The sequence below is a fragment of the Pseudomonas sp. yb_2 genome (genome assembly GCF_043103905.1).
In the GTDB taxonomy this organism is placed as follows: domain Bacteria; phylum Pseudomonadota; class Gammaproteobacteria; order Pseudomonadales; family Pseudomonadaceae; genus Aquipseudomonas; species Aquipseudomonas alloputida.
Map to the genome: position 1 here is coordinate 56,671 of NZ_JBICKH010000076.1, position 114,322 is coordinate 170,992.

The window sequence follows — 114,322 nt, forward strand, 5'->3', positions numbered from 1 at the left end:
AAGGAATTCGATGACCTGCTGATGAAACACATCCTGTTCGCCGCCGGCAATGCGGCCAGTACCTTGGTCTACGGCCTGGGGCTGGGTCGCTTTGAGCGGGTGCCGGGCGATGCCCTGAGCCAAGGCTACTTCCGCGCCCTGAACCGCCAGGCGGCGGCGTTTGCCATGATGGCCGACCTTTCGATGATGCTGCTGGGTGGGGCGCTCAAGCGCCGCGAGCGCCTCAGCGCCCGGCTTGGCGATGTGCTGAGCTATCTGTACCTCGCCAGCGCTGCCCTGAAGCGCTATCACGACCAGGGCTCGCCCGAATACCTGCAGCCGCTGCTGCGCTGGGCCATGGAAGAAAGCCTGGGCCAGACGGAGCGTGCGCTGGACCGCCTGCTCGACAATTTCCCCAACCGCTTCGTCGGCTGCGCGCTGCGGGTACTGGTGTTCCCCTTCGGCCGCCGCCATAAGGGCCCCGGTGATGAACTGGATGCCGAGGTGGCCGAGCTGATCGGCCGGCGCAAGGGCGATCCGGCACTGGAGGAACTGCTGGCCGGCTGCTACCGCCCACAGGCAGAACACGACCCGGTCGCGGATCTGCAACGGGCCAGTGACCTGCTCGAAGACACGGCACAGTTGAGCAAGGCCCTGTACCAAGCCGTCAAGGAAGGCAAAGTCCAGCCAGCCCCCGACCAGTCCGGTATCGACGCCGCCGTCAAGGCAGGCGTGCTGCAACCCGACGATGGCCAGCGGCTGCACGAGGCCGAACAGGCTCGGCGCAAGGTGATCGATGTCGATGCCTTCGACAAGGCGCAGTTGCTCGCCGTACCGGGCAAGGTGCGCTGACCCTTCGCGAGAAACGGGGGGCGGCGTATACTCCGCCCCCCGTTTCAGCCATACCGAGGACCCATTCCATGGCCAACCCCTACCTGGAATATCACCTGCAACTGCTCCAGCACCTGCGCACCATTCTGGTGGCGCTGGGTGAAGCAGAGCAGGTGCCAGAAGAAAGCCACGCCCTGTTCCTCGAACGCTTCGACGAACTGCTGACGCTATTGCCGCAGGATCCGCTTGAGAGCCAGTACCTGGGCCAGGACCTGATGTGTCAGGTGATCCAGCGTTACCCGCAGATCGCTCATCTGGTGCCGCGTGACTTGCTGTGGTTCTTCGCTGGCGATTGCCTGCACTTCATGCCAGACGAGGAGCTGGCGCTTTATCAGCAGCTTGAAGAGCGTCGCCACGAGGCCGAGTTGAACGCAGAGCCATTCGACTGGAACCTGGAAAAGCAACTGCTGAGCCAGAGTGGCCCAAGCAGTACCCATTAACCTGATTTCAGGTGCCCTGGTAACGCCAGGGCACCTGTGGAAGCCTACACCTCAAGATCTTGTAACAAAGCGAAAGATCGCAAAGTTGTCCGGCTTATTCCTACAGCCCGATAAATCTCATGACAAATAGAATCAGCGCCGGGGCGAAAACGGGAAACGGGAAAGACCCAGCCCACCCCCGCACTGAAACTTGACCCATTTACCCAATCAGGTTATGTCATGAAGAATTCCTTAGTTCTATCCCTCGGCCTGCTTACTGGCCTGGCAAGCAATGCTGCATTCGCTTCCGGCTCGATATTCTTTGAAGGCCGCATCACGCCCGAAACGTGTCCTATCGAGATCGTCAATCCCGGTGACGGCAATGTCAGTGACCGCGTCGCCATGGGCGAAATTCCCATGGGGCGATTCCCCGCTGCCAACGTTGAAGTCCGTGGCGCATCTTTTAACATCCGCGTACCCGACAAAACAGTCTGCAGCATCAGCGAAGACAATGCCTTCGTGAAGTTTGACGGTGCCGCTGATGCCAGCGGCGACTATTTCAGCATTGGTAACAGTGCCGGCACGGCAGAAAACATCTCGATTGTGATCAGGGACAAGTCCAAGGCATCGATCAAACCCGGTGGAACCTCGGTTGATTACCCACTCAACGCGACAGGCCCAACCGACCTCCGGTTCGACGCCTACTACCGTTCCACTGCCAGCACCGTGACGCACGGCCTTGCATCCGCCCAGGTTCGTTACACCGTCGACTATCAATAATTACGCATAAATTCTGTGCAGTCCTTGCACGGTTAAACCATCCAGGCGTAGTTGTGCGTCTGGATGCAGCGAGTTACCCGATGACCAATCCGTCAACATTCACGATACCCGCCCGCGTCGTTGTTTGCGTCTGCCTGACCTTATTGATGCTTACCCTCTCGGTAAACAGTCATGCCGCCTTGACATTAAACAACACGCGCCTCGTTTTCAACGGCGACAAACGCAGTACATCCGTCGTTGTTCGAAACCCATCGAAAAGCATCTATGCCGTGCAGGCGTGGATAAATACGGACGCCGACGACAATACGACCAGCGTACCCTTTGCAACGTCCCCACCGCTGTTCAAGATCAACCCGAACAGTGAACAACTTCTAAAAATAATTGGACTGCCCAATACACTGCCACACGACCGCGAGTCGCTGTTCTTCTTCAACGTGCAGGAGATTCCGCAAGTCAGCAGCGACACTGGCAATCAACTCAACATCGCCTTGCGCACAACCGCGCACTGAACCTGCGCACACTGGGCGAAAGCACCGCCTTTACCCTGGAAAGCTGGCCGTTCCGGCATACGTCGCAATTCGTCAACGCCTGGATCGACGGGGTGGAAAGCGGCAACGTCACTCGGGAAATCAGGCTGCCGATTGCCACCGCGCTGCCTGTACCCAGCGGAACGGGCGTAATGGTGCTGGGTAGCGTCACGAAAACCGAGCTGTTGAGGCTGGCAATCAACTATCAGTTCCGGGTGTCGGTTGAAGTGTCGTTCGACGATAAGCTGAGCTGGTTGAAATTTCCCGATGCGGCAGCCCAACTGGAAGACAAGCCGTAGCCCGATGCAAAAAAAAACGCCACCCGAAAGAGTGGCGTTTTTTGCAGTGAAGCCAAATGTCGGGATGCCCATGGATCCCGATGGCTTTGACCGAAACGAAAAAAGACGCCGAAGCGTCTATTTTCGAGGATCTACAGACCTCCGTGGAAGGCCGTAAATCTTGATTTGGAGCGGGAAACGAGACTCGAACTCGCGACCCCGACCTTGGCAAGGTCGTGCTCTACCAACTGAGCTATTCCCGCAATTTGAAGCTTTACCACGTTCGGCGTGAAGCGCCTTGAAGACCTTCACCACCACTGCACCGCATAGACGCCACAGTATTTAAACTGGAGCGGGAAACGAGACTCGAACTCGCGACCCCGACCTTGGCAAGGTCGTGCTCTACCAACTGAGCTATTCCCGCATTTGGCGTCCCCTAGGGGACTCGAACCCCTGTTACCGCCGTGAAAGGGCGGTGTCCTAGGCCACTAGACGAAGGGGACACACAACACTTTTCAGTGCACCAGAACATGAACCTCACGATTCAGCCTGGGTTTTCTTTTCCTGCCCCGCCGCTAAGCAGTGCCGGAGAAACTGGAGCGGGAAACGAGACTCGAACTCGCGACCCCGACCTTGGCAAGGTCGTGCTCTACCAACTGAGCTATTCCCGCATTGGCGTCCCCTAGGGGACTCGAACCCCTGTTACCGCCGTGAAAGGGCGGTGTCCTAGGCCACTAGACGAAGGGGACACGCTGCTGGCATTACTGCCTGCTTTCACTCCCTGCCGCGTTTCGCTGTGTGCTTTACGCTGCAAGTGGCGCGCATTCTATGGATGGTTCGGGAAGGCGTCAACCCCTTTGTAGAAATTTATTTAAATCAATGACTTCCGGGTACACCTAGCGCTGTTTTGGTACGCCTGTTGGGGTCTGGCGTTGATTTTCTGGCGTTAACTCAGCATTAATGTGCCAGCATCCAGTCATGGCACAGTTTGCCGATAGAAAAAGAGAATGGCTGTCAGGGCTCTCGCGAGCAAGCTCGCTCCTACACTCAATCATGCAAACCTATTCATGAGGCTTTAACGGTGACACCACTTCTGATCACCCTGCTCATCGTGGCGGGCATCGCGTTGCTGATCGTGATCGGCTACCTCAACAATGTGGTCGAGAATGGCAAGCTTGAGCGCGCCCGGATGAAGATCGAGCTCGCCGACCGCCTGCGCCGCTGTGGCGAGATCACCGAAACGTTCCCCGGCCAGTTCATGACCCCGGCCCTCAAGTTGCTGCTGACCCGCCTGGAGCTGAACCTCAACCAGCGCCTGCTGGCGGTGGACAAGCACAATGCCGAATTCAAGGCGCGCATCGCCGAACTGGAAGGGCTGATTGCCCTGGGCGACAAGATCCCGGTCAACAACCCACCTAACCCGATCCACACCGAGATCAAGGCCAAGGACGTACGCTTCTTGCTGGAGGCGCTGCACAATCAGGTGACCCGTGCTGCCCATGAGGGCTTCTTGCCCGCCGTCGAGGCCAAGCATTGGGTCAAGGAAATCCGCCATGTCCTGGTGCTGCTGCATATAGAGTTCTTCAACAACCTCGGCCAACAGGCCCTGCAAAAAGGCCAGCCCGGCCAGGCGCGCCTGGCCTTCGAGCGCGGCGTGCAGTATTTGCGCAAGCAGCCGGAGCCGAAGGTGTATGAAGAGCAGCTGACGTATCTTGAGAAACTGTTGGCCCGGGCCAATGCCCAGGTACTGGACCGCATGGCACCGGCAGAAGACGAGCACAACGAATTGACCGATGGGCTCAAGACCGATGAGGAAGAGACCTGGAAGAAGAAGGTGATCTACGACTGATTGGTTAACCTGTACCGGCCTCTTCGCGGGTAAACCCGTTCCTACAAGCGAAGAGGCCGGCACAGGCAACATCGATCAGCAGTCAGTCAACGCCAGAAAGATCGCCGCCAAGCGCTCCAGCCCCACTTGGTCCGCCTCGCTGAACCGCCCGACCGTCGGGCTGTCCAGGTCCAGCACGCCAATCAACCTGCCGTCCTTCACCAACGGGATCACCAGCTCGCTGTTGGAGGCACTGTCACAGGCAATGTGGCCAGGGAATGCATGTACATCCTCGACCCGCTGGGTCTGCCGCGTTGTCGCCGCAGCACCGCACACACCTTTACCGAACGGAATACGCACACACGCCACCTGGCCCTGGAACGGGCCCAACACCAGCTCTTCGTTGCGGTTGAGGTAGAACCCCGCCCAGTTCAGGTCGTCCACCTGGTTATACAGAAACGCGGAAAACTGCGCGGCGTTGGCGATGAAGTCACGCTCGTCGGCGAACAGCGCCTGCACTTGCGCCGCCAGCAGGTTATAGCCGTCGAGGCCGGCGCCACTGGCATTGAGGTCGATCATTTACTTTTGCTCCAGCAATTGCAGCCCGACCCAGTAGCGGGCGAACTGATAGGCACAACGGCCATTACGGTTGCCGCGGCCGGTGGCCCAGCGCACGGCGAGGATGTCGAGTGCTTCGGTGCGTTGCCACACAAGGCCCGCAGGTTGCGCCAACTGGCCAATCCAGTGCTCGACAACGTTCAGGAAATGGTCCTGGGTGAACGGGTAGAACGACAGCCACAGGCCAAAACGGTCAGACAGGGCAATCTTGTCCTCCACCGCTTCGCTGGGGTGCAGCTCGCCGTCGACACGCTTCCAGTTCTCGTTGTCGCTTTCCTTCTCGGGAACCAGGTGGCGGCGGTTGGAGGTGGCGTACAGCAGCACATTGTCCGGGGCCTGCTCCAGCGAGCCGTCGAGCACGCTCTTGAGCACCCGGTAGTCGCCCTCCCCGGCTTCGAACGACAGGTCGTCGCAGAACAGGATGAAGCGTTGCGGCAGCTTTTGCAGCTGCTCGACCACCCGTGGCAGGTCGGCCAGGTGGTCACGTTCGATTTCGATCAAGCGCAGGCCGGCGCTGGCGTGCTCGGCCAGCAAGGCACGGACCAGCGACGACTTGCCAGTACCGCGCGAGCCCCACAGCAGCGCGTGGTTGGCCGGCAGGCCGTTGATGAACTGGTGGGTGTTGCGGCCCAGCTGGTCGCGCTGTTTGTCGACGCCGATCAGGTCGGTCAGGCGGATATCCAGGCTGACGTCCAGCGGCAGCAGGTAGCCGCTGCGGCCATCACGCTGCCAGCGCGCGGCCAGTGTGGTGCCCCAGTCGATGTGCGGGCGTTGTGCCGGCAACAGGGGTTCAAGGCGCGCCAGTACCGATTCGGCGCGGTCCAGAAAAGCGATCAAGCGAGCGTCCATGACGACTCCTAACAATCTCAGTTTTTTGGGGGCCGCTGCGCGCCCCCGCTTGGCGATCAACTGAAATGAACAGACAGATCCACCAGCAGCCGGGGCTATTCGGCTATGCTTGCGCAGCGCAAGGAACGGGAAACCGGCTCGGGACTCATGGATATCAAGTTCACCAATCGCCTGTCATACAAGCAAGCCCGGTTGACAGTCCTGGTCGGCTTCATCCTGGGAACATTGCTCAGTCTCATCCAGATCGGCATCGATTATGCCAGCGAAGACGCGTCCATCAACCGTGAAGTGAACGCGTTGCTGCAAATCAGCCACAACCCGGCCTCGCGCATCGCCTACAACATCGACTCGGAACTGGCGCTGGAGCTGACCCGCGGCCTGCTGCAGTCGCCGGCCGTCATCCGCGCACGGCTGATCGACAACAACGAAACGGTACTGGCCGATGTCGAGCGGCCAAAACTGCAGGACCGCTATCGGCCACTGAGCGACTTCCTGTTCGGCGAGCAACGCCAGTTCAAGGAGCGCCTGTACCTGACCCACATGCCAGAGCAATACCTGGGCACCCTGTACCTGGACATCGACACCTTCGCCTTCGGCAGCCGCTTTCTCGACCGTGCCGGCATCACCCTGCTCAATGGTTTTGCCCGCAGCCTGGTGCTCACCGGCCTTCTGCTGGCGCTGTTCTACATGATGCTGACCAAACCGCTGGTGACGGTGATCGGCGCACTCAGCGGCAGCGACCCGCGCAAACCCCGGCAAACGCGCCTGGAATGCCCACATGGACACGAGCATGACGAAATCGGCGTGCTGGTGAAGGTCGCCAACCAGCAGTTCGTCAGCATGGCCACCGAGATCGAACAGCGGCGCACCGCGGAAAACCGCCTGACCCAGTACCTGAACGAGCTGGAAGACATCGTGTCGGCGCGCACCAACGAGCTCAAGGCCAGCAACAGCAGCCTGAGCCTGTCCAACCAGGAGCTGGAACAAGCCCGCAGCCGAGCGCTGGACATGGCCCAGGCGCGCGCCGCCTTCCTGGCCAACATGAGCCACGAAATCCGCACCCCGCTCAACGGCATGCTCGGCATGATCGCCCTGGCGCTGGACAACCCGCTGCCCAGCGAGCAACGCCAGCAACTGGCTATCGCCCATGACTCGGGCAAGGTGCTGGTAGAGCTGCTGAACGATATTCTTGACTTGTCCAAGTTCGATGCCGGCCAGCTAGAGCTGGAACGCATTGCGTTCGACATGGGCTCGATGGTGGAAGACACCGCCAACCTGCTGTCGCAGAACACCGCGCAAAGTGTGGAGCTGACCTGCCTGATCGCCAGCGACTTCCCCAGCAGCGTGCTCGGCGACCCCACGCGTGTGCGGCAGATCGTCAGCAACCTGCTGTCCAACGCGCTGAAGTTCACCCGCTTCGGCCGCGTCGACGTGCGCTTGGCGGCCATTGTCGGTGGTGTGCGTCTGGAGGTACGGGATACCGGCATCGGCATCCCCGAAGACGCCCAGGCGCGCATCTTCCAGCCCTTCACCCAGGCCGGTGCCGGCATCACCCGCCAGTACGGTGGCACCGGCCTGGGCCTGGCTTTGACGCGTAACCTGTGCAAGGCCATGCAGGGCCACCTGCACATTCGCTCCGAGCCGGGCTTTGGCAGCTGTTTTACCGCCGAATTGCCGCTGACCGTGCACACCGAAGCCATCCCGCCAGCGCCCTTGCATGGCCGCGTGGCCGCACTGAGCGCAGCCGGCAGCGGGCTCAATGAACTGTTGCAGCACTTGCTGCCCGCCTGGGGCCTGACCTACCAGCGCCATGACAGTTGCGCCACGCTGGATGCCGCAGTGATCGACCTGTTGATCACCGACGACGTCGAGCACCTGTTCGAACTGCGCCCGGCATTGAAAACCCCGATTCTGCTGGTGACCGCCTACGGCAACTTCCTGCCCAACGAGCAGTCCCTGGCCTTGGCCCCGCTGCACCAGCTGGCCCGACCATTGGCACGCAACGCCCTGTACCAGACCCTGCGCCGCACCTTGCAAGGCCATGAGCCCGAACACCCGCTGGCCATCCCGGCCATTACCCAGGAGCAAGGCCGTGCGAGGATACTGCTGGTAGAGGACAACCCGGTGAACCAGCTGGTGGCCAAGGGCATGCTGGCCAAGCTCGGCTGCCAGGTGCAACTGGCCAGCCAGGGCGCGGAGGCCCTTGAGCTGCTGGCGCGCGAGGAATTCGACCTGGTGCTGATGGACTGCAACATGCCGGTGATGGACGGCTACGAGGCCAGCCGGCGTATCCGCCAAAGCGGCCGCTGGCCCGAGTTGCCCATCGTCGCCCTCACCGCCAACGCCATGCCCGAAGAACGCGAACGCTGCCGGGCGGCGGGCATGAACGACTACCTGGCCAAGCCATTCCGCCGCGAAGAGCTACTGGCCCTGGTCGACCATTGGGTGCCCTTCAGCGGCTGAGCAAACGCTCGATGTCCGCCTCCAGGGCCTGTGGCTTGGTGGTGGGGGCATAGCGCTTGACCTGGCCACTGGCCGGGTCGACCAGAAACTTGGTGAAGTTCCACTTGATCTTCTGGCTACCCAAAATACCCGGGGCGCGTTGCTTGAGTTCGACGAACAGAGGGTGAGCGCCCGGGCCGTTGACCTCGACCTTGCGAAACAGCGGAAAACTCACGCCGAAATTACGCTCGCAGAACTGCGCAATTTCCCGCGCATCGCCAGGTTCCTGCTTGCCGAACTGGTTGCACGGAAAGCCCAGTACCACCAGGCCACGGTCGCGATAGGCCCGCCACAGTTGCTCCAGGCCCTTGTACTGCGGGGTAAAACCGCACTGGCTGGCGGTATTGACCACCAACAGCACCTTGCCCGGGAAGTCGCCGAGCGTCTTGTGCTCGCCGCCCAGGGTCACGCAGGGGATGTTCAGCATCGTTGCAGCCATGGTCGGGCTCCGGTCAGTCGCGCGGACGAAGGTCGATGCACACCGAGTTGATGCAGTAGCGCAGGCCGGTCGGTGGCGGGCCGTCAGGGAACACATGCCCCAGGTGCGCGTCGCAACGGGCGCAGGTGACCTCGGTGCGGATCATGCCGTGGGATGTGTCGCGGATCTCGATCATCGCGCTGTCCTCGATCGGCGCGTAGAAGCTCGGCCAGCCGCAGCCGGCGTCGAACTTGGTCTGCGCATCGAACAGCGGCAGGCCGCAACAGATGCAGTGGTAGATGCCGTCGCGGCGCTCGCTGTTGTACTTGCCACTGAATGGCCGTTCGGTGCCCTTGAGGCGGCATACCTGGTACTGCTCGGGGTCGAGCATCGACCGCCATTCGTCCAGGGTTTTTTCAATCTTTTTCATGTAGGGACCTCGGCAGGCTGAATTTCACCCCGCACCGTCTTTTCCGGGGCGCGGGTGGCACGTATATTAGTTGGCTTCGTGTGCCAGGCGTTCAGTCTGGCACCCGCTTCCTGCCCTTTCAAACCTTTCGGCGGGGCGTAGCGCGTTTTCTCAATCGGGATCCCATCATGCAGTTCAGCAAATCGAACAAGCTCGCCAATGTCTGCTACGACATTCGCGGCCCAGTGCTCAAGCACGCCAAACGCCTGGAGGAGGAAGGCCACCGCATCCTCAAGCTGAACATCGGCAACCCGGCGCCGTTTGGCTTCGAGGCGCCTGATGAAATCCTTCAGGATGTGATCCGCAACCTGCCCACCGCACAGGGCTACAGCGACTCCAAGGGCCTGTTCAGTGCCCGCAAGGCGGTGATGCAGTACTGCCAGCAGAAAGAAATCGAAGGCGTCACCATCGAGGACATCTACCTGGGTAATGGTGTGTCCGAGCTGATCGTCATGTCGATGCAGGCGCTGCTCAACAACGGCGACGAAGTGCTGATCCCGGCCCCCGACTACCCGCTGTGGACTGCCGCCGTGAGCCTGGCCGGCGGCAAGCCGGTGCACTACCTGTGCGACGAGCAGGCCGACTGGTTCCCTGACCTTGAGGACATCAAGGCCAAGATCACCCCGAACACCAAGGCGCTGGTGATCATCAACCCGAACAACCCGACCGGCGCCGTCTACTCCAAAGAGCTGCTGCTGGGCATGCTGGAGCTGGCCCGCCAGCACAACCTGGTGGTGTTCTCCGACGAGATCTACGACAAGATCCTGTACGACGAAGCCGTGCACATCAGCACCGCCTCGCTGGCCCCGGACCTGCTGTGCCTGACCTTCAACGGCTTGTCCAAGTCGTACCGGGTGGCGGGCTTCCGCTCTGGCTGGCTGATCATCTCCGGGCCCAAGCACCACGCACTCAGCTACATCGAAGGCATCGACATGCTGGCCAACATGCGCCTGTGCGCCAACGTGCCGGCCCAGCATGCCATCCAGACCGCGCTGGGCGGCTACCAGAGCATCAACGACCTGGTGCTGCCACCGGGGCGCCTGCTGGAGCAGCGCAACCGCACCTACGAACTGCTCAACGACATCCCCGGCGTCAGCTGCGTGAAGCCGATGGGCGCGCTGTATGCGTTCCCGCGGATCGACCCGAAGGTTTGCCCGATCCTCAACGACGAGAAGTTCGCCCTTGACCTGCTGCTGTCGGAGAAGCTGCTGATCGTACAAGGAACGGCGTTCAACTGGCCGTGGCCGGACCACTTCCGCGTGGTGACCTTGCCGCGGGTGGATGACCTGGAAGCGGCAATTGGCCGGATCGGCAATTTCCTGAAGGGTTATTCGCAGTAGGGTTCGACGGGGGCGACGGGGGGGCGACGAGGGGTTCGACGAAAGATTGATGGTGGGGCGTAGATCGAGCGCCGCCCGCGCGGCGCATCGCGAGCAAGCTCGCTCCTACATTTGTTTCGGGCCAGTTACGCCTGTGACAGGCGCGCGCGACCGCCTGGCCCGTACCACACGATATCGCGTCATGCACCAAGGCGTTCGCGCGCAAATCCCACAGGCATAATTGGCCCGAAACAAATGTAGGAGCGAGCTTGCTCGCGATGCGCCGCGCGGGCGGCGCTCGATCTCACAGGCGCCACACCCCTTGCGGCAAACACACAGCGGCCTTGACGCAACCCCAAGCCGAATGTTTCTTACATCCTGCAACGCTCTATCCCATAGCCCCCACGCCATCCTCTGCCATACTCCGCCGTACACAGTTTGAAATAGTCCCCCGATTGAATCGGCGCGGCAGGCCCCTTATATACCCCGCAGTAAGCGACAATTCATCCGTCAGGAGAACGTAACAACCATGATGCGCATTCTGTTGTTTGTAGCCACCAACCTCGCGGTGGTGCTGGTTGCAAGCATTACCCTGAGCCTGTTCGGTTTCAACGGGTTCATGGCCGCCAACGGGGTCGACCTGAACCTCAGCAGCCTGCTGGTGTTCTGCGCCGTGTTCGGCTTTGCCGGCTCCCTCGTCTCGCTGTTCATTTCCAAGTGGATGGCGAAGATGACCACCGGCACCCAGATCATCAGCCAGCCGCGCACCCGCCACGAGCAGTGGCTGCTGCAAACGGTCGAAGAGCTGTCCCGCGAAGCGGGCATCAAAATGCCTGAGGTGGGTATCTTCCCGGCTTACGAGGCCAACGCCTTCGCCACCGGCTGGAACCGCAACGACGCGCTGGTCGCGGTGTCCCAGGGCCTGCTGGAGCGCTTCTCGCCCGATGAAGTGCGCGCGGTACTGGCCCACGAAATCGGCCACGTTGCCAACGGCGACATGGTCACCCTGGCGCTGGTGCAGGGCGTGGTGAACACCTTCGTGATGTTCTTTGCACGCATCATCGGCAACTTTGTGGACAAGGTCATCTTCAAGAACGAAGAGGGCCAAGGCATTGCCTACTATGTGGCGACCATCGTTGCCGAGCTGATCCTTGGCATCCTGGCCAGCATGATCGTGATGTGGTTCTCGCGCCGCCGCGAATTCCGCGCCGACGAAGCCGGTGCGCAGCTGGCCGGTACCGCAGCAATGATCGGCGCCCTGCAGCGCCTGCGCGTGGAACAAGGCCTGCCAGTGCACATGCCGGACACCATGAAGGCCTTCGGCATCAATGGCGGCCTCAAGCACGGCCTGGCCGGGTTGCTGATGAGCCACCCACCGCTGGAAGACCGCATCGAGGCCCTGCGTCAGCGCGGCTGATCCACCTGATAAAAACAAAGGGCGACTTCGGTCGCCCTTTTTTTATTCCCGGCCTTACGCAGCCTTCTGTGGGAGCGGGCGCGCCCGCTCCCACATGGGCCGGGTCAGCCTGCCATACCTGCTTATCGGCTGACCTGATACACCCGCTCCAACAAACTCGACGCCCCGGCCTGCACAAACTTCGGGCTGTCCTCAATCACATCCACAGCCTCCAGTTGCTCCACCTGCCACCCCGCAAAGCCCTGCCTCAGCTCTTCATCCCTGACCGAAAACGGCGGCCCGGCCAACAACGACTGGTCATACTCCAGCGTCACCACCAACCCACGGCAATTCGCCGGCAGCAAACCCGACAACAGCTGCATATACCGCGCACGCATCTGCACCGGCAGCGCAATCACCGCCGCCCGGTCATACAGCCCTACGCAGTCAGCCACATCCTCTGCCCGCAAGGCAAAGAAGTCGCCACACCACAGCTGCACATCTCCACTGCGCCAAACCTCAAATGCGCCCTGCTGCCGCACCTCGGCCTCAAGCCCGTGCTCACGGAAAAAATCCTCCACCGCCCGCCGCGACAGCTCCACACCCAATACGCGATGGCCCTGCCCTGCCAGCCAGGCCAAGTCCAGGCTTTTGCCGCACAACGGCACCAGCACGCGGCTGCCGGGCGCCAACTGCAACTGTGGCCAATACGTCTGCAGATAGGGGTTCACCTGCGCTTGGTGAAAGCCGATCTGGTTGTCGGCCCACCGCTGCTGCCAGAACGCTGGTTCCATGATCACTCCCGATTTTTAGATGATTTGTCGGTAAAACTTGGTTTGGATTTCGATCTGTAGTTAATCGATGATGGTTGCATCTTAACCTTCAGGACCCCGCCATGCTGCCCAGCCTGTTCATTTCCCATGGTTCCCCCATGCTTGCCCTGCAACCCGGCGCCAGCGGGCCGGCACTGTCCGGGTTGGCCAACGCGCTGCCCCGGCCGAAAGCGATCGTGGTGGTGTCGGCACACTGGGAAAGCCGCGAGCTGCTGGTCACCGGCAGCGCACAGCCCGAAACCTGGCATGACTTCTACGGCTTCCCACCAGCCCTGTATGCGGTGCAGTACCCGGCGCCGGGCGAGCCCGGGCTTGCTGGCCAGGTCAGTGAGCGGTTGAAGGCTGCGGGGTTACCCGCGCGGCTGGACATGCAACGCCCACTCGACCATGGCGCCTGGGTGCCGCTGTCGCTGATGTACCCGGATGCGCGCATTCCCGTGGTGCAGGTTTCCCTGCCCAGTCACATGGGGCCGGCGCTGCAGCTGAAGGTGGGCCAGGCACTGGCGGGGTTGCGTGCCGAGGATGTACTGCTAATAGGTTCGGGCAGCATTACCCACAACCTGGGTGAGCTGGACTGGCATGCAGGGCCAGATGTGATCGAGCCGTGGGCGCTGGCGTTCAGGGATTGGGTGGTAGACCGGCTGCAGGAGGATGACCAGGCGGCGTTGATGGATTACCGGCACCAGGCGCCGTTTGCGGTGCGTAACCATCCCAGTGATGAGCATTTGCTGCCGCTGTTCTTTGCCCTTGGGGCCGGGAGCAAGTTCGGCGTGGTGCATCAGGGGTTTACCCTGGGCGCGCTGGGGATGGACATCTATCGGTTCGACTGAAGGGCCTCTTCGCGGGCAAGCCCGCGAAAGGGCCGGTACAGGTAAAAAAAATCCCCGACCTAAGCCGGGGATTTTTTCGTTACGCCAGGATCAATCCTCGCGGTAGCGACGCAGCTTCAGCTGCTTGCCAGCCACGCGAGTGTCCTTGAGCTTGGACAGCAGCTTCTCGAGGCCGTCTTCCGGCAGCTCGACCAAGCTGAAGCTGTCGCGCACCTGGATGCGGCCGATAGCGTCACGCGCCAGGCCACCTTCGTTGAGGATCGCCCCCAGCAGATTCTTGGCAGCGATGCCATCACGGGCACCCAAGGCGGTACGGCAACGCACGCGGCCTTCGGCCAACGGCAACGGTGCACGGCGCTCACGGTCACCACGATCAGGACGCTCGCCACGCTCACCGCGCTCGGTACGCTCACCACGCGGGGCGAAGCTCGGCACCAGCGGCTGCTCACGCTCTACCGCCGCCAGGTCCAGCGCCTGGCCATTGGTGGCCTTGCGCAGCAGGGCCGAAGCCAGGGCACGCGAGCTGCAACCCAGGTCGGTGGTCAGGCGGTCGAACAGCTCGCCGTGGGTGGCTTCTGCTTCGGCTACCAGCGGCGCCAGGCTCGAGGTCAGCTTCTTGATGCGGGCATCCAGCACGGCCTGGGCATTCGGCAGGCGCGCTTCGGCAACCTTCTGCCCGGTAACACGCTCGATCACCTGCAGCATGCGGCGCTCACGCGGGGTAACCAGCAACAGTGCACGGCCATCGCGACCGGCACGGCCAGTACGGCCGATACGGTGTACGTAGGACTCCGGGTCGTACGGCATGTCAACGTTGAACACGTGAGTGATGCGCGGTACGTCCAGGCCTCGGGCAGCGACGTCGGTGGCGACGACGATGTCCAGGCGGCCATCCTTGAGCGAGTCAATCACGCGCTCACGCTGGTTCTGAGCGATATCGCCGTTCAGTGCAGCAGCCTTGTAGCCTTTGGCTTCCAGCGCGGCGGCCAGGTCCAGGGTGGCTTGCTTGGTACGCACGAAGGCGATCAGCGCGTCGAACTCTTCCACTTCCAGCAGACGCAGCACAGCCGGGATCTTCTGGTCCGCGTGGACCATCAGGTGGGCCTGCTCGATCGCGGTAACGGTCTGGGTCTTGGTCTGGATCTTGACGTGCTTGGGTTCACGCAGGTGACGCTCGGCGATCGAACGGATCGACGACGGCAGGGTTGCGGAGAACAGTACGGTCTGACGGGTAGCCGGGATTGCGTCGAAGATCACTTCGAGGTCGTCCATGAAGCCCAGCTTCAGCATCTCGTCGGCTTCGTCCAGTACCAGGTACTGTACGGTCGACAAGACTTTTTCGTCACGACGCAGGTGGTCGCACAGACGGCCCGGGGTGGCCACGACGATTTGCGCGCCGTTGCGGATCGCACGCAGCTGTGGGCCCATCGGGGCACCACCGTAGACGGCGACAACGTTCACGCCCGGCATCTGCTTGGCGTAGGTTTCGAAAGCGGTAGCAACTTGCAGCGCCAACTCACGGGTTGGCGCCAGGATCAGGGCTTGCGGTTCGCGCTTGCTCACATCGATCTTGTTCAGGATCGGCAGGGCGAAGGCAGCGGTTTTGCCGGTGCCAGTCTGCGCCTGGCCGATCATGTCGTGACCGGCGAGGATGATCGGGATCGATTGTTGCTGAATGGCGGACGGCTCTTCGTAGCCGGTAGCCACAACGGCAGCAACAATGTTCGGGTTAAGATCGAGAGCGGCGAAGCCGCCGGTTTCCTGGGTCATGGGTCTGCCTCTAGGTGCATCCGCAAAGACCCATGCTCCAAAGCTGCACATGCCTTGAAAGACCGTCAGGTCACCCAGGCAGCTTTGGCGGCGGGGATTTGCGAAAACGATTGAAAAAGAAAACTTGGGAAGGTCCGCCTAGCGGACGCGCAGCCGAAGCTGGACTCGGAGGATTTGCACCACCTGATTTTGAGGTCCGCTAAAAGACCGGCGCGTACTATACCTGAAATAGTCGCGTACGTGAGGAAAATTTTCATGGAGGCAGGGCCAGTATCGGGCCATCGCGCACGACAGGCTGAATCGATAATCCCCTGACGCCTTACGCGCTCAGTGTCGGAGCGGTTGAGCCTTTCAGGTAGCCGGCCGAATCTCGCGGATCAGCCCCTCGAGGCTGTACCCCAAACGCGGCGCCAGCGCCTCGGCCCGGGCTCTCAAACCGTCCAGGTCCAGCGACTGCTCCAGGTCTGCCGGCACCAGCAGAATCACATTGCCCTCCTTCACAGGCAGTTCCCAGTAATGCCGGTGGTACAACCCGCGCAGCAACGCCGCGCCCAGCGGCCTGCCATCATCGGTGGCCCACTGGTTGATCACCAGCCAGCCGCCCGGGTTCAGGTGCTGCTGGCAGTTCTCCAGAAAATTCCACGCCAGGTGCCCGACCCCAGGACCATGGTCGGTGTACAAGTCAACGAACAGCAGGTCGGCCTTTTCTGCCGTGGGCAGCAGCTCCAGGGCATCGCCGATGCGCACATACAGCCGCGGGTCGTCGTCCAGGCCCAGGTAATCCATGGCCAGGCGCGGTACATCCGGGCGCAGCTCGATGGCCTCGATGTCTTCCAGCGGCAGGAACTTCATGCAGGCCTGGGTCAGCGTGCCGGCGCCGAGGCCTAGAAACAGTGCGCTCTCCGGCGATTCGTGGCACAGCGCCCCCACCAGCATGGCGCGGGTGTAGTCGTACTCCAGCCAGCTGGGGTCGGCGGTGAACACACAGCTTTGCTCGATCGCATCGCCGAATTCCAGAAAGCGGTAGTCGTCTACTTCGTACACGCTGATGACGCCAAACGCATCTTCCACCCGTGCCAGCAGCCGCTCTTGCCGTTCCGCCGTCATGTCCACCACCCGCCTGCGCAAAAACGCGCATTGTCCGCCAACACCCTTGATGCAACAAGCGCAGCGCCAACTGTTACCATGGCCCATAGCCTACAACCGACAAGACCGAGCCCAAGATGAACCAACCGTGGAGCCCCGACAGCTGGCGTGCCCTGCCGATCCAGCAGCAACCGACCTACCCCGATGCCGCGCACCTGCTGAAGGTTGAACAGACCCTGGCCAGCTACCCGCCGCTGGTGTTCGCGGGTGAGGCGCGCGAGCTGCGCCGGCAGTTCGCCGAGGTCACCGAAGGCCGTGCCTTTCTGCTTCAGGGCGGTGATTGCGCCGAGAGCTTCGCCGAGTTCTCGGCTGCAAAAATCCGCGACACCTTCAAGGTGTTGCTGCAAATGGCCATTGTCATGACCTTTGCCGCCGGCTGCCCGGTGGTGAAAGTGGGGCGTATGGCCGGTCAGTTCGCCAAACCGCGCTCATCTGGCGATGAAACCATCGGCGACGTCACCCTCCCCGCCTACCGTGGCGACATCGTCAACGGCATCGGTTTCGACGCCAAAAGCCGCATTCCGGACCCGGAGCGGCTACTGCAGGCCTACCACCAGGCCACCGCCAGCCTCAACCTGCTGCGAGCGTTCGCCCAGGGCGGGTTTGCCGACCTGCATCAGGTGCACAAGTGGAACCTGGACTTCATCGCCAACTCGGCGCTGGCCGACAAGTACCACCAGTTGGCCAATCGCATCGATGAAACCCTGGCGTTCATGCGTGCCTGTGGCCTGGACAGTGCGCCGCAACTGCGCGAAACAAGCTTCTTCACGGCCCACGAAGCGCTGCTGCTGAACTATGAAGAAGCCTTCGTGCGCCAGGACAGCCTGACCGGCGACTACTATGACTGCTCGGCGCACATGCTGTGGATCGGCGACCGCACCCGCCAGCTCGATGGGGCCCATGTGGAGTTCCTGCGTGGCGTGCACAACCCGATCGGGGTCAAGGTTGGCCCGAGCATGAACCCCGAAGAGCTGATCCGCCTGATCGACACGCTCAACCCGGCGAACGACCCGGGGCGTTTGAACCTGATCGTGCGCATGGGCGCGGGCAAGGTTGGCGACCACTTGCCGGGGCTGATCCGCACTGTCGAGCGCGAGGGGCGCAAGGTGCTGTGGAGTTCCGATCCTATGCACGGCAACACCATCAAGGCCAGCAGCGGTTACAAGACCCGCGATTTTGCGCAGATTCTGGATGAGGTGAAGCAGTTCTTCCAGGTACACCAGGCCGAGGGCAGCCACGCCGGCGGTATCCATATCGAGATGACTGGGCAGAACGTCACCGAATGCATCGGTGGTGCCCGGCCGATCACCGAGGATGCGTTGTCTGACCGGTATCACACCCATTGTGATCCGCGGATGAATGCCGATCAGTCGCTGGAGTTGGCGTTCCTGATTGCCGAAACCCTCAAGCAGGTACGGCGCTGAGGCTGGGGCGCATGCCTTGAGTTTTGTAGCGCCTGGGAGATTGAGCGCCGCCCGCGCGGCGCATCGCGAGCAAAGCTCGCTCCTACATCTGTTTCGGGCCAATTTTTCCTGTGGCATTGTGCGCGAACGCCTTGGCGTATGGCGCGACATCACGTCGAACTAACAAGGCGGTCGCGCGCGCCTGTCACAGGCGTAACTGGCCCGAAACAGATGTAGGAGCGAGCTTTGCTCGCGATGCGCCGCGCGGGCGGCGCTCGATCTCCCGGACGCTGAAAAGCTGAAGCCAGGCGCTTGGACCCAACTCACTTCCTCAATGGATCATCCCAGAAATGCCGCTCGGCCTCTTGCTGGATATCCGCCCGGCTCAACCCAAGGTCGCGCAAGGTTGCATCACTGAGGCTGGCCAGTTCCTGACGCTGACGGTACAGCTCCAGCCAACGCGCCGGACGCTGCAAAGCAGCATGCCACAGGTAGCTCAGGGAAAAGGCAGGTTGCTGGATGCTGCTGACATGACCTTTCATCGTGAAGCCCTCCGTGTTGATGGCCTCAGTCTCACGCCAGGCTTAAGATCAATCCAACGAATGTTTCTGATGCGATGCATCTCGGAGATTGATGCAATGTCCCAGTACCAGAGCCTCGACGCGGACGTCCTGCGCACCTTCGTCGCCATTGCCGAGCAAGGCGGCTTTACCCGCGCTGGCGAAGTGGTCAACCGCACCCAGTCAGCGGTCAGCATGCAGATGAAACGCCTGGAAGAAGACATTCTGCAGCGCCAGCTATTCGAACGTGATGGCCGTCAGGTGCGGCTGACCGCCGAAGGTCAAGTACTGCTGGGGTATGCCCGGCGCATTCTCAAGTTGCATGGCGAGGTGTTCAACACCCTGCGCATGCCGCACATGGTGGGGCTGGTGCGCATCGGCACACCGGACGACTACGCCATGCGCTTCCTACCGACCATCCTGTCGAGCTTTGCCCAGGCCTACCCACTGGTGCAGGTGGAAGTGCATTGCGATTCGTCCAAGCAGTTGATGCTGCGCCAGGATCTGGACCTGACCATCGTCACCCGCGAGCCCGGTAACGAGATTGGCCAGTTGCTGCGCCAGGAACGCCTGGTGTGGGCCGCGGCAGAAGGCTTTTGCCCACACGAACAGCGGCCGATGCCGGTGGCGTTGTTCAACACCGACTGCTTCTGTCGCGCCTGGACCTGCAATGCGCTGGAGGCACAGGGCATCGATTACCGTATTGCCTACACCAGCCCAAGCCTGGCGGCGATCTTTGCCATCGTCACCGCCGGGCTGGCAGTGACCGCGCAGCTGCAGAGCCTGATCGGGGGCAACATCCGCATTCTGGGTGAGAGCGAAGGGCTGCCGCAGTTGCCCATGGCCAATGTAATGCTGGTGCGCAGTACGCAGACCCCCTCGCCAATCACCGACTGCATGGCCGACTACATCGTTGAGGGTTTCAAGTGATCTGGGGCCGAAAATCGGCCCCAAAATCTCAAAGCTCAAACGCCAGCATCACCGCACAGACCACCAGAAACACACAGAACATCGCCCGCAATACCTTCTCCGGCAACGCGTGGGCCAGCTTCACGCCCCAACTGATGCTGAGCAAGCCCCCCACCGCCAGGGGAATCCCCACCCCCCAGTCAACACTATGGTGCACGCCATAGGTCACCAGCGTGACCAAGGTACTCGGCGCCGCCAGCGCCAGTGACAGCCCCTGCGCCACCACCTGAGTAGCGCCGAACACACTGGTCAGGATCGGCGTGGCCACCACGGCCCCACCCACCCCGAACAAGCCGCCCATGGTGCCGGCAAAGCTGCCCAGCACACCCAGCCACGGCCAGGCATGACGCAGCTCGGCACTCGGCGGCGACACCTTCATGAACATCCGCACCACGTTCCACACCGCCAACGCTACCAGGAAGCCGACAAAACCCAGGCGCATGGAATGCGCATCAAGCCCCACCGCCCAGATCGACCCCAGCCAGGCGAACAAGAAGCTGCACGCCGACAGCGGCAACGCATGGCGCAACGCGATGCGGTTGCGCTGGTGATACCGCCACAGCGCCAGCAGCACGTTCGGCACCACCATCACCAACGCGGTCCCCTGCGCCAACTGCTGGTCCAGGCCGAAGAGCACGCCCAGCGCCGGAATCGCAATCAGCCCGCCACCAATGCCAAACAAGCCCCCCATGGTGCCCAGGGCAGCGCCCAGCACGATATACAACAACCACTCGATCATCAGGGCCTCGTCCGCCAGTACCAATAATGCGAGCATGCTAACGATTGTGCGCTGGCGGGGAAACGCACAGCAGCGCACAATGGCTGTGCGTTTTTCGCAAAAGCAAGGCAGCCATGAGCCCCGATACCCTGACCGACCAATTGAGCCTGTTCCTCGATGTGCTGGAAACCGGCAGCTTTTCTGCCGCCGCCCGTCGCCACCCGCTGACCCCGTCTGCGGTAGCACGGCGCATCGACAACCTGGAAAGCGCCGTCGGCAGCCGCCTGTTCACCCGCAGCACCCACGCAGTGCGGGCCACGCCTGCAGGCAACGCCTTTGCCGAGCGGGCCAGGCGCATCATCGAGGAGTTGCGCCTGGCCCGGGCTGAAGCGGTGTCACTGAGCAATGCCCCGGAAGGCCTTATCCGCATCGACGCCCCTGCCGCGTTTGGTCGCCGCCACCTGGCCCCGGCCATTGCCGACTTCCTGGTGGCCTACCCGGGACTGGACGTGCAACTGCGGTTGATCGACAGCTTTGTCGACCTGCAGGGCAGCCACCTGGGCGAGGTCGACCTGGTGCTGCGCGCCGGCCCCTTGGCCGACACCCGCCTGGTCGCCACGCCGCTCGCCTACATGGTGCGCATCGCCTGCGCCAGCCCCGCCTACCTGGCCAGCCGCGGCATCCCCACCTGCCCCAGCGAACTGCCCGGGCATGACGGGCTGGACTGGGATGGCCTGGCGCCGCCGTTCGCCTGGCGCTTCAGTGTGGCCGGGCAAACCCGCCTGTACCGCCCCGCGCGCATGCGCATGGCCGCCAACAACGCCGAAACCCTGCTGTTCGGCGCCCTCGCCGGCCTGGGTATAGCCCACCTTCCCACTTGGCTGATCAGTGAATACCTGCTGCGCGGCGAGCTGATCCCGTTGTTCTGCGACGGCGGCTTGCCTGAAGCTGAGACCAGCGGCATTTACGCGCTACGCCTGGCACATGAAACGAACTCTCGCAGCCGTTTGCTGCTCGAATTCCTCAAGAGCCGCTTCAGCCCGATTCCACCCTGGGACCTGGCCTTGCGCAGTGAATTGCGCGATTAATTCGCGCACTGATGATCAGCGTGCCAGAATTTTCCATTGATGACTTTCAAGGACCTGCATGAACGCCGACACCCAAGCCTCCTGTGACGAGCTGCTGCTGGACAACCAGGTCTGTTTCGCCCTGCACTCCACCTCGTTGCTGATGACCAAGGTCTACAAGCCACTGCTGCAGGCGCTGGGCCTGACCTACCCGCAATACCTTGCCATGCTCGTACTCTGGGAGCGTGACGGCCTGACCGTGGGCGAAATCAGCCAGCACCTGCTGACCGACCCGGGCTCGCTGACCCCGCTGCTCAAGCGCCTGGAAAGCGAAGGCCTGTTGCAGCGTAACCGCAGCCGCGAAGATGAACGGGTAGTGATGGTACAGCTGACCGACAAAGGCCGCGCCCTGCAACAGCAGGCCAAAGAGGTGCCGCCGTGCATTCTCAAGGCCAGCGGGCGGAGCCTTGAGCAGTTGCAGCAACTGCAAGCCGACCTGCTGAACCTGCGCGAAAACCTGCAGAAAAACCTCTGAGCGCTATGCTGTGAAATGGCCGTTCCGATGAACGGCGATGATTTATCTTGCGCACTAACTAATTGCGCGCTAATTTAAATTCCACACCAACCCCCGCCCTCCTGCAAACGGGAGCGCACAGCACATTAGTGAGGCTCAAGATGCAAAAGGTCACTCCGCTGTACATCGCAGAAGCAACCTCCACCGGTGGGCGCGACGGCAAATCCCGCTCCAGCGACGGCAAGCTGGAAGTCAAGCTCAGCACCCCCAAAGAGCTGGGCGGCGCGGGCGGTGATGGCACCAACCCCGAGCAGATGTTCGCCGCCGGTTACTCGGCCTGCTTCATCGGCGCCTTGAAATTCGTGGCCGGGCAAGAGAAGAAAGCCCTGCCGGCAGATACCTCGATCACCGCCAAGGTGGGCATCGGCCAGATCCCGGGCGGTTTCGGCCTGGACATCGACCTGCACATCAACCTGCCGGGCCTGCCCCAGGCCGATGCCGAAGGGCTGGTGGAAAAGGCGCACCAGGTGTGCCCGTACTCCAATGCCACACGCGGTAATGTGGATGTGCGCCTGCACGTAACCGTGTAAGGCGCAAAGGCTTGCGCGATCCCCTGTAGGAGCGGGTTTACCCGCGAAGAAAACACCGCGGTGGATGGCACGGGCTTCGCCCGTGTTCGCGGGCAAGCCCGCTCCCACACGGATCTGCGCCAGCTTTTAGAAATTGAGCATGACAGTTGCACCCACAAAAGCACGAGCACACAGGCATAAAAAAACCCGGCTTGCGCCGGGTTTTTTGCGTCTCGCAAGAAGTTTTACTTCTTGGAACGGCCTTTGAAGCTGTTGTCGCGAGTGTCGATGTCGATCCACTCGTCGATCTGGATGAAGTCGGCAACCGAGATCTCGGTACCGTTCGCCAGCTTGGCAGGCTTCATGACTTTGCCGGAGGTGTCACCGCGAGCAGCGTTCTCGGTGTAGACAACTTTACGGCTGATGGTGGTCGGCAGCTCAACCGACACCAGACGGCCTTCGAAGAACACGGCTTCGCAGACGTCTTCCATGCCTTCTTCGATGTACGGCAGAACGGCTTCGATGTCCTCGGCGTTCAGCTCGTACATGGTGTAGTCGGTGGTGTCCATGAAGGTGTACTCGTCACCATTGATGAACGACAGGGTCGCTTCTTTGCGATCCAGGATCACGTCGTCCAGCTTGTCGTCCGCACCGTATACGGTTTCGGTCTTGTAGCCGGTCAGCAGGTTCTTCAGCTTGGTCTTCATGATCGCGCTGTTACGGCCCGACTTGGTGAACTCAGCTTTTTGAACCAGCCACGGGTCGTTGTCGATCCGCAGGACGGTACCGGGTTTCAGTTCTTTACCAGTTTTCATTACGAAGTATCCGAATCTGGATGGATTTATAAAAATCGAGGCCGCGTATCATAGCGAATTTCGGTAAAAGTGTACTAGCGCTGTGGCAAGGTCCGGCTGAGCGGCCTGTCGCGCCCCCCAAAGGCGAGCATGCTGCTGCAGTTCCGGCCAATGCTGGCGGGCCGCCCGCCAGGCCTGGCCCATGTCGAAATCCATGTTCCAGGCACGCCACAGGCCCAACAGGGCTGCATCGGCATCGTCTGACAGGCCGCAGCGATAATGCGCGAGGAAAGCTTCGAGCTTTTCCCAATGGGCATTCTCGTCCTGCACATAGATGTGCCACAGCATCGGCTGCCCCGCCCACTGCGCACGCACGAACGAGTCTTCGCCACGCACGGCATTGAAATCACAGCTCCATAACAGCCGGTCGAAGTCGTCCTGGCTGACGAAAGGCAGCACCTGAACGGTCAGCGCACCGCGGGTGCGCACATCACCCACGTGCAGCGGCCCCTCGCCCAACCACTGGCTGAGCCCCGCGACGACGCGCCCTTGCGGGACCAACAGGTGGCAAGGCTGGTCAGCCGTGGCCAGGGCATCAAGCCAGTTGCCCAGCTGCGGGTTTTCATAGGCAAATAGCGAGATCAGCAGCGCACCCGGCACAAGGTCTACACCAAGCCCCTGCAAAAAGGCACGGCGCGCCTCCGCCGACTGCTGGAACGCGTCACGCCGGGCCAGCAGCGAACCCTCGCGCAGCAAACCACCCGTTTTGTCGGTAAAGCCCGGGAAGAAAAATACCTTGCGCAAACCGTTGGGCTGCGGCGAAGGCAAACCATGGCAACCCTCCACCCAGTCCTCGGCACTCAGGTACTCGAGGTTGAGCCAGAGCGGCGGCTGCGGGCGGGCACGCATGGCCTCGACATAGGCTGCGGGCAACTGGCAGGCGAATGCGCCGATCACCACATCGGCCGGCGCCACCGGCAACCACGCTGCCGGCCAGTGGCGTACATCCACACCGTGCTGCCACTGTTGCGCCGCCGTGGCATCGGCGCCAGGGCACATGGGCGTGAAAGCGTTGAGGTCATCCACCCACAGGCGCACCGCCAGGCCGTGCTCGGCCACCAACTGCCGGGCCAGGCGCCAGGTCACGCCGATATCGCCGTAGTTGTCGACGACGCTGCAGAAGATGTCCCAGGTGGCTTTCATGCGCCCCTCCCGTGCTGGTGCAAAAACCGCGAATTCTGCGCATAAATTGGCGCTGACAAAAGCACCTGCGCAGAAAAATGCCCAAGCGCATGCGACAATGCCCCCCTACCACGCTGCCAGGAGGCTGCCATGCCGCGCCACCGTGAATTGAAGATCACCCTCAAGCCGTTGCCGTTGATCATGTGCGTTGCCTTGGGCCTGTGGCTAGGCGCCATGGCCATTGCCGCGAGCCTGTGGCTGGCCCAGCAGTTGTGGCCACAGCAGGTGCAACCTCTGGCCCAGGTTGTAGCCCCGCATGCAGACCGCCCCGTTGCAACGCCTGCACCGGCCACTGCCCAGGATGCCCAGGCCGAGATGTTCGAACGCTACAAGGACATCCTGCACAAACAGGAGCTGCAACAGGCCGCCGATGCCGCCCAAGGCAACCCGCGCAACCTCAACAGCCCCAAGTGCCAGTTCTGGCTGCAGCAAAACCGTACCGCGCCCACCGAAAAAAGCCAGGCCAACGTGCTGGAGTTCTGTTACTGACCATGGACAAGCCCCACCTGCTGGCGCTGATTGTCGCCACCCTCGAGCATGACCTGGACGTGCTGACCCGCGCGGCGCAAACCGCCTACGAGGCCGCCACCGCCGAAGAGAACATCGCCGAGAACAAGTACGACACGCTGGGCCTGGAGGCCTCGTACCTGGCCACCGGCCAGGCCCGCCGCAGTGCCGAGATCCGCCAGGCGCTGGTGATCTACCAGCAGTTGCTGCTGCGTGATTACGACCCGGCGCGCGGTGTGCAGGTAAGCAACCTGGTGACCCTGGAAAATGAAGATGGCGGGCAGCGCAGGCTGTTTCTCGGGCCTGAGGCAGCGGGGTTGAAGATTGGCGAGGGTGACGGGCTGGTGACGGTGATTACCCCACGATCGCCGCTGGGGCAGCAACTGCTGGGCAAGCGGGTGGATGACGAGGTGCACCTGGGCGCACAGGTATCGTTCATTGTCGATGTTGTCTGAACCGGCCTCTTCGCGGGCCCGCCCACTCCCACAAGGACCCCACTGTCTTCAGGGCTGTGATATCCCTGTGGGTGCGGGCGGGCCCGCGAAAAGGCCGGCACAGGCAATAATTCTCTAAAGGGCCTGCAGGGCATCGAACCGCCCCGCCAGCCCCTGCTCGGCAAACTGCTCCACCACAAAATCGATGAACGCCCGGGTCTTGCCCGGCAACAGCTTGTGCTCGGCGAAATACAGGCTGATATGCCCATCGTCCACATACCAGTCCGGCAACACCCGCAGCAGCCGCCCGGCCAGCAAGTAGGGCACGGCAAACGGCAGGCTCACCAGGGCAATGCCCAGCCCCTGCTCGGCCACCGCGCACGCCGCATCCGAATCGCTCATGGTCATCGCCTGGCGCAATTGCAGCGGCTGTTGCGCCTGCCAACGGCTGGTCAACGGCCACGAGCGCACCCGCCCGGTCTGCGGTGACCGCACCAGGATGCCGTCATGGCGTTGCAGCGCCTGCGGGTCTTCTATCGACGCGTGCCGCTGCAGATAGGCCGGCGCCGCCACCAACACCCGGTGCGCCGGGGTCAGCTTGCGCGCCACCACCCCCGGCGGCAGTTCGAAACCACCGCCAATCGCTGCATCGAAGCCCTGGCCGATCAGGTCGACCTGGCGGTTGTCGAAATGCCAATCCGGGGTAATCGCCGGGTATCGGCGCAAGAATTCCCCCAGCAACGGCAGCACATACAAACGCCCGAACACCGTGCCCATGCTCACCCGTAACGACCCAGCCGGCTGGCCTTCTGCACTGGCCAGGTTGGCCACGGCGTACTGAATGGTGCGAAAGCTGTCACTGACCTCGCCAAGAAAACGCTGCCCCGCTTCGGTCAAGGTCAGCTTGCGGGTACTACGCTGGAACAACCGCACACCCAGGCGCGCTTCCAGCTGCGCAACGTGCTTGCCCACGGCAGCCGGGGTAAGGCTCAGGCGCCTGGCGGCTTCGGCAAAACTGCCGACCTCGGCACTGCGGATGAAGCATTCCAACGCGCTGAATGATTCCATGGCCATGGTTAGCAACCAAAGGTTTACTCTGCTGATAGTGATTACCATCTTATCAGTAGGCAATCGAGCGCCGATACTGTGCCCATCCAAGGCATTTCGGCCTGGCTTCCAGCAGGAGAACAGCATGTCCAAGCAACTTACACTCGAAGGCAAAGTGGCCCTGGTTCAGGGCGGTTCCCGAGGCATTGGCGCAGCTATCGTAAGGCGCCTGGCCCGCGAAGGCGCGCAAGTGGCCTTCACCTATGTCAGCTCTGCCGGCCCGGCTGAAGAACTGGCTCGGGAAATTACCGAGAACGGCGGCAAAGCCTTGGCCCTGCGGGCTGACAGCGCTGATGCCGCGGCCGTGCAGCTGGCGGTGGATGACACCGTGAAGGCCTTGGGCCGGCTGGATATCCTGGTCAACAACGCCGGTGTGCTGGCAGTGGCCCCAGTGACAGAGTTCGACCTGGCCGACTTCGATCATATGCTGGCCGTGAACGTACGCAGCGTGTTCGTCGCCAGCCAGGCCGCGGCACGCTATATGGGCCAGGGCGGTCGTATCATCAACATTGGCAGCACCAACGCCGAGCGCATGCCGTTTGCCGGTGGTGCACCGTACGCCATGAGCAAGTCGGCACTGGTTGGTCTGACCCGCGGCATGGCACGCGACCTCGGGCCGCAGGGCATTACCGTGAACAACGTGCAGCCCGGCCCGGTGGACACCGACATGAACCCGGCCAGTGGCGAGTTTGCCGAGAGCCTGATTCCGCTGATGGCCATTGGGCGATATGGCGAGCCGGAGGAGATTGCCAGCTTCGTGGCTTACCTGGCAGGGCCTGAAGCCGGGTATATCACCGGGGCCAGCCTGACTGTAGATGGTGGGTTTGCAGCCTGATTGAACGCTTGCCTGTGCCGCGAAAAGGCCGGCACAGGCTTAGCCTTACTTTGCCCCCAGGCACTGCTCCATCACGTCCAGAAAAGCCCGGGCAGCCGGTGTGGGGCTGGACGACCACACCGCATACAAGTGCCGCACCGGCGCATCCACCAACCGCGCCACGGCTACACCTTCGATGCCTTGAGCCACCCGCTCGGGCACCAGGCCGACGGCCATGCCCCGCAGCACGAATTTCTCCACCAGACGAACATGCCCGATCTCGAACTGCACCCTGCGCTGCAACCCCACCGCCTGAAACGCCTCGTCAGTCTGTCGTCGCGCCCCGGTGCCTTCGGGGAAGTCCACCAACACTTCGCCTGCCAGGTCAGCCAGCGCCAGCTGTGCCCTGCCCGCCAGGCGATGCCCCAACGGCAACACCGCCACCAGTTCTTCCCTGGCCAGCAACCGATGCTGCACTCCCTGCACTACTTCGCCCTGCCACAGCCCGATAAAGCCGACGTCCAGGCGCCGCTCGAGTACGTCAGCGATCAGCAATTCGCTCTTGGCCGTGAGCCAGCGCACATCCACATCCGGGAAACGACCGTGAAACACCGCCAACAGATCGACCAGGTCCAGCGCGGTGAGCGAGCTGATTTCACCTATCGCCAGCCGCCCGCGCACCTGGCCGCAGGCCGCCGCCACGTCATCGGCAATGCGCCGGGCCGCCTCCACCGCGGGCCGCGCGCTGAGCACAAAGGCTTCCCCCGCAGGGGTCAGGCGTACCCGCCGCGAACTACGCTCGAACAGGCTCACCCCCAGCTGCGCCTCCAGCCGCGCCACTTGATGGCTAAGGGCCGACTGCACCACATGGCAGCGCTCCGCCGCGCGGGTAAAACTGCCGGTGTCGGCCACGGCAAGGGCATATTCGAGCTGCTTGAGGTTCATCGATCTATCTGCTTTCAAGATGAATAGGCTGAAAACTATACATTGGTGTCATGCCTGACACTTACTGATAATCATCACTACACACCACTGCCCCACGAGAATTGCATGCACACCCCCACTCTCAGCCGCGCCTTGATCCTGCTGATGGCCACCGCCACAGGCCTGGCCGTGGCCAGCAACTATTACGCCCAACCACTGCTGCACAGCATCGCCCAGCAGTTTGGCTTGAGCACCGCCAGCGCCGGCAGCATCGTGATTGCCGCGCAACTCAGCTATGGCGCCGGCCTGTTGTTGCTGGCACCGCTGGGCGACCTGTTCGAGCAGCGCCGGCTGATTACCGTGATGACCGTTGTCTCCACCCTGGGCCTGGTCATCAGCGCCTGCGCACCCAGCCTGCCCTGGCTGCTGCTCGGCACGGCGCTGACCGGGCTTTTCTCGGTGGTGGCACAGATCCTCGTACCGATGGCAGCGACCCTGAGCGAGCCGCATCAGCGTGGGCGCGCGGTCGGCACACTGATGAGCGGCCTGCTGCTGGGCATCCTGCTGGCGCGTACTGCTGCCGGCTTCATGGCCGAGCTGGGTGGCTGGCGCAGTATCTACGTGCTGGCCGCCGTGCTGATGGCAGTTACCGCCGTGGCGCTGTACCGCAGCCTGCCACAGCACCACAGCCACGCGGGGCTGAAATACCCGGCACTGATCGGCTCCGTGTTCCGTCTGTTCATCGAAGAGCCCGTGCTGCGCCTGCGCTCGCTGCTCGGTCTGTTGGCATTCAGCCTGTTCGCCCTGTTCTGGACACCCCTGGCGTTTCTGCTGGCGAAAGGCCCCTACCACTATTCGGATGCGGTGATCGGCCTGTTCGGCCTGGCCGGTGCGGCGGGTGCGTTGTCGGCCAACTGGGCCGGGCGCCTGGCAGACCGCGGCAAGGGCGCGCTGGGTACCACCGTGGGCCTGGTGGTGTTGCTGCTGTCGTGGGTGCCGCTGGGGTTTGCCGAACAGTCGCTGCTCGCCTTGCTGCTGGGCGTGCTGATGCTCGACCTGGCGGTACAACTGGTGCATGTGAGCAACCAGAACGCGGTGATCGCCCTGCGGCCCGAGGCACGCACGCGGCTGAATGCCGGTTATATCACCTGCTACTTCATTGGCGGGGCGCTTGGGTCGTTGCTGGGCACGCAGCTGTTCCAGCGCCAGGGCTGGATGGGGATCGTGGTGGCGGGGCTGGTGATTGGCGGGCTGGCGTTGCTGGCCTGGGGATGGGCCGAACGCAAGCGCAAGAAAACCTTGCAGGTGGCCTGAAAATGCTCGCTGAATTCTTCGCGGGCACGCCCGCTCCCACAGGTGCCTCACAAACCTCAGGGCAGTGATACGCCTGTGGGTACGGGCATGCCCGCGAAGAGGCCAGCCACGGCGACAAAGTACCGCACTACCCTCCGTCGCAATGCCGTTGACTTGCTTGCCGGGGCAGCGCTCAGTAAGCGCTGGAAAATGCCCTTTCCCTGACAGGATGACTTTATGACAAGACTCACGGTGCAATCCGGCGACTTCTTGCAAGGTGAAGGCGAGTATCGCAATGGATCGCTCACACTCAAGACCGCGCGCAGCCCCTCACCCGGTGAGCGGATTTCCCTGGCACGCATCAGCGACTTGCGGCTGGCCAGCCTGGAAACCAACCGCAGCCTTGGCAGCGCCTTGGGCTGGGGCGTGGCCGGCGCCCTGGTGGCAGGGCCAGTAGGGCTGCTGGCCGGGCTGTGGTTGGGTGGCAAGGAAGAAGAAGCGACCTTTCTGGCCACCTTCAAGGATGGACGCAAGCTGATGGCCATTACCGATGGCAAGACCTGGTCGAAGATCGATGACAACTGGCGGCAGCACAAGCGGCCGATCAGGACAGGCTGACTGAATACACCGGGCCTGGATCGTTTTATGTGGAAGGCGGCTGGTAAGATGCCGCCTTTTTCATGGCCTGTGCCGGCCTCTTCGCGGGTAAACCCGCTCCTACAGGGGTATCACCATCTGGTGTATCACCAACCGGTGCATCACCACCCGGTGTAGGAGTGGGTTTACCCGCGAAAGGGCCAGTACAGGTATCGCGCATCCAGGAGCCCCACCGCATGCCCCCGCATCACCCCCGCCTGCCCCTGAGCCTGCTCAGCCTGGGCCTGGTCCTGCAGTGCCCCTCTGTGCTTGCCGAAGACAGCGTGATGCTGGCCCCGTTGCAGGTCTCCGACACCTACGCCAATGATGGCTACCAGGCACGCCAGGCCGCGGTGGGCGGCTTCCAGCCCGCGCCACTGCTCGACACCCCCGCCTCTGTCAGCGTGTTCAGCCAGCAGTTGCTGGAAGACCGCCAGGTACGCAAGCTTAGCGAAGTGTTGCAAAGCGATGCCTCGGTCGGCGAAAGCTATGCACCCATCGGCTACTACGAAAACTTCAATGTGCGCGGCTTCGAGCTGAACGCCGCCAGTAGCTACCGCATCAATGGCCAGACCATTGCCGGAGAGCAGAACGTAGCCCTGGAAAACAAGCAGCAGGTGGAATTGCTCAAGGGCCTGTCCGGGCTGCAGACCGGCGTGTCGGAGCCGGGCGGCTTGATCAACTATGTGACCAAGCGCGCCGAAGACATACGCAGCGTCACGGTATCGACCAACGAACAGGGCGAACGCTACCTGGCCACCGACCTTGGCGGCTGGTTCGGCAGCGAAAAGCAGTTCGGCCTGCGCGCCAACCTGGCCCATGAAGACATCCGCACCTACGTCGACCACGCTGACGGCCAGCGCGACTTCGCCTCGCTGGCATTCGACTGGCAGATCAACCCGGATGCCACCCTGCAGCTGGATGCCGAGTACCAGCATCGCGAACAGGCGTCGGTGCCGGGTTACCAACTGCTCGGAGGCACTGAAGTGCCCCACGGCATCGACCCGGAAGACCGCCTGGCCTACCAGCATTGGGCAAAGCCCGTGCAGAACGACTCGCTGAACCTGGGCGGGCGCTTCGAATACCGCTTCAACGATACCTGGACCGGCACCGTGAGCGCCTCCCGCAGCAAAGTGGTGATCGACGACTACAGCGCGTTTGCCTGGGGTTCGAGCGAGGGGGCGTTTTTCGGCAGCAATGGCGACTACGACATCTATGACTTCCGCAGCCCCGACGATACCCGCCGTACCGACGAGGCGCAGGCCATGCTCAACGGGCACTTCGATGCGCTGGGGGTGGGGCACGAGCTGACTGTGGGTACCAGTGCGCAGCGACGCACACTGGATCAGCGCCCGTACTACAACGAGTGGCTTGGGACCGGCAACATCCATACCGGCGCCCCGGACCTCGATCCATCCGACAAACCCGTCGGCGCCAGCGAACGCCGGCTCGACAGCCGCCAGTACGGCTTGTTCGTCAGCGACCGCATCAGCCTCAACGAGCAATGGCAGACCGTGCTGGGCGCCCGTGAAGTGCGCCTGGATGAAAAGACCTGGGACGAGAACGGCGTAGCCGGGCGCCATACTCGCCAATACGAGCTGCTGCCCAACGCTGCGCTTATCTACAAACCGCAGCCGAACACCACGGTATACGCCAGCTACGCCAAGGGCCTGTCTGCCGGAGGCACGGCCCCTTGGTTCGCCAGCAATGCAGCTGAGATCCTTGCACCCACCACCTCCCGCCAACTGGAACTGGGCCTCAAGCACGACTGGCAAGGCCTGAGCCTGAGTGCCGCCCTGTTCCAGATCCGCCAGGCGTACCAGTACGCGCGCCCGGACGGCACCGGCAACTTCACCTACGTGCAGCAAGGCCAGCAGAAAAATACCGGCCTGGAACTGGGCGCCAGCGGTCGGGTGACCCCGAACCTGCAGGTACAGGCCAGTGCGGCAGCCATTCGGGCGCGGGTGCAGAACAGCGGCACCGAAGCCTATGAAGGGCACCAGGCGATCAACGTGCCTAAATTCCGGGCGGCGCTGCATGCGGAATATACCCTGCCGGTTCCGGGGCTGGCGCTGCTGGGCGGTGCGCGGTATAGCGCCAGCAAGTATGCGAGCCAGGCGGGCAATGTGGAGGTTGGCGGGTATACCGTATTCGACCTTGGCAGCCGCTACAGTACCCGTGTTGCCGGGTATGACACGGTGCTGCGGCTGACGGTGGATAACGTGCTGGACAAGCGTTACTGGCGCGATGTGGGGGATTACCTGGGAGATAACTACCTGTTCCAGGGGGCACCGCGTACCGCTCGGCTTTCGGCTTCGATCAGCTTCTAGATTGCCGGGGCCGCTCTGCGGCCCTTTCGCGACCTGTGGGAGCGGGCTTGCCCGCGAACACGGGCGAAGCCCGTGCCATCCACCACGGTGTTGGCTTCGCGGGCAAGCCCGCTTGTGTCGCGATGGGCTGCACAGCAGCCCCAATGGCCCTGAAAACAAAAAGCCCCCGTACTTTTCAGCGCGGGGGCTTTTCGTAGAATGTGGCGGTGAAGAAGGGATTTGAACCCTTGATACGATTTCTCGTATACACACTTTCCAGGCGTGCTCCTTCGACCACTCGGACACTTCACCGTTTCTCTTCAAGCCTTGCGGCCTGTCGAGGTGCGCTAATTTAGTGAAAGACTTTCCCTTTGGCAAGCATTTTTTTCAATTTTTTCATGTATTTGCACTTGGGCTGCCATGAGCACTGACCGACCAGTCAGCCTTGCTGCTTTACCTCGCCCCTGGCGCTGGGTAACGTCGTCGCCACGCCAACAAAAGGACTCTGCCATGAGCGAGCTGATTACCTACCACGCCGAAGACGGCATCGCCACCCTTACCCTGAACAACGGCAAGGTCAATGCCATCTCGCCGGACGTCATCACTGCCTTCAATGCAGCGCTGGACCGCGCGACCGAGGAGCGTGCAGTAGTGATCATCACCGGGCAACCGGGCATTCTGTCAGGCGGTTACGACCTCAAGGTGATGACCCGCGGCCCGCAAGAGGCCATCAGCCTGGTCACCGCCGGTTCCACCCTCGCCCGCCGGCTGCTGTCGCACCCGTTCCCGGTGGTGGTCGCCTGCCCCGGCAATGCCGTGGCCAAGGGCGCCTTCCTGCTGCTGTCGGCCGACTACCGCATTGGCGTCGAAGGGCCGTACAAGGTATGCCTGAACGAAGTGCAGATCGGCATGACCATGCACCACGCCGGCATTGAACTGGCCCGCGACCGCCTGCGCCGCTCGGCCTTCCACCGCTCGGTGATCAATGCCGAAGTGTTTGACCCGCAGGGTGCCGTGGATGCCGGCTTCCTCGACAAGGTGGTGCCGGCCGAGCAGTTGCAGGAAGCGGCAATGACCGCAGCGCGGGAGCTGAAGAAGCTGAACATGCTGGCGCACAAGAACACCAAGCTGAAAGTGCGCAAAGGGCTGCTGGAGGCGCTGGACAAGGCGATCGAGCTGGATCAGCAGCATATGGGCTAGCCGCACGGGCCCTTTTCGCGGGCTTGCCCGCGAAAGGGCCGTAACAGGCCTGCACCAAGGTTTGCCCCAGCCAGTGCACACCCGTACACTGCCCCGCGACCGTCTGGTGTGAGTCGTACCATGCTTTATTCATTGCGTATGTTCCTGCTGGGGCTGCATTTTCTTGCCGTTGGCGCCGTGGGCCTGCTCATTGGCCTGTGCCGCCCCTTCAACCCTGACAACAGCCGCGTTTTCGCCCGGCTCTACAGCTTGCCGGCCACCTGGCTGATGCGCATCAAGGTCAAGGCCGAAGTCGGCCCATTGTGGGACCACCCGCCCGGCTGCGTGATCGTGGCCAACCACCAGTCCAACTTCGATCTGTTCGTGCTGGGCCAAGTGGTGCCGCAACGCACCGTCGCCATCGGCAAGAAGAGCCTGGGCTGGATCCCGCTGTTCGGCCAACTGTTCTGGCTGGGCGGCAACGTGCTGGTCGACCGCAAGAATGCCTATCAGGCGCGCAGGGCCTTACAGAAGACCACCCGGGTTCTGCAGGACGACACCTCGATCTGGATTTTCCCCGAAGGCACCCGCAATCCCGGCGAGCATCTGCTGGCGTTCAAGAAAGGCGCATTTCACATGGCCATCGAGGCCGGTGTGCCGATCGTGCCGGTCTGCGTCAGCCGATATGCCAGGCGCCTGAGCCTGAACAGCTGGCGCCAGCGCACGGTGATTGTGCGCTCGCTGCCGCCCATTGCCACGACGGGCATGACGCTGCAGGACCTGCCAGCGCTGATCGAGCAATGCCGTGGGCAAATGCAGCAGTGCATTGACCGCATGGAAAAAGAACTGGCCTGATCCGGGGTTGCTCTGGAGCCGGGTACAGCCCAAGCTGTATCCGTGTTCAAACGAATAAGCGGACAACCATGGGTCGAGTCGTGGCATCGGCGGTGTACAGCGCCGGCAGAAAGGTCACCAACATCAGCATCGACGAAGGCAGCGAGTGGGCGCGCAAGCCGGGGCATTTCGTGTGGATCGGCCTGGAAGAGCCCAATGCCGAAGAGCTGGCCAACCTGCAGTCGCAGTTCAACCTGCACGAACTGGCCATCGAAGATGCCTTGGAAAAACACAGCCGACCCAAGCTGGAAACCTTCGGTGACGCGTTGTTCATCGTCACCTATTCGCCAGTGCGCCACGAAGGCAAACTGGAATTCATCGAAACCCATATCTTCGCGGGCAACGGCTACATCATCACCTGCCGCAACGGCCACTCCAAATCCTACGCCATGGTCCGCCAGCGCTGCGAGGCTCGGCCGCTGCTGCTGGAACATGGCGAAGACTTCGTGCTGTACGCCCTGCTCGACTTCGTCACCGAGAACTACCAGCCGGTCAGCGAGGCCATTCATGGCGAGATCGAAGCGCTGGAGGAAAGCGTACTGGGCGGCTCGCTGCGGGAAGACGACATCCGCCGCCTGCACAGCCTGCGCCGTGACATCCTGCGCCTGCGCCGCTACGTGGCACCCCTGGTTGAAGTGAGCGAAGAACTGCAGCGCCTGAGCTTCCCGTTCATCGACAAGAACATGCGCCCGTACTTTCGTGATGTGCAAATTCACGTGACACGGCAGATGGAAGACTTGGCCGGCATCCGCGACATTGCCAGCCAGACGATCGAGATCGGCATGCTGCTGGAGTCGTCACGGCAAAGCATCGTGCAGCGCAAATTCGCGGCCTGGGCGGCGATTCTGGCATTCCCTACGGCGATTGCCGGGGTTTACGGGATGAACTTCCAGAACATGCCGGAGCTGAGCTGGCACTACGGTTACTTCGCGGTATTGGGGGTGATTGCGACGGGGTGTGCCGGCTTGTATGCGAGCTTCAAGAAATCGGGTTGGCTTTGATGGCCTCTTCGCGGGCGCGCCCGCTCCCACAGGTTGCGCACAATGCTGGAAATTGTGCATCACCTGTGGGAGCGGGCGTGCCCGCGAAGGGTTGCCACCGATTACGCGGCGCTGCCGCCGGCCTTTGATGGCTGCTGGATGAATCGCAACATCCACTCCCCTACCAAATCACCCTGATGCTCGGTGGCCAGGCTGGCGACGGCCTTGTGGTACACCTCGTCACCCAGGTATTCCTGGCGCGCGTCGAGCAGTGCGCGGGAGTAGTCATGCACGAATTCCGGGTGGCCCTGGAAGCACAGCACCTGGTCGCGAATGTGGTACGCCGCATTCGGGCAGAAATCGCTGGAGGCAATCACCGTAGCGCCTTCAGGCAGTTCGGTCACCTGGTCCTGGTGACTGATCAGCAAGGTCAGCTCCGACACCTCCGGGTCCATCCAGGGCGCATGCGCCGCCAACGAGTAGCGATGAATACCCACGCCCCAACCTTGCTCAGCCCGCTCGGCCTTGCCACCCAGGGTCAAGGCCAGCAACTGGTGGCCAAAACACACGCCCAGCAGCTTTTCACCGCGCTCGTACAGCTTGAGCAGGTAGGCCTTTAGCGTCTGGATCCACGGGTCGGTACCGAACGAATCGGCCTTGCTGCCCGTCACAAGGTAGGCATCGAACTTTTCACTGTCGGCGGGATAGTCGCCGTGCATCACGTTGTACACACAAAATTCGGCGGCAATCGGCTGACGCGAGAAGAGCTGCTCGAACATCCTGCCGTAGCCCTGATATTGCGCCGTCAACTCCGGTCGCAGGACATCGGTTTCAAGGATGCAGATGCGTAACGACATAGGGGTAGTCCTGAACGACATGGGTGGGAATCTGCTGTAGAGACTGCCGCGAAAGGCACGTACAAGCAAGTAGGCTGCACTGACGAACGGTCACATTTCGTCGGCGCGTGCCGGGTAGTTGCGCCACTGTCTAGATAGAGCGTGCCAGCTAGATAGCACTTGGCCTCATAGCCAGAGGAATGGTTTTAGTGCACGGTTAGAACAAAGGGTTCTCAAATATGGATAACGCACACCCTACTGTTGAAGGTATATCCACTTTCAAGAGGCAAGCAGTCCGGCGCCATGCAATGCCGCTGCGATCGACCCGAAGCGCGACGACAAGGAAGCCAACGGGTATTCAGGAATAACAACAAGAAGGCGGTCCGCCATGTTCAGACAATCGAAAATTCGCCAAGCTGGGCTCATTTTATTCGCCACCACGTTGCTATTGATCTTGCCGAACCTGACACGTTTGTTTGGCTGACGGCAGCGGTGGCGCCAACGGGCAACGCACAGGTAACCTGCTGGCCTTGATGGTCGGAGATTGCCTATGCGCCACTGCCTTGCCCTGCTAGCGTTGCTCCTGAGCCTGCCATTGTCGGCGGCGCAACTGCACCTTGAACTGGGCGCGACACCGCGCCAGTGGAGCAGCGCCGAACTGCTTGGCCACCCTGAGGCCCGGGACATCAGTATCGAGCAGGACGTATCCTACAAACGCCCCATGCACTATCGGGCGGTGCCGCTGGCCACGTTGCTGGAAGGCGTGAGCGCCCGCGATCACCTGCAGGCCGTGGCGCTGGATGGCTTTGCCGCCGAAATGCCCGCTGCGGCATTGCTGCAGCCAGGGCCAGCACGGGCCTGGCTGGCCGTGGAAGACCCAGGCAAGCCGTGGCCGCCACTGGGTCAAGGCAAGCCAAGTGCCGGGCCGTTCTACCTGGTGTGGACTGCGCCGCAGGCCAGCGGCATCCGCCCTGAACAGTGGCCATTCCAGATTGCCACCCTTCGCAAGCTGGCCCCGGTGGACCAGCGGTTTCCTGCGCTGCTGCCCGACCCGAAGCTGCCGGCCGACAGCCCGGTGCGCCAGGGCTTTGCCCTGTTCCAGCAGAATTGCCTGGTGTGCCACCGGTTGAACGGTGCGGGGGATGGGCAGGTGGGGCCGGACTTGAATGTGCCGTTTAACCCGACCGAGTATTTTCAGCCGGTTTATTTACGCAAGTTGATACGCGACCCGCAAAGCCTGCGGCGGTGGCCGCAGGCGAAGATGCCGGGGTTTGCCGAAAGTGTGTTGAGTGACCAGGAACTGGATGCGCTGTTGGCCTATTTGGGGCACATGGCAACGCGTAAGCCTTGAGGGCCTCTTCGCGGGTTAACCCGCGAACGGGCCAACACAAAACTGTCAGGCCGTGAGCCGCTCTTGCTTGACGCCCCACCCTTCCACCTCACCCCCATACGGTGTCACCAACTGCTCGAAGGCCTCTTCAAAGTCGCCAATCCCGCCATGGGTGGCGTACATGACCTTGCTCAGTTCCAGGTGCCAGGCCCCGTCGCCCAGCTCCTTCACCTGGGCATTGAGCGATTCCCCGCGAAACTGCCCGGCTGCCCGACGGGCCCCTGCTTCGTCCGGGAATACGGCATAGAACTCGATGGGGTGGATCTGGGTGAAGTCGAAACCGCCTGCCTTCATCTGGCGCAGGACGTTGCTGCTGATATCGTCGTTCTGGCTGCTCATGAATCGTCCTCCTGAATAAAGCAATGGATAGACTTTCCGTGCACTACGCACCTGCCGGCAACGGCCGGGCAGTTCGAGCTGATGCAAGACGCGAATTATTGAGGCGGCGCCAACCCACAGAACAGGTAGGCCCTCCACCAGCGTAGCGCCTGCCAGGGCACCACGCAAACGTGTGGTTCAGGGTACTTCGTGAATGCTGGTGATGGTCACACCACTATGCTCTTTGAGCCAGCGTGCGGTCGGGGAAATAATACGGTCCTGGAAGTCGTTGAGGTCCAGCTCGTCCATCACCGGAAACAGGTGTGAGCGGATGGCCCGCGCAGCGTCTTCCTCGCTGGGGCAATGCTCGGCATGCAACAGCAATGCGGACGGTTCGCCCTTCTGGTCGGCAAAAATGACTTCCCACTCTTTCATTGAACGGACCCTCTCAGTCAACGAACACCAGGTGTGTGATGCCTGAATAACTGACCTTGGGGCGGGGATAATGTTCAGTCCGGGAAAATTGTGCGGGGCCCATTCGCGGGCTTGCCCGCTCGCACAGGACCTGCACAAGGTCCGAACCCTGTGCAATGCCTGTGGGAGCGGGCAAGCCCGCGAATGGGCCGCAACGCGGCCCCGGTTTACTTCGGTGTGCCGTGCACCACGCCGGCGGTGTTATCCAGCAGGCTCTTGGTCGCGGTCTGGATATACGCTTCCAGCTTCTTGAGCATTTCCGGCTGGTCCGGGCTTTCGATCAGTTCGGCCTTGAACTCGCTGCCCAACTGGTAGCGGTACATCCGCGGGCTCATGTCCTTGGACTCGATCAGGATACGGTCACCCTGCACCAGCCCGACAATCTGCTCGCTGCCCGACGGCTTGATCATGCCTACGCCCTGGTCACCCTCGGGCAGGTTGAGCAGGTCGCGCCCCCAGCACTGGTGGCGAGCCTTGCCACCCAGGCGGCCCATGATGGTCGGCACGATGTCGACCTGGGTACCCACGGTGTGGTTCACCGCACCGAACTTCTCCTGAATGCCCGGGGCAATCAGCAGCAGCGGTACGTTGAAGCGGCCCAGGTCCAGCTCGGTAACCTGCTGGTGGTTGCCAAAGCCATGGTCACCGACGATGACGAACAGGGTTTCCTTGAAGTAAGGCTCCTTACGCGCCTTCTCGAAGAACTGGCCCAGCGCCCAGTCCGAATAACGCATGGCAGTCAGGTGCTCGTCCAGACGGCCCTGGCCGGTCACTTTCTCTACCGGCAGGTCCTTCGGCAGGGCATACGGCGTGTGGTTGGACAGCGTCTGCAGCAGCGCGTAGATCGGCTTCTTGCCATCATGCTTGGCCAGCTCTTCGTTGCCGCGGTCGAACATGTCCTGGTCGGACACACCCCAGGTCGGGTCGGAGAACACCGGGTTGACGAAGTCGTTACGGCCGATGAAGGTGGTCATCCCCTGGTTGCCGAAGAACCCGGACTGGTTGTCCCAGGCAAAGTCGCCGTTGTAGACGTACACATCGTCGTAGTCACGGGCGCTGAGCAGGGCCGGCAGGCCCGACAGCTTATGGCCGCCTTCCGGGGTCTGCATCAGGTATTCGAAACCTGGCAGGTTGGGGAAGCAGGCCATGGTGGCGAACATGCCCTGGTGGGTATGGGTGCCGTTGGAGAAGAAGCGGTCGAACAGCAGGCCTTCTTTGGCCAGCTTGTCAAAGTACGGGGTGATGTTGTTGGGGCTGCCAAGCGCGCCAACCGAATGGCCGGCGAAGCTTTCCATCAGGATCACCACCACGTTCTTGATCGGCAGGGTACGGTCAGCCGGCGGCACAAAGTCGCGGCGGATAGCGGCTTCGTCGGCGTCGACCAGGGTGTCGTGGGCGGTCAGCAGTTGCTCACGCACACTTTGCGTGGCCACGTCCTGCTGCAGGACTGGCTTCCAGATGTTGGCACGGTCCTCGCCAAAGCGGCTCTTGGCGGCGTCGATCAGGGTCAGGGTGCCGTTCAGGCCCAGCTGGTTGACGAAGTTGGAGTCCGTGGTAAAGGCATCACCCCAGCGCATCGGCGGGCCCTGGCGCAGGGTGCCACGGGCAGCGACCACGGCCACCAGCAGGATCACCATGAATACCGCCAGGCGCTTGTACCACGGGGCAACGCGGTACAGGCCTTCGGCACGGGTGACGCGATCGACACCTTTGAACAGCAGGCTCAGCAGCCAGGTCCCGAAGGCCCAGGCCAGCAGGTAGCGGACCACCGGGAAACCGTACCAGAGCATGCTCATGACGGTTTTCGGGTCTTCCTTGATGTATTGGAAAACCAGGCCGTTGAGGCGCTGGTGGAACTCGCGGTAGAAGTCCATTTCCATCAGGCCGAGGAACATCACCACGCTCGAAGCGAGGGTCAGCCAGAAACGGAACACGCCACGCCGGGCCATGGCCCAGGGACTGAGGATGGCCAGCAGCAGCGGAATACTGATGTAAACCACCACCCGCAGGTCGAAGCGCAAGCCGTTGAGGAAGCCTTCGGCGACCGTCGAATAAGGGGTATCGCCGACCATGTCGTTGTTGTAGGCCAGCAGCGCCAGGCGCACGAGGCTGAGCATCAGCATGATCACCAGGCCGCTGAGCAGCGTGTAGGCCAGGTGGGATTTCAAGGTCGGCGAAAATGACGTTCGCGCGCCCTGTTGCTTCAAGGCGTCCGTGTTAGCCATGAATGGGAAGGTCCTAGGATTGCGGTTTGCGAAGAGGCGATGGCGCTAGGCCAACGCAGCATTATGCGGGTGCGGATTCTGTTTAAACCAATGTGAAAATTTTGTCACGGCCCTATTACTGGCTATGTCAGTAACGCGCCTAGAGCCGCACATTCCCCCGCGGCCCGGCAATCGCCCAGATCACCAGCCCCACCACCGGCAACAAGGCAATCAACAAGATCCACAACACCTTGATGCCCACCTCGCTGCCACTCTTGATCACGTTGAGAATGGCCCAGATATCCAGCGCCAGAATGATCAGCCCGACCAGGCTGTTGAAGGTAGATCCCATGTCTGATTTCCTGTCCAGAGGCTTTGCTGCACAGCATAGTCAGCTATCGCGCCAATAGAAGGGAATCCTTGGCGGATGTCGCAGGTCCCTCGGTAGACTGACTGCATTCACTGATTCGAGGTTCGCATGCCACCCACCCACAGCCAAAGCGCCGCCCCCTCTTCACTGCTGCAGGCCTGGCGCCAGCAGGTTACCGATACCCCCTGGCTCAGCGCCGGCCTGGGGCTGAGCCTGCTGGCGGTGTGCGTGCTGCTGGCCGCCAGCCTCTGGAACGCGGTGAACGGCGACCATGCCGACAACCTGCACCTGGCCATGCTGGGCGGGTTGTCGGGCTTTGGCGCCACCGCACTGGGCGCCGTGCTGGCGGTGGTGCTGCGCGATGTCAACGCGCGCACCCAGGATGTGATGCTGGGCTTTGCTGCCGGCATGATGCTGGCCGCCAGCTCGTTTTCGCTGATTCTGCCAGGCCTGGAGGCTGCCCGCGAGATCACGGGCAATGGCCCGGCCGCCGCGTTTACCGTGGTGCTGGGCATGGGCCTGGGTGTGCTGCTGATGCTGGGCCTGGACCGCTTCACCCCGCATGAACACGAAAGCACCGGCCCGTGCGGGCCCGAAGCCGAGCGCATCAGCCGGGTGTGGCTGTTTGTGCTGGCGATCACCCTGCACAACCTGCCTGAAGGCATGGCGATTGGCGTGAGCTTTGCCAATGGCGACATGAACATCGGCCTGCCGCTGACCAGTGCCATCGCCATCCAGGACATCCCCGAGGGGCTGGCCGTGGCACTGGCCTTGCGCGCCACCGGGCTTTCTAACCTGAAGGCCGCGTTGGTGGCGATAGGGTCGGGCCTGATGGAGCCGCTAGGGGCGGTGATCGGGCTGGGGATTTCTACCGGCTTTGCCCTCGCCTACCCGATCAGCATGGGGCTGGCGGCAGGGGCGATGATCTTTGTGGTCAGCCACGAGGTGATCCCCGAAACCCACCGCAACGGGCACCAGACAGCGGCGACCCTGGGGTTGATGGGCGGGTTTGCGGTAATGATGTTTCTCGACACTGCGCTGGGCTGAAGATTGATGTTTCGTGAGCCGGCCTCTTCGCGGGCTCGCCCGCTCCCACAGGGTTATCACAGGGCCTGATGCGCTGGAGTACCTGAGGGAGCGGGCATGCCCTCGAACAAGCAATCACTGGTATCAGATGTGGACGGCGACTTTCAAAGCCTCCAGCGCCGGCTCGACCTTGATGCCCAGCTCTGCTCCCAACTCCATTACCCGCGCCAGGTCCTGCTGCCCCACCATGACCATCTGCAGCTCGTCATCCAGCAACTGGCTGAAGTTGAGCAGCACATAACCACCCGCCTCCTTGTTCAGCGCGCCCATCTGCACCTGGATGCGGTTGAGCGCGGTCAGTGGCTCGGTACGGGCCAGTTGCTTGGGCTTGAGGGTAAACGGCACGCTGTTGTCGAACGAATCACTGATCTGCTGGAACAGCTCCTGATAGCTGTCGGCCTGGAACACCACGGTATCCGGCAGGCTGCCCAGCACCACCCATTCGCCCAGGGGAATCGGGAAAGTGTCGTCGTAGTTGATGTCGGGGTTGGCGGCCAGGAAGGCGGTAGGGTCGGCGTAGGCCTGGGCGGCCTCGTCGGCGATACGCTCGATGTCTGCCTCACGCATGCAGCCGGCGCCAATGAGGCTGATGAATTCGAGCAACTGAGTTTTCATGAAAGGGGGCCTGCGACGGGTGAAAAGTCGCCAAGGATAGCCGCAAATGCCCCCTGGCGGTTAGCCGGCCAGCGCTTGCAGGCGCGCGGCAGTGTCTGCTGCGCCCATGGTTTGCGCCGCCATCAGGGCAGTGATGCCGCGGGCATCCTGGTGCGCCGGGTTGGCCCCTTGTGCCAGCAGGTAGTCGAGAATTTCGCTGCGGTTGAACATGGCCGCCAACATCAGCGCGGTGCGACCGTCCTGCGCGGCGGCATCCACCGGCACGCCATGCTCCACCAGCAGGCGAATCATCGCCAGGTCCCCTTTGAATGCGGCACCGGCAATCGGCAGCTGGCCGTTGTCGTTGGCAATCAGCGGGTCGGCACCTTGCGCCAGCAGCACGCGCACCGCCTCGTGGTGACCGTGGTAGCTGGCCAGCATCAGCAGGGTATCGCCCTTGTGGTTACGCAGGTTGGCCGGCAGGCCGCTGGCAAGCAGGCGCCCGAGCATGTCGGCGTCGCCCTGGCGGGCACGTTCGAACACCTGCTCGGCGAACGCAGCGGTTTCGTCATCGGTCATGGTGGCGGGTGCGGCTTGGCTGGACATAGGGAACCTCCTGGCATAATTGATGGCCCAAGTGTTCGTCAGGCATGCCATTGCGGTCAAAGGTTCAGATTCTATGAAGCCGATAGGCAAACCCTGACCCGTGCAAAATGCACTGTGCAAAATGCACGACCGTGCAGCCTGCACGATGCCGCTTCTGGAAATTCCCCGTAACCGCCTGTATTTACTGGGTTTTTCGCCAGCCAGGATTCTGGCACGGTCACTGCAACCATCAACTCATGTCTGCCACACAACAGCCAGGAGTTGATATGGACCTCATCCAGCAAAAGTTCGCATCGGTATTTTCGGCCTATCAGGTGAATACCAAAGCCCGCCCCGATGGCGGTGTACTGCTTACCCTGCGCGCAGCGGATGGCAAGGTTACCCGCCGGGTGCTGACCTACGGGCAATTGCACAGTGCCGAACAGCTGTCCTGGGCGATCAGTGCCATCCGTCGTGACCTGGCCGAAGAGGCCAGTGAATTGCCGGTCATCTCGATGCTGCAGAGCCAGCAGCGGTTTGCCTTGCCGACCTATCGTTGAGATTTGTGTCGCCTGACCTGGCCTCTTCGCGGGTAAACCCGCTCCTACATTGACTGCGCGATGCCTAAGGGCGGCGCAACCGCTGTAGGAGCGGGTTCACCCGCGAAGAGGCCGGCAATGCCATTACAACTCGTCGATCCCCAGAAACGCCCGCGCCGTTACATCCCCGGTAAACCGCGCCTGCATGCCCTGCTCGCTGCCGTACAAGCGCAACGCCAGGCAAAACGGTGTATCACCCAACTCAACCCAGCGCCGCGTCCCGGCCGGCACCAGCAGCTGGTCACCCTTCTCGCACAGCACCGAGTACACCCAGTCCCCCAGCCGCAGGCCAACCTGCGCCCGCCCGCTGACCACGGCAAACAGCTCGTCGGCATCATGCACATGTTCATCACGCACATCGACCTGTGCCGGGTCTTCACCGTCGCGGTTGAGCAGCGCGAAGGCCTTGCTGCCATGCGCCGTCATCAACTCATCCAGATACACGCGGCAAACCTCCAGCACCTCGTCCTGGGCCGTACCCGGGCGCACCCGCAGGCCAGGTTCGGCATGCACAAAGCGCACGCCCTGCTCGGCCAACGTAGCGGCGATGTCGTCGTGGTGAGTCAGCACCTTGTTCGGCAGTGCCGGGCTGGCGGGGTGGAAAACGCTGAGAATGCTCATCAGGGGCGGGTCCTGGTCGGTTGCGAACAAAGGGCAATGATAACGGCTGCGGCCAAGGCTGCGGCACTGGCCATACCAAAGGTGAAGGTGGGGCCCAGCAGCTTCCAGCTGTAGCCTGAGTACAGCGCCCCCAGCGCACCGCCGGTCCCCGACAGCGCTGCGTAAAGCGCCTGGCCCTGGCCCTGCTGGCGGGCGCCGAAGCTGGCCTGGACGAAAGCGATGCTGGCGGCATGGAAGCAGCCGAAGGTGGCCGCGTGCAGCAGCTGGGCGAAGATCAGTACTGCCGGCTCCTGGGCCAGGTTACCCAGCAGCAGCCAGCGCAATGCCGCCAGCAGGAAGCTGACCAACAACACGCGCTGCACGCTGAAACGGGCGAACAGGCGGCTCATGACCATGAACATCAGCACCTCGGCCACCACCCCAAGCGCCCATAGAAGGCCGATGGCACCGCGCGTGTAGCCCAAGTGCTCCAGGTGCAGGGTAAGGAAGGTGTAGTACGGCCCGTGGCTGAGCTGCATCAAGGCCACGCACACGTAGAACGCGATCACCCCCGGGGCACGCAACTGCTGCAGGAAGCCCCCGGTGCCGCTGCGCCCGCCCTGCTCCACCGGCTGGGCATTGGGCACCCACAGGCTGGCGGCGACGATGCCGGCCATGATCGTGACCAGCGCCACCGGGTAGATGTCCAGGCTCAACCATTCGAACAAGCGGCCCAGGCCAACCACGGTGAGGATGAAACCGATCGAACCCCACAGACGTACCTGGCTGTAGCGCGACGTCTGCCCGTGCAGGTGGGCCAGGGTGATGACCTCGAACTGCGGCAGCACCGCATGCCAGAAGAACGCATGCAGGGCCATCACCAGCGCCAGCCAGGCGTAGCTTTTGCCGAAGAAGATCAGGGCGAAGGTGGCCAGGGTGCACAGCGCGCCAAGGCGGACGATCAACAGGCGCTGGCCCGTGCGATCGCCCAGCCAGCCCCACAGGTTGGGGGCGACGCAGCGCATCAGCATGGGGATGGCCACCAGCTCACCAATGCGCGCCGGGGAAAAGCCCAGGTGGTCGAAGTACAGCGCCAGGAACGGTGCGGTGGAGCCCAGCAGGGCGAAGTAGAACAGGTAGAAGCTGGACAGGCGCCAGTAGGGGATGGGTTGCATGGGGTGGCCTTGTGGGGACCTGGGCCGGCCTCTTCGCGGGTGAACCCGCGCCTACGCGGATTTCACCCTGTCACTGCACCTGAGGGCAGTGATATCCCAATGTAGGAGCGGGTTTACCCGCGAAGAGGCCGGTGCAGTTGGATCAGCGCTGGCCCAGCACCGGGGTATTCACTTGCACATCGGCATTCTGCGCACGGTGGCGCAGCAGGTGGTCCATCAACGCGATGGCCATCATCGCTTCGGCAATCGGCGTGGCACGGATGCCCACGCACGGGTCGTGGCGGCCCTTGGTGATGACGTCCACCGGGTTGCCATCGACATCGATCGAGCGGCCCGGGGTGGTGATGCTGGAAGTGGGCTTCAGTGCCAGGTGGGCAACGATCGGCTGGCCCGAGGAAATACCGCCCAGAATGCCGCCCGCGTTGTTGCTGAGGAAGCCTTCCGGGGTCAGTTCGTCCCGGTGCTCGGTGCCGCGCTGGGCCACACTGGCGAAGCCGGCGCCGATTTCCACGCCCTTGACCGCGTTGATGCTCATCAGCGCATGGGCCAGCTCTGCATCCAGCCGGTCGAAGATCGGCTCGCCCAGCCCGGGCATCACGCCTTCTGCGACCACGGTGATCTTGGCGCCCACCGAATCCTGGTCTCGGCGCAGTTGGTCCATGTAGGCCTCCAGCTCAGGTACTTTGTCCGGATCGGGGCTGAAGAAAGCGTTCTGCTCCACCGACTCCCAGGTCTTGAACGGGATTTCGATCGGGCCCAGCTGGCTCATGTAGCCACGCACGGTGATGCCCTGGGTGGCCAGGAACTTCTTGGCGATAGCGCCGGCGGCCACGCGCATGGCGGTTTCACGGGCCGAGCTGCGGCCACCACCGCGGTAGTCGCGGATACCGTACTTGTGGTGGTAGGTGTAGTCGGCGTGGGCCGGGCGGAACAGGTCCTTGATGGCCGAGTAGTCCTTGGACTTCTGATCGGTATTGCGGATCAGCAGGCCGATCGAGCAGCCGGTGGTGCGGCCTTCGAACACGCCGGAAAGGATTTCCACCTCGTCGGCTTCCTGGCGCTGGGTGGTGTGCCGGCTGGTGCCGGGCTTGCGCCGGTCAAGGTCGTGCTGCAGGTCGGCGAGGGAAATTTCCAGGCCCGGAGGGCATCCATCGACAATGGCGACCAACGCCGGGCCATGGCTCTCGCCAGCGGTGGTGACAGTGAACAGCTTGCCGTAGGTATTGCCGGACATGGACGCTCCGCGAGTTCTGCCTGAAATGGACGAAAGCAGCAGTATACAGATGCTTTGATCGCCTGTGCGGGCCTCTTCGCGGGCATGCCCGCTCCCACAGGATCACCACAGATCCGAATGCTGTGAAATACCTGTGGGAGCGGGCGTGCCCGCGAAAGGGCCGAACCTGCCATTCGCTTCCCAGAACCTTCCCGCAAACATTGGGTCAAACCCACATCTCCCCATGTAGTACCGCATGATGTCGCGCCTCGTCGCCTTGCTCTTCCTGCTGTGCACCGGCCTGGCCCAGGCCGCCGCCCCCACTGTACTGCAACGCCCGATCGACCTGGACACCGGCCAGGGCGTGCTGCACGGCAGCCTGCTGCTGCCGCAACAGGCCACCCCGCCGCCAGTGGTGCTGATCATCGCCGGCTCCGGCCCCACCGACCGCGACGGTAACAACCCGGCGTCGGGCCGGGTCGACAACCTGAAGCGCCTGGCCCTGCTGCTGGCCAACGAACACATTGCCAGCGTGCGTTACGACAAGCGCGGGGTGGCCGCCAGCCAGCCGGCCACGCCTGACGAGCGTGACCTCAGCGTGGAGCGCTACGTGGCCGATGTGGTCGCCTGGAGCCGCAAGCTCAAAGCCGACCCGCGCTTCGGCCCGCTTATCCTGATTGGCCACAGCGAAGGCGCACTGATTGCCAGCCTGGCCGCCGAGCAGGCTGGCGCCAGCGCAGTCATCACCCTGGCCGGCAGCGGCCGGCCGCTGGCCGAGGTGCTGCACGAACAACTGGCCCAGCGCCTGCCGCCCGCGCAACTGGCCGGTGGCAGTGCCCTGCTCGACCGCCTGCAGGCCGGGCAGACCAGCCTGGATGTGCCAGCGCCGTTGCGCCAGGTGTTTCGCCCCAGCGTGCAGCCGTACCTGATTTCGCTGTTCCAGCAAAACCCGGCAGCCGCCTTTGCCCGCCTGCCCATGCCCGCGCTGATCGTGCAGGGGCGCAACGACGTGCAGGTGGACGTAGCCGACGCCCAACGGCTGAAAGCGGCCAAGCCAGATGCACAACTGGTCCTGATCGATGGCATGAACCACATGCTGCGCATCAGCCCCAAGGGCATGAGCCAGCAGCGCGACAGCTATCTCAACCCCGAGCTGCCGCTGGCGCGTGAGCTGGGCGAGCGAATTGTGACGTTCATCCAGCATTTGCCTTCGGCGTAAGTCAAACAGGCTCAGGTCTCAGCCATGCCTGCCGATACAGCAGGCATAGCTGAGGACAAGCCCTGATGACCACCTCCCCCACCGCCGTCGAGCCGGCCGAAGAACCCCAGGAAACCCCCGCCCTGCCCTGGGCCGAGCTGACCGCCGAACATTTCCAGCTGCTACGCCTGGCAGCACTGCCGACCGACCGCAGCACCGGCGCGCGGCCGCTGCGTTTTGTGCAGTTCGGCTATGCCGAGCGCCATGACAAGGCACACAGCCTGCTGCGCATGGAAATCCAGTTGCCTGGCCAGAAGGTGCACAAAGAGCAGAACCGCCTGGACATCCGCGTCGACCATGCTGAGCGCCTGGTACGCATTGGTAATGAACATGGCCTGCAACTGGAACCGGTGAACCGTGGCATCGGCCGTTTCATGCTGGCCCAGGCCGCACAGTGGTTGCAGCGCAAGTGGTCGCACTACCGGGTGGAAGGCATGGCGCTGCCGAGCAAGGACGCCCTGAACGAGGACTCACGCCTGCGCCGAGACCAGTGCTTGCGCGGGGTGGGTATCGAGGTGCAGTACGAGGACAGCCAGCACCTCAAGGGCCGTATCGCGGATATGACGGTGGGCCAGCTGAAGGCCGCCTGGAGCAGCGAGCGCCTGCAGCGGGTGGAGATTCTGGATGCCGCCAGCCTGCTGCAGCAGGCCGACCAGCAACTGCAGGAAAAGGAAGGGCAACTGCGCGAGCGGGATGAGCGCGTGGCCAAATACCAGCGCGAAGACGGCGGATTGCGTTTCACCATTACCTGCCTGGTGGCGTTTGCCGTGTTCCAGGCAGGGCTATTGATCTGGATTGCAACCCGCTAAGACCGCATCAGCCGGGGGAAATTAGGGCCGCTTCGCGGCCCCAAATAGCCTAAACGCGGGCCTTGAACAATTCCTGATGCTGGCGGCACTGCTCGGCGGTGAGCATGAACACCCCATGCCCGCCCCGCTCGAACTCCAGCCAGGCAAAGTCCACCTCGGGGTACAACGCCTCGACATGCACCTGGCTGTTGCCCACTTCGACAATCAGCAAACCCTTCTCGGTCAGGTGGTCAGCCGCTTCGGCCAGCATCCGCCGTACCAGGTCCAGGCCGTCGCTGCCGCAGGCCAGGCCCAGTTCGGGCTCATGGTGGTACTCGGCCGGCATGTCGTCGAAGTCTTCGGCGTCGACATACGGCGGGTTGGACAGGATCAGGTCGAAACGCTGCCCCGGCAAACCGCCAAAGCCATCGCCCTGCACGGTGTACACGCGCCCGTCCAGGCCATGCCGTTCGATGTTCTGGTTGGCCACTTCAAGGGCCTGGAACGACAGGTCGGCCAACACCACCTCGGCCTCGGGGAACACGTCGGCGGCGACGATGCCGATGCAACCCGACCCCGTGCACAGGTCCAGAATGCGCGCCGGCTCGCTGGCCAGCCACGGCTCGAAACGTTTTTCGATCAGCTCACCAATGGGCGAACGCGGCACCAGCACCCGCTCGTCGACGATGAACGACATGCCGCAGAACCAGGCCTCGCCCAGCAGGTAGGCGGCCGGTACACGTTCTTCGATACGGCGTTTGAGCAGGTGCTGAAGGCGTACCCGCTCATCGTCCTCGAGCATGCAGTCCAGGTAGCTGTCGGCCACCTCCCATGGCAGGTGCACCGCACCCAGCACCAGCAGGCGGGCTTCGTCCCAGGCGTTGTCGGCACCGTGACCGAAGAACAGGTCATGCTCGTGGAAGCGGCTGACCGCCCAGCGGATGTAGTCGCGCAGCGTGCGCAGACGAGATGTGATCACGGGGTACTCCTATTTTCAGACCGGACAAAAGTCTAACAGCCCCACCCGCACATTTGTTCCTTTGCCTTGCCCAAAGGCTAGCCACAGGCCAGTAACCACGCCGCTTGCGTTGTCAACCATTCCCATTGGCGCCAAGGCAGGGGAGAATAGGTATACAAAAGCCCTATCCAAGGAGCCCTTGATGTCCGTTCCAACCACGATGTTTCGCCTCACTGGCCGCGACTATCCGCCGGCCAAGCTGAGCCACGCCAGCCTGATCATCATCGATGCACAAAAGGAGTACCTCAGTGGTCCCCTGAAGCTGTCGGGCATGGACGAGGCCGTGGCCAACATCGCCAGGTTGCTCGACGCCGCCCGTAAAAGCGGCCGTCCGATCATCCATGTTCGCCACCTGGGCACTGTTGGTGGCCGTTTCGACCCCCAGGGGCCGGCTGGCCAGTTCATTCCGGGGCTGGAGCCGCTGGAAGGTGAAATCGTCATCGAAAAGCGCATGCCCAATGCGTTCAAGAACACCAAGCTGCACGAAACATTGCAGGAGCTGGGCCACCTGGACCTGATCGTCTGTGGTTTCATGAGCCATTCCAGCGTCAGCACCACCGTTCGCCGCGCCAAGGACTATGGTTATCGGTGCACCCTGGTAGAAGACGCGTCGGCCACCCGTGACCTGGCATTCAAGGACGGCGTCATTCCGGCCGCGCAGATTCACCAGTGCGAAATGGCCGTGATGGCTGACAACTTCGCTTGCGTGGCCCCCACCGCCAGCCTGATCTGAGCGGCTTGCAGGACCGCCCGGCAGCCGGGCGGAACCCGATGGGCAGCAGCAGGTCGAATTCCGGATATCCACCGAGGAGAGCGGAATGAAGCTTAAAGGCAGTTTCGACGCCAAGCGCCTGCGCCCGCGCGAACCGCGTAACTGGGGCGCCCGCCTGGCGGCCGGCCTGTCGGCCCTGCTGGCGACGCTGGGCGTATTGCTGGCCATGGCCGGCGTCGCCGGGCTGCTGGGCAACTACCCTGCCCTGCAGGAACTCAACGCCAACAAACCGTTGTCCAGCATCCTCACCGTGGCTGGCTTGTTGCTGCTGTGGCTGGGCGTGCGTTTCTGGCGGCGCAGCCGTATCCGCTTGCGCCGCGGGCGGGAGCTTAACCTGTCGCCGCACCTGATGAAGAAGCACGATTGATGGTTTTGCGTAACCTGTGCGGGCCTCTTCGCGGGTAAACCCGCTCCTACAGGCACCCCGCCGCCTTCAGGCTCTGTGACATCCCCGTAGGAGCGGGTTTACCCGCGAAGAGGCCCGCACAGGCTGCACACGGCCCCACAGTCGCGTAAACTACGTCGCCTACGTGGAGGCATCATGCAAGACGACGATTTTTCCCTGTTCAAGGCCGAAGTGCGCGGCGTAAAGCCGATCAGCCACGACCGTGCCGAAGTCGGCAAGCCCAAGGCCGACCGCCAGAAGCTGGCCGGCCTGCGCCAGGCGGCGACCGTGCGCAGTGACAAGGCTTTGGTCATCGATGGCATGTCCGACCAGTTCGTCATCGACGTAGGCGCCGAAGACGAGCTGATGTGGCGCCGCGATGGCGTGCAGGAAGGCCAGCTGCGCAAGCTGAAGCTGGGGCAGATTCCGTTCGAGGGCAGCCTCGACCTGCACGGCATGACGGTGGAAAAGGCCCGCGAAACCTTGTGGGACTTCATCGCCGAAGCCACAAAACTGGAGGTGCGCTGCGTGCGGGTGACCCACGGCAAGGCCGCGCGCCTGGACGGCAAGCGCCCGATGATCAAAAGCCACGTCAACACCTGGCTGCGCCAGCACCCGCAAGTGCTCGGTTTTGCCTCGTGCAGTGCCCGTCACGGCGGCACTGGCGCGGTGTATGTGATGCTGAAGCGAACCATGCTCGAAGGCCGCGACGAGTAACGCCGCGCTTGCAGCGCCGCCCTCACCGCCGTACCCTTCGTTTTTGCGATTTTTTCCCACAGGTAGATCCATGTCCCTGGAACAGAACTACACCGAGATCCTCAGCCAAATTGGCGAGGACGTCTCCCGTGAGGGCCTGCTCGACACGCCCAAGCGGGCTGCAAAGGCGATGAAGTACCTTTGCCGCGGTTATGAGCAAACACTGGAAGAAGTCACCAACAACGCTTTGTTCAGCTCTGACAACAGCGAAATGGTGCTGGTCCGGGACATCGAGCTGTATTCGATGTGCGAACACCACATGCTGCCGTTCATTGGCAAGGCACACGTTGCCTACCTGCCGAAGGGCAAGGTACTGGGCCTGTCCAAGGTGGCACGTATCGTCGACATGTACGCCCGCCGCCTGCAGATCCAGGAAAACCTCAGCCGCCAGATCGCCGAAGCCGTGCAGCAGGTAACCGGTGCCGCGGGTGTGGCCGTGGTGGTCGAAGCCAAGCACATGTGCATGATGATGCGCGGTGTCGAGAAGCAGAATTCGACCATGATCACCTCGGTGATGCTGGGTGAGTTCCGCGACAACGCCGCCACCCGCAGCGAGTTCCTCAGCCTGATCAAGTGATTGGTTGCTGACCCCAAGCCGACCCTTCAGGGTCGGCTTTTGCATTTCAGGAGTTGCCCATGATCGTCAAAGCCCTGCGGGTTGGCCTCGGCCAGCTCATCGTCTTCGGTGACTGGATCAGCCGCCCGGCCAAGCGCAAACGCGACGCCGCCGCCCAGGCCCGCATCGAGCAAGCGGCCAAGGGGCTGGCGCTGTACCAGTTCCACGCCTGCCCGTTCTGCGTCAAAACCCGCCGCACCCTGCACCGTTTGAACGTGCCGGTGGCGCTGCGCGACGCCAAGAACGACCCGGTGCACCGCCAGGCCCTGCAAGAAGGTGGCGGCCGGGTGAAAGTGCCATGCCTGCGCATTGAAGAAGCCGGCAAGGTGACCTGGATGTATGAGTCCAAGGCAATCATCGCTTACCTGGATGAGCGGTTTGCCGCCATCTGACTGACGCTGCAGATCCCTTGTGGGAGCGGGCGAGCCCGCGAAGCAGGCACCGCGGTGGTTGGCACGGGCTGCGCCCGTGTTCGCGGGCACGCCCGCTCCCACAAGGATTGCGCAAGCGCCTGGAAAACAGGTCGGCTTTTAGCCCACCATCGGCACATGCCGCGGGTGGCTGCTGACCCGCTCCAGCCAGGCCCTTACCGCCGGGTAGTCTGCCAGGTCGAACCCGCCCTGCTGCGCCACATGGGTGTAGGCATACAGCGCCACATCGGCAATCGAGTACTGCTCACCCACCAGGTAAGGCGTCATCTGCAACTGTCGCTCCATCACCTTCAGCGCCTTGTAGCCGCCCTTGTGCAACTTGCGGTACTCGTCCAGGCGCTCGTCCGGCAGCCCCAGGTAGAACTGGATGAACCGCGCCACGGCGATGTACGGCTCATGGCTGTACTGCTCGAAAAACTGCCACTGCAGCACCTGGGTACGCAGGCGCGGTTCGCTGGGCAGGAACTCGCTGCCATCGGCCAGGTAGTTAAGAATGGCGTTGGACTCCCACAGGTAGCTACCGTCTTCCAGTTCCAGCACCGGTACCTTGCCGTTAGGGTTCATCGCCAGAAACTCGGGCGTTTCGGTCTCACCCTTGAGAATGTCCACCGGGTGCCATTCATACGGCCGGCCCAGCAGGCTCAACATGAGCTTGACCTTGTAACAGTTACCCGACTGGTAGTCGCCATAAACCTTGTACATCGACCCTCCCTGCAAAGCAGTTTCGCAATTGCGCCCAATATTTGGCGACTGTACGGCTAAAAGCAATGGCCGCTGTATGGCAAGGATCAACCTTGCTCGCTGTAGTCTGAAAAAACTGCTTACACCTTTACAAGGATTTTGTTCATGACCGATGCCACTTCCGCACGCCTGCGGCCCCTGGCAGACACCTCCCCCTCGGCGGTGGTCGCCGGCTTCATTGCCATGCTCACCGGCTATACCAGTTCGCTGGTGCTGATGTTCCAGGCCGGCCAGGCGGCCGGGCTGACCACCGCGCAGATCTCATCCTGGATCTGGGCGCTGTCGATCGGCATGGCGGTATGCAGCATCGGCCTGTCGCTACGCTACCGCACACCGATCACCGTCGCCTGGTCCACCCCCGGCGCGGCGCTGCTGATCACCAGCCTGGGTGGGGTCAGCTATGGCGAAGCCATTGGCGCCTACATCACCTGCGCCTTGCTGGTGCTGGTGTGCGGCCTGACCGGCAGCTTCGAGCGCCTGGTCAAACGCATCCCGGCCTCGCTGGCCTCGGCGCTGCTGGCGGGCATCCTGTTCAAGATCGGCAGCGAAATCTTCGTGGCCGCGCAGCACCGCACGCTGCTGGTGCTGGGCATGTTCTTCAGCTATCTGCTGGTCAAGCGCCTGTCGCCGCGCTATTGCGTGCTGGCCGCGCTGCTGGTGGGCACGGCATTGTCCGGCGCGTTGGGCCTGCTGGACTTTAGCGGCTTCCACCTGGAAGTGGCCAAGCCGGTGTGGACCACCCCAAGCTTCTCGCTGGCGGCAACCATCAGCATCGGCATTCCGCTGTTCGTGGTGGCCATGACCTCACAGAACATGCCCGGCGTGGCCGTCCTGCGTGCCGACGGCTACCAGGTACCGGCCTCGCCGCTGATTTCGGCCACCGGCTTTGCCTCGCTGCTGCTGGCGCCGTTCGGCTCGCACGGGGTCAACCTGGCGGCGATCAGCGCGGCGATCTGCACCGGGCCGCATGCCCATGAAGACCCGGGCAAACGCTACACCGCGGCGGTGTGGTGCGGGATTTTCTACGGCATTGCCGGGGTGTTCGGGGCCACCTTGGCGGCACTGTTCGCGGCATTGCCGAAAGAACTGGTGCTGTCGATTGCGGCACTGGCGCTGTTTGGTTCGATCATGAACGGTTTGACCGTGGCCATGAGCGAGGCGCGTGAGCGGGAGGCAGCGGTGATCACCTTTATGGTGACCGCTTCGGGGCTGACCTTGTTCTCGATTGGTTCGGCGTTCTGGGGGATTGTGGCGGGGGTGTTGGCTTTGGTGATTCTTAACCCGCGTAGGGGGTGAGGGTTGTTGTTGCCTGGGGTGGCCTATTCGCGGGTAAACCCGCTCCTACGACGGGAAATCACAAAACCCGCGAATGGGCCGGCACAGGCAACGAGATTACAACCTGAAATGCCCCACCATGCCCTTCAAATCGGTGCCCAGCTGCGCCAGCTCGACACTGGACCGGGCATTGTCCTGCATCGCCAATGCCGCCTGGTCCGCACTGCCGCGAATCTGCGTGACACTGCGGCTGATCTCTTCCGCCACCGAACTCTGCTGCTCGGCCGCTGCGGCAATCTGCTGGTTCATCTGCTGAATCAATGACACCGCTGCGGCAATGCTGCCCAGCGCACTTTCGGTCTGCAGGGCGTCGGCCACGGCCAGCCGTACCAGCTCGGTACTGCCGCGGATCTGCGCCACCGACTGTTGGGCATTGCCGCGCAGGCTGGCCACCAAGGTCTCGATCTGTTCGGTGGATTGCCGGGTACGCCGCGCCAGCGCGCGCACTTCATCGGCCACCACGGCAAAGCCGCGCCCCTGCTCGCCGGCGCGGGCAGCCTCAATGGCGGCATTCAGCGCCAGCAGGTTGGTTTGCTCGGCCACGCTCTTGATCACTTCCAGCACGTCACCAATGGTGTGGATTTCGGCACTGAGGCTGTCGATGCCGGCGCTGGCAGCTTCTGCCGCCGACGCCAGCTGCTCGATGCGCTGCATGCTCTGGCGCACCACCTGCTGGCCGGTGTCGACCTTCTCGTCCGCGGCCTGGGCTGCCTGCGCCGCCTCCTCGGCATTGCGCGCCACATCGTGCACGGTGGCAGTCATCTGCTGCATGGCGGTCGCCACCTGTTCGGTTTCCTCCTTCTGGCTGCCCACCTCACGGTTGGTCTGCTCGGTCACCGTCGACAACGCCTGGGCGCTGCCGGCCAATTGTTCGATCCCCTGCTGCAAGCCGCTGACAATGCCCGAGAGCCCCGCCGCCATCTGCTGCATGGCCTGCATCAGTTGCCCCACCTCATCCCGGCGCGGCGCCTGGGCGTCGAAGCCCAGTTCACCCGCCGCAATGCGCTGGGCGCGGGCGATCACATGCTTCAACGGGCCGACCACAGCGCGGGTAATCAGCCAGGCCGCCAACACGCCGACAAGCAACGCCAGCGCCGTGGCCAGGCCGATGGCGATGGCATTGCGCTGCAGCTCGCCTTGCAGGGCCTGCTCCTGCCCAAGATAGGCTTGGTCGACACGCCCGGTAACCCGCTCGGCGCTGGCTTGCAACTGCGCCTTCAGCCCCTGCTCGCGGGCCAGCTGGTCGGTGTATTCGTTGAGTTTTTCCGAAAAACTGCCAATGTGCCCCGCCACTTCGCCCAACACACTCTGGTAACCGGCATCGCCAACCGCGCCCTGCAACTGGCTGACCAGGCCAGCGGCCTCCACCGTCTGGGCAATGCGCTCCTGGCTCACACCCTCCTCGCCCTTGCGGCTTTTTTCCAGGCGTACCCGTGCTTCGTCCATGGCCTGCAGCATCAGCCGCGACACCTGGGCCACCTGCGCGGCTTGCTCAAGAAACTCGCCACCCTGCTGGCCCTGGGACTGCTTGAGGGTGTACACGCCGTCATCGGCCAGGCCGGCCTGCAGCACATCAAGGTTGTTGGACACGTTGGACACCGACCAGCTGGCCATGTCCAGCGCCAGCTCCTTGGCTTGCACGGCCTCGACAAAGGCTTCGAAGGCCTGGCCATAGGCCGCAAGATCGGTTTGCGCCGCCGCCAGCGCCGGCAGGCCTCGGGCGCGTTCAACCAAACCCTGCAGGCCGCCACGCAAAGCGTCGGCCTGCTGCATGTCGGAGCGCAGGGCAAACGCCTGCTCATGCTCGCGCAAGCGCAGCAAGTCGGTATTGAACTGGGCCAGCTGACGCAAGCTGTCGAAGCGCTGGCCAACGCTTTGCAACGCCACGACGCCGATGGCCGCCACCGCCAGCGTCAGCAGCAGCACCAAGGCAAAGCCCAGGCCAAGTTTGCGGGCCATGCCCAGGTTGGCCAGCACACCGTGCTTGCTCGTGCCCATCACCGATCCCCTTTCAGCCAGTGAGGTTATCCCGAAGGCTAAGGGTGGCAACGTTATCTGCCAATGAACAAGGGCCTGGCGTCAGAATAGTGTCAAATAGCTATGTCTTGTCGTTTTTGGCTGCAAAAGGGTCGCTTTCAGTGCCAGCTGTAAAAGATATCACTAGGCCATCAATGATAGCCCATCCCTCAACCTGCGACGGCACCTGCCCATATTAAATCGACGCAAGTAAAACATTCATTTATTCCAATCCACACTTTATCGAACACTATTGACGCCATTAAATTTGCGCCAAAAGTGGGGTATTGAAATTTTTTTAAACACCCCTGCACACAATAAAAACGTCGCTATCGTGATCGGTAACTGGCCCGTTCTCCGGACCTGCAGTGCACCCTGGAGTTTGCAATGAAAACAGCCATGTTTACTGCTGTGGTCACCCCGTTGCTGCTGTTTACTGTGCCAACCGTTGGCTATGCCGAAACTTCCACCGCCCCGTTGTTCACCCTTGGCCTACAAGGGAGCTACACCCAACTGGAACTCAACGGCCGTAACAATGAAACCGAAGATATGCCCGAAGGTGGCTTATTCATTAACTACGGCAACAAGATGACGGCCACGCAAGGCCTTGTCTACCAGGCCGAGGCCAGTGGCATGTACTCGAAACAGCATGACCAGAAGCTCAAGGACGGCCAGGCCGACCTGGACCTGGGCTGGCGCTTGGCACTGGCCGAACGGCATTCAGTCGACCTGCTGCTGGGCGCCGGTTACAAATGGAACCGGTTGGAACCCAATACCAGCCGCCATGATGTCGACCTTACCAACCGCACGCCGTTCGCCAAACTGGCGGCGGGGTACAATTACCGCTTCAATAATGCCACCTTGCGTTTCGAAGCGGGCATACGCCAGGTTATCAATGGCGATTCGCAATTGAAAATACATGGCGTCAGCAACGAAGAGGTTGATTTGAAAGATACCACCAACCCCTTTGCCGAACTTAGCGTGCTGTTCAACCAACACGGTACTGTGCCGGTATACGCTTCGCTTTACTTCAGCCGCTACAACTATGAACTGGACGGGCAGTTCCTGATGACCGACTCGGACGAACAAACCCGTGACGAGTACGGCCTGAAAATAGGCGTCAGCTTTTAGCCAGGTGGCCGGCTGGCTGCCCGGCTTGCTCAGAACGGCCTGGGCACGCCCCTCCTGTCCATGCGCGACATGGTAGGCTTTGGCCTGGTGATCGCATTTGTCAGGGGCGGGCTTGCCCACGAAGCAGCCCGCACGGCATCCACTCAGATCGCCGTAGCCCCACCATCCACCGTCAGGCAATGCCCGGTGGTAAACGCCGCGCCGTCACTGCACAGGTACAGCACGGCGCTGGCGATTTCCTCGACCTTGCCAATGCGCCCTACCGGGTGCATGGCTGCGGCGAACTCGGCCTTGCGCGGGTCGGCCTGGTAAGCGCGGCGGAACATGTCGGTGTCGATCACGGCCGGGCACACGGCGTTCACGCGGATGCCCTTCTTGGCGTACTCGATGGCCGCCGACTTGGTCAGGCCGATGACCGCATGCTTGCTGGCGCTGTAGATGCTCATCTTTGGCGCCGCCCCTAGCCCCGCCACCGACGCGGTATTGACGATGGCCCCACCGCCTTGGGCCAGCAACAAGGGCAACTGATATTTCATGCACAACCACACGCCCTTCACGTTCACGCCCATGATGGCATCGAACTCCGCTTCGCTGCCTTCGGCCAGGCGGTGTTGCTCGATCTCGATCCCGGCGTTGTTGAAGGCGTAGTCCAGCCGGCCGTATGCGGCAATCAGGCGCTCATGCAACTGGCGCACCTCGGCGTCGCGGGTCACGTCGCAGGCAATGAACAGCGCTTCGCCGCCCGCCGCGTGGATCTGCGCCACGGTGGCCTCGCCGCCGACCGGGTCGAGGTCGGCCACCACCACTTTCATGCCCTCGTGGGCGAACGCCAGGGCGGTTGCCCGGCCGATACCGGCAGCCGCGCCGGTCACCAGGGCTACCTGGCCAGAAAACGTCATGCTCATCGCGTGCTCCCGTGAGGGTTTGGGGTGGGGTTCAGAGCATAGTCAGCCACCACTCGGCCGGGCAGCATCATCACAGCAACGGTTGGGCTACCATGCTTGTCAGTGATTTTAAGGAACCGTCTTCATCAACAAGGTAGATTGAACGCCTTACGCCCTCCACCGCCCACAAGGACCCGCCATGACCCAGACCAACCGCCGCTTCCTGCTTGCCAAACGCCCGGTCGGCGCCGTGCGCCGTGACGACTTCAGCTTCGAGACCGTACCCGCCGAACAACCCGGCGAAGGCCAGGTACTGGTGCGCAACCTGTACCTGTCGCTGGACCCGGCCATGCGCGGCTGGATGAACGAAGGCAAGTCCTACATCCCGCCCGTGGCCCTGGGCCAGGTAATGCGTGCGCTGGGCGTCGGTGAGGTGGTTGCCTCCAATCACCCCGGTTACCAGCCCGGCGACCACGTGAGCGGCGCCCTCGGTGTGCAGGACTACTTCACCGGCGAGCCCCAGGGCCTGCACAAGATCGACCCCAAGCTGGCCCCCCTGCCCCGTTACCTGTCAGCCTTGGGCATGACCGGCATGACCGCCTACTTCGCCCTGCTGGAGGTCGGCCAACCCAAAGCTGGCGACACCGTGGTCATTTCCGGCGCGGCCGGTGCGGTGGGCAGCATTGTCGGGCAGATTTCCAAGATCAAAGGCTGCCGCGTGGTCGGCATTGCCGGCGGTGCCGAGAAGTGCCAGTACCTGAAGGACGAGCTGGGCTTTGACGGCGTGATCGACTACAAGGCCGAAGACGTGCTGGCCGGCCTGAAGCGCGAATGCCCCAAAGGCGTGGACGTGTACTTCGACAACGTGGGCGGCGACATCCTCGATGCCGTGCTGACGCGCATCAACTTCAAGGCACGCATTGTGATTTGCGGCGCGATCAGCCAGTACAACAACAAAGAAGCGGTGAAAGGCCCGGCCAACTACCTGTCGCTGCTGGTGAACCGTGCGCGCATGGAAGGTTTTGTGGTGATGGATTACACCAAGGACTACGGCAAGGCCGCGCAGGAAATTGCCGGCTGGTTGGCCAATGGTCAGGTGAAGAGCAAAGAGGATGTGGTGGAAGGGCTGGAAACCTTCCCGGAGACCTTGTTGAAGCTGTTCAGCGGGGAGAATTTTGGCAAGTTGGTGTTGAAGGTTTAAACGCCCCTGCACGGCACCGATGGCCCGGCACAGGCCCTTGTAATCGGGTTCACCCGCGAAAGGGCCGGGCCTGCCGGCCAATTACCACCGGCCGTCCATAGTTGCCGCCGCTACCGTATTCGCGGGTAAACCCGCTCCTACACACGGATCGGGGGTGCAGCCACATCAGGGGCTCGACACAGGCATCGGTGGTTCGGCACAGGCCCTTGCTGGACAGCCGCAGGTTAATTACCCACGGATCTCCGCCACCACCGCTGCCAACGCTTGCGCAGGGTCTGCAGCCTGGCTGATCGGCCGGCCGATTACCAGGTAGTCCGAACCGGCATCCAGTGCCTGGCGTGGGGTGAGGATACGGCGCTGGTCATCCTGCGCGCTGCCCGCCGGGCGAATGCCCGGGGTCACCAATTGCAGCGAGGGGTGCGCCGCCTTCAGTGCCGGGGCCTCGAGCGCCGAGCACACCAAACCGTCCATACCCGCTTTTTCCGCCAACGCCGCCAAACGCAGCACTTGCTCCTGGGGGTCGACATCCAGGCCAATGCCGGCCAGGTCTTCACGCTCCATGCTGGTCAGCACGGTCACGCCAATCAGCAACGGCTGCGGGCCGCTGCGCTTGGCCAGCTCTTCACGGCAGGCCGCCATCATGCGCAGGCCACCGGAGCAATGCACGTTGACCATCCACACGCCCATCTCGGCGGCAGCCTTTACCGCCATGGCGGTGGTGTTGGGGATATCGTGGAACTTGAGGTCCAGGAACACTTCGAAGCCCTTGTCACACAGGGTTTCGACAATGCCCGAAGCGCTGCTGGTGAACAGCTCCTTGCCAACCTTCACCCGGCACAGCGCAGGGTCAAGCTGGTCAGCCAGCTTCAGGGCGGCCTCACGGGTAGGGAAATCCAGGGCGACGATCAGGGGCGTCTGGCAGGCGGACATGGGCAGGGTCTCTTGGCAAGTCGAAAACGGCGCGCATTGTAAACGAAGTGGCGCAGGCTTTGGGGCCCGCAGGTCACGGAATTGGCCCAACAAGGCCTGGCACCTATAATTGAACCAACGGAACGGGCAATTGCTCAAAATTCATGTAACCGTTGCCCACGGCCCGATCTAAGGAGAACGACAATGCCCTGGTATGCCTGGCTGATACTCATCATAGCCCTCGGCTCGATTGTCGGCGGGTTGATGCTGCTGCGCGACACGGCCAAGAAACTGCCGCTGACCGAAGAACAACTGCGCAAGGTACATGAGCGTAATGCCGAAGCGGATGCCAAGGACGCGCAGGACCGCTAAAGGCCGGGCCAGGGCATCACCCCGGCCCCTGCCCGCTTACTCCACCATCACCTTGTCCCGGTTGCGCTCCAGCAACGCATTGCCTATCCCCTTTATCTCCAGCAGCTCATCCACCGAAGCAAACGGCCCATTGGCCTCGCGGTAGGCCACGATAGCCTCCGCCTTGGCCTTGCCAATGCCGTTCAGCTCCTTTTGCAGGGTGAGTGCATCCGCCGTGTTCAAGTCCAGCCTTGGCGCCTGCTGGGCCTGGGCCTGGGCCACCACCGGCACCGGTTCGGGCACAGCCATGGTGCTGGCCGGGGCGGCGCTCAGGGAGAACGACAGACTGGCGAACAGCGGCAGCAGCAGGTACGACAGAACGTTATTGCGCATGGTCAACACTCCTTGGGTTGGTCATTTTCCAGCAACCGCTTTCCTTCGGCTGCGCAACCAACCCTAGCGGGTAACCTGGCCGCACAATACCCAACTACCCCGGCGAATGGTTACCGAATCGGTCAGCAAAACGCTCAACTTCGCCCACCCACAAACCGTGGCCGTTTCCGCCCCGCTCGGCCCGGCCCTGAACGCACAAGGCCCTGGCCCTGTGCCTGTAGCCAAATCCCCGTTTGTCCGATACCCGCTGCCCACCATTGCCCGGCCATTCCCCTACAACGCCCGCCGAACAAGGCCCGCCCGGTAAACCGCCCTCCCCCAGTCGGTAAGCCTCCCCCCGACAAACTGGCACGCCATTGCCCGCCTGCTAGATTTTTGAGCAATGGAAACCGGCCTGCTTCAAGGACCCGAGCAAGAGGATCACTGCCGTGCCCCTCAAGACCCTGACTGTTTTCGGTACCCGCCCAGAAGCCATCAAGATGGCCCCGCTAGCCCTGCAACTGGCGCAGGACAGCCGCTTCGAAGCCCGCGTGTGCGTCACCGGCCAGCACCGGCAAATGCTCGATCAGGTACTGGAGCTGTTCGGCATCAGCCCCGAATACGACTTGAACATCATGAAAGCCGGCCAGGACCTGACCGGTGTGACCACCGCCATCTTGCAAGGCATCCGACCGGTGCTGGCTGCGTTCAAGCCCGACGTGGTGCTGGTGCACGGCGACACCGCCACCACCTTTGCCACCAGCCTGGCGGCTTACTACCAGCAAATCCCCATTGCCCATGTAGAGGCCGGCCTGCGCACCAACAACCTGTATTCACCCTGGCCCGAAGAAGGCAACCGGCGCCTGACCGGGGCCCTTGCCGCGCTGCACTTCGCGCCCACCGCCACCTCGCGCGACAACCTGTTGCGCGAAGGCACCGATCCGGCGCAAATCTTCACCACCGGCAACACCGTGATCGACGCCTTGCTGGAGGTGGAGCAAAAGCTGCAAAGCCCCGCGCTGAAGGCCCGTTTCGCCAGCCACTTCAGTTACCTGGCAGCCGAGCGCCGGCTGTTGCTGGTCACCGGCCACCGGCGCGAGAACTTTGGTGGCGGCTTCGAGCGCATCTGCCAGGCCCTGGTGCAGATTGCACGGCAATTCCCCGAGTTGGACGTGGTGTACCCGGTCCACCTCAACCCCAACGTGCGTGAGCCGGTCAACCGGCTGTTGGGGGATGTAAGCAACATCCACCTTGTCGAACCGCTGGATTACCTGCCGTTCGTTTACCTCATGACCCGGGCCTATGTGATTCTGACCGACTCGGGTGGCATTCAGGAGGAAGCGCCGGCCCTGGGCAAACCTGTGCTGGTGATGCGCGACACCACCGAGCGCCCGGAAGCCGTGGCGGCAGGTACGGTCAAGCTGGTGGGCACCGAAGTAGCATCGATTGTCCGGGCGTTGAGTACCTTGCTGACCGATGAGGCGGCGTATCGCGAAATGAGCTTCGCCCATAACCCCTATGGCGATGGCAAAGCCTGCGCGCGCATACGCGAAGCCCTGGCCACCTGGACCACCCCCCACCGCTCAATGTAGGAGCGGGTTCACCCGCGAATACGATATCCGCAGCCCCGCTGCCCCCCAGTAAAAACTGGCCAGCAGCCCCCCTTCCGCGTGTCCCCCCAACAACAGTCAACAATCACGACGAAGAGATTTGCCTTGGAATGCACATTCCGCACGTCAGACTTTCCTGAAACCCCGCCCCACCTCTTCAACTCGGACAACCAAGCGAACTATCCTACGCGCCAGTCAGAAGCAGCTGAATTGTCGGGGAAATGCCTCAGGGATAACGTCACCGGGTCGCCATGTTGGTGACCGGGTGTGAGAACCCGTTGTGCACTGCTGCTCTACTGTTCAATGGCAGCCATTCGCGGGCAAGCTTCGGCTTGGCCGTTTTCAGTGCATCGGTTTCTCACCCCGCGCAATGGCTGCCACCTTTGTCCGTGAGAAAGATCGAGGTGGTGGGTTCTGTCAACGCACTGGAATCTCACCATGAAAAACAACAACCAATCCCCCCTCGTCACCGCAGGCATCGAAACCTTCCTCGAAGCCGGCAACCCCACCCTGAACCTGCTGCGCGTCCAACCCGGCATCCCCGTCGATGACGCCTATGAACACGTCTCCGTCCTGCTGGGCTACTGCAAGCACTTGGTACGCGAAGGTGACATGGAAGACGACCACAAGATGCTAGGCGCAGCGGATTACCTGCTGGCCACCGCAAAAGCCCTGATGAACGACATCGAGATTGCGAAAAACAGGCACCACTGAAGGGAATGACGCGAGACCAGGCGAGGCTATGCCTCGCCTGCAGTGAAAGGAAATGGGCGTTATCAGGCCAGATGTGGCAAGGGCAAACCCCGCCCCACTGTAGGAGCGGGCTTGCCCGCGAACACCGGCACAGCCGGTGCCATCCCCCCCAAGCCTACAAGATCCCCCCCCACCCGCCGCTCAAATCTCACTGCGCGGATAAACACTGATAAACGCCGAGATGGCAATTGCATCCCCATCATCCACCTTCACCCGCGGGCTCTGCCCCGAGCGTTTGATATCGGAGGCAAAATCAGCGGTCTTGAATGCCTGCTCAAGCTCGTCACCGCCCACCCCGGCATAAACGACCACCTGGGTACCAGTATTGTGCTTCTGCAGAGCCAACTGCTTGATCTGAACCTGCACACCCGCCTTGGTCAGCGCAACGGCAATTTCCTTGGCAAAGCGCACGGCTTCCTTGTCATCCTTGTGGATATTCAGCAACACCACCGGCGCCAGCGTCTTAGCCTTCAGCTCGCCCGCCAATGCCTTGAACGCATCATGCGCCTGCGGCGTCAGTGCCCTGGGCTTCAGGCTGGCTTCCAGCTTCAACCGCTCGGCCCTCTCGCGCTCCAGTTCGGCCCTGAGCGCATCGTTCTGCTCCATGAGCTGCTCGATCTCCAGCCTGGCCTGCACGTCCGACTCCTGGACGACAGTAACTACCTGCGCCCCCCGGGAAACGGGCACTTCGGCTTGCTGGTTTTTTACATCCGAGGTCATATGGGCAATGATCATCGCACTGGCGGCGATCAGCGCAGCGATTACCGCAGTGGCAGAGGCTATGGCATGGATAAGGCTGGCTGCGTCTGCTGAAATATCAGGCATAAACAACTTCTTGAGGTTAAGGATTTTCATAGCTTCACGTTAAGGGAGACGCGCCGTAATTGGCACACCTCGATTACTCATAGCGCTTCAAAAAGCGAGCGTAACCATAGCAGAGGCTATACATTTGAATGACTTACGATAGCATTTAAACGATAAAAACTCTGTTCGGCTTCAAGCATACGCCTACCTACACCCGTTAAAGACTCTTGGCGCTAGGAAGAATCAACCCCGGTGCCGACTGCGGAAGTGGTTGATCAGTCCCTGCGTGGACCCATCTTCAGCATTCTCTTCAACGCTTCCGATCAAGCGCTGATAGACCCCATCACCTAACTCCTTGCCGAGTTCCACGCCCCACTGGTCAAACGCGTTGATGCCCCAGATAACGCTTTGAACGAAGACTTTGTGTTCGTACATGGCTACCAAGGCACCCAAACGTCGTGGACTGATGCGCTCGACCACCAAGGTATTACTCGGGCGGTTGCCTGGAATAACCTTGTGTGGTGCCAACCTTTCGATATCTGTTTCGCTCAAGCCTTGGCCGCGCAGTTCAGCTTCGGCCTCATCACGCGTTTTGCCCAGCATCAACGCCTGGCTCTGCGAAAGGCAGTTGGCGTACAGCCACTGGTGATGGTCCGCTACGGGATTGAAGCTCACTACTGGTACGATGAAGTCAGCTGGAATCAGCTGAGTGCCTTGATGCAAAAGTTGGTGGTAGGCGTGTTGCCCGTTGCAGCCAACACCACCCCAGATTACCGGCCCGGTCTCAGTTTTGACGGGTGTGCCATCCTGCAAAATACTCTTACCATTGGACTCCATATCCAACTGCTGTAAGTGTTTGGTGATGTTGCGCAGGTAGTGATCATACGGCAGGATCGCGTGGCTATGCGCCCCCCAGAAGTTGCCGTACCACACGCCCAGCAAAGCCAGCAACACTGGCATGTTTTCACTGAAAGGCGCGGACTGGAAATGCTGGTCCATAGCATGCGCACCAGATAACAGTTCCTTGAAATTTGCAGTACCGATCGCCAGGGCAATCGGCAGGCCGATTGCCGACCACAGTGAATAACGTCCACCCACCCAATCCCACATTGGGAAGATGTTTTCCTCTCGAATACCGAAAGCTAATGCAGCAGACCTATTGCTCGAGACAGCGATGAAATGACGATAAAGTTCAGCCTCCGTACCACCCTGCGCCAAGTACCACGTACGCGCTGCGGTAGCGTTCTTCAGGGTTTCAAGGGTGTTGAACGACTTCGACGAAACTATAAACAACGTGGTTTCAGCGCGCAGATTGGCGGACAGCTCATGGAACTCGCTACCGTCGATATTTGCGAGATAGTGGCAGCGCACGCCACGGTGGGCATAGGGCAGCAACGCTTCGGAAACCAACTCGGGGCCGAGGAACGAACCGCCAATTCCGATATTGACCACGTCAGTAATCGGTTTTTCGGTGTAACCGCGCCACAGACCATTGTGGATACGACCGACCAAATCGGTAATCTTGTTAAGTACCTTGTGCACCTCGGGAATGATGTCCACCCCGTTGATATACAGCTTGTCAGCCACTGGCCGGCGCAATGCCGTGTGAAGCACCGGACGACCTTCGGTAGCGTTGATGACTTCACCGCCGAGCATCGACCGGATCGCACCCTGAAGGCCCACCTCGCTGGCCAAGTTCACCAACAAGTCACGAGTCTGGTCGGTGATCAGGTTTTTCGAATAATCCAGGAACAGGCCGCAGCTACTCAGGGAAAATCGGTCGAAACGATCGACATCGTTGCTAAAGGCTTCACGCATACTGAAGCCTTGCATGGCATCGCGGTGTTGCTGAAGCGCCTTCCAGGTTGGCAAAGCAGTGACATCGTGGGGTGTACGGTAAAACGCCATTGCAGGGAGATCCTTGATGCTGGGTGATGCTTGAACCCAGCAGTCATTGCCAGGTTCAGATTCGGCGCCATTATAGGCATTGAGCACGCGTGGGAAAGGGAAAAGCCCGAATGATTAGCTTTCAAGGGCGAGGAAAAGCCCGTTTTTTCTGGTGGAGGAACATCCTAAATCAGATGTATTACGCTCAGAGCTGCTCTGATCCGCCCTTCTCAGTAAACCCTGATCAACCTGGCAAAAAATTGTAGAATCGGATCAACCACGCGTAGCGAGGGAATGCTGCTTACCCCCTCACCACTCCCTATGGGCCCCTCCCCATGGACATATTGAGTAAAAAATGATCAGAATCACCCCCGCAATCGAATGCTCGAACCTGGCTCCTTTTGTCCTGTTCGGTGGTATCAACGTCCTTGAGTCCGAAGACCTCGCCCTGAAAGCATGCGCGGAATACGTACGCGTTACAGAGAAGCTGGGTATCCCGTATGTTTTCAAGGCCAGCTTTGACAAAGCCAATCGCTCTTCCATCCATTCCTTCCGCGGCCCGGGCATGGAAGAAGGATTGCGCATCTTTGAAAAGGTGAAAGCTGAGTTCAGCGTCCCGGTCATCACCGACGTTCACGAAATTTATCAAACTACCCCGGTTGCTGAAGTGGTTGATGTGTTGCAGCTTCCTGCCTTCCTTGCGCGGCAAACTGACCTTGTGGTCGCGCTGGCCAAGACTGGCAAACCTGTCAATATCAAGAAGCCCCAGTTCCTTAGCCCATCGCAAATGCAAAACATCGTGCACAAATTCAAGGAGGCTGGTAACGACCAGTTAATTCTCTGCGATCGCGGTGCTTGCATGGGCTACGACAATCTGGTTGTAGACATGCTTGGCTTTGGCGTGATGAAGCGCACGTGCAATGACCTGCCGATCATTTTTGACGTGACGCACGCCCTGCAGAATCGCGACCCATCCGGTGCTGCTTCCGGCGGCCGACGTGAGCAAATCGTCGATCTTGCGCGCGCAGGCATGGGCGTGGGCTTGGCTGGCCTGTTCCTGGAAGCGCACCCGAATCCGGATCAGGCCAAGTGCGATGGTCCTAGCGCACTTCCATTAGATAAGTTGGAACCGTTCCTCGCGCAGATTAAAGCGCTGGATGACTTAATCAAATCTTTTCCGCCACTGATTATTTCTTGATTGGATCCAGAGTAGCCTAAAGCCAGCCTAACTACCATTGACTTCTTTTACGCGTTTTTCAACAGATGCTCCTAAATGATGAGGTTAAGCTAGCTACCTGCTGAAGCCTCATCATTTAGGGATGGTAAAAAGTGAAAAAGAGGCGACTTTACACATTCGAGCATCGCTGGGGACTTAGGCATATATTATAAAATATTGCTTAAGGCAATATATCATTTGGCCATATATGACGTACAGCGATTCAGCGTCTCGTGATCTCGCAGGAAATAATGGTACGACGACTAGCGGCGCTAGCAGCTTGAATGCCCAGAGCCCCCTCCACCTCATCGGACGACGGGCTCAGCTTCTCGTATCAGTTACACGCAGACTTTTCCCAGCCTTGCTGAATCCTCGCTGCCCCATGGTGCATCTGCGCAAGGAACTGATCGCCAAGCCCCGTGAGCCGCTCACAGATCATTTCCTCTTGATAACGGGGTCTTACCGTGTAAAAGTTGAAAATACTGGAGACGCCTTCGAGAAATGCTGGATTGCATTGAAAGTAAAGGGCTGGAGCTTTGGTTGAGCGGAAGCCGTTTACCTTACTGGGCGATTGAAAGGTGAAGAGGTCAGGATCTTGGCCCGGCAGTAACAGAATCGACCAATGCTCCAGGAAAAGATCAAGAGCTGTCATGAACTGCTTTTTCACCTAAAGGCCATTCAGCTAAAATCATCAAACAATATAACGCAAAACTTAGTTGGGGTTTATTTAATGGGGTCTCGCTATTCTGAAACTGCCTCTCTTCCAAAGACAGTTAACCACAAAAACCTTCACATGGCATCATCTTGGATTGAAATGGAACCCAGTTCAATCCTAGAGCTTGGCCTGGACGTTAAACTAACCAAGGCAAACATCACAATTGGCGAAGGATCCGAACTTAGAATTGGCGGCATGAGCGAGATTCGCGGAAGAATCATCGTAGCGCCAGGGTGCAAGGTTATTATCGGCGAGGGGCTAATCTGCAACGGCGACATAAAAATTCATGCGTCCGAAAATAGCAATGTGACTATTGGAAAAGACTGCCTATTTGCCAACCCTCAACTACTCTCATCAGACATGCATTCAATTTTCGCGGAAAATGGAGAGCGCATCAACTACTCTCGAGATATCCTACTTGGCGACAGGGTCTGGCTTGCTACCAATGCGTTAATTCTTAAGGGCGCGCAAATCTCGAATGACACCGTTGTAGGAGCCGGCGCAGTTGTAAGCGGTCGGCATCCAAGCAACGTCGTAATTGGCGGAAACCCTGCAAAAGTCATAAAGAGCGGAATCACATGGTCTAGATTTCTTGTAGCAGGTAGACCGGTTAAATTTGGAGATGATTTCTCCCAAAGTACGCTTAGCTTAGCCGCCCGCGAGTCAAGACATAAAGATGTTTTAGCTATGGGCATGGCAGCTTGGGACCACTGGAGCGAAATGGACATAAGCAATCACTACATATTTTACTACCTAGCCAAAAGCCTTCTATTAACAGCCTTCATCAAAGGAAACTCATCCGCCATTGTAAATGGATATACAGTTAGCTTGCGAGACATTTATGATTGCTTAATTCTATCATTTGAAATAACAAACCGCCGAAACTTTCCGTGCGCGGCCTACGCCTACTTGGCTGCACAAATGCTAGGCCTTTCAGATAGCGCTAAGTCTTTGTATAACGAAGTAAAGCAATCCTGGAGCCATATTGACGGAAACACTTTTAAATTCACTGGTTAGAATGCTCAATACCACTGCTTAGAATAAAATTTCAACCCACTTAGCGCCAGATCGAACACCCAGGACGCCCAAGCCTGAACCGAGCAATGCGAGATAGCGTAGCCCCTATGCCAAGCCCCTGATCGATGCAGCAACAACATAGAGGCTAGCGAAACAGCGGAGCGCTCGACCAGGCGCTCCACGCCCTTTGAATCCTTCGCACCCAAGGACATAACGAATTGATAGTTGCAAAAAAAATCTAGAAATGATAAGAAGATTACGCCATTCGTCTTAAAAATAGACAGCAAACCAGAACTTTACTTCGTCATTGGTGTACCTCTCTTGACGCTCATACCTCCTGACGCTTACCCTTCTGCCCCTTACGAACAGGGAAGGTTCCGGAATATCCGCGCGAAATAGCCCGCAGGACGGGACTTTCCTGAAGATGAATTCCGGCGTGCCTAGGCGCGCCGCATTGTTTTGCGGTCGCAATCTTGAAGCCTCGTTCGTCTCTGCAGATCCAGAAATCCGTCATCTTTGCCCTCGTCCTACGCGAGGCACGTGCTCGTGTCGGCGACACACGCCTAGGCGCGCTGTGGATGCTACTCGAGCCCCTGGTTCACCTCCTTCTTTTTTCTCTGCTGTTCGCACTGATTCGAGGCCGCACCGTTTCCGGTGTCGAATACCCGGTATTCATTTTGGTTGGCCTAGCCCCATTCCTGCTCTATCGCAATACCGCCCTACGTTTAATGGACAGTCTTCGCGAAAACCGTTCGTTGTTTGGCTACAAGCAGATCAAACCACTCGATACATATATCGCACGCGTTATTGTCGAGACCTGCATTGCCGTCACCGTTTACACCATGCTGCTGTTTGGGTTCGCATGGGCAGGCTTCGATATGTCGATTAAAAGTCCATTGCAATGGGTCGCCAACTTGCTGTTAGGCCTTATGTTTGCGCTTGGATTGGGCATGCTTCTAGCGCTTATCACTCACGCCCTTCCTAGCATAAAAATCGTTATTCGCATGGCATTTTTTCCACTGTATTTCATTTCTGGTGTGCTGGTTCCTGCGTCTTACCTACCCCAGGCAATGATGCCTCTGTTACTGCTGAACCCGTTCCTGCACATCCTCGAACTGATTCGCGCGGAGGTGCTGCCTCATTACACCCCGGTAGATGGCGTGTCCGAGACCTATGTCATCAGCTTCACATTGATTTTGCTGTTCCTTTCTCTGGGGGCCTACCGCGCCCGCAGGATGCACCTGATTTCCACGAAAAACGGTTAAGTACAGGCCAAACGTGTTCGAGCTTAGAAACGTAACCAAGTCGTATCTGACACCCAACGGCCGACGGTATGTCTTCCGCAATCTCTCAATGGCCATACCGCCAGGGAAAAACATCGGACTTATAGGACGCAATGGTGCGGGCAAGTCGACGCTCATGCGCCTGCTCGGCGGGGCGGATGTGCCCGACTCTGGCACAATTGTCACTGATCGCAGCATCTCCTGGCCGGTTGGCCTGACAGGCGGCTTTCAAGGCAGCATGACAGGCCGTGACAACGTGAAGTTCGTGTGCCGTATTTACGGCGCAATCGGCGACGCCATGCGCGAAAAAATTCGATACGTACAAGAATTTGCAGAAATTGGCGACTGGATAGACGAACCGATCAAGACATACTCCTCCGGCATGCGCTCGCGCCTAGCGTTTGGCTTGAGCATGGCATTCGACTTTGATTACTACCTGATCGATGAAGTGATGTCGGTGGGTGATGCGCAGTTCAAGCGCAAATGCGCAGAAGTTTTCAAGGAGAGATTGCGGAAGTCAAACGTCGTCTTAGTCTCCCACTCAATGCCGGAAATTGAAAAGTTATGCGACATCGTTCTGCTGGTACGTGATGGCGGTATCCAAATCTATGACGATGTCTCTGAAGGCATAAAAGCCTATAACGGATGACCCTTCCTTTCCAACATAGCAGCACGGTTCCAATCCAAGGATGCATCACATATGAGCAGTACAGGTAAACTCAAGGGCTGGCGCCTAGGAATTGGCATGGTGGTCTTGCCAATGATCCTGGCGGCCATTTATTACGGCGGGTTCGCCATCGACCGCTACGTTAGCTCTGCCCAGGTAGTGGTTCGCCAAGACGGCGGCAATCAGGGTGCGCAAGTCCCCGGCTTAGCCACACTGCTGACAGGTAATAATCCAGCCTCACGAGAAGAGACCCTTTACCTGCGCGAATACATTGTGTCAACTGACATGATGCTACTGCTCGAAGACCGACTCCACTGGGTACAGCAATACTCTGCTCAACGCAGTGACATTTTCTTCTGGCTCGACAAGGATGCAGATCGCGAAGACCTGCTTAAGTACTACCAGCGGATGGTCTCGGCACATTATGACGAAACCACAGGTCTACTGCGAGTCGAAGTGCAAGCCTTCACACCAGAGCTTTCCGAACAAATGCTGCGCACTATCCTCAAGGCAAGCGAGCAGTTCGTAAACGAAGTCAGTCATAGTATTGCCCGCGAGCAAATGAAATTCGCCAAAGGTGAACTGGAAACTGCGCGCCTCAATTATGCTCAGCGCAAAACTGAGCTGATAAATTTCCAGAACATCAACAAGGTACTTGACGGTGGTAACACTGCCCAAAGCCGTGCCAGTATTATTGCCGAGCTTGAAGGACAGTACACCAAGGAACAGGCAACTCTCACTGAAATGCAGTTTAAGCTGCGCGCCGATGCACCTCAGGTCAAGCAGCAAATACAGAAAGTCAACGCCATCACGCAGCAACTGGCCAAAGAAAAACGCCTGCTCGTGTCTTCGCCCAATGGCTCGCAATTGAACGTTGTTGCCTCTCGATTCCAGCAGCTTACCCTGGATTCAGGTATCGCCGAAGAGAGCTATAAGACAGCCGTGGCCGCTCTTGATAACGCGCGCATCGAAGCCAGTAAAAAAATACGCACTCTGGTTACTGTCGTCAGCCCCAACACCCCCCAATTGGCTCTATATCCAGAGCGACTGTACAACCTGGCAACCATATTACTCGGCCTGCTAATGCTGTACGGCATCACCCGCTTCATCCTGGCTTCTATCGAGGATCATCGTGATTAAATCCATTGTTGCATCCCACAACTTCAAGGTGAAATTGGCAGCACTGACTCTCGCAGCCCTAAGCCTGGCTGGATGTGGCGGCACCCTATCGGGCGCAGGCCCATACAAGGGTGATATCGAGAGCAAAAATGAGTCGTATAACCTCGTTGATATCAATGCCAACACCATTGCGCCATATATGCGCCCTACCGTGCGGCCTGCTCAATCCAGTATCGCCAAGCCAGTAGCACCTACCGCGCGGCTGATGCCCGGAGATATTCTCAATGTGCTGATCACCGACAACGCTCCGGAAGGTTCGGCGCTGTTCGCACCGTTGGCTACTGGCGGCACGCAACTTAAGACTCGAATCGATGATCAAGGTACAATTTCGCTGCCTTACGTTGGTCGTCAGTATGTAGCCGGCATGACACTCATCCAAGTTGAGAACATGATTCGCAAGCAGCTTAAAGGCGTAACAACTGATGTGCAGACCCACGTTGAGCTGGTAGGGGATTTGTCAGGTTCAGTGCTGGTCGCGGGCGCCGTGAAGACACCCGGTCGTTTCAGTACACTTCAAGGACCGCTGACATTGTTGGACGCTGTCAACCAAGCAGGCGGGCCAGTTTTAGAACCGCACTTGGTCAATGTCACCGTTCGCACGGGCAGCCAAGTTCAGCAGTTCAACTATGAAGATGTACTGGCGGGCAACAACATGGTTCTACGTCCGAACTCAGAAGTCGTGCTGGACCGCGCGCGTCAACGTTTTGTGGCCATGGGTGCAGTTGGCGAACCCGGCCTGAAAGATTTGCCATCTCAGAATACAAGCTTACTTGATGCTTTGGGCAGCGTAGGTGGTCTGCGTGAAGCAAATGCCAACCCAGAAGGTGTATTTGTGTTCCGCATGCCTGAAGGCACCGCTAATGCAAAACCAACAGTTCTTCGACTGGACATGCGCGATCCTGCAGCGTTGTTTTATGCGCGCCAGATCATGATAAAACCAGATGACACAATTTATGTAACTAATGCGGCAGTCTACGAGTGGCAAAAAATCATTTCGCCAATTGTACAGACCATGGTAATGGGGCGTGCAGTAAGCGCTTACTAAGCTTCTTTATTTTCGCCAAGGCATGAAGAATGTCTTGGCTTTTTTATGGAAAAAGAAATTGAAAAATCGGAAAAACAGCCTGGCTAAACCCTCCCAAAAACCGGCCGCAGTCCAAGCACCCGAACTCGAAATAATTGTTGCAGACGTGGTTGTTCCTACACCTAAAAAAAGTGCAACTCGGAAATACTCTATTGTAACAGCTGCTTACAATGTCGAAGCTTATCTTGACGAGTTTCTTAGCAGCGTCACAGAACAAACCATTGACTTTGAAAAACACATTGAATTAATCATTGTTGATGATGGCTCGCAAGATGAGACTGCAAACATCGCAGCGTCTTGGGTACGTCGCCACCCCAAAAACATTCGATATCTATATCAGCAGAATGCTGGTCAAGGTGCAGCAAGGAACAATGGCCTAAAATACGCCACCAATGAATGGGTAACCTTCATCGATTCAGACGACTTACTCTCCAACGACTATTTTGAATGCATCGATAAGTTCATTAACTCTAACACTACTGAACTTAAAGCTGTTTGTGCCAATTTCATATTCTATTATGAGAACAAGAAAGAACTGAGCGACAGCCATCCCCTGAGATTCCGCTTCGCAAACGGCAATGTGACACTACCCATTTCCAATCCCGGTAGAAACATTGCACTGAATGTCAATGCCGTATTCTTCAAGCGCGCGAGACTCATACAGAGCGGCCTGCAATTTAACCCTCTTGTGAAGCCCGGCTTTGAAGACAGCTTGTTTGTAAATAGCTACTTGCTTGAAGCTTACAAAGATAAGGTTGGCTTCTGTGCAGATGCAAAGTACATTTACAGAAAGCGTGATAATGGAACATCTACACTTGATACCGCCTGGCAGCACCCTGGTCGATATGACCATCAACTTCGCCTTGGTTCTCTAGGTCTGATCAAAAAAAGTATCGCACTACTCGGAAGCGTACCGAAATTTATTCAGCGCGTTGCCATGTATGATATCGCCTGGCACATAAATAAAGTCATCCGATTTGACTCCGACATTCGCAGCTTAACCAAACCTCAGCTTGATCACTACAAGACATTGATGCAGGAAATTTTCAGCCATATCGAACAAGATACGCTGATGAATTTTGAGCTTGCGGGCATGTGGTTCTTCCAAAAGCTTGGCCTAGTGGCTAAGTACAAAGGGCACACACCAAATTTCAATATCAGTTACATTGATAACTACGACGCCACAAAAAATCTGGTGAAAGTCAAATATTTCACGCCTACTAAAGAAATAGACGAACAAGTATTTGTTGATAACAAAATCCTAGTACCAACGTATAGCAAAACACGGATTCATCGCTTCTTTGACGAACCGTTTCTTTACGAGCGAATTTTGTGGTTACAGTTGGGCGACGGAGATAACTTCCGGATTACAGCCCAGAACAAGCCCACTCGAGTCACCTTGCAAGGCAAGCAGTTCAAAGACGAAGTTCCGATCGAATTAATCTATCGTGCATTTGACAAAAAACCTATTGACGAATCCAATCTTCCCGAAGACATCTTGGAGATTCGTCAAGCAGCATCTGAACCAACCATGGTAAGTAAATTTGGTGGATGCTGGCTTTTGATGGATAGAGATAATTATGCCGACGATAACGCAGAGCATCTATATCGGTATATATCAAAGCACCACCCTGAAATTAAAGCATTCTTTGTGCTCCACGAAGAAAGTTCAGACTATGAACGTCTTGCTCGCGAGGAATTTAACTTAGTCGCATTTGACAGCATTGAGCACAAGGCCGCACTGATTAACTGCGCACACTTCATTTCGTCCCACGCGGACAATTATATCTTCTCAGACATCACCAAAAAGCATTTTGGGGACCTGACAAATTATAAGTTTACATTCTTGCAACACGGTGTAATTCATAATGATCTATCAGTCTGGTTGAACACAAAAAACATTGACTGCTTTATCACCTCAACTCAAGATGAATTCAACTCCATTTCTGGAACAGGCCCATACTTGTTCTCCAGCAAGGAAGTAGCTATCACTGGACTTCCCCGGCATGATGTATTCTATGATGGAAACCACACCCAGAGCTCAGCCATTCTGATTATGCCTACTTGGCGTAACAACATTGTTGGCTCTCCGATTGGTAATAGTAATATCCGAGAGATTAATCCAGACTTCTCTAAAACAGAGTACGCCCACCACTGGAAGGGATTACTGAATAGCCAAACACTGAAGAAACTTGCCACCAAAAACAAGATAAAAGTCATCTTCGCGCCACACGTAAATATTAGACCTTACATCAATGAATTCGAGTGCCCTGAATATATAGAGATTTGGAAGGATGACGGATCGGAGTCAATCCAGACCTTGTTTAAAGCCTCAAAAATTATGATAACGGATTATTCATCTGTTGCTTTCGACATGGCAGCAATGAACAAGTCTGTAATATACTATCAGTTTGACGAATCAGAATTCCTTTCTAAGCATACAAGTCGACCGGGTTACTTTGACTATCGTCGTGACGGGTTCGGCCCAGTTTGCTCAAGCCAAGTCGAAGTAGAAGGTAACATTGAGAACCTGCTCAACTCTGATAGCGAAGAGTCACAGTTCTATTACGCTCGATGCGAAAAGACTTTCGTCTTCCATGATGGTAACAACTGCCGACGTACAGTTGAGGCGATCAAAAAGCTCGAGCTCAATGTAGTCCCGAAAGACCATGAAACTTTCGCCTTGGTTGAAACCGGCACTTTTGCAATGACTGCCAAAAACTGGAATCTGGCTATTTATTGCTTTGAACAAGCTATTGCCTCTCCATTGCAGTCTGATGTCAGCGTATACGCTGGACTCATTAAGTCACTACAGGAGTCAGGGGACCATAAGCGCTCCCTTGAGGTTCTGGAGCATGCTCAAGCTATCCATGGCAATAACGATGAACTCAATAGCTTCAGCCTGCAGGCCATTTTTAAGATGCGCCCAATCAACGATGCGGTCAGTATTTATGAAAAACTAATAACAGTAGCCAAGCCAAAGTCTATTCCCTCAACGATTGTCGCAACTGCGGCAAACCACTACTTAGCCCAGGGGCTACCCGATAAAGCATTGGCGCAACTTACATTCGCGGACAACGAATCCCACCCGGATATAATCCGCTGCCGCGCAACAGTCGCACTAGAAAGTAGTGATTGGGCAAACGCCGCTGATCTTTGGAAACAAGTACTATACACCTCCCCTACCGAAGATCATCGCCTCAAACTCTTCGAAGCGCAATACAATGCTAATCAGCATCAAGAGTGCATGCTAACACTTAAACAAATGCGAGAAACAAAGGATTTTGGCGCTCTGAACATACCTGCTGCTGAAATATTTTTCCAGAATTCAAAATGGGCGGATGCAGACAAGTATTGGACGCTTGCGAGCCAATCAAATCAGCTGCACGCAGACACTTGGCTGAAGCTTGCTAGAGCGCGACGTCGTGCTGGTAATCCAGAGCTCGCCAAAGAAGCGTTGATAAACGGGTTAGAGTCTACAAATGAGCGTTTAAAGCTGCAAGAAACCTCCCTGATTCATCTCGCCTTGAGCAACTGGGATGCTGCTATCGAAAGCTTTAATTACTTCCTTTCCAGGAAGGACCTTAAACCTAACAGAGACGCAAAGCTGGACCTCGCCTATGCACTGCATAAATCCGGAAACACATTAGCCGCTGAAAAAGCCCTTGCCGACTACAACAAAAAGCATGGTGAAGACAGCAGGAGTGCCAAAATAGCGTCTGATATTAAACAAGGTCATATTGGCCAAGTGGCGTCTTAAGCTGTGAGCGGCGCGCGGACCTTTTAATCGCGCGCCGTTTCATTTAGCAAAACCTATTATCGCAGCCACCTCGGAAAGCAATGCATTTGCGTATGAATAAATCGCCGTTTGATGACTTGACTATCTTAGTACCACTGGATTTCTCCCAGAGGCCATTCGATATATTGTCTAAGGCCTACCATCTATGCAAAACTATCAATTCGATCGGCTGCAAAATAGTATTTGGCCATGCTGATCGTGGAACACTGATTGACAGATTCGCCTATAATACCCTTAGCTCCTTCTCAAAAACATATGTAGCAAGCAAGAAAACAGACAACCACGCCATCAACACCTCTTTACTTAGAAATATCGCCTTTGAACGCGTTCAAACTAAGTTCTTACTTATATTGGACGTTGATATATGGCCCGATCTTGAGCTATTCACTAAATACCTCGCGCTTCTCGCCAGCGAGAAATCACCTTTGTTCTTCATTCCGTGCGTATATCTTACAGCAAAAGGAACGAAAGACCTTAGAAAGAAAAAAATAAACCCTGCCGAACTAACAAAAAGATTTTTCAACTTTTCCCGTAAAGATTTCTTGCATATCGCTAGCCCCTCATCCATTACCTTTATGCATTCTGGAGACTTTCTACAAGTTGGCGGCTTCGATCAAAAATTTGAAGGTCACGGTTATGAAGATTTCGACTTTATGATTCGCTTGGCGCGCCACCACGAACTGATATCGCCAACGCCTTCATTTTTTTCTAATCAAACATCTCGCTCTCCGTTATTCGCCTCTGGGTTTCGGCGAGAGCTGGGCAGGTTATGCTTGCCCGCTTTATTAAATAAAGATTTTGCATATCACCTACATCACACAAAACCCAAAGTTTCTAAATATCACGATAGCCGAGCAAGCAACTTCGAGATCTTCAAAAGCAAGCATCAAGTACTATCTTCCAGCGGAGAAGAATCCGCCACACTTATTGAAGACTTTATCAAGTTATGCTCAAATAACGGCCAACCAATTTCACATTTTTCTGCATTGTTCGAAAATAAACCAGGACATGTAGACAGGTACGATACATTTAAACGCCGCTTAAGGTTTTTAATCAATGACTAATAAACCCGTACGCTACAAAAAACTTAAAAAACTAATTCGTGACCCTAACCTCTTCTTCTATGACATGTTTCGTAAGCGTGTATTCAAAGGTGCCCCACCGGCCGCGCTTCAGAAGACCGCTCAGACCTCACTGACTACCGCCAAAACCATTGACCTGATGGAGGTTAACCGCACTGGTTTACCAGCTTATATCCGTAAGCACTTAAACACTGGTCAAGGTGCTGAGGATGGTAGAGACCCGAATAGTATTGTAATTTGGAGCGGCTACATAACTGGACTTATTTCATTTCTGGCTGACCTTAAGGCTGCCGCGCCTACGGACATTACAATTTACACGCTAGGTGGAGGTGTTAACATTGTATCCCCGGCAGCTCAAAAACTCGACACAGCATCAACCTCCAAAGCGCTTAGTTCACGACCAAACTTTGTGGTCGAGATTTCAAGCCCTCAAGGACAATTGTGCGTTCTGCATTTTTACCCATATGACATTGGCCCGGACGGCGACGCTACCGTTCGCTCTAATCGTGCTTGGGTCAGGCGGTTTGCCGTTCAAGACTTTGACAGAATTTTTAATAAAGCTGCAGATGCTGAATGTGAGAAGATTGATGCGGTTTACACTTGGGTAAATCATGCAGATACTACGTGGCAGTCTCTTTGGAAAGAGTCATTCCCAGAGCAGCCGTTCGACCCCGACCGCTACACAAGCAATGATGAGCTACGGTACTCTCTGCGCTCACTCAACAAGTACGCCCCATGGCTGAATCGTATTCATATTGTCTCTAATTGTAGCAAACCCGCTTGGCTAGTAGATGACTCAAGAATAAACTGGGTTACGCACGAAGCGATTTTCCCAGACAAAAGTGCTCTACCGACATTCAACTCGCATGCGATAGAAGCTTGCCTACACAGAATTCCAGGCTTGACAGAAAAATTCATCTATCTCAATGATGACTTCATACTTTCACAACCCTGCCTCCCTGTAGACTTTTTTGATGAGACAGGCCGATCCGTCACTTACTTTGAGCCCTATGGCATGGTAAGCGGAATACCTACAGCAAAAGCACCGGACTATCTTATTGCAGCAAATAATGTTAGAGCACTTTTGGCTAAAGACTTCCCACATTACAATGCGAGAACCCTGCATCGACATGTGCCCTACTGCCTGAAAAAATCAGTTATGGCTGAAATCGAATCAAAGTACCCAAGCGCATTCACCAAGACTCGACTTTCCAAACTGAGAAGCGAACAAGATGTAAACATTACATCGTTTTTCTATCATCACTATGCGCAGCTAACAGGGCAAGCAGTCAAATCCGACGCATCCGGACTAATTGTCCGACCTAACAATATTAGCGCCATCATATCCAAGGATGCGTTTAAGTATAAATTCCTTTGCTTCAACGACGGTAACGGAAGCGCTGACGACACCAATTACAAAGAAATGACAAAAAAGTTCTTTGAGCTAAGATTGAGTCATCGCGCACCTTGGGAGCGCACAATAATTTAAGTAATTATTCCTGTCTTTCATGCGACCAGCCGAAACTGGTCGCATATTATGACTAGCACAACAAACCAGATATATACGGAGATTTTTTTCTATCAAATATCATTTTCTTGAAGTCATCATCCTCTTTCTCGAGCTCTCTTCTAAAAGCATCCTTGTCAGCACTAACTTCGTATACCGAAAGCAATGCAAAAAACCGCTTAAATTTCCTATTTCGAGGAAATTCAATCTTATTGCAGAACTCAAAAACCTGGCGACTAGTTCTTTGGCTCAATGCCAGCAAGGCTATTGAGAAAATGTGCTCTTCTGCGCTTGGCATAAATTTAGCTAACAAAGCTAAGCTATTCATAGCTTCAGGGTAGTCGCTCTCAGTGAAGCTCTGCGTTCTATCAGAGCCTACCAGTGACAAACTGAAACTTTTCGAGTAAGTCTTTCTCCACTTATTCTTATATGTGAAAATATGAACATCCTTTGAGATTCTTTTCGAGTTAATCGAGACCTCATCTCCAGTCTCACCGGAAAGCCTAAGAGCGACTGGCGTTGAACTTGAAATATTTTTTATCAAACCAAATAGCCATTCACTACTTACCGAGACTAATTCCACCTCAGCATTCCGCACACTTTCTTGCAAACCAGCAACCTTTGAGCGTAACTCTTGTATGATTGGCCTGACTTGCGCAGACAATGCACAACCTTGGAGATTTTCAGTATGGAGAGAGCTGTACTTTTCATACTCTTCAATATTTTTCAACTCCAATTTCGCCCTATCTGCTTTAGGTTGCGCCCTACGCCTCAGCCACTCCTCCTTGGATTTTGTGTAGTAATGATGAATCCTGGCTTTGCCGGCTACTGGTGACTTTAACTTGATAGGCATCCGCTGATCCCACTCAGCCGTTCTCAATGCATTATCAAGGTAAATACCACCTAGCAGGTCACATATATGAGTCCGCATATTGTAAGTATTCTTACTCGCGAACAGTGTTTTCACCGTCCTAGCCACTTTTGCATCACATTTTGTGAAGCGCTCTATTACCAATTCATTGGTTTCCGTGAGCTGACCACCGGACCCAAATATTAGCCATGGGAAAGCAATAGCCCCTACATTAGGGCTTACATGCTCTGCCTCGGCAATTAGAGACTGCACACTGCCATCGTCAATAACCAAAAACTCATCAAGATCGCATATCAACACATAATCGTAATCTTGTGCATAACACTCTAAAAAGTGTCCATATGCATCACGCTGGGGCGGAATACCTTCTTTACGCGGCCAGTGAACTCGAGTTAATTCTTTTACTGCATGCAATGACGCCAAGAGCTCTGAAGTACCATCATCGCTGACATTGTCATATATGAAGACCCCCTCAAACCCAAGTGACTTATAGAAAGCCACCCACTCCTCAATATAGTTGCGTTCATTTCGGCAAATCGCACAAACCGCCACCCTATATTTCAAGTCCGACATCATCCCTCTCAATCATATATATACAGCTTAATAAATTAAACGCCCTGAATCCCGCACAGGAAAAAATCAGATCGACGCTCACAACTTCCAGCGAGCTACAGAATAGCAATTCTCAGTTGCCCATCAAAGTACATTTGTGTATTATTTTCCATGCTTCCACGCTTTCATTTTGATAAGGATTTTCATGATTCGCAAATGTTTGTTCCCTGCAGCTGGCTACGGCACTCGCTTCCTGCCTGCAACCAAAGCCATGCCTAAGGAAATGCTGCCGGTGGTCAACAAGCCATTGATCCAGTATGGCGTCGAAGAGGCATTGGATGCCGGCCTGAATGAGATCTCAATCGTCACCGGTCGCGGCAAGCGCGCCCTGGAAGACCACTTCGACATCAGCTACGAGCTGGAGAACCAGATCAAGGGCACCGACAAGGAAAAATACCTGGTCGGTATCCGTCGTTTGCTAGACGAGTGCTCGTTCTCCTACACCCGCCAGACCGAGATGAAAGGCCTCGGCCACGCTATCCTCACCGGCCGCCCGCTGATCGGTGAAGAGCCATTCGCCGTGGTATTGGCAGATGACCTGTGCGTCAACCCGGAAGGTGACGGCGTACTGACTCAGATGGTTAAGCTTTACAAGCAATTCCGCTGCTCGATTGTCGCCATCCAAGAAGTCGACCCGCAGGAAACCAACAAATACGGCGTAATCGCTGGCGACATGATCCGTGACGACATTTTCCGCGTCACCAATATGGTCGAGAAGCCAAAGCCTGAAGACGCCCCGTCGAACCTGGCGATCATTGGCCGCTACATCTTGACCCCGGATATCTTCGACATCATCGCCAATACCCAGCCGGGCAAAGGCGGTGAAATCCAGATCACCGACGCGCTTATGCAACAGGCGCAGAAAGGCTGCGTGATCGCCTACAAATTCAAGGGCAAGCGTTTCGACTGCGGTGGCGCCGAAGGCTACATCGACGCGACAAATTTCTGTTTTGCAAATTTTTACAAAGCAGGTAAAGCGTCGTAAGAAAAAGCCACCTTTAGGTGGCTTTTTTAGACAAAGCACTACTCATAGTGCATACCTTTACATAGATGAAAGTACCAACCAAAACCAGAGAAGGTCAACGCAACGAACAAAATACCCAGTATTATTAGCAAGGTCATTATCGTTAGTCCTGCATTGCTGAAAAAGCAATCTAGGCCATATATAACCGCGCCAATATTTCATTTTTATTAAAATCTCTAGCCGTTCGTCAGCATATCCTTACTAAGAGCTTTTTCTTCCATCCAAAAACTGTAATAATTTTCTGGTAAAAATAACAAGACCTTCTACTTGATGGCTATGCGCGCTCAAACCATCAACACCAGATCAATCAAAGATCTCTACTACACCAACAAGCACACCACTTTCGTTTGTAACCGCCAGAGCCCTAATTTTATTGTCAAGCATGTAAGATTCAGCCACCGAAAGCTGCGCATCTTGTTGTATCGTATGAGGGTTGCCTGTCATAAACTCACTCACGACGGAGTGAATAGTTCTTTCATCCGCCAGCAATGCACGACGGAGATCCCCATCAGTGACGATGCCGACCAGCTTATCGCCATCCATCACAATGGTAAGGCCCAATCGGCTTTGAGTCATGACGAGCAGACAGTCATGGAAACTTGTAGTTGGTGTTACGACCGGCGCTGGTGAATGCATAACATCGCAGACGCGGGTCAATAGCTTTCTACCCAAGCTGCCACCGGGGTGATAACGAGCAAAATCCATTGGCTTGAAGCGGATCGCTTCAATCAATGCGACAGCCAAGGCGTCTCCCATGGCCATAGTCGCTAAAGTCGATGTTGTCGGTGCCAGATTATTCGGACAAACCTCGCGCTCCACCGAAATATCCAACCAAATGTCGGCGTGCTTTGCCAATGTCGATTTGCCATTTCCCGTCATGGCGATGATTTTGTTCCCAAACGACTTCAGGCTCGGGATCAGCTTAATCAACTCTTCCGTTTCGCCGCTGTAGCTGATGAGAATCAGGACATCGATCGGCTTAAGCATTCCCAGATCGCCATGGAAAGCCTCGGCAGGGTGCAGGAAAAAGCTTGGCGTACCCGTGGAGGCGAAGGTGGCAACCATCTTTTGTCCTATCAGGCCAGATTTGCCCATTCCGCAGACTACGGTACGGCCTTGGCAACCGAGAATGAGTTCAACGGCGCTTTGGAATTCCCCATCCAAGCGGTCTGCCAATTGGGTTACGGCCTGCGCCTGTGCAATGAGAGCTTCTTTAGCGATGCTGAGGTGGTTCATTTTCGTCTCTGAGATTGCAGATAGTACGGCGTACCGAATGGTAAGGTTTTTGGCATGTTAAGCAAAGCGCCAAGGGCAGAAGCTGGATCAAACCTCGCCCCTGAGCCGTTAAAAATGAAGCGCGGAAGGATCGTCGCCGCCCACCCAACCCAAGGGATACCACCCTGCGTGCCTCCGTATGCGCCTTGAAAATCAACATCTTGTTGTAATTTTTCGTTGTGTCTTGGCCCTACATGACGCAGCATGGTCGTCTTTAGAGCTATAGATTGACGAAGGGCTGCTGCTGATTGGATGTCATGAATACCCCTTCTCACCCGCCTGCACTGGGCAAGACGCTCTACCGCTGGCACCATGCCCCCCTGGCAAACCACTTGCACGCACTGATGCCCCAGTGGAGGGGGCTGGCGCTGGACATCAGTAGCCAGGACTTGGCCTCGAATGCCTCGTTTGTTAACTACGTGCGCCACCACCGCCTGATTGACCCATGTACCGGGCAACCCGTCGAGTTAGTAGAAAAATCGATTCGTAAGATTGCGTTCCTTGGCAGTCAGGAGGCGCGACTGCATCGCGCGGAGGGAATGCTGACAGGTAGCACACATTTTAGATACCCGTTATGCCTGGGGGTAATCGAAACGCCCTGGGAGAGTTTGATTTTCACCGAGTTTGTACGCGGCAAGCCACCGCGTATGCACGCGATAGCGCGTCAACTGGCACTGGGCATTACTGAACTGGAAGACCTTAGCCATAGCTGGATAAGGGATCAATCGCTGAGCAAGGCACCATTGCTATGGAGCATGGATTTCTTCCGGCCATGGTTCCTCTTAAGGCCTCGATTCAATTTTTTGCGATGTTTGCCTGGGCTAGTTGCACTTGGGCGTGAGGATGCGCTATTTGCTGGATTGGCCGAGCGTTTCGATAAGTTCAAGCCATTAATACGTAAGCTGGCCGTTGCGGCGCAGCGCAGTCCACATTGCATCTGCCACATGGACTACCTACGCAAAAACCTCTTCGTCACCAATGGACAGTTGCATCTGATTGACTGGAGCGAGGTCAAGATAGGGCGCATTGGCTTCGACGGCGGCGCCTATTTGGGAAGCCTGTTCCGACGAAAGGAAATGGCGCTTTTCCTGTCAGCGCAGAAGGAGTTCAGCGAAGCTTACCGCAGCGCGCTACCAGAGAAATTCAATCCTGATGAAGCTGCTCGGAACCAGCAGTATGTGTTCCTTTTGACAGCGCTTTACCACTGCCTGCGCCCCGAAACCATCCAAGAGTACCGTGAGCGAGATCGCATGCCTCTGCTGCTGGAGAAGTACAAGTACCTCCTCAGCCTGCTGTGAATAGATGTCACTTTGATGTCATCCTCTGAGATCTACCCGGATCCATTGCGTTTCACCGGGAAAAAAACGCAATAAAACCATCCAACAATCCTGAATCTGTATTAAGATTCGCCGCTTCAAATCGTCCACTGGATACTTGGCCTTCTGCCCATTGCGACCTTGGTAACGGAACCCCGCTACACGTTTATGGATGACGTTTTGCCTCGCCAACGCCTGTTGATCCTGTCCAAAGGAGCTCAGCAGATCAGAACTTTGCCTGCGCTGCTGCCCGATTTCGAGCTGCAGAACGGCGTCGTGGCTGACGTTTCGGAAGCGGATTGGGTAATGGCATGGGGCCGCAAACCAAGCGCGCACTTGGCCATGGCCGCTGCGCACAAAGCCGGAAAGCCGGTGCTGACAATCGAAGATGGGTTCCTGCGTTCTGTAGGCCTAGGTGCCGATGAGCCGCCACTGTCTCTGATTGTCGATGATGTCGGTGTCTACTACGACGCCCGCCAACCTTCTCGGCTGGAGCAGTTGATCGCTGAGCCCCTCACTCACGAGCAGCAAGCACGAGCGATGGCGCTCAAAGCGCTCTGGCAAGAGCAGCGGGTGTCGAAATACAACGATTCGCGTATTGAAGTGCCCGCCCTTCCAGCGAACTGCGTACTCGTGGCAGACCAAACGTCCGGCGACGCATCGTTGCAAGGCGCGACAGCTGACGATTTCGTGGCGATGCTCAATGAAGCTTTGGCTCGTTACCCAGCTAGCACCATTCTCCTCAAGGTCCACCCTGACGTGGTTGCAGGGCGTAAGTCGGGGCACTTCGATCTGGCTGCAGTAGCAAAGCTCCCGCGGGTGATGGTTCTAACTCAGAACGTTCATCCTGCTGAGCTTTTGCCGCGCATGCGCGCGGTATACGTAATGACTTCGCAGCTAGGCTTCGACGCATTGCTGTGGGGGGTACAGGTACATACCTGGGGCATGCCATTTTATGCCGGATGGGGGCTGACTGATGATCGTCTGCCCGCCCCTTCTCGCCGCTCGCCGATTAGTCTTGCCCAACTGATCCACGCGAGCTTGGTGCGCTACCCACGCTACATCTGTCCTGAACGGGGCGAGCCGAGTACCCCGGAATCTTTGATCAAATGGCTAGGCCTGCAACGCTACCATCGCAGCTTGATGCCAGCATCGATGCAAGTATGCGGTTTCAGCCGCTGGAAAGAGCCATTAGCCAAACTGTTCTTCAACGGCAGTGCGATACGCTTCGTCAAACCCAAGAAGCGTGTGTCTGCGTCGATGCCCGTCATTACTTGGGGCTGCAAACTCGATTTTGAGCTGCTCGGCCACCCCCAAAAGATCCACCGCGTTGAAGACGGTTTTTTGCGCTCTGTCGGCCTAGGCGCTGGTAAAGCTCGGCCACTGTCGTGGGTGATCGATGATATTGGCATTTATTACGACGCCACACGCCCGTCGCGCTTGGAACAAATGCTCGCCAACAATACGTTTGACACCCAGTTATTGATGCGCGCACAAGAGCTGCGCCTGGCGATCTGCAACGCGGGGCTGACCAAATACAACCTGCCGGGCAAGTCCTGGCAACGGCCAACAGATGCGCACAAGGTAATTCTCGTCACCGGGCAAGTCGAGGGTGATGCCTCGATTCGCTTCGGTGGCACAAGCATTCTCAGCAACCTGCAGTTGCTGCGTGCAGTACGCGAACGTAATCCACAGGCCTGGGTGCTGTACAAGCCGCATCCAGAAGTACTGGCAGGTACACGTGCAAGCGGCAGCGACGAAGCGCAAACGGTGCACTGGTGCGACGAAGTCATCGGCGACACTCCCCTGCATCAACTGTTGGCGGTGGTCGATGAGGTGCATGTGCTCACTTCGCAGTCGGGCTTCGAGGCACTGCTTCGTGGAGTGCCGGTTACCACCTATGGCCAGCCATTCTATGCCGGCTGGGGACTGACGATGGACAACGAGCTGGATGCTCAAGTGCGAAGTCGACGCTGTCGAACGTTAACGCTGGATGAACTGGTGGCGGCGACGCTCCTGCTTTATCCCACCTACGTCAGCCGAATCACCAATCGTTTCACCACTGCAGAACAGACCCTTTACGAACTACAACACTGGCATGCATTACCGCAGCCCGGAGCAACTTCCAGATGGCAGGATTTGAAACGACGGTTGAGCAGTTTGCTGGGCAGGAAGCGCCCGGCAGCCTGATTCTCGAGCCGACGCGTCGTCCGCTGCTGGGGATTCCGCGTAATAGCTTTCTGTTTCTACAAGGCGTGAGCTCACCCTTTTTCAATCGTTTGGCCAAAGGCCTTCGTTCGATTGACCAGCGGGTGCACAGCATAAGCTTCAACGTAGGTGACGTGCTCTATGGTTCCGGTTCACGGCAGCGCTGTGGCCAGCAAACAGCTGATTTAGAGGCCTACTATGCGAAGACTTTTGGTGAGCTGAACATCACCGACCTTGTCCTGTTCGGCGACTGCCGCCCGGTACACCGCACGGCGATAAGGCTTGCCCGCCTGCAAGGCATTCGCGTGCACGTCTTCGAGGAAGGCTACTTCCGCCCTTACTGGATCACTCTGGAGCGCGACGGCGTCAACAACAACTCGCGCTTGCCACGGGACCCGGAGTGGTACCGCGAAGTGGGCAAATACATCCCGCGCTACCAAAACGGCAACTCGTTCAAACTGTCGTTCACCGCGCGCGCAGCACATGATGTGATGTATCACACCGGGGGCGCCCTTAACGCCCTTTTCTACCCGAACTACCGAACCCATGCCCCTTTCAACGCCGCAGTGGAATACGCAGGCTTCATTCGCCAAGGCCTGCGGCTGCTCCGCGCCCGCAGCCGCGATGACGCTCTGGTCGCCGATGTCGCCCGTGAGCGCCAGCCCACCTTCCTGCTGCCGCTGCAGTTGGACAGCGACGCGCAGATCCGCGACCACTCGCCGTTCGACAACATGACCCAGGTCATCGAGCACGTGATCGACTCGTTCTCGCTGCACGCCCCGTTCAATGCCCGCCTGCTGGTCAAGAACCATCCGCTGACGCCTGGCCTGGTCAACTACCGGCGCGTCACCGAGGCGCTGGCCCGCGAATACGACGTAGCCGACCGGGTCGAGTTCATGGAAAGCGGGCATATGCCAACCTTGCTCTCGCACATCAATGGCATGATTACCGTCAACAGCACCGCCGGGGCTTCGGCGCTGCTGCACGGGCGCCCGACCATCACCCTGGCCGACCCTATCTACGCCATGCCCGGCCTTACCCACCAAGGCAGCCTGGCTGATTTCTGGCACACACCGGACATGCCGGACATCAAGCTCTTCCATCGCTTCCGCAACACGGTCATCCACACCACCCAGGTCAACGGCGGCTTCTACACCGCCTGCGGCATGGACATGGCCGTGGCCAACTGCCTGGAAGTGCTGATGGCGAAAACCTCAAGAATCGAAAAATACCTATGAGTTCGCATGCCTCACCCCGCTGCATCCTCATCACCGGCGCCACAGGCGGTATCGGTGGCGCGCTGGCGCCTGCCTACGCCGCCCCGGGGGTGACGCTGATCCTGCAAGGCCGGCGCCAGGACCGCCTGGCCGAAATGGCCGAACAATGCCGCGCCCTGGGTGCCCAGGTGCTGCTGGAAGCCCTCGACGTGCGCGACCTGGACGCCCTGCGGGCCATGGTGCGCAGGGTGAGCGAGCAGCATCAGCCCGACCTGGTGCTGGTGGGCGCAGGGCTTAACACCGCCGTGGGCGCCAATGGCGAAGCGGAAGACTGGGAGGACAGCCGCGCCCTGATGGAAGTGAACGTGATGGCCGCCCTGGCCACCGTCGAAGCCGCCCTGCCCGCCATGCGCAGCCGAGGCGACGGGCAGATCGCCCTGTTCAGCTCGCTGGCGGGCTGGCGTGGCTTGCCGGTCACGCCGACCTACAGCGCCAGCAAGGCCGCTATCCGTGTGTACGGCGAGGCCATCCGTGACTGGCTGGCGCCGGAAGGGGTGAAAGTGAATGTGATTGTGCCGGGGTATGTGGAGTCGAAGATGTGCTTCGAAATGCCCGGGCCTAAACCTTTTCTGTGGACCGCCGACAAAGCGGCCAGGCGTATCAAGCGCGGGCTGGCGGCGAACCAGGCGCGTATCAGCTTTCCGTTCCCGCTCAACCTGGGCACCTGGCTGCTGGGGCTTATCCCGCAGTGGCTTTCTTCGATGATCCTGCGTGGGTTGAAGTACAGTGATTGATGTTTCCATGTTGCCGGTCGCTTTGATCGGCCTGGGCTTGACCGTCGCGGTCGAGCGCCTGCTGGTTCCCCGCCCTGCCCTGCGTCGCCCGGCCGATTGCTGGCTGCTGCACGCGGGGCTGTGGTGTGTGGCCTTCGGGCTGTTGTATGCACTGACGGCGCGGCCGTTGTTCAGTGGCGTGAATGTGTTGCTGCTGTGGCTGCTGATCGTGCTGGTAAGCAACGCCAAGTATCACTCGCTGCGCGAGCCGTTTGTGTGTGCAGATTTCGAGTATTTCAGCGATGCAGTGAAGTTCCCGCGGTTGTACTTGCCGTTCTTTGGCTTTGGCAAGGCCGCGCTGCTGGCGGTGGGCTTTCTGGTTTACCTGTGGGCGGGGTTGAGCTTCGAGGTGCCGGGCGCGCGGCTTGAGGCGTTGCTGCCGTTGGCGCTGGGCCTGGGCTTGCTGCGCCTGGGGCATCGGCCTGTGAAGCCGAGTTTTGATGCCGAGCAGGATGTGCGTGGCTGGGGGTTGGCGGCCAGCTTGTGGCGGTACTTCTGGGCGGCGCGGGCGCCGGTGGATAGGGACGGGCTGGGCTCGCCGTTTGCGGGTGGGGCGGCGCCGGCCTCTTCGCAGCCGCCAGTGGCCCAGGCCGGGGCGCTGCCGGACTTGGTCTCGGTGCAGAGCGAGTCGTTCTTCGATGTGCGTGGGCTGTGGCCTGGCGTGCGCCCGCAAGTGCTCGAACAGTACGACCTGCTGGCCAGCCAGGCGCTGGCCCGGGGCAAACTGCAGGTGGCAGCCTGGGGCGCCAATACGGTGCGGACCGAGTTCGCCTACCTGACCGGCATCCCTGCCGACCGGTTGGGCGTGCACCGCTTCAACCCGTACCGGGTGCTGGCCCGCCAAGGCCTGCCCAGTATCGCCTCCAGGCTCAAGGCGCAGGGGTACCGGACCATTTGCATCCACCCGTACGACGGTGGTTTCTATGGCCGCAACAAGGTGTTGCCGGCATTGGGCTTTGATGAATTCATCGATGTGAAGGCGTTCAACGCTTCGCAAAAGGCCGGGCCGTTCATTGGTGATTGCGCCGTGGCAGACAAAATCCGCGCGCTGCTGCAGGCGCCAGGCCGCACACAGCCGCTGTTCATCCATGCGGTCACCATGGAAAACCATGGTCCGTTGCACCTGGAAAGCGTAGCCGCGCACGAGCTGCCGGCCTGGTTCGACCGCCCGCTGCAACCGGGCATGAAAGACCTGGCGCCCTACCTGCGGCACATCGGCAATGCCGACCGCATGCTGGGCATGCTGCGCGACACCTTGCTGGCCCAGCCGAACGAGGCGCTGCTGTGCTTCTTTGGCGACCATGTGCCGATCTTGCCCGAGGTGTACCAGGCTGTTGGTGCGCCCGCAGGTGATACCGACTACCTGGTGTGGTCCAACCGCCGCCAGCCTGGCTGCGGGGCCAGGCCAATGCCGGTGCAGCAGCTTTCCAGCACATTGCTGGGCCATGCCTTGGCGCCGGCAACCCGCCAGGACACGCCCATGGCCAGTGCCGGGGTAGCCTGACAACGTGGTGCATATCGTTTTGGGATCGGACCTGTCGCCGGAGCGTGCCGCCGACCCTGCCTTGGCCCGCTTGCTGACCGAGGGCCGGGGGTCGCTGGCGTTTCTGATTGGCAATACGGCCTGCCGCTATCGCCTGGTGGGGGCGGCTATCCACTGGGACCGTGTGCTGCTGGCCTTCGACGGCGAGCAGGCACTGGGCTTTGCCGCATTCAAGCACGGCCGGCGCGGGCCGTTTGCCTTGCACTGGCGGCCGTTCGTGCGTGAGTTCGGCGTGTTGAGTGGCTGGGTGCGGTTTATTGGGTTCTGCATGAGCGAACTGCGCGAATGGCGCTACCCGTTCTTGCTGTACGGGCTGCGGGTCAGCAAGGCCGCACGCCAGCAAGGCGTGGGCTCGGCGCTGGTGCAGGCGTGCTGCGCGCACGCCGCCGGCCAAGGCTTTACCCAGGTAGAGCTGGAGGTGCCGCTGAGCAATCATCGGGCGCAGCACCTGTACCTGCATAATGGCTTTGCCCTGCGCCGCAAGCGCTGGGTGCCGTTCCCGCCGGTGCGCAACATGTGGCGGGCCGTGTAATGCACAACACACCGCCCTTTGCACCCCACTCGCCCGAAGGTTACTCGCCACCCGATGCCCTGGTAGACGGCACCGGCTGGGTCGGCATCATGTCGCAATGGGTGGCCTGGAAGGTCCTGCACCTGCCGCAGTTCCTCGGCCCGGAAGGCCCGCCCTTCTGGCTGTGGCGCCGTGGCCGCAAGGCGCCCAAGGGGCTCAAGGCCATTGCCGGTATCGGCTACAAGCAGTCGTCGGCCCATGCCCGGGTGCTGTGCCAGCGCTGGGGGCTGCCCTACATTGCGCTGGAAGACGGTTTTTTGCGCTCTTCGTCGCTGGGCATTGAGGGCGATACGCCGATGTCCATGGTGGTCGACCCGGTGGGCATCCACTACCTGGCTGACCGCCCTTCGCTGCTGGAAAACATCCTGCAGCAGCCCGAGGCGCTCAGCGCTTATGAACTGAATTGCGCCCGCGAACTGATTGCCTTGATGCGCAGCAGCGGCATCGGCAAGTACAACAACGCCCAGGACCTGCCCGACGACGACCCGCTGGGCCGCGAGCGGCCGCTGGTGCTGGTGGTGGACCAGACTGCCGGGGATTATTCAATCCCGGGCGGCGGGCTATGCGAAGCCGATTACGTGCGAATGCTGGATGAGGCCCTGGCAGAAAACCCGGATGCCGACGTGCGCGTGCGCATTCACCCGGACTGCCTGGGCGGGCAGAAGCCCAGTTGCCTGCTGGATGCCGCGCGGGCCCGTGGGGTAACGCTGGAGGCGCGACCGGTAGCCTGGGCGTCACTGGCCCGGCGTGCCCGGCGGGTGTACGTGGGGACCAGCCAGGCCGGGCTGGAGGCGTTGATCCAGGGCGTGCCGGTCACCTGCTTCGGGCTGCCGTTCTACGCGGGCTGGGGGCTGACCGATGACCGCATGGCCATTGCTCGCCGGCAGGCACGGCCAGACCTTGTGCAACTGGTGGCGGCGGCCTATGTGCGCTACTGCCGTTATGTCGACCCATTGAGCGGCCAACTGACCGATGCCTTGACCGTTGCCCGCCAGCTGGCCAGCAAGAAAGCCCGCGATGCTGCGTTTGCCGGCCCCACCACGGTACTGGGCGTGAAGCGGCACAAGCAGCACAACATCCGGCGTTTTTTCGCAAGCCGTTGGGGGCAGTTGCGCTTCAGCGTGGACAGCCCGCAACTGATAAGCCAGGTAGCGGCCGAACAGGGCCGCCTGCTGGTATGGGCTGCGCGCGAGCCGGCCGGCCTGGCCGAACGTGCGCGCCAGGCGGGGGTGCCACTGTGGCGGGTCGAGGATGGTTTCTTGCGCTCCTCGGGGTTGGGGGCTACCAACAGCCCGGCGCTGTCACTGGTGCTGGACCGGGGTGGCATTCATTACGATGCGCAGTCTGCCAGCGACCTGGAGCAGCTGTTGCAGCATGGCGAATTCGACGCCCCATGCCTGGCCGAAGCGGCGCGCTTGCGGGCGCAGATCGTTGCCAGCGGCACCAGCAAGTTCAACCTGCGCAGCAATGTGCGCCCGGCCTTGCTGGGGCAGCCGGGGCAACTGCGGGTACTGGTGGTGGGCCAGGTCGAGGATGACGCCTCGGCGCTGTGCAGCGGTGGTGGTGCCGGGTGCAACCTGCGCCTGCTGCAACAGGTGCGCGCGCGGTTGCCGGATGCCTGGATTCTGTACAAGCCGCACCCCGACGTGGAGGCCGGCAAGCGCCGCGGGCACATTGCCCCGGCACAGCTGGTGGGGCTGGCCGATCAGGTACTGGCGGGTGTGGACATCGCCAGCCTGTATGGCCAGGTCGATGCACTGCATACGCTCAGTTCCACCGCCGGTTTCGAGGCCTTGCTGCGCGGGCTGCCGGTGGTCACCTATGGCACACCGTTCTATGCCGGCTGGGGCCTGACCGAGGACCATCAGCCCTTGCCCCGCCGCACCCGGCGTTTAACCCTGGACCAGTTGGTAGCCGGCGCCTTGTTGCGCTATGCGCGCTATGCCGACGTCCAGCAAGACCTGCCCTGCGATGCCTGGCACGCCCTCGCCTGCCTCAGCGCGCCCCACCCGGCGCCGGTGGCCTATCGGCGAGTGGCGCCGTTGCTCAACTATACCCGGACCATGCTCGGCTGTGGCCGACCATTGGCCCCATCAAAGGACTAGATCATGCCTGTTTCGATCAAGGACATCGGCCGTTACGCGGCACTCCCCTGGCATTGCCTGCAGTTGGCTACCCATGCCAAGTCGTTCGAGAACAACCCGGTGCTGGGCAGTGCCCGGCTCAATGCCCTGGGCCTGCATGTGCAGCGTCGTCAGTTGGCGATGGTCATGGCAGGTTACCGTCGCAATGCGCTGGCCTCGCGGCTGGATGCTGGTGAGCGTGCGCATTTTGAGCAGAACGGTTTTGTCATTCGTGAAAACGCCCTGCCTGCCGAGCAGTTTGCGGCCTTGCGCGCCGAACTGGGTGCATTGCGCAGCACCGGCTGGGAAATGCGTCAGGGCCGCGCGGTTACCCGCCGGGTCAGCCTTGACCAGGACGTGCTGGCGCAAAACCCGGCCAGTGCGGCGTTTGTGGCGGACCGTGGGGTGCGCGACCTGATTGCCTATGCGTCGTCCAATACCGGTGGCATTACCTACCAGTTGCAGTCGATCGTGATCGACGCCGCCAATGCCGACCAGGACCCGCAGACCCGCCTGCATGCCGACACCTTCCACCCCACGGCGAAGGCGTGGTTGTTCCTGGACGATGTGGCGGATGACCAAGGGCCGTTCAGTTATGTGCCGGGCTCGCACCGCCTGACGCCGGAGCGTTTGGCCTGGGAGTATCGTCAAAGCCTGGGGGCGGCGCGCTCCGGCGAGCAGATGCACCGTGAGGGTTCATTCCGCATCGACGAGCCCGAGCTGGCGGCCCTCGGTCTGCCGCCGCCCCGTCGCTTTGCGGTGCCAGCCAACACCCTGGTGGTGGCGGACACGTCTGGTTTCCATGCCCGCTGTGCGAGCCATCAGGCCAGCCACCGCGTCGAGATTTATGCCAGCCTGCGGCGTAACCCGTTCATTCCATGGCGCGGGGCGCACCTGTTTGCATTGCCATGGATTGCCAACCACCACATGCGTTGGGATATCCGGTTGAAGCGGTTGATGGGGTTTGGCAAGAAGAGCCATTGGCGGTTTGTGGAGCAGTTGAATGCGTATGAGGCACCGCATATCTGACCCACGCCCAGTCCCCGGCCCGGTGGCTGGACGCAGGCCGTGGTGTAGGAGCGGGTTCACCCGCGAAAGGGCCGGGCCTGCGGGCCAATATCCCAGGCCAATCACTGCCCCTTGGTCGGTGACGCCCATGCCCACCATCTGCGCCGTCATCGGGTTTCACACCCCGGCAGGCTATACATGCTGACAACCGTCACCCACCAGCGCCGCCCGCTGTTTCACAACTTCAACCTGGCCAGGCTGGTGGTCAATCACCTGCGCCAGGCAGACCGGGAAAACAGCTGCGTCACGCTGGCCTGGGTGGTCATGCCCGACCATGTGCATTGGCTGATAGAACTGAAACAGGTGACGCTGGCCACGTTGATGCGCCGCTTCAAATCAAGGTCCAGCCATGCCTTGCACAAGGCTGGTGTAACAGCCACCCCCATCTGGCAGGCGGGCTACTGCGATCGCGCCATGCGCAAGGATGATGACCTGCTCAACACCGCTCGCTACATCATTGCCAACCCGGTCAGGGCCGGCCTGGCACCCAATGTCGGCGAATACCCACACTGGGATGCCATCTGGCTGTAAGCGTGGCCCTCACCCCAGCCGCGCCATCTCCTGCGCCACCACCGCCACGGTATGCCTGATCTGCTCTTCCGTATGCTCGCAAGACACAAAAAACCGCACCCGCGCCGAATGCTCCGGCACCGCCGGGTACAGGATCGGCTGGGCATTGATGCCACGCTCGAACAGGGCGCTGGACAAACGGCCGGCCTTGAACGAACTGCCGGTAATCACCGGGATCACCGCCAACCCGGTACTGGTCGCCGTGTCCAACCCAGCTTCACGCGCCAGGCGCAGGAACAGCTCCCCTCGCGCCTGCACTTGCGCTACCCGCTCGCTGTCTGCAGCCAGCAGCTTCAACGCTGCCAACGCAGAGGCCGTGACCGCCGGCGGCATGCCAACACTGTACAAGAAGCCCGGCGCCAGAAACTTCAGGTGCTCGATCAGTGCCGTGCGGCCCGCAATGTACCCGCCGCAACTGGCCAGGGTCTTGCTCAAGGTCCCCATCCAGATGTCGACGTCATCGCCAGCCAACCCATAGTGCTCGCGAATACCTTTGCCCGTCGCCCCCATCACCCCCAGCGAATGAGCTTCATCCACCATGAGGAAAACCTTGTGCTTATGCTTGAGCTCGACGAACCGGGGTAGCTCGGGGTAGTCGCCGTCCATGCTGTAGATGCCTTCCACCACCACCAGCACCCGCTCGAAGTGCTGGCGTTGCTCGCCCAGCAGGCGGTCCAGTGCCTGCCAGTCGTTGTGGGCAAAACTCAGACGGCGAGCACCGGACAGCTGGATACCCTGCAGCACGCTGTTGTGAATCAGCTCGTCATGCACCACCAGGTCGCGTGGCCCGAACAGGTAACCGATGGTGGTGACGTTGGTGGCGTGGCCGCTGACCATCACCACCGCATCGTCCACCTCGTACAGGCGCGCCAGTTCGCGCTCCAGCTCACGGTGCAGCGGGCGGTCGCCAGAAACCGGGCGGCTGGCCGACACCGAGGTGCCGTAGCGGTCGATCGCCGCCTTGGCCGCTTCGGCCACGGTCGGGTGGCCGGAGTAGCCCAGGTAGTTGTAACTGGCAAAGTTGAGAAACTCGCGCTCGCCAATCTGCGTCTGGGCACCGGCGGTGCCCTGGTGCATACGGAAGAACGGGTTGCTCACGCCCAACTGCATGGCGCTTTGCTGGATTACCCGCAGTTGCTGGTACCCCGGGTGCAGATCAAAGCGATAGTGCGCTTCGGGCACCTTCAGGGCAGCCTGCTGTACCTGCTCCAGGGTGGCGCCCTGCTCGCCCTCGGCAGCCACATGGCGGCGCCGGGCGAGGGCTTGCTGGATCAGGCGTTGCTTGGCATCGCCACCAAGGCCGGTCGGGGTTCTGGCTGTCATCTGGCACTCTTAATCAATCAATCGGTTGGGTGCCGCGTTGCTGTCGGCCAAGGCTGCGTTCAACTGCGCCAACTCTTCGGCACTGTGCTCGCTGCCATGGCGGGCAAGCACATTCTGCGCCAGTTGCTCTTCGCCGCTGCCCGCTTCACCGCGCAGCAGCTCCAGCAAGCGTGCGGCAAGCTTGTCGATGCTGGAGCTGTCACTCAGCTCCATCACCGGCAGGCGAATACCGAAACGCTCCTCCAGCGCCACCACCAACTCGACGCTCATCAACGAATCGAGCCCCATTTCCTGCAGCGGGCGCTGGGCATCCAGGCGTGCTGGCGGCAGGCGCAAAATCTCGCACACCTCGTGCTTGAGCATGTCTACGAAGCGTTCGAGCAGTTCGCCATCGTCAAGCTCCTCCAGCATGCGCTGGATGTCTTCACCGCCACCTTCATCCTCATGATCGCCGCCATAGGCACGGGCCAGTTCGCTGAAGCGCGGCGTAGTGGCGCTCGGCAGGAAGCGCGCCAGGGCCTTGAAGTCCAGTTCCAGCACGCCATGGCCGTTATCACCCTGCAACAGCATGGCCTCGAGCTGTGCCAAGGCGGCCTCGGCCCGCAGCGCCGAGCCCCCCATGCGGCTCTGCAGGGCGTCCTTGATCTGGCTGTTGCGCGCCAGGAAACCGACATCGTCGATGGCGCCCCACAGCACGGCGGTGGCTGCCTGGCCCTGCGCACGACGGTGCCGCGCAAGGGCTTCGAGCCAGTGGTTGGCCGCCACGTAGTTGGCCTGGCCGGGGTTGCCGAACAAGGTGGTGGCCGAGGAGAACATCACGAAGAAGTCCAGCGCCAGGCCCTGGGTCAGCTCATGCAGGTACTGCGCGCCCTTGGCCTTGGGTTCCAGCACGCGACGCAACTGGTCGCCGTCAAGGTTACGGATCAGGCTGTCGTCAATCACCGTCGCGGCATGCACCAGGCCACGCAGTGGCCATGGGCTGGCGCCGATGCGATCGAACACCCCGCGCAGTTGCTCACGGTCGGTGATGTCGCACGCCACGGCCTGCACATCGATACCTTGGGCGTGCCACAACGCCAGCTGCGGTTGGGCCTCTTCACTGGCCGGGCCACGACGGCCCAGCAACACCAGGTGACGGGCACCTTTGTCGATCAGCCACTGCGCAGTTCGCAGGCCAAAGCCACCCAGGCCGCCGGTGACCAGGTAGCTGGCATCGGCGGCAAGCTGCAATGCCCGCACCGGCTGCACGCGGGTGTCGACGGTTTGCTGGATAGGGTTGGCGTACGTCACCACGACTTTGCCAATCTGCCGCGCCTGCTGCATGTAACGGTAGGCTTCGACCACCTGGTTGGCGTCGAACTCGCGGAACGGCAACGGATGCAGGATGCCCTGCTCGAACAGTTCCATCATTTCGGCGAACAGGCGGCGGGTGAGCGCAGGGCGCTCGCTCATCAGCTGGTCAGCGTCGATACCGAAATAGCTGATGTTGTTGCGGAACGGGCGCAAGCCGATACGGGTGTTCTGGTAGAAGTCGCGCTTGCCCAGCTCCAGGAAGCGACCAAACGGCTTCAGCACCTGCAGGTTGCGGTTGATGGCCTCACCGGCCAGCGAATTGAGCACCACGTCCACGCCACGCCCACCGGTCGCCGCCAGCACCTGGTCGGCATAAGCCAGCGAACGGGAGTCGTAGATGTGGCTGACGCCCAGCAGGCGCAGGAAGTCGCGCTTCTCGTCGCTGCCTGCGGTGGCGTGAATTTCTGCGCCCAGCCATTTGGCGATCTGGATGGCAGCAATGCCCACGCCACCGGCAGCGCCGTGGATCAGCACCTTCTCGCCCGGCTCCAGGCGCGCCAGGTGATGCAGCGCGTAGTAAACGGTGAAGAAGGTACTCGGAATGGTCGCCGCCGCCTCGAACGACATCCCTTCGGGGATGCGTGCAACGGCGTTGGCGTTGGTGACCAGGCGGTTGGCGAAGCTGCACGGGCCAAAGCCCACCACACGGTCACCCGGGGCGAAGTCGCCCACTGCCTCGGCGCCTTTGCCCTGCACCACACCGGCAAATTCGAAGCCCAAGGTAGGGCCGGAGAAGCCGTTTTCGATGGCTTCATCCGACAGCAGGCCGAGGGCGAACATCACGTCACGGAAGTTAAGGCCCGTCGCGCGCACCTGAATGTCCAGCTCATCCGCCGCCGGTTGACGCGGCTCACGCACTTCCCAGCGCAGGTTGCGCAGCTGGCCCGGCAGGTCGAAGCCCAGGCACACCCACTGCGCATCGCCCACTGCGCGGCGCGGCTGGTCGGCCAGCACGCGCAGGCGCGGCACGTAGCGACGGCCTTCGGCGTCCAGGGCCAGCTCGGTTTCGCTGTCGGCGTGCAGCAACGCAGGTACCGCCAGCTCGACCGCTGCCGCGTGGGCCAGATCGAGCAGGCGAATACGACAGTTCGGGGATTCGTTGGCCAGGGTACGGCCAAAGCCCCACAACGCCGCGTCGCCGATGGCCGCAACGTCAGCGGCGGTGTCGACGCTGTGCAGGTGCTCGGCAGCGCCACGGCTGAACAGCCAGCACTGCGGGGCGATCGCCAGCGACTCACAGGCCTGCACCAGCGCGGCTGCTTGCATGCAGCGCTCGGCCTGGCCATCGAGGCCTATGCCGCTGTCGAAACCGGCCAGGTGCAGCACATGCTCAGGGGGCTGGGCAAAGGCGCCAAGCTGAGCCGCCAGCGCCTGGGCGTCACCCGGCTGCAACAGGTCAACCTGCTGGCCCTGGGCGCGCAGTTGCTCTGCCAGGCGCAGAGCAGCGCCCTGCCCGGCTTCGGCGAGTACGGCCCAGCGCTGCACGCCCACGGGTGCGGCAGTGTCGGCACCGGCGGGCTTGTCCGCCAGCAACAGGTAGCTACCACAGGCGTTACCCGGCAACGCTTCCAGCGTGCGCAACGCGGTCAGGCCATGCCGCTGCAGCTCATGGCTCCAGAACGCCGGGCCTTGCTGGCGCGACAACGCCTGCTGCGGGCCGGCCAGCCACCAGTCTGGCTGGGCACCGAAGACGAAATCGGCCCAGCGCGCCGGGTACTGCCCAAGCAGCGCCAACTGGCCGTGCGGGTTGAGCCGGCCACTGGCCAGGCGCAGGGCGTCACCCACGGTACCAAGGGGGCCAAAGTCGGTAGGCACCAGCACCCAGTCGAACGTACCGGCGTCGGCCAGTTGCTCCAGGCCAAGCACCTCCAGCGCCGGGCAATCGTCACGCAGACGCTGCTCAAGCTCAGGCTCGGCGACGCAGTAGGCATAATCGAGGCGATCGAAATCCAGGCCGGCGTACAACAGCTCGGCAAACGAAGCGCCACCGAAGCCGAATTCCAGTACACGCAGGCGCTGGCCGGGCGGCAGTTGCGCCAGGCGCGCGGCCAAGGTCTGGCCAATGCCGCTGAGCAGGTGCTGCTGCCCTGCCGCACCCAGCACCAGGCGCGCCAGGCTGGCACCGCTGGTTTCGCGCGGTTGCAGGGTGTCGAAGGCCTGGCTGCCATCCAGCAACGCCGACAGATGCCGGCCGATACGGCCTACGGAATGGATAATCTGGAAGTACTCGGGGTAGCTCTTGAACAGCTCTTGCCAGATAGCCTGCGAGGTCGGGCGCTCGCCCTGGTCGACCAGTTGCCAGCTGCCGTCCGCGCTACGCTGCAGGCTGCCGTCGTGCTCGGCATGGCGCAACAGCATCGCCAGGAAGTCGCCCTGGCCCTGCGACCACTGCGCGACCTGCTCGGCACTGATGCGGCCGCCGGCCTGCTCCACCGCATCGAGGACAAAGCTGTTGCACAGCACATCCAGCAGTGGCTCCACTTCATTCAGGTAACGCACCTGTGCCGGCTCGTCGGCCAGGCACTGCAAGGCCTCGACCAGCGGCGAGCAGGCCACGGAGTTACGCTGCACAGGCACAACCGCGCCTGGCGCGGCCTGCCCCACATGGCCCATACGCTTGATGTCGCCACTGCGGTCGTACTGCAGGCGCACGGCACGCATGCGCGCATCCTTGATCGCCAGCACGGCAGCGCCGCTGGCATCGAACAGGGTGAAGTCGACCAGCAGCGAATGCGCGGTGCGCTTGCGCTGACGCACCTCGGCCAGCACCGGCACACCGCCGGCATTGGTAAAGGCAATGCGCCCAAGCTTGACGGGGATGAACGCCAGGCCATCGTCATGCCCCTGGCGGCTGGCCAGCAGCTCGGTAATCAGCTGGAAGGCACCATCCAGCAAAGCCGGGTGCAGGTGCAGGCTGGCCAGTTCGTGTTCGATGGCAGCAGGCACGACCAACTGAGCCAACACGCGCTCCCCTTCCACCCAGGCTGCGGCCACGGTCTGGTAAGCGGGGCCGTAGTTCAGGCCAACCGCGCAGGTCATTGCCAGGTGCTGCTCGCCGGTGAAGTCTGCCGGGCGGGCTGGCAACGCCGGTGCCCGGGTGTCCAGCAGCACACCGCGCGCTTCGCCCGGCAAGCGTGCGACCACGTGCTGTACCCAGTCTTCGCGTTGCATCAACGTGCGCGAGCTGATGCGCAATGTGCCATCGGCCTCTTCCACCTGCACGCGCACTTTCTTGCTGACCTCGCTGCTCAGCAGCAGAGGGTTGTGGATTTCCAGCTCTTCGATATCGACGAACTCGCCCGGTTGGTGCAGTTGCGCCACGGCCAGGGCCAGCTCGGTAAAGCCTGCACCCGGGAACAGTACCGACTCACCCACCTTGTGGTCGGCCAGGGTCGGGTACTGCTGGGTATCCAGGCGGTTTTCCCAGGTCAGCGCCTGGTCCGTTACCGGGTAACCCAGCAACGGGTGCACGCGCTCGTGGCTCAGCGGGCCATAGGCCTCGGCAGTGACCGGCAAGCTGAAATGGTCGTGCTGCCAGGCATAGTTAGGCAGGCGCAGCGGGCGCCCGGTCACCGGGAAGCGTGCCTGCCACTGTGGCTCGACGGCGGCAATCTGCAGGCGGGCTACGGTACGTTCCAGCAGCAGCGGGCTGTGGTCGTTGCGCTTGAGGGTGCCAATCACCTGCCCCGGTTGTTCGCACTCAACCAGCACATCGTTGACGTAGCTGCGCAGGATCGCATGCGGGCCCACTTCGACGAACAGGTTAAGGCCATTGCGCACCAAGGCAGCCAGCGCGCCCTGGAACAGCACCGGGAAGCGAATGTTCTGCCACCAGTACTGGCTGTCCAGGCGTTCGCCGTTCAACTGGCCACCGACGACAGTGGAGTAGAAGGGGATCTTCGTAGCCTGCGGGCGGATATGCGCGAGGTCGTCGATAACCGCTTGCTTGATCGGGTCCATGGCCGGCGAGTGGAAGGCGTAGTCCAGGTCCAGGCGACGGGCGAATACCTGGCGCTCTTCCAGGGCCGCCTCCAGCAGTGCCAGGGCGTCAACCTCACCGGCCACAGTGGCGCCGCGGGCGCTGTTCTCGCCCGCCACCACCAGGCGGCCATCCAGTTTCAGTTTGGCAATGAGTTGCGCCGTGGCCTCACCCGAGAGGCCGACCGCCGTCATCTTCCCGGTACCACGGGTCAGGCCCTGCAGGCGGCTGCGGTGGTAGATGACCTGGGTGGCGTCCTCCAGGCTCAACGCGCCGCTGGCCCAGGCCGCCGCCACTTCACCCACACTGTGGCCGATCACCGCCACCGGGTGGATGCCTTCGGCAGCCAGCACTTTGGTAACCGCCACTTGCAGGGCAAACAGCGCAGGCTGGGCGATTTCGGTACGTGCATAACGGCCTTCGCCGTTGTCACCCAGCAGCTCGGCGCGCAGCGAGTAGCCCGCCAAGGGCTGGAACAACGCGTCCACTTCATCCACGGCGGCAGCGAACAGCGGCTGGTCGAGCATCGCCCGGCCCATGCCCTGCCATTGCGAGCCGTTGCCGGAATAGACAAATACCGGTGCCGAGGCGCCGTCCAGGGCCTGGCCGGCCTCCAGCACTGCGCTCAGTTCGCTGAGGGTCGGGTCCTGGGCATAGTCGTCCAGCGCCTGGGCGGCTTCGGCCGCGTTGTCGCAAACCAGCAGCAGGCGGTGGCTGTGTGCATCACGGCGGAACATCGCCTGGTAGGCCACATCGTAATAGTCGGCCTGAGGCTGCCCGGCCAGGTAGGTGGCAAAGCGCTCTGCGGTTGCGCGCAGGCCTTGTTCGCTCTTGGCACTGAGCAGTAACGGCACGCGCCGGGCGCTGCCCGCTTGCGCTGCCGGCGCCTGTGGCTCGGGGCTTTGCAGGATGACATGGGCGTTGGCGCCGCCAAAGCCGAACGAGTTCACCCCTACGGTCAACTGGCCTTCGGCCTTCAGCGGCAGGGGCTCGGTGACCACCTGCAGGTTGAGGTCGGCGAACGCGATATTCGGGTTGAGCGCCTGCACGCCAATGGTAGCGGGCACGGTGCGCTCGGCCAGGCAGTTCAGTGCCTTCATCAGGCCGGCCACGCCAGAGGCGGCTTCAAGGTGCCCGAGGTTGCTCTTCACCGAGCCGATTGGCAGCGGGTTGCCGGCGCCGCGCGCCTGGCCCAGTGCCTCGCCGATGGCGCGGGTTTCGATCGGGTCTCCCACGGCGGTACCGGTACCGTGGGCTTCCAGGTAGTCCAATTGCTCGGGGGCGATGCCGGCCTGGGCGTAAGCGCGCTTGAGCAACGCCGCCTGGGCCTCGGCATTGGGCAGGGTCAGGCTGGACTTGCGCCCGTCGGTGTTCACCGCACTGGCCGCCACCACCGCCAAAATGGTGTTTCCGTCGGCCACTGCCTGGTCGTAGTCCTTGAGCAGGAACAACCCGCCGCCTTCGGAGCGGGCGTAACCGTCGCCGTTTTCGTCGAACGACTGGCAGCGCCCGGTGCGCGACAGCATGGTCGCCTTGGCGAAGATCATGAAGCCGAACGGGTGCATGTGCAGGCTGATACCGCCCGTCACGGCTTGGTCGACATCACCGCTGAGGATGGCCTGGCACGCCTGGTGGAAGGCCACCAGCGACGACGAGCAGGCGGTGTCGATGGCCATGCTCGGGCCACGCAGGTCGTAGAAGAACGACAGGCGGTTGGCCGCGATACTCATGGTGTTGCCGGTCGCCGTGGCGCCATCGATGGCCGACAGGTCCTCGAGCAGGCGGTAGGACTGCTCGACACCGGCGATGCCCAGGTACACGCCGCAGTTGCTGCCACGCAGGCTGGACGGCTTGACCCCGGCGTTTTCGAAGGTTTCCCAGCACATTTCCAGCAGCATGCGCTGCTGCGGGTCCATCATCGCGGCTTCACGCGGCGAGATGCTGAAGAAGCCAGCGTCGAAAGCGCTGATATCACCCAGGGTGCCTGAGGCGAAGGTGTAGCTGGTTGCAGGGCTGGCCTTGTCCGGGTGCTGGAACTCGCGTTTGTTCCAACGCGACGGGTCAACCTGGGTCACCAGGTCGCGGCCCTCCATCAGGTTTTGCCAGAAGCCTGCATTGGAAGAGCCAGGAAAACGGTACGCACAACCAACAATTGCAACCTTTCTACGCTTGATCAAAACCTATTCCTTCAAATCTCATCGGGCACCGTCCCATCCGTCGGACAGCCGGCATGCCTGGCCTGGCCACGAAACTGGCCATTCGTTATATGTCACTGATGATTGTCTGGGTACCTGAAACTGCCATGCACGCAGGGGGCGCAAGACTCATGGTCTGGAACTGGCGTGGGAATGTTCAGATTTGTGTATGCGGATGATACGCGGGTTGCCGGGGTGGGAAAACCCTGGGGTGAGGGATGGTTCACGTATCGGCGTAGGAGCGGGTTTACCCGCGAATACGGTGGCGCCGGCAACGATGAACGGCGGGTGAGAACTGGCCAGCAGGGCCCAGTCCCTTCGCGGGTTGAGCCGCCCGTGGATTGGCGGCTGCGCCCCACCGAGGTTGTTACCTCAATAAACCGTGCCTTGAATCAAACGCAGCAGATACTGGCCATAACCGTTCTTGGCCAGCGGTGCTGCCAGCGTTTCCAACTGTTGGGCATCGATCCACCCCTGCCGGAATGCCACCTCTTCCGGGCATGCAACCTTCAGCCCTTGCCGCCGCTCGATCGTCGCGATATACCCGCTTGCCTCAAGCAACGAGTCATGCGTCCCGGTATCCAGCCAGGCATACCCGCGCCCCATGATCTCTACCGACAAACGGTGCTGCTCCAGGTACGCGCGGTTCACGTCGGTAATCTCCAGCTCACCACGCGCGGATGGCCGAATGCTTTTGGCAATCTCGATCACGTCGTTGTCGTAGAAGTACAACCCGGTCACGGCATAGTTGGACTTGGGTTTGGCCGGTTTCTCTTCCAGGCTGATGGCATTACCTTGCCCGTCGAATTCGACCACGCCATAACGCTCGGGGTCTTGCACGTGATAGGCGAACACACTGGCGCTGCCCTGGCGGTCCATCGCGTTGCGCAGCAACTGCTGGAAGTCGTGGCCGTAATAGATGTTGTCACCCAGCACCAGCGCGGTGGGGGCGTTGCCGAGGAAGTCTTCGCCAATCAGGAACGCCTGGGCCAGGCCGTCCGGAGATGGCTGCACGGCGTAGGTGATGTTGATGCCCCAGCGGTGGCCGTTGCCCAGCAACTGCTCGAAGCGCGGGGTGTCTTGCGGGGTGGAGATGATCAGGATGTCATGAATGCCCGCCAGCATCAGTGTGGTCAGCGGGTAATAGATCATCGGCTTGTCGTACACCGGCAGCAGTTGCTTGGAAATTGCCAGGGTCGCCGGGTGCAGGCGGGTACCCGACCCACCCGCCAGAATGATGCCTTTACGCTTCATAGTGGTCCTTTCTCGTGGATTTCCGTCAGCATGCGAGCCACACCCAGGCGCCAGTCTGGCAGGGTCAGGGCAAAGGCCTTCTGCAGTTTATGGGTATCGAGACGCGAGTTGGCCGGCCGCATGGCCGCCGTCGGGTAGGCCTCCGTGGTCAAGGGGGTGACGTGTTCGGCATGAGCTTTCAGCGGCACGCCATGGACCGCCGCTTGCTCCAGTACGTAACGGGCATAGCCGCACCAGGTGGTTTCACCCTCAGCGGCCAGGTGGTACAGGCCAGCCAGGGATGGGTTGCGGCGCGTGGCGACAATGGCGTGGGCGGTGATGTCGGCGATCAGTTCTGCCCCCGTCGGGGCACCGTGCTGGTCATCGATCACGCCCAGGCTGTCACGCTCCGCAGCCAGGCGCAGCATGGTTTTGGCGAAATTGTTGCCGCGTGCGGCATACACCCAGCAGGTGCGGAAAATCAGGTGCTGGCAACCGGCAGCCTGGATCGCTTGCTCGCCGGCCAGCTTGCTGGCGCCATAGGTATTCAGTGGGTCAACGGCATCGTCTTCGCGCCAGGGCTGGGTGCCCTGCCCCGGGAACACATAGTCGGTAGAGTAATGTACCAGTAGCGCGCCACATTCGGCGGCAGCGCGGGCCAGCACGCCGACGGCGTCGGCGTTTACCTTGAAGGCTTGCTCACGGTCACTCTCGGCCTTGTCCACGGCAGTGTAGGCCGCCGCATTGACGATGACATCGGGGGCATAGACACGGACAGTTTCGGCCAGGCCCGGCAAGTTGGCCAGGTCGCCACAGTACGCCTGGCTGCGAGCGTTCAGCGCCAGCAACTGCCCCAGTGGGGCCAGGCTGCGTTGCAGTTCCCATCCTACCTGACCGTCCTTACCCAGCAGCAGCACCTTCATGCAGAACGCCCTGCGTAGTTTTTTTCTACCCAGTCGCGGTAACTGCCAGACTGCACGTTCTGCACCCAGTCCTGGTTGTCGAGGTACCAGGTCACGGTTTTGCGGATGCCGGTTTCGAACGTTTCCGCAGGCTTCCAGCCAAGCTCCTGCTCCAGCTTGCGGGCATCGATGGCGTAACGGCGGTCGTGACCTGGACGGTCGCTTACATAGGTGATCTGTTCGGCGTAGGGCTTGCCGTCGGCGCGTGGGCGCAGTTCGTCCAGCAGCGCGCATACGCGGTTGACGATGTCCAGGTTGGGCTTTTCATTCCAACCGCCGACGTTGTAAACCTCACCAGCTTTGCCGGCCTCCAGTACGCGGCGGATGGCGCTGCAGTGGTCCTTTACGTACAACCAGTCGCGAATCTGCTGACCGTCGCCATACACCGGCAGCGGCTTGCCGGCCAGGGCGTTGACGATCATCAGCGGGATGAGCTTTTCCGGGAAGTGATAAGGGCCGTAATTGTTCGAGCAATTGGTGGTCAGCACCGGCAGGCCGTAGGTGTGGTAGTACGAACGCACCAAGTGGTCGCTGGCAGCCTTGCTGGCCGAGTACGGGCTGTTAGGCTGGTACTGGTGGGTTTCAGTGAAAGCCGGTTCGTCGGCAGTCAGAGAGCCATAGACTTCGTCGGTAGACACATGCAGGAAGCGGAATGCCTGCCGCGCCGGCTCATCAAGGCCGCCCCAGTATGCACGCGCGGCTTCCAGCAACTGGAACGTGCCGACGACGTTGGTTTCGATGAAGGCTTGCGGGCCATGGATCGAGCGGTCGACGTGGGACTCGGCGGCAAAGTTGATGATGGCACGGGGCTGATGGGCATTCAGTAATTCCGCGACCAGCCGGCTATCGGCAATGTCGCCGTGCACGAAGATATGGCGCTTGTCGCCCTGCAGGCTGCTCAGGGTCTGCAGGTTGCCTGCATAGGTGAGTTTGTCCAGGTTGACCACGGGTTCGTCATAGCCGGCCAGCCAGTCCAAAACGAAGTTCGCCCCGATAAAGCCTGCACCGCCGGTTACCAAAATGGTCATGTTTGTCTGCTTCCGTTGTCAGGGTCTGCGCTTCCACTTTCAGGATTCTAGCCTGTCGGCGGTTGATTCGAGAGCGAAGACGATGGCAACGTGATATTCAGGCTGGAATGGCGGAGATACAGGGGCCGCGCTGCGGCCCTGTGGAAGCAGGATTACCTGCAAAGCAAGGTCAAGGCTCCAGGCGCCGCTGCTGGTAAATCCAGTCGACAATCTCGCCTTCCGGCGAATAGCCGCTCACGGTTTCACGCAGCAACTGCCGTACCCGCACAAAGTCATCAACCGCCGCTGCCGCCATCAGCTGCCGCAGGAACTCCTTGAGCGTATCCCAGGGCAGGAAGTCTTCGTTGGCACTCATGATCATCGGGTGACGGGTCGCAATGACGTTATCGCCAATCAGCAACTCTTCATACAGCTTTTCCCCCGGGCGCAACCCGGTGAACTCGATGGCAATATCACCCATCGGGTTACGCTCGGAGCGCACACTGAAGCCAGACAGGTGAATCATCTTCTCGGCCAGTTCCACAATTTTCACCGGCTCGCCCATGTCCAGCACGAACACATCGCCCCCCTTGCCCATGGAGCCGGCCTGAATTACCAGCTGCGCGGCCTCGGGAATGGTCATGAAGTAGCGGGTGATCTTGGGGTGGGTGACGGTGAGCGGGCCGCCCGCCTTGATCTGCTTGTGGAACAGCGGAATCACCGACCCCGATGAGCCCAGCACGTTACCGAAGCGCACCATGGTGAAGCGGGTCTTGTTCACCTGTGAAACGTTGCTGCTGTCGCCAAACAGCACCGGCGCCACTTCGCGGCTCAGCGCCTGCAGGGTCATCTCGGCCAGGCGTTTGGTGCTGCCCATCACATTGGTCGGGCGCACGGCCTTGTCGGTGGAAATCAGCACGAAGTTGGCAACCCCAGCCTGCAACGCGGCCTGGGCAGTGTGCAGTGTGCCGATGACATTATTCATCAGGCCTTCGGTGATGTTGTGCTCCACCATCGGCACGTGCTTATAGGCGGCTGCGTGATAGACAGTGTCGACGTGCCAGGTGCGCATGATGTCCAGAAGCTGGGACTGGTTGCGCACCGAGCCCAGGATGGGTATCAGGCTGACCGTAAGGGATTCACGGGCAACGCGCTGCTCCAGCTCGGAGAGGATGCTGTAGAGGTTGAATTCACTGTGGTCGAACAACAGCAGGGTTTTTGGCCCCTGGCCCAATATCTGCCGGCACAGTTCCGAGCCGATGGAGCCGCCGGCACCGGTTACCAGTACGATCTGATCGACGATGCAGCGCTCCAGCAGGTCAGCCTGTGCCGGGACGGCATCGCGACCCAATAGGTCGGCAATATCTACTTCCTGGATGTCGTCCACCTTTACTTTACCGCTGGCCAGGTCCAGGAAGCTGGGAATACTGCGCACGTGCAGCGGGTAGCCTTCAAGGAAGTTAAGGATTTCGCGACGGCGAGTGCGGGTAGAGGACGGTATGGCTAGCAGGATTTCCTGCGCTCCCGTGGCATCGATCATGTCCTGTAATTGGTCGGGGCGGTAGACCTGCAAGCCGGCAATCACCCGGTCGGTGATGCTGGGGTCATCGTCGATGAAGGCAACCGGGCGCAGGGCCTTGTCAGACCGCAGGGCGGCAGCAAGCTGATTGCCAGCACCACCGGCGCCGTAGATGGCCACCCGCGGCAGGCCATCGCCACGGCCATTACTGGCAAAAGGTACGTGCTGCACAGCCGCGGCGAACCAGTCACCCAAGAAATACTGCCGCATGGCCAGGCGAAGACCGCCGATCATGATCAGGCTCAACCACCAGTAATTGAAGGTGATGGACCGTGGCACAACATTCTGGTGGTTGCTAGCCCAGTAGATGATGAAGCCGAGAATGAGCGCCGAGAGTGTCACGGCCTTGATGATGGCGATCAAGGCGTCGTTACCGAAATATCTCATCACCGCACGGTACAAACCGAAGCGAATGAACAACGGAATAGACACCAACGGAGCAGTGAGGAACAGCCACGCATGGTCGATTATGGGGTTAGCCATCTCTTCAATGCCTAGACGGACCACAAAAGCGAGCCAGAGCGCCACCCATATCAGCAGCACATCAGTAGACAATTGCAGCATCCGTTTCTGGCGCCGCGTAAGCTGTAGAAGCCAACTGCGCATCTTGTTATCGCCTCCTGGTCTCATAGATAGTCAGGCCTCCCGCCGTCCGGCGTTAAACTTTGCCGCCAGTACACATAGCGGCGCATAGGCGATCAGTAGACCGCCAGCTCCGTTAAGAAGCCCCGATCCCACCAGTAACGCGAGTGGTGTCAGCCAGAATACATTGATCAACAGCACAGTGAGAGTGACTACTCTGTGGCTTTTGTAGTGCCTGGCCGCATACTGATAGCCGTGGCTGCGATGTGCCTCGTGGACCTTCTCCCCACGCAGGAGCCTTCGAATCAGGGTCCAGGTTGCATCAACAACGAATACTCCTAGCAGTATTAGCCAACTCCAGAAAAAAGCAGGCGAAATCCAAGCAGCCTGCAGGGCCAGTAGCCCCATCATGATCCCGAGGAAACCACTGCCGGCATCGCCCATGAAAATCTTTGCTGGAGGGAAGTTCCAGATCCAGAAACCTGCCACTGCGGCCAGCAACAAGCCGCTAAGCCACAGTTGCGATGCCTGTCCGCCCAGCCAACAGAGCAATGCGCCACCGATGCATGCCGTCACGGCCTGGCCACTGGCCAAGCCATCAATTCCATCCATGAAATTGTTCAAATTGAGTAACCAGACCAGATACACGGTCGCAAGAACATTTCCCACCCATCCCAGATCTAAAACCGTTCCAAAGAGCTCGAGGGGGGGAGCACCAGCCATCCAGAACAAGCCCCAGGCCGCGGCAGAAAAATGCCCGAGCAATCGCCAGCGTGCAGGCACATGACCATGGTCATCAAGAAACCCTATCAGTGCTGCGGTCAGACCTGCCCCGAAAAGCCCTACTGCCAGAGCGCCAGGCAAAACTCCCACGATTCCGAGTACTACCAACCCTAAAAGGAACGACAACACAATAGCAACGCCACCACCACGAGGCGTGGGCACGGTGTGGGAACTGCGTGCATTCGGCACATCTATCATGCTCGCCGAGAGCGCATAGCGACGAAGGGCGGCGGTCAGAAAATATGAAAGAACTGCGGTAATGGGTAATAGCAACCAAAGGCTCATTTGGATTCCTGCTCACGATAGGCTTTGACAGTTCGCTTCAATTCATCAGATACCGAAGACTGCGGCTGCCAACCGAGCAACCGTCTGTTTTTTTCAATGTCTATCGTCAGCGAGCCACACAGTCGGCGAAATTCTGCCTTTTTCCCAACCAACGCCGCCAGACCCATCAAAAGTGACACCGGGAAAGGTATCAAACGGGACGATTTACCTAGCGCGCCTGCTACTTTCGATAACAGAGCTGGCGTCGACAGATCCTGGCCATCTGACACCAGAAATATCTGGTTTCCAGCATTTGGGTGTTCAATGCAATGAATCAGGAAGGAAATAAGGTTACTCAAGCCCACCAGGCTTCTGCTGTTGTGCACTGACGCCAAAGGCAACGGTATACCTCGATCCATCCATTTGACCATCTTAAGGAAATTCGCCTTGACCCCTGGACCGTAGATCAGTGGCGGTCGAACAATCACGACATCCATTGCGCTCTCGGCTGCCAAGGCCAGCAAACCCTGCTCAGCCTCCCACTTGGATATACCGTAGGGATCAGTAGGTGAACAGTTGTCCTGCGCATTGAAAGGAGCTTCGCTCGTTTCCTCACCATTAACCTTGATGGAGCTCAAGTAGATAAATCGACGGACACCAGCACTCGCGGCCTGGCGGGCGAGTGCAAGCGTTCCATCAACATTCACGCGACGAAAAGCAGCCAAGGGATCGTTCGTAGTTTCAGTCATTACGTGAACACGCGCCGCGCAATGTACGACTACATCAATCTTTTCCAGCGCAGCCTTCCAATCAGTCTCGCCGTTGATAGAAGGCACACATACCGCGTCTACCAGAGTGCTGATCGCTTCAGGCCTCTCACGGTACTGTGCGACTACATCAAAACGCCCCGCCTCTATAAGCCCGTTCAACAGCGCGCGCCCCACAAAACCGGTGGATCCCGTCACCAGAATGCGCTCACCGGCTGACAGCTCTGCTGAATGACTCACTTGTAAAATCCTTCATACTGTTGGATTAAAAGCGCTGAGCAGTGCCTAGAATCGAAGTCCCTTCTCGCGCGCTCTCTTGCCTTTGTGGACATGCTAATCAGCCGCTGGGGGTGCGACAGTAGAGCATCAATCGCATCGGATAAAGCCCCGGGGTTACGGACAGGCACCAATAGCCCGGTTTCGCCATTGACGACAGCATCATTGAGGCCATAGATATCCGTTCCAACTGTTGGAAGGCCCATCGCTGCCGCTTCGATCACTACCGTACCGAACCCTTCCCGGTAGCTTGGCAAACAGAGCAAATCGGCCGCTGCCATAAATTTTTCAGGCGCTTCCTGTAGGCCCAGCACCTTTACATAAGCGGTCCCCGCTGCAAAATGAGACTCGACAACCTCTCGCCCTTCAGCCTCATAAGGCCCGACCAGCACGAGAAAAAGGTCAGCATGCAGTGCCCTCAGCGTGGTGAAAGCCTCCATGAGTTCACCTATACCCTTTTCAGGAGTGACCCTCCCAACAAAGAGAAGAACTTTGGCATCCTGAGGAATTTCGAGTTCGTTTCTGGTCTGCGCAATCACCTCCGGTGAAAAACGCTGACAGTCAAATCGCTCCATATCAACACCCGCCAGTGAACCGAAGCCAATCACTGACACTTTCTCTTGTGGAATCACACCTTCTTGAACGAGAAACTCTCGCTGACTGACACTGTCGGCGAAGTTGTGGGTATTTAATCTGGCGATTAGCGCGTCGCAAAATTTTAGCAGGTGCTTTTTGAACCCTTTCATGGTTACCCAAGGCTGGCCTGTGAAGGTGTGCAAACGTATCTTGACACCTGCGATCCGCCCAGCAATAGCCGCTAGCAGTCCTGCTTTAGGCGTCGTGGAGTGAACGATGTCATAACCCTGCTTCCTGAACAAGATGATAAGCTTTATCAGGCTCCGCAAATCCTTCAGCGGGCTGATTTCACGGGCTATCTCGACAGGTATAAAATTCAGATCCTTCCTTGACTGAAGCACTCCACTCATGTCGTCGTTACTGGCGATCACGTCGACCTCTGCTCCCGCTTCATTTAGCGCTCGCAATTGAGCGCTAAGCTGCGTAACCACAAAAAACGGGACAGTAGAAATCCGTGCTACCCGCAAACCCTTAATTGACATACTGTTAGATTCCAATGCGCCAGTCACAGATAAAATTACCCAATAGCCTTCAATTCATAATTCCATTATTTTTGGATCACTTCACATATATGCAAGGGGACGCTGTATTTAGGCGTAAAATTCAAATCGTTGCGTATTTTATCCGCAGGATAAGAAGTTTTATTTACTAGGGCATCTACTCGACTTTGTGTTAACGGCAAACGCATCATGTTCCCAGCAAGCCAAACAGCCACTCTGACTAGCCACTCCGGCAACCACCATTGCGGCGCTTGAACACCTTGACAATCTGCAAGTGCCTCGACCACGTCCCTCAGCCTGCAATCATTGGATAAGTTGTAGATTTGCCTCGCTGCACGTGGCTCACTCGAACAACAGGCAAGGGCTGCTGCAACGTCATTCGCATGAATGTAAGTGGCAATCGCTTCTTCGCGCCCAACGTAGAAGAACATCTTTTTACAAATGATCCTGGCCAACTGACGAATGGAACCATTGGGCATGTCACAAGCAAACACATTGGACGGTCGAAGTATTACCCAGTCACCCGAGTCTCCCTGCAATGCAGCATGAGACATGATCAGCTTGTCCGCATCGGTCTTGGTAATCTCGTACATTCCTTGAGGATTAGGTGCGGACTGCTCGGTGACCACTCGTCTTTTGCCCGCCGCTGGACCATACGCGCCAACACTGCTCAATTGCACCCAGCGAACGTGAGGCGCTCCCCGGCCCCTGCGGCCAAGAGCATCGAGTAGGCGCTTCACCGCGCTGACATGCAAAGCGGGCATTAATTGCTCATTCTTGATTTCACCCGCACAATTGATGATCACATCACAGCCATCTACAAGACGTTCAACGTCCAGCGTATCACTCGTGAGATCACCCACTAGCACTTCCAGT

The 114,322-nt window shown here is 59.9% G+C and carries 100 protein-coding genes, 6 tRNA genes and 3 pseudogenes (2 of these 109 running past the window's edge); 59 read left to right on the forward strand and 50 right to left on the reverse strand.

The annotated features are described in order from the left end of the window. The 5 genes and pseudogenes from ACF8FB_RS20310 to ACF8FB_RS20330 form a co-directional block, all read left to right on the forward strand. Positions 1–831, forward strand: the end of a protein-coding gene (locus ACF8FB_RS20310) for an acyl-CoA dehydrogenase (RefSeq protein WP_392511760.1). It extends 1,617 nt beyond the left edge of the window; the window shows 831 of its 2,448 coding nt (coding positions 1,618–2,448); its start codon lies off the left edge, out of view; its stop codon occupies positions 829–831. Positions 832–899: 68 nt separating this feature from the next. Beyond that, positions 900–1,310: a PA2817 family protein gene (locus ACF8FB_RS20315; RefSeq protein ID WP_010952919.1), complete on the forward strand. Its 411-nt coding sequence runs from the start codon at positions 900–902 to the stop codon at positions 1,308–1,310. A 219-nt stretch (positions 1,311–1,529) separates the two neighbouring features. Next, the gene (locus ACF8FB_RS20320; RefSeq protein ID WP_392511761.1) at positions 1,530–2,069 is read left to right on the forward strand and encodes a fimbrial protein; all 540 of its coding nucleotides are present in this window, start codon (positions 1,530–1,532) and stop codon (positions 2,067–2,069) included. A 53-nt stretch (positions 2,070–2,122) separates the two neighbouring features. Further along, positions 2,123–2,566, forward strand: a pseudogene (locus ACF8FB_RS20325) (molecular chaperone); the annotation flags it as partial. A gap of 104 nt (positions 2,567–2,670) precedes the next feature. After that, the gene (locus ACF8FB_RS20330; RefSeq protein WP_392511763.1) at positions 2,671–2,895 is read left to right on the forward strand and encodes a hypothetical protein; all 225 of its coding nucleotides are present in this window, start codon (positions 2,671–2,673) and stop codon (positions 2,893–2,895) included. 166 nt (positions 2,896–3,061) lie between these two features. Here the strand turns inward: ACF8FB_RS20330 and ACF8FB_RS20335 are convergent. The 5 genes from ACF8FB_RS20335 to ACF8FB_RS20355 all read right to left on the reverse strand — a co-directional run bounded on the left by ACF8FB_RS20335 (position 3,062) and on the right by ACF8FB_RS20355 (position 3,623). Next, positions 3,062–3,137, reverse strand: a tRNA-Gly gene (locus ACF8FB_RS20335). Between the two features lie 85 nt (positions 3,138–3,222). Beyond that, positions 3,223–3,298, reverse strand: a tRNA-Gly gene (locus tag ACF8FB_RS20340). A 3-nt stretch (positions 3,299–3,301) separates the two neighbouring features. Then, a tRNA-Glu gene (locus tag ACF8FB_RS20345) sits at positions 3,302–3,377 on the reverse strand. A 92-nt stretch (positions 3,378–3,469) separates the two neighbouring features. Further along, positions 3,470–3,545 (reverse strand) — tRNA-Gly (locus ACF8FB_RS20350). Between the two features lie 2 nt (positions 3,546–3,547). Continuing rightward, a tRNA-Glu gene (locus ACF8FB_RS20355) sits at positions 3,548–3,623 on the reverse strand. 332 nt (positions 3,624–3,955) lie between these two features. Here ACF8FB_RS20355 and ACF8FB_RS20360 point away from each other — a divergent pair. Continuing rightward, entirely contained in the window at positions 3,956–4,723 is a 768-nt protein-coding gene (locus tag ACF8FB_RS20360; RefSeq protein WP_392511765.1) for a hypothetical protein, read from the forward strand. Between the two features lie 75 nt (positions 4,724–4,798). On the opposite strand, the gene ACF8FB_RS20365 is transcribed toward ACF8FB_RS20360, so the two are convergent. Both ACF8FB_RS20365 and ACF8FB_RS20370 read right to left on the reverse strand, forming a co-directional pair. Beyond that, positions 4,799–5,281, reverse strand: a complete 483-nt coding sequence (locus tag ACF8FB_RS20365; RefSeq protein WP_392511767.1) for a GAF domain-containing protein — start codon at positions 5,279–5,281, stop codon at positions 4,799–4,801. Continuing rightward, positions 5,282–6,169 (reverse strand): ATP-binding protein, encoded by an 888-nt coding sequence (locus ACF8FB_RS20370; RefSeq protein ID WP_003247104.1) that lies wholly within the window; start codon positions 6,167–6,169, stop codon positions 5,282–5,284. 105 nt (positions 6,170–6,274) lie between these two features. Here ACF8FB_RS20370 and ACF8FB_RS20375 point away from each other — a divergent pair, with 105 nt between their 5' ends. Continuing rightward, positions 6,275–8,632, forward strand: coding sequence for an ATP-binding protein (locus ACF8FB_RS20375; RefSeq protein WP_392511769.1), 2,358 nt, complete (start codon positions 6,275–6,277; stop codon positions 8,630–8,632). Here the strand turns inward: ACF8FB_RS20375 and ACF8FB_RS20380 are convergent. Together ACF8FB_RS20380 and msrB are read right to left on the reverse strand one after the other, a co-directional pair. After that, positions 8,622–9,110, reverse strand: a complete 489-nt coding sequence (locus tag ACF8FB_RS20380) for a glutathione peroxidase (protein WP_392511771.1) — start codon at positions 9,108–9,110, stop codon at positions 8,622–8,624. The two genes, ACF8FB_RS20375 and ACF8FB_RS20380, sit on opposite strands and share 11 nt — an antisense overlap. 13 nt (positions 9,111–9,123) lie before the next feature. After that, positions 9,124–9,519: a peptide-methionine (R)-S-oxide reductase MsrB gene (gene msrB, locus ACF8FB_RS20385; RefSeq protein WP_010952901.1), complete on the reverse strand. Its 396-nt coding sequence runs from the start codon at positions 9,517–9,519 to the stop codon at positions 9,124–9,126. 167 nt (positions 9,520–9,686) lie between these two features. Here msrB and ACF8FB_RS20390 point away from each other — a divergent pair, with 167 nt between their 5' ends. Both ACF8FB_RS20390 and htpX read left to right on the forward strand, forming a co-directional pair. Continuing rightward, positions 9,687–10,898: a pyridoxal phosphate-dependent aminotransferase gene (locus ACF8FB_RS20390; protein ID WP_004575940.1), complete on the forward strand. Its 1,212-nt coding sequence runs from the start codon at positions 9,687–9,689 to the stop codon at positions 10,896–10,898. Between the two features lie 508 nt (positions 10,899–11,406). Beyond that, on the forward strand, positions 11,407–12,294 hold the full coding sequence (gene htpX, locus ACF8FB_RS20395; protein WP_010952899.1) for a protease HtpX: 888 nt from the start codon (positions 11,407–11,409) through the stop codon (positions 12,292–12,294). 122 nt (positions 12,295–12,416) lie between these two features. On the opposite strand, the gene ACF8FB_RS20400 is transcribed toward htpX, so the two are convergent. Continuing rightward, entirely contained in the window at positions 12,417–13,067 is a 651-nt protein-coding gene (locus ACF8FB_RS20400) for a thiopurine S-methyltransferase (protein ID WP_010952898.1), read from the reverse strand. A gap of 101 nt (positions 13,068–13,168) precedes the next feature. Between ACF8FB_RS20400 and ACF8FB_RS20405 the strand changes: the two genes are divergently transcribed. Further along, complete coding sequence (locus ACF8FB_RS20405; RefSeq protein ID WP_392511774.1) at positions 13,169–13,936, forward strand: DODA-type extradiol aromatic ring-opening family dioxygenase; 768 nt, start codon at positions 13,169–13,171, stop codon at positions 13,934–13,936. A gap of 90 nt (positions 13,937–14,026) precedes the next feature. Here ACF8FB_RS20405 and ACF8FB_RS20410 read toward each other — a convergent pair. Then, positions 14,027–15,740 (reverse strand): annotated as a pseudogene (locus ACF8FB_RS20410) (DEAD/DEAH box helicase). Positions 15,741–16,057: 317 nt separating this feature from the next. Then, entirely contained in the window at positions 16,058–16,813 is a 756-nt protein-coding gene (locus ACF8FB_RS20415; RefSeq protein WP_004575936.1) for a spermidine synthase, read from the reverse strand. Positions 16,814–16,929: 116 nt separating this feature from the next. Here ACF8FB_RS20415 and ACF8FB_RS20420 point away from each other — a divergent pair, with 116 nt between their 5' ends. After that, a complete protein-coding gene (locus ACF8FB_RS20420; RefSeq protein WP_010952895.1) occupies positions 16,930–18,276 on the forward strand; it encodes a class II 3-deoxy-7-phosphoheptulonate synthase in 1,347 nt (448 codons plus the stop codon). A gap of 302 nt (positions 18,277–18,578) precedes the next feature. Here the strand turns inward: ACF8FB_RS20420 and ACF8FB_RS20425 are convergent, their stop codons facing one another. Beyond that, complete coding sequence (locus ACF8FB_RS20425) at positions 18,579–18,797, reverse strand: DUF1127 domain-containing protein (protein WP_014591954.1); 219 nt, start codon at positions 18,795–18,797, stop codon at positions 18,579–18,581. A gap of 96 nt (positions 18,798–18,893) precedes the next feature. On the opposite strand from ACF8FB_RS20425, the gene ACF8FB_RS20430 reads away from it, so the two are divergent. Then, a complete protein-coding gene (locus tag ACF8FB_RS20430) occupies positions 18,894–19,745 on the forward strand; it encodes a LysR substrate-binding domain-containing protein (protein ID WP_003252879.1) in 852 nt (283 codons plus the stop codon). Between the two features lie 28 nt (positions 19,746–19,773). Here the strand turns inward: ACF8FB_RS20430 and ACF8FB_RS20435 are convergent, their stop codons facing one another. Then, a complete protein-coding gene (locus tag ACF8FB_RS20435; protein ID WP_350298811.1) occupies positions 19,774–20,523 on the reverse strand; it encodes a sulfite exporter TauE/SafE family protein in 750 nt (249 codons plus the stop codon). 113 nt (positions 20,524–20,636) lie between these two features. Here ACF8FB_RS20435 and ACF8FB_RS20440 point away from each other — a divergent pair, with 113 nt between their 5' ends. The 3 genes from ACF8FB_RS20440 (at position 20,637) to ACF8FB_RS20450 (ending at position 22,673) form a co-directional block, all read left to right on the forward strand. Continuing rightward, positions 20,637–21,590: a LysR family transcriptional regulator gene (locus ACF8FB_RS20440; RefSeq protein ID WP_010952891.1), complete on the forward strand. Its 954-nt coding sequence runs from the start codon at positions 20,637–20,639 to the stop codon at positions 21,588–21,590. A 58-nt stretch (positions 21,591–21,648) separates the two neighbouring features. Continuing rightward, positions 21,649–22,104, forward strand: coding sequence for a MarR family winged helix-turn-helix transcriptional regulator (locus tag ACF8FB_RS20445; protein WP_010952890.1), 456 nt, complete (start codon positions 21,649–21,651; stop codon positions 22,102–22,104). A 140-nt stretch (positions 22,105–22,244) separates the two neighbouring features. Further along, on the forward strand, positions 22,245–22,673 hold the full coding sequence (locus tag ACF8FB_RS20450; RefSeq protein WP_010952889.1) for an organic hydroperoxide resistance protein: 429 nt from the start codon (positions 22,245–22,247) through the stop codon (positions 22,671–22,673). Positions 22,674–22,897: 224 nt separating this feature from the next. Here ACF8FB_RS20450 and efp read toward each other — a convergent pair whose 3' ends face one another. Beyond that, entirely contained in the window at positions 22,898–23,467 is a 570-nt protein-coding gene (efp, locus tag ACF8FB_RS20455; RefSeq protein WP_003252871.1) for an elongation factor P, read from the reverse strand. Positions 23,468–23,515: 48 nt separating this feature from the next. Next, the gene (gene earP / locus ACF8FB_RS20460; protein ID WP_129933937.1) at positions 23,516–24,649 is read right to left on the reverse strand and encodes an elongation factor P maturation arginine rhamnosyltransferase EarP; all 1,134 of its coding nucleotides are present in this window, start codon (positions 24,647–24,649) and stop codon (positions 23,516–23,518) included. Between the two features lie 129 nt (positions 24,650–24,778). Here earP and ACF8FB_RS20465 point away from each other — a divergent pair, with 129 nt between their 5' ends. Both ACF8FB_RS20465 and ACF8FB_RS20470 read left to right on the forward strand, forming a co-directional pair. Next, entirely contained in the window at positions 24,779–25,177 is a 399-nt protein-coding gene (locus tag ACF8FB_RS20465; RefSeq protein ID WP_020193656.1) for a hypothetical protein, read from the forward strand. Between the two features lie 2 nt (positions 25,178–25,179). After that, positions 25,180–25,650 (forward strand): GreA/GreB family elongation factor, encoded by a 471-nt coding sequence (locus ACF8FB_RS20470; RefSeq protein WP_010952885.1) that lies wholly within the window; start codon positions 25,180–25,182, stop codon positions 25,648–25,650. Between the two features lie 114 nt (positions 25,651–25,764). Here ACF8FB_RS20470 and ACF8FB_RS20475 read toward each other — a convergent pair whose 3' ends face one another. Beyond that, a complete protein-coding gene (locus ACF8FB_RS20475) occupies positions 25,765–26,703 on the reverse strand; it encodes a LysR family transcriptional regulator (protein WP_010952884.1) in 939 nt (312 codons plus the stop codon). 118 nt (positions 26,704–26,821) lie between these two features. Between ACF8FB_RS20475 and ACF8FB_RS20480 the strand changes: the two genes are divergently transcribed. Then, positions 26,822–27,571, forward strand: coding sequence for a 3-oxoacyl-ACP reductase family protein (locus ACF8FB_RS20480; RefSeq protein ID WP_064490987.1), 750 nt, complete (start codon positions 26,822–26,824; stop codon positions 27,569–27,571). A gap of 45 nt (positions 27,572–27,616) precedes the next feature. On the opposite strand, the gene ACF8FB_RS20485 is transcribed toward ACF8FB_RS20480, so the two are convergent. Continuing rightward, on the reverse strand, positions 27,617–28,495 hold the full coding sequence (locus ACF8FB_RS20485; RefSeq protein ID WP_392509110.1) for a LysR family transcriptional regulator: 879 nt from the start codon (positions 28,493–28,495) through the stop codon (positions 27,617–27,619). 105 nt (positions 28,496–28,600) lie between these two features. On the opposite strand from ACF8FB_RS20485, the gene ACF8FB_RS20490 reads away from it, so the two are divergent. From ACF8FB_RS20490 to ACF8FB_RS20500, 3 genes are all read left to right on the forward strand, one after another. Next, the gene (locus ACF8FB_RS20490) at positions 28,601–29,788 is read left to right on the forward strand and encodes an MFS transporter (protein ID WP_392511779.1); all 1,188 of its coding nucleotides are present in this window, start codon (positions 28,601–28,603) and stop codon (positions 29,786–29,788) included. Positions 29,789–30,004: 216 nt separating this feature from the next. Continuing rightward, a complete protein-coding gene (locus ACF8FB_RS20495; protein WP_012053335.1) occupies positions 30,005–30,385 on the forward strand; it encodes a hypothetical protein in 381 nt (126 codons plus the stop codon). Positions 30,386–30,600: 215 nt separating this feature from the next. Then, on the forward strand, positions 30,601–32,733 hold the full coding sequence (locus ACF8FB_RS20500) for a TonB-dependent siderophore receptor (protein ID WP_392511781.1): 2,133 nt from the start codon (positions 30,601–30,603) through the stop codon (positions 32,731–32,733). A gap of 201 nt (positions 32,734–32,934) precedes the next feature. Here ACF8FB_RS20500 and ACF8FB_RS20505 read toward each other — a convergent pair. Beyond that, positions 32,935–33,024: transfer RNA gene (locus tag ACF8FB_RS20505), tRNA-Ser, on the reverse strand. Between the two features lie 198 nt (positions 33,025–33,222). Here ACF8FB_RS20505 and ACF8FB_RS20510 point away from each other — a divergent pair. From ACF8FB_RS20510 to ACF8FB_RS20520, 3 genes are all read left to right on the forward strand, one after another. Further along, entirely contained in the window at positions 33,223–33,912 is a 690-nt protein-coding gene (locus ACF8FB_RS20510; protein WP_076403568.1) for a crotonase/enoyl-CoA hydratase family protein, read from the forward strand. A gap of 120 nt (positions 33,913–34,032) precedes the next feature. Then, positions 34,033–34,746 carry a 1-acyl-sn-glycerol-3-phosphate acyltransferase gene (locus tag ACF8FB_RS20515; protein ID WP_020192669.1) on the forward strand — a complete coding sequence of 238 codons (714 nt, stop codon included), beginning with the start codon at positions 34,033–34,035 and terminating at the stop codon, positions 34,744–34,746. Positions 34,747–34,814: 68 nt separating this feature from the next. Further along, on the forward strand, positions 34,815–35,786 hold the full coding sequence (locus ACF8FB_RS20520) for a magnesium and cobalt transport protein CorA (RefSeq protein ID WP_010952874.1): 972 nt from the start codon (positions 34,815–34,817) through the stop codon (positions 35,784–35,786). Positions 35,787–35,887: 101 nt separating this feature from the next. Here the strand turns inward: ACF8FB_RS20520 and ACF8FB_RS20525 are convergent, their stop codons facing one another. After that, entirely contained in the window at positions 35,888–36,622 is a 735-nt protein-coding gene (locus ACF8FB_RS20525; protein WP_392511783.1) for an amidotransferase, read from the reverse strand. Positions 36,623–37,151: 529 nt separating this feature from the next. Between ACF8FB_RS20525 and ACF8FB_RS20530 the strand changes: the two genes are divergently transcribed. Then, positions 37,152–37,952, forward strand: a complete 801-nt coding sequence (locus ACF8FB_RS20530; protein ID WP_392511785.1) for a c-type cytochrome — start codon at positions 37,152–37,154, stop codon at positions 37,950–37,952. A gap of 45 nt (positions 37,953–37,997) precedes the next feature. Here the strand turns inward: ACF8FB_RS20530 and ACF8FB_RS20535 are convergent, their stop codons facing one another. From ACF8FB_RS20535 to ACF8FB_RS20550, 4 genes are all read right to left on the reverse strand, one after another. Next, entirely contained in the window at positions 37,998–38,330 is a 333-nt protein-coding gene (locus ACF8FB_RS20535) for a ribonuclease E inhibitor RraB (protein WP_010952871.1), read from the reverse strand. Between the two features lie 177 nt (positions 38,331–38,507). Beyond that, entirely contained in the window at positions 38,508–38,744 is a 237-nt protein-coding gene (locus ACF8FB_RS20540; RefSeq protein ID WP_020192211.1) for a hypothetical protein, read from the reverse strand. Positions 38,745–38,950: 206 nt separating this feature from the next. Beyond that, entirely contained in the window at positions 38,951–41,008 is a 2,058-nt protein-coding gene (locus ACF8FB_RS20545) for an LTA synthase family protein (protein ID WP_392511788.1), read from the reverse strand. A gap of 139 nt (positions 41,009–41,147) precedes the next feature. Then, complete coding sequence (locus tag ACF8FB_RS20550; protein WP_003252818.1) at positions 41,148–41,339, reverse strand: PLDc N-terminal domain-containing protein; 192 nt, start codon at positions 41,337–41,339, stop codon at positions 41,148–41,150. A gap of 126 nt (positions 41,340–41,465) precedes the next feature. Here ACF8FB_RS20550 and ACF8FB_RS20555 point away from each other — a divergent pair, with 126 nt between their 5' ends. Next, a complete protein-coding gene (locus ACF8FB_RS20555) occupies positions 41,466–42,404 on the forward strand; it encodes a ZIP family metal transporter (RefSeq protein WP_003252816.1) in 939 nt (312 codons plus the stop codon). A gap of 123 nt (positions 42,405–42,527) precedes the next feature. Here the strand turns inward: ACF8FB_RS20555 and ACF8FB_RS20560 are convergent, their stop codons facing one another. Both ACF8FB_RS20560 and ACF8FB_RS20565 read right to left on the reverse strand, forming a co-directional pair. After that, complete coding sequence (locus ACF8FB_RS20560) at positions 42,528–43,058, reverse strand: hypothetical protein (protein ID WP_392511790.1); 531 nt, start codon at positions 43,056–43,058, stop codon at positions 42,528–42,530. Between the two features lie 60 nt (positions 43,059–43,118). Then, entirely contained in the window at positions 43,119–43,643 is a 525-nt protein-coding gene (locus ACF8FB_RS20565) for an ankyrin repeat domain-containing protein (protein ID WP_014591974.1), read from the reverse strand. 266 nt (positions 43,644–43,909) lie between these two features. On the opposite strand from ACF8FB_RS20565, the gene ACF8FB_RS20570 reads away from it, so the two are divergent. Next, positions 43,910–44,182 carry a DUF3509 domain-containing protein gene (locus ACF8FB_RS20570; RefSeq protein ID WP_003252809.1) on the forward strand — a complete coding sequence of 91 codons (273 nt, stop codon included), beginning with the start codon at positions 43,910–43,912 and terminating at the stop codon, positions 44,180–44,182. A 123-nt stretch (positions 44,183–44,305) separates the two neighbouring features. On the opposite strand, the gene ACF8FB_RS20575 is transcribed toward ACF8FB_RS20570, so the two are convergent. The 3 genes from ACF8FB_RS20575 to aroC form a co-directional block, all read right to left on the reverse strand. After that, positions 44,306–44,842: an oxidase gene (locus tag ACF8FB_RS20575; RefSeq protein ID WP_003252807.1), complete on the reverse strand. Its 537-nt coding sequence runs from the start codon at positions 44,840–44,842 to the stop codon at positions 44,306–44,308. Then, a complete protein-coding gene (locus tag ACF8FB_RS20580) occupies positions 44,842–45,996 on the reverse strand; it encodes an MFS transporter (RefSeq protein WP_020192206.1) in 1,155 nt (384 codons plus the stop codon). Before ACF8FB_RS20580 ends, ACF8FB_RS20575 begins: the two co-directional genes overlap by 1 nt. 142 nt (positions 45,997–46,138) lie before the next feature. Then, entirely contained in the window at positions 46,139–47,230 is a 1,092-nt protein-coding gene (gene aroC, locus ACF8FB_RS20585; RefSeq protein WP_003252803.1) for a chorismate synthase, read from the reverse strand. Between the two features lie 235 nt (positions 47,231–47,465). On the opposite strand from aroC, the gene ACF8FB_RS20590 reads away from it, so the two are divergent. Then, on the forward strand, positions 47,466–48,428 hold the full coding sequence (locus ACF8FB_RS20590; RefSeq protein ID WP_003252801.1) for an alpha/beta hydrolase: 963 nt from the start codon (positions 47,466–47,468) through the stop codon (positions 48,426–48,428). 65 nt (positions 48,429–48,493) lie between these two features. Then, on the forward strand, positions 48,494–49,276 hold the full coding sequence (locus ACF8FB_RS20595) for a hypothetical protein (protein ID WP_010952861.1): 783 nt from the start codon (positions 48,494–48,496) through the stop codon (positions 49,274–49,276). Positions 49,277–49,325: 49 nt separating this feature from the next. Here the strand turns inward: ACF8FB_RS20595 and prmB are convergent, their stop codons facing one another. Next, a complete protein-coding gene (gene prmB / locus ACF8FB_RS20600; RefSeq protein ID WP_020190530.1) occupies positions 49,326–50,234 on the reverse strand; it encodes a 50S ribosomal protein L3 N(5)-glutamine methyltransferase in 909 nt (302 codons plus the stop codon). A 181-nt stretch (positions 50,235–50,415) separates the two neighbouring features. Between prmB and ACF8FB_RS20605 the strand changes: the two genes are divergently transcribed. The 5 genes from ACF8FB_RS20605 (at position 50,416) to ACF8FB_RS20625 (ending at position 53,194) form a co-directional block, all read left to right on the forward strand. Beyond that, positions 50,416–51,006, forward strand: coding sequence for a cysteine hydrolase family protein (locus tag ACF8FB_RS20605; protein WP_003252796.1), 591 nt, complete (start codon positions 50,416–50,418; stop codon positions 51,004–51,006). Between the two features lie 85 nt (positions 51,007–51,091). Further along, positions 51,092–51,412, forward strand: a complete 321-nt coding sequence (locus tag ACF8FB_RS20610) for a hypothetical protein (RefSeq protein WP_004577080.1) — start codon at positions 51,092–51,094, stop codon at positions 51,410–51,412. A 174-nt stretch (positions 51,413–51,586) separates the two neighbouring features. After that, positions 51,587–52,147: a Smr/MutS family protein gene (locus ACF8FB_RS20615; RefSeq protein WP_392511793.1), complete on the forward strand. Its 561-nt coding sequence runs from the start codon at positions 51,587–51,589 to the stop codon at positions 52,145–52,147. Positions 52,148–52,217: 70 nt separating this feature from the next. Beyond that, a complete protein-coding gene (gene folE, locus ACF8FB_RS20620) occupies positions 52,218–52,763 on the forward strand; it encodes a GTP cyclohydrolase I FolE (protein WP_003252789.1) in 546 nt (181 codons plus the stop codon). Positions 52,764–52,822: 59 nt separating this feature from the next. Continuing rightward, positions 52,823–53,194 carry a glutaredoxin gene (locus ACF8FB_RS20625; protein ID WP_010952857.1) on the forward strand — a complete coding sequence of 124 codons (372 nt, stop codon included), beginning with the start codon at positions 52,823–52,825 and terminating at the stop codon, positions 53,192–53,194. Positions 53,195–53,332: 138 nt separating this feature from the next. On the opposite strand, the gene ACF8FB_RS20630 is transcribed toward ACF8FB_RS20625, so the two are convergent. After that, on the reverse strand, positions 53,333–53,935 hold the full coding sequence (locus ACF8FB_RS20630; RefSeq protein ID WP_010952856.1) for a glutathione S-transferase family protein: 603 nt from the start codon (positions 53,933–53,935) through the stop codon (positions 53,333–53,335). 144 nt (positions 53,936–54,079) lie between these two features. Here ACF8FB_RS20630 and ACF8FB_RS20635 point away from each other — a divergent pair, with 144 nt between their 5' ends. Further along, positions 54,080–55,270 (forward strand): benzoate/H(+) symporter BenE family transporter, encoded by a 1,191-nt coding sequence (locus ACF8FB_RS20635; RefSeq protein ID WP_064491199.1) that lies wholly within the window; start codon positions 54,080–54,082, stop codon positions 55,268–55,270. 96 nt (positions 55,271–55,366) lie between these two features. Here ACF8FB_RS20635 and ACF8FB_RS20640 read toward each other — a convergent pair whose 3' ends face one another. After that, positions 55,367–56,248 carry a methyl-accepting chemotaxis protein gene (locus ACF8FB_RS20640; RefSeq protein ID WP_371264248.1) on the reverse strand — a complete coding sequence of 294 codons (882 nt, stop codon included), beginning with the start codon at positions 56,246–56,248 and terminating at the stop codon, positions 55,367–55,369. A 27-nt stretch (positions 56,249–56,275) separates the two neighbouring features. Next, positions 56,276–57,307, reverse strand: a pseudogene (locus ACF8FB_RS20645) (methyl-accepting chemotaxis protein); the annotation flags it as partial. A gap of 405 nt (positions 57,308–57,712) precedes the next feature. Here ACF8FB_RS20645 and ACF8FB_RS20650 point away from each other — a divergent pair. Then, positions 57,713–58,456 (forward strand): hypothetical protein, encoded by a 744-nt coding sequence (locus ACF8FB_RS20650; protein ID WP_266025038.1) that lies wholly within the window; start codon positions 57,713–57,715, stop codon positions 58,454–58,456. A 143-nt stretch (positions 58,457–58,599) separates the two neighbouring features. On the opposite strand, the gene ACF8FB_RS20655 is transcribed toward ACF8FB_RS20650, so the two are convergent. Then, entirely contained in the window at positions 58,600–59,361 is a 762-nt protein-coding gene (locus ACF8FB_RS20655) for an SDR family oxidoreductase (RefSeq protein WP_064491201.1), read from the reverse strand. A 178-nt stretch (positions 59,362–59,539) separates the two neighbouring features. Between ACF8FB_RS20655 and ACF8FB_RS20660 the strand changes: the two genes are divergently transcribed. Then, a complete protein-coding gene (locus ACF8FB_RS20660) occupies positions 59,540–60,541 on the forward strand; it encodes an NADP-dependent oxidoreductase (RefSeq protein ID WP_392511796.1) in 1,002 nt (333 codons plus the stop codon). A 228-nt stretch (positions 60,542–60,769) separates the two neighbouring features. Here the strand turns inward: ACF8FB_RS20660 and pyrF are convergent, their stop codons facing one another. Next, positions 60,770–61,471, reverse strand: coding sequence for an orotidine-5'-phosphate decarboxylase (gene pyrF, locus ACF8FB_RS20665; RefSeq protein WP_010952851.1), 702 nt, complete (start codon positions 61,469–61,471; stop codon positions 60,770–60,772). 183 nt (positions 61,472–61,654) lie between these two features. Between pyrF and ACF8FB_RS20670 the strand changes: the two genes are divergently transcribed. Continuing rightward, positions 61,655–61,822, forward strand: a complete 168-nt coding sequence (locus ACF8FB_RS20670) for a DUF2897 family protein (RefSeq protein ID WP_010952850.1) — start codon at positions 61,655–61,657, stop codon at positions 61,820–61,822. 36 nt (positions 61,823–61,858) lie between these two features. On the opposite strand, the gene ACF8FB_RS20675 is transcribed toward ACF8FB_RS20670, so the two are convergent. After that, on the reverse strand, positions 61,859–62,194 hold the full coding sequence (locus tag ACF8FB_RS20675; protein WP_020193049.1) for a helix-hairpin-helix domain-containing protein: 336 nt from the start codon (positions 62,192–62,194) through the stop codon (positions 61,859–61,861). A 428-nt stretch (positions 62,195–62,622) separates the two neighbouring features. Here ACF8FB_RS20675 and wecB point away from each other — a divergent pair, with 428 nt between their 5' ends. Together wecB and ACF8FB_RS20685 are read left to right on the forward strand one after the other, a co-directional pair. After that, complete coding sequence (gene wecB / locus ACF8FB_RS20680; protein ID WP_392511799.1) at positions 62,623–63,765, forward strand: non-hydrolyzing UDP-N-acetylglucosamine 2-epimerase; 1,143 nt, start codon at positions 62,623–62,625, stop codon at positions 63,763–63,765. 456 nt (positions 63,766–64,221) lie between these two features. Then, a complete protein-coding gene (locus ACF8FB_RS20685; RefSeq protein WP_350298738.1) occupies positions 64,222–64,497 on the forward strand; it encodes a DUF3077 domain-containing protein in 276 nt (91 codons plus the stop codon). Positions 64,498–64,677: 180 nt separating this feature from the next. Here ACF8FB_RS20685 and ACF8FB_RS20690 read toward each other — a convergent pair whose 3' ends face one another. After that, complete coding sequence (locus ACF8FB_RS20690) at positions 64,678–65,391, reverse strand: hypothetical protein (RefSeq protein WP_392511801.1); 714 nt, start codon at positions 65,389–65,391, stop codon at positions 64,678–64,680. A 192-nt stretch (positions 65,392–65,583) separates the two neighbouring features. Continuing rightward, positions 65,584–67,248, reverse strand: a complete 1,665-nt coding sequence (gene pgi / locus ACF8FB_RS20695) for a glucose-6-phosphate isomerase (RefSeq protein ID WP_392511803.1) — start codon at positions 67,246–67,248, stop codon at positions 65,584–65,586. A gap of 334 nt (positions 67,249–67,582) precedes the next feature. Here pgi and kdsA point away from each other — a divergent pair, with 334 nt between their 5' ends. The 9 genes from kdsA to ACF8FB_RS20740 all read left to right on the forward strand — a co-directional run bounded on the left by kdsA (position 67,583) and on the right by ACF8FB_RS20740 (position 80,758). Beyond that, positions 67,583–68,425: a 3-deoxy-8-phosphooctulonate synthase gene (gene kdsA, locus ACF8FB_RS20700; RefSeq protein WP_392511805.1), complete on the forward strand. Its 843-nt coding sequence runs from the start codon at positions 67,583–67,585 to the stop codon at positions 68,423–68,425. A gap of 640 nt (positions 68,426–69,065) precedes the next feature. Next, entirely contained in the window at positions 69,066–70,175 is a 1,110-nt protein-coding gene (locus ACF8FB_RS20705; RefSeq protein ID WP_392511807.1) for an acyltransferase, read from the forward strand. Between the two features lie 473 nt (positions 70,176–70,648). After that, positions 70,649–71,440 (forward strand): ABC transporter permease, encoded by a 792-nt coding sequence (locus tag ACF8FB_RS20710; protein WP_392511808.1) that lies wholly within the window; start codon positions 70,649–70,651, stop codon positions 71,438–71,440. 88 nt (positions 71,441–71,528) lie between these two features. Then, the gene (locus tag ACF8FB_RS20715; protein ID WP_392511810.1) at positions 71,529–72,107 is read left to right on the forward strand and encodes an ABC transporter ATP-binding protein; all 579 of its coding nucleotides are present in this window, start codon (positions 71,529–71,531) and stop codon (positions 72,105–72,107) included. A gap of 51 nt (positions 72,108–72,158) precedes the next feature. Further along, positions 72,159–73,265 carry an ABC transporter permease gene (locus tag ACF8FB_RS20720; RefSeq protein WP_392511812.1) on the forward strand — a complete coding sequence of 369 codons (1,107 nt, stop codon included), beginning with the start codon at positions 72,159–72,161 and terminating at the stop codon, positions 73,263–73,265. Further along, positions 73,258–74,349, forward strand: coding sequence for a polysaccharide biosynthesis/export family protein (locus ACF8FB_RS20725; RefSeq protein ID WP_392511814.1), 1,092 nt, complete (start codon positions 73,258–73,260; stop codon positions 74,347–74,349). The genes ACF8FB_RS20720 and ACF8FB_RS20725 overlap by 8 nt, the downstream gene beginning before the upstream one ends. 22 nt (positions 74,350–74,371) lie before the next feature. Next, positions 74,372–78,148, forward strand: a complete 3,777-nt coding sequence (locus ACF8FB_RS20730; RefSeq protein WP_392511816.1) for a CDP-glycerol glycerophosphotransferase family protein — start codon at positions 74,372–74,374, stop codon at positions 78,146–78,148. 92 nt (positions 78,149–78,240) lie between these two features. Further along, entirely contained in the window at positions 78,241–79,251 is a 1,011-nt protein-coding gene (locus tag ACF8FB_RS20735; RefSeq protein ID WP_392511818.1) for a galactosyltransferase-related protein, read from the forward strand. Then, the gene (locus ACF8FB_RS20740) at positions 79,244–80,758 is read left to right on the forward strand and encodes a stealth conserved region 3 domain-containing protein (protein ID WP_392511820.1); all 1,515 of its coding nucleotides are present in this window, start codon (positions 79,244–79,246) and stop codon (positions 80,756–80,758) included. The genes ACF8FB_RS20735 and ACF8FB_RS20740 overlap by 8 nt, the downstream gene beginning before the upstream one ends. Positions 80,759–80,810: 52 nt before the next feature. Here the strand turns inward: ACF8FB_RS20740 and ACF8FB_RS20745 are convergent, their stop codons facing one another. Then, positions 80,811–82,220, reverse strand: coding sequence for a glycosyltransferase family 2 protein (locus ACF8FB_RS20745; RefSeq protein WP_392511822.1), 1,410 nt, complete (start codon positions 82,218–82,220; stop codon positions 80,811–80,813). A 184-nt stretch (positions 82,221–82,404) separates the two neighbouring features. On the opposite strand from ACF8FB_RS20745, the gene galU reads away from it, so the two are divergent. Next, complete coding sequence (gene galU / locus ACF8FB_RS20750) at positions 82,405–83,244, forward strand: UTP--glucose-1-phosphate uridylyltransferase GalU (RefSeq protein WP_104962335.1); 840 nt, start codon at positions 82,405–82,407, stop codon at positions 83,242–83,244. A gap of 342 nt (positions 83,245–83,586) precedes the next feature. Here the strand turns inward: galU and ACF8FB_RS20755 are convergent, their stop codons facing one another. Further along, entirely contained in the window at positions 83,587–84,519 is a 933-nt protein-coding gene (locus tag ACF8FB_RS20755; RefSeq protein WP_104962336.1) for an SIS domain-containing protein, read from the reverse strand. 296 nt (positions 84,520–84,815) lie between these two features. Between ACF8FB_RS20755 and ACF8FB_RS20760 the strand changes: the two genes are divergently transcribed. The 9 genes from ACF8FB_RS20760 (at position 84,816) to ACF8FB_RS20800 (ending at position 95,968) form a co-directional block, all read left to right on the forward strand. Beyond that, on the forward strand, positions 84,816–85,856 hold the full coding sequence (locus ACF8FB_RS20760) for a phosphotransferase family protein (protein WP_392511825.1): 1,041 nt from the start codon (positions 84,816–84,818) through the stop codon (positions 85,854–85,856). A 186-nt stretch (positions 85,857–86,042) separates the two neighbouring features. Continuing rightward, positions 86,043–88,064 (forward strand): capsular polysaccharide biosynthesis protein, encoded by a 2,022-nt coding sequence (locus ACF8FB_RS20765; protein ID WP_392511827.1) that lies wholly within the window; start codon positions 86,043–86,045, stop codon positions 88,062–88,064. Then, on the forward strand, positions 88,004–89,320 hold the full coding sequence (locus ACF8FB_RS20770) for a capsule biosynthesis protein (RefSeq protein ID WP_392511829.1): 1,317 nt from the start codon (positions 88,004–88,006) through the stop codon (positions 89,318–89,320). Before ACF8FB_RS20765 ends, ACF8FB_RS20770 begins: the two co-directional genes overlap by 61 nt. Beyond that, positions 89,317–90,093 (forward strand): SDR family oxidoreductase, encoded by a 777-nt coding sequence (locus ACF8FB_RS20775; RefSeq protein ID WP_266024488.1) that lies wholly within the window; start codon positions 89,317–89,319, stop codon positions 90,091–90,093. The genes ACF8FB_RS20770 and ACF8FB_RS20775 overlap by 4 nt, the downstream gene beginning before the upstream one ends. A 7-nt stretch (positions 90,094–90,100) precedes the next feature. Further along, complete coding sequence (locus tag ACF8FB_RS20780; RefSeq protein ID WP_392511830.1) at positions 90,101–91,636, forward strand: LTA synthase family protein; 1,536 nt, start codon at positions 90,101–90,103, stop codon at positions 91,634–91,636. Between the two features lie 4 nt (positions 91,637–91,640). Continuing rightward, the gene (locus ACF8FB_RS20785; RefSeq protein ID WP_392511831.1) at positions 91,641–92,207 is read left to right on the forward strand and encodes a GNAT family N-acetyltransferase; all 567 of its coding nucleotides are present in this window, start codon (positions 91,641–91,643) and stop codon (positions 92,205–92,207) included. Next, a complete protein-coding gene (locus tag ACF8FB_RS20790; protein ID WP_392511833.1) occupies positions 92,207–94,351 on the forward strand; it encodes a capsular polysaccharide biosynthesis protein in 2,145 nt (714 codons plus the stop codon). Before ACF8FB_RS20785 ends, ACF8FB_RS20790 begins: the two co-directional genes overlap by 1 nt. Positions 94,352–94,354: 3 nt before the next feature. Then, positions 94,355–95,398 carry a phytanoyl-CoA dioxygenase family protein gene (locus ACF8FB_RS20795; RefSeq protein ID WP_392511835.1) on the forward strand — a complete coding sequence of 348 codons (1,044 nt, stop codon included), beginning with the start codon at positions 94,355–94,357 and terminating at the stop codon, positions 95,396–95,398. Positions 95,399–95,575: 177 nt separating this feature from the next. Continuing rightward, positions 95,576–95,968, forward strand: a complete 393-nt coding sequence (locus ACF8FB_RS20800; RefSeq protein WP_392511837.1) for a transposase — start codon at positions 95,576–95,578, stop codon at positions 95,966–95,968. Between the two features lie 9 nt (positions 95,969–95,977). Here the strand turns inward: ACF8FB_RS20800 and ACF8FB_RS20805 are convergent, their stop codons facing one another. The 10 genes from ACF8FB_RS20805 to ACF8FB_RS20850 form a co-directional block, all read right to left on the reverse strand. Further along, on the reverse strand, positions 95,978–97,330 hold the full coding sequence (locus tag ACF8FB_RS20805; RefSeq protein ID WP_350298718.1) for an aminotransferase class I/II-fold pyridoxal phosphate-dependent enzyme: 1,353 nt from the start codon (positions 97,328–97,330) through the stop codon (positions 95,978–95,980). Between the two features lie 9 nt (positions 97,331–97,339). Continuing rightward, positions 97,340–104,839 (reverse strand): SDR family NAD(P)-dependent oxidoreductase, encoded by a 7,500-nt coding sequence (locus ACF8FB_RS20810; protein WP_392511839.1) that lies wholly within the window; start codon positions 104,837–104,839, stop codon positions 97,340–97,342. A 390-nt stretch (positions 104,840–105,229) separates the two neighbouring features. Beyond that, positions 105,230–106,111, reverse strand: coding sequence for a glucose-1-phosphate thymidylyltransferase RfbA (gene rfbA, locus ACF8FB_RS20815; RefSeq protein WP_350298716.1), 882 nt, complete (start codon positions 106,109–106,111; stop codon positions 105,230–105,232). Continuing rightward, positions 106,108–107,013, reverse strand: a complete 906-nt coding sequence (gene rfbD / locus ACF8FB_RS20820) for a dTDP-4-dehydrorhamnose reductase (RefSeq protein ID WP_070384210.1) — start codon at positions 107,011–107,013, stop codon at positions 106,108–106,110. The genes rfbA and rfbD overlap by 4 nt, the downstream gene beginning before the upstream one ends. Further along, a complete protein-coding gene (gene rfbB / locus ACF8FB_RS20825) occupies positions 107,010–108,080 on the reverse strand; it encodes a dTDP-glucose 4,6-dehydratase (RefSeq protein WP_392511842.1) in 1,071 nt (356 codons plus the stop codon). The genes rfbD and rfbB overlap by 4 nt, the downstream gene beginning before the upstream one ends. A 169-nt stretch (positions 108,081–108,249) precedes the next feature. Further along, positions 108,250–110,268, reverse strand: coding sequence for a nucleoside-diphosphate sugar epimerase/dehydratase (locus ACF8FB_RS20830; RefSeq protein WP_350298714.1), 2,019 nt, complete (start codon positions 110,266–110,268; stop codon positions 108,250–108,252). A gap of 6 nt (positions 110,269–110,274) precedes the next feature. Further along, positions 110,275–111,288, reverse strand: coding sequence for a glycosyltransferase family 4 protein (locus ACF8FB_RS20835; protein ID WP_350298713.1), 1,014 nt, complete (start codon positions 111,286–111,288; stop codon positions 110,275–110,277). Beyond that, positions 111,285–112,274, reverse strand: coding sequence for an SDR family oxidoreductase (locus ACF8FB_RS20840; RefSeq protein ID WP_064492627.1), 990 nt, complete (start codon positions 112,272–112,274; stop codon positions 111,285–111,287). Before ACF8FB_RS20840 ends, ACF8FB_RS20835 begins: the two co-directional genes overlap by 4 nt. Further along, positions 112,271–113,428: a glycosyltransferase family 4 protein gene (locus ACF8FB_RS20845; RefSeq protein WP_350298711.1), complete on the reverse strand. Its 1,158-nt coding sequence runs from the start codon at positions 113,426–113,428 to the stop codon at positions 112,271–112,273. The genes ACF8FB_RS20840 and ACF8FB_RS20845 overlap by 4 nt, the downstream gene beginning before the upstream one ends. Positions 113,429–113,493: 65 nt before the next feature. After that, on the reverse strand, positions 113,494–114,322 hold the 3' portion of the coding sequence (locus tag ACF8FB_RS20850; RefSeq protein ID WP_350298710.1) for an NAD-dependent epimerase/dehydratase family protein. The gene runs 122 nt beyond the window's last position; only the last 829 of its 951 coding nucleotides appear in the window; its start codon lies beyond the right edge, outside the window; its stop codon occupies positions 113,494–113,496.

Excerpts from the sequence above, each read along its gene's own strand:
- ACF8FB_RS20450 (WP_010952889.1), top strand. The coding sequence starts at position 22,245 with ATGCAAAAGGTCACTCCGCTGTACATCGCAGAAGCAACCTCCACCGGT.
- ACF8FB_RS20740 (WP_392511820.1), top strand. The coding sequence starts at position 79,244 with ATGACTAATAAACCCGTACGCTACAAAAAACTTAAAAAACTAATTCGT.
- ACF8FB_RS20375 (WP_392511769.1), top strand. The coding sequence starts at position 6,275 with ATGCTTGCGCAGCGCAAGGAACGGGAAACCGGCTCGGGACTCATGGAT.
- rfbA (WP_350298716.1), bottom strand. The coding sequence starts at position 106,111 with ATGAAGCGTAAAGGCATCATTCTGGCGGGTGGGTCGGGTACCCGCCTG.
- ACF8FB_RS20465 (WP_020193656.1), top strand. The coding sequence starts at position 24,779 with ATGCCGCGCCACCGTGAATTGAAGATCACCCTCAAGCCGTTGCCGTTG.
- ACF8FB_RS20715 (WP_392511810.1), top strand. The coding sequence starts at position 71,529 with ATGGCCATACCGCCAGGGAAAAACATCGGACTTATAGGACGCAATGGT.
- ACF8FB_RS20615 (WP_392511793.1), top strand. The coding sequence starts at position 51,587 with ATGCAAGACGACGATTTTTCCCTGTTCAAGGCCGAAGTGCGCGGCGTA.
- ACF8FB_RS20520 (WP_010952874.1), top strand. The coding sequence starts at position 34,815 with ATGGGTCGAGTCGTGGCATCGGCGGTGTACAGCGCCGGCAGAAAGGTC.
- ACF8FB_RS20500 (WP_392511781.1), top strand. The coding sequence starts at position 30,601 with ATGCCCCCGCATCACCCCCGCCTGCCCCTGAGCCTGCTCAGCCTGGGC.
- ACF8FB_RS20705 (WP_392511807.1), top strand. The coding sequence starts at position 69,066 with ATGCTCCAGGAAAAGATCAAGAGCTGTCATGAACTGCTTTTTCACCTA.
- ACF8FB_RS20445 (WP_010952890.1), top strand. The coding sequence starts at position 21,649 with ATGAACGCCGACACCCAAGCCTCCTGTGACGAGCTGCTGCTGGACAAC.
- ACF8FB_RS20425 (WP_014591954.1), bottom strand. The coding sequence starts at position 18,797 with ATGAAAGGTCATGTCAGCAGCATCCAGCAACCTGCCTTTTCCCTGAGC.
- folE (WP_003252789.1), top strand. The coding sequence starts at position 52,218 with ATGTCCCTGGAACAGAACTACACCGAGATCCTCAGCCAAATTGGCGAG.
- ACF8FB_RS20530 (WP_392511785.1), top strand. The coding sequence starts at position 37,152 with ATGCGCCACTGCCTTGCCCTGCTAGCGTTGCTCCTGAGCCTGCCATTG.
- ACF8FB_RS20795 (WP_392511835.1), top strand. The coding sequence starts at position 94,355 with ATGCCTGTTTCGATCAAGGACATCGGCCGTTACGCGGCACTCCCCTGG.
- ACF8FB_RS20790 (WP_392511833.1), top strand. The coding sequence starts at position 92,207 with ATGCACAACACACCGCCCTTTGCACCCCACTCGCCCGAAGGTTACTCG.
- ACF8FB_RS20440 (WP_010952891.1), top strand. The coding sequence starts at position 20,637 with ATGAGCCCCGATACCCTGACCGACCAATTGAGCCTGTTCCTCGATGTG.
- ACF8FB_RS20630 (WP_010952856.1), bottom strand. The coding sequence starts at position 53,935 with ATGTACAAGGTTTATGGCGACTACCAGTCGGGTAACTGTTACAAGGTC.
- ACF8FB_RS20760 (WP_392511825.1), top strand. The coding sequence starts at position 84,816 with ATGAATACCCCTTCTCACCCGCCTGCACTGGGCAAGACGCTCTACCGC.
- ACF8FB_RS20420 (WP_010952895.1), top strand. The coding sequence starts at position 16,930 with ATGAACCAACCGTGGAGCCCCGACAGCTGGCGTGCCCTGCCGATCCAG.
- ACF8FB_RS20660 (WP_392511796.1), top strand. The coding sequence starts at position 59,540 with ATGACCCAGACCAACCGCCGCTTCCTGCTTGCCAAACGCCCGGTCGGC.
- ACF8FB_RS20775 (WP_266024488.1), top strand. The coding sequence starts at position 89,317 with ATGAGTTCGCATGCCTCACCCCGCTGCATCCTCATCACCGGCGCCACA.
- ACF8FB_RS20435 (WP_350298811.1), bottom strand. The coding sequence starts at position 20,523 with ATGATCGAGTGGTTGTTGTATATCGTGCTGGGCGCTGCCCTGGGCACC.
- ACF8FB_RS20475 (WP_010952884.1), bottom strand. The coding sequence starts at position 26,703 with ATGGCCATGGAATCATTCAGCGCGTTGGAATGCTTCATCCGCAGTGCC.
- ACF8FB_RS20490 (WP_392511779.1), top strand. The coding sequence starts at position 28,601 with ATGCACACCCCCACTCTCAGCCGCGCCTTGATCCTGCTGATGGCCACC.
- ACF8FB_RS20565 (WP_014591974.1), bottom strand. The coding sequence starts at position 43,643 with ATGTCCAGCCAAGCCGCACCCGCCACCATGACCGATGACGAAACCGCT.
- ACF8FB_RS20370 (WP_003247104.1), bottom strand. The coding sequence starts at position 6,169 with ATGGACGCTCGCTTGATCGCTTTTCTGGACCGCGCCGAATCGGTACTG.
- ACF8FB_RS20510 (WP_076403568.1), top strand. The coding sequence starts at position 33,223 with ATGAGCGAGCTGATTACCTACCACGCCGAAGACGGCATCGCCACCCTT.
- msrB (WP_010952901.1), bottom strand. The coding sequence starts at position 9,519 with ATGAAAAAGATTGAAAAAACCCTGGACGAATGGCGGTCGATGCTCGAC.
- ACF8FB_RS20610 (WP_004577080.1), top strand. The coding sequence starts at position 51,092 with ATGAAGCTTAAAGGCAGTTTCGACGCCAAGCGCCTGCGCCCGCGCGAA.
- ACF8FB_RS20430 (WP_003252879.1), top strand. The coding sequence starts at position 18,894 with ATGTCCCAGTACCAGAGCCTCGACGCGGACGTCCTGCGCACCTTCGTC.
- ACF8FB_RS20780 (WP_392511830.1), top strand. The coding sequence starts at position 90,101 with ATGTTGCCGGTCGCTTTGATCGGCCTGGGCTTGACCGTCGCGGTCGAG.
- pyrF (WP_010952851.1), bottom strand. The coding sequence starts at position 61,471 with ATGTCCGCCTGCCAGACGCCCCTGATCGTCGCCCTGGATTTCCCTACC.
- ACF8FB_RS20770 (WP_392511829.1), top strand. The coding sequence starts at position 88,004 with ATGGCAGGATTTGAAACGACGGTTGAGCAGTTTGCTGGGCAGGAAGCG.
- ACF8FB_RS20515 (WP_020192669.1), top strand. The coding sequence starts at position 34,033 with ATGCTTTATTCATTGCGTATGTTCCTGCTGGGGCTGCATTTTCTTGCC.
- pgi (WP_392511803.1), bottom strand. The coding sequence starts at position 67,248 with ATGGCGTTTTACCGTACACCCCACGATGTCACTGCTTTGCCAACCTGG.
- ACF8FB_RS20400 (WP_010952898.1), bottom strand. The coding sequence starts at position 13,067 with ATGGAACCAGCGTTCTGGCAGCAGCGGTGGGCCGACAACCAGATCGGC.
- ACF8FB_RS20550 (WP_003252818.1), bottom strand. The coding sequence starts at position 41,339 with ATGGGATCTACCTTCAACAGCCTGGTCGGGCTGATCATTCTGGCGCTG.
- ACF8FB_RS20595 (WP_010952861.1), top strand. The coding sequence starts at position 48,494 with ATGACCACCTCCCCCACCGCCGTCGAGCCGGCCGAAGAACCCCAGGAA.
- ACF8FB_RS20690 (WP_392511801.1), bottom strand. The coding sequence starts at position 65,391 with ATGAAAATCCTTAACCTCAAGAAGTTGTTTATGCCTGATATTTCAGCA.
- ACF8FB_RS20720 (WP_392511812.1), top strand. The coding sequence starts at position 72,159 with ATGAGCAGTACAGGTAAACTCAAGGGCTGGCGCCTAGGAATTGGCATG.
- ACF8FB_RS20545 (WP_392511788.1), bottom strand. The coding sequence starts at position 41,008 with ATGGCTAACACGGACGCCTTGAAGCAACAGGGCGCGCGAACGTCATTT.
- galU (WP_104962335.1), top strand. The coding sequence starts at position 82,405 with ATGATTCGCAAATGTTTGTTCCCTGCAGCTGGCTACGGCACTCGCTTC.
- ACF8FB_RS20390 (WP_004575940.1), top strand. The coding sequence starts at position 9,687 with ATGCAGTTCAGCAAATCGAACAAGCTCGCCAATGTCTGCTACGACATT.
- ACF8FB_RS20365 (WP_392511767.1), bottom strand. The coding sequence starts at position 5,281 with ATGATCGACCTCAATGCCAGTGGCGCCGGCCTCGACGGCTATAACCTG.
- ACF8FB_RS20415 (WP_004575936.1), bottom strand. The coding sequence starts at position 16,813 with ATGACGGCGGAACGGCAAGAGCGGCTGCTGGCACGGGTGGAAGATGCG.
- ACF8FB_RS20640 (WP_371264248.1), bottom strand. The coding sequence starts at position 56,248 with ATGCAGGCCATGCAGCAGATGGCGGCGGGGCTCTCGGGCATTGTCAGC.
- ACF8FB_RS20485 (WP_392509110.1), bottom strand. The coding sequence starts at position 28,495 with ATGAACCTCAAGCAGCTCGAATATGCCCTTGCCGTGGCCGACACCGGC.
- ACF8FB_RS20590 (WP_003252801.1), top strand. The coding sequence starts at position 47,466 with ATGATGTCGCGCCTCGTCGCCTTGCTCTTCCTGCTGTGCACCGGCCTG.
- ACF8FB_RS20575 (WP_003252807.1), bottom strand. The coding sequence starts at position 44,842 with ATGAGCATTCTCAGCGTTTTCCACCCCGCCAGCCCGGCACTGCCGAAC.
- ACF8FB_RS20495 (WP_012053335.1), top strand. The coding sequence starts at position 30,005 with ATGACAAGACTCACGGTGCAATCCGGCGACTTCTTGCAAGGTGAAGGC.
- rfbD (WP_070384210.1), bottom strand. The coding sequence starts at position 107,013 with ATGAAGGTGCTGCTGCTGGGTAAGGACGGTCAGGTAGGATGGGAACTG.
- ACF8FB_RS20605 (WP_003252796.1), top strand. The coding sequence starts at position 50,416 with ATGTCCGTTCCAACCACGATGTTTCGCCTCACTGGCCGCGACTATCCG.
- ACF8FB_RS20735 (WP_392511818.1), top strand. The coding sequence starts at position 78,241 with ATGAATAAATCGCCGTTTGATGACTTGACTATCTTAGTACCACTGGAT.
- ACF8FB_RS20535 (WP_010952871.1), bottom strand. The coding sequence starts at position 38,330 with ATGAGCAGCCAGAACGACGATATCAGCAGCAACGTCCTGCGCCAGATG.
- ACF8FB_RS20830 (WP_350298714.1), bottom strand. The coding sequence starts at position 110,268 with ATGAGACCAGGAGGCGATAACAAGATGCGCAGTTGGCTTCTACAGCTT.
- ACF8FB_RS20570 (WP_003252809.1), top strand. The coding sequence starts at position 43,910 with ATGGACCTCATCCAGCAAAAGTTCGCATCGGTATTTTCGGCCTATCAG.
- ACF8FB_RS20625 (WP_010952857.1), top strand. The coding sequence starts at position 52,823 with ATGATCGTCAAAGCCCTGCGGGTTGGCCTCGGCCAGCTCATCGTCTTC.
- ACF8FB_RS20560 (WP_392511790.1), bottom strand. The coding sequence starts at position 43,058 with ATGAAAACTCAGTTGCTCGAATTCATCAGCCTCATTGGCGCCGGCTGC.
- ACF8FB_RS20685 (WP_350298738.1), top strand. The coding sequence starts at position 64,222 with ATGAAAAACAACAACCAATCCCCCCTCGTCACCGCAGGCATCGAAACC.
- aroC (WP_003252803.1), bottom strand. The coding sequence starts at position 47,230 with ATGTCCGGCAATACCTACGGCAAGCTGTTCACTGTCACCACCGCTGGC.
- ACF8FB_RS20650 (WP_266025038.1), top strand. The coding sequence starts at position 57,713 with ATGAAAACAGCCATGTTTACTGCTGTGGTCACCCCGTTGCTGCTGTTT.
- earP (WP_129933937.1), bottom strand. The coding sequence starts at position 24,649 with ATGAAAGCCACCTGGGACATCTTCTGCAGCGTCGTCGACAACTACGGC.
- ACF8FB_RS20555 (WP_003252816.1), top strand. The coding sequence starts at position 41,466 with ATGCCACCCACCCACAGCCAAAGCGCCGCCCCCTCTTCACTGCTGCAG.
- ACF8FB_RS20635 (WP_064491199.1), top strand. The coding sequence starts at position 54,080 with ATGACCGATGCCACTTCCGCACGCCTGCGGCCCCTGGCAGACACCTCC.
- ACF8FB_RS20800 (WP_392511837.1), top strand. The coding sequence starts at position 95,576 with ATGCTGACAACCGTCACCCACCAGCGCCGCCCGCTGTTTCACAACTTC.
- ACF8FB_RS20580 (WP_020192206.1), bottom strand. The coding sequence starts at position 45,996 with ATGCAACCCATCCCCTACTGGCGCCTGTCCAGCTTCTACCTGTTCTAC.
- ACF8FB_RS20320 (WP_392511761.1), top strand. The coding sequence starts at position 1,530 with ATGAAGAATTCCTTAGTTCTATCCCTCGGCCTGCTTACTGGCCTGGCA.
- htpX (WP_010952899.1), top strand. The coding sequence starts at position 11,407 with ATGATGCGCATTCTGTTGTTTGTAGCCACCAACCTCGCGGTGGTGCTG.
- rfbB (WP_392511842.1), bottom strand. The coding sequence starts at position 108,080 with ATGACCATTTTGGTAACCGGCGGTGCAGGCTTTATCGGGGCGAACTTC.
- ACF8FB_RS20540 (WP_020192211.1), bottom strand. The coding sequence starts at position 38,744 with ATGAAAGAGTGGGAAGTCATTTTTGCCGACCAGAAGGGCGAACCGTCC.
- ACF8FB_RS20380 (WP_392511771.1), bottom strand. The coding sequence starts at position 9,110 with ATGGCTGCAACGATGCTGAACATCCCCTGCGTGACCCTGGGCGGCGAG.
- kdsA (WP_392511805.1), top strand. The coding sequence starts at position 67,583 with ATGATCAGAATCACCCCCGCAATCGAATGCTCGAACCTGGCTCCTTTT.
- ACF8FB_RS20670 (WP_010952850.1), top strand. The coding sequence starts at position 61,655 with ATGCCCTGGTATGCCTGGCTGATACTCATCATAGCCCTCGGCTCGATT.
- ACF8FB_RS20755 (WP_104962336.1), bottom strand. The coding sequence starts at position 84,519 with ATGAACCACCTCAGCATCGCTAAAGAAGCTCTCATTGCACAGGCGCAG.
- ACF8FB_RS20675 (WP_020193049.1), bottom strand. The coding sequence starts at position 62,194 with ATGCGCAATAACGTTCTGTCGTACCTGCTGCTGCCGCTGTTCGCCAGT.
- ACF8FB_RS20405 (WP_392511774.1), top strand. The coding sequence starts at position 13,169 with ATGCTGCCCAGCCTGTTCATTTCCCATGGTTCCCCCATGCTTGCCCTG.
- ACF8FB_RS20655 (WP_064491201.1), bottom strand. The coding sequence starts at position 59,361 with ATGAGCATGACGTTTTCTGGCCAGGTAGCCCTGGTGACCGGCGCGGCT.
- ACF8FB_RS20835 (WP_350298713.1), bottom strand. The coding sequence starts at position 111,288 with ATGAGCCTTTGGTTGCTATTACCCATTACCGCAGTTCTTTCATATTTT.
- ACF8FB_RS20745 (WP_392511822.1), bottom strand. The coding sequence starts at position 82,220 with ATGTCGGACTTGAAATATAGGGTGGCGGTTTGTGCGATTTGCCGAAAT.
- ACF8FB_RS20845 (WP_350298711.1), bottom strand. The coding sequence starts at position 113,428 with ATGTCAATTAAGGGTTTGCGGGTAGCACGGATTTCTACTGTCCCGTTT.
- ACF8FB_RS20525 (WP_392511783.1), bottom strand. The coding sequence starts at position 36,622 with ATGTCGTTACGCATCTGCATCCTTGAAACCGATGTCCTGCGACCGGAG.
- ACF8FB_RS20315 (WP_010952919.1), top strand. The coding sequence starts at position 900 with ATGGCCAACCCCTACCTGGAATATCACCTGCAACTGCTCCAGCACCTG.
- ACF8FB_RS20730 (WP_392511816.1), top strand. The coding sequence starts at position 74,372 with ATGAAGAATGTCTTGGCTTTTTTATGGAAAAAGAAATTGAAAAATCGG.
- ACF8FB_RS20765 (WP_392511827.1), top strand. The coding sequence starts at position 86,043 with ATGGATGACGTTTTGCCTCGCCAACGCCTGTTGATCCTGTCCAAAGGA.
- efp (WP_003252871.1), bottom strand. The coding sequence starts at position 23,467 with ATGAAAACTGGTAAAGAACTGAAACCCGGTACCGTCCTGCGGATCGAC.
- ACF8FB_RS20470 (WP_010952885.1), top strand. The coding sequence starts at position 25,180 with ATGGACAAGCCCCACCTGCTGGCGCTGATTGTCGCCACCCTCGAGCAT.
- ACF8FB_RS20805 (WP_350298718.1), bottom strand. The coding sequence starts at position 97,330 with ATGACAGCCAGAACCCCGACCGGCCTTGGTGGCGATGCCAAGCAACGC.
- ACF8FB_RS20480 (WP_064490987.1), top strand. The coding sequence starts at position 26,822 with ATGTCCAAGCAACTTACACTCGAAGGCAAAGTGGCCCTGGTTCAGGGC.